Raw genomic sequence first — 115,343 nt, forward strand, 5'->3', positions numbered from 1 at the left:
AGCCATCACCACGCTGCTGGATGCCAACCACGCCATCGCCGCCAACAACGATCTGGTGATCCGCAGCACCGTCGGCAACGACCCGGCCACCTTCTCCATGGCCAGCGTCAAGGACGCCAGCCCGCTGGCCTCCATCCTCGACAAAGCCTTGCTGAGCATCACGCCTGAAGAGCTGGGTGTCATCAACAGTCGCTGGCGCGGTTATGCATTGCACGATGGTGGCCAATGGCGCGAGTACCAGCGTCTGGTGCTGCAGGTCGTGCTGGGGATCGGCATCCTGCTGTTACTGGCGCTGGCCTGGAACGCCTACTTGCGACGCCAGATACGGCAGCGTCGCCGGGCAGAACGCGCCTTGAACGATCAGCTCGAGTTCATGCGCGCCCTGCTCAATGGGACCCCTCACCCGATGTACGTACGCGATCGCGAAGGACGGTTGCAAAGCTGTAACGACAGCTATCTGGAGGCCGTCGACGCGAGTGCCGACGCGGTCATGGGCAAACTGCTCCATGAAAGCCTGTTCAGCAACTGCGACTATACCCGGCAGATCCAAACCGACTATCTGCAGGTAATGGAAGCAGGCACGCCGCTGATCATCGACCGCCCCCTGCGCCTTAAAGACCGCGAACTGACCATCTACCACTGGATCCTTCCCTACCGCGACTCGCTGGGCGAAGTGCAAGGCATCATCGGCGGCTGGATCGACATCAGCGAACGCCGCAAGCTGATCCAGGACCTGCGCCTCGCGAAACAGCAGGCCGACGATGCCAACCGGGCCAAGAGCACCTTCCTGGCGACCATCAGCCATGAAATCCGCACGCCGATGAACGCCGTCATCGGCATGCTCGAACTCGCGGCCAGACGCGCCGATCAGGGGCAGTTGGACAAAGCGTCGATCGAGGTCGCCTATCATTCGGCCAGGGACCTGCTCGGGCTGATTGGCGATATTCTCGACATCGTCAGAATAGAGTCCGGGCATATGTCCCTGAGCCCCGAACCGATCGATCTGGCATCCCTGATCGAATCGGTACGACGGGTATTCGAAGGTCAGGCCCGAGAAAAAGGCCTGCTGCTGGAAGTGGTCATAGATCCCTCGGCACGTTGCCACGCCCTGCTCGATCCACTGCGTTTCAAGCAGGTGCTCTCCAACCTGGTCAGCAACTCGATCAAATTCACCAACGATGGCCATGTACGCATCAAAGCCTCGGTGCAGGAAAGCGAGCGCGACATGCTCGAGCTGGAAGTGCGCGACAGCGGGATCGGCATTCACGACGACGACCTGCGACGGTTGTTCACCCCCTTCGTACAGGTCGACCCACAGAGCGAAAGCGCCCGTGCCGGCACTGGGCTGGGCCTGGCGATCTGTCGCACCCTGTGCGAAATGATGGGCGGCCAACTGGCGATCAAGAGCCTGCAGGGCGTGGGTACCCAGGTACGACTGCTGATGCCGCTGCAGCGCGTGGCACCGCCCCCGGACAGCGTCGTGCAGCCCCCGCACATAGAGGCACCCGACACGCGGCTCAGGGTTCTTGTCATCGACGACCATCCCGCCAACCTGCAGTTGATGGCCCAGCAACTGACCTACCTGGGGCTCTGGCATGACAGCGCCCGCGACGGTCAGGAAGGGCTGGAAAAATGGCGGCACACAGACTTCGACGTGCTGATCCTGGACTGCAATATGCCGCGCATGAATGGCTACCAACTGGCAGAAGTCCTGCGCAGTGAAGAACGTCAACGGGGCAAGACGCCTTGCACCATTCTCGGCTACACCGCCAACGCCCAACCGGAAGTGCGCCAGCGTTGCCTGAACGCCGGCATGGACGACTGCCTGCTCAAGCCCATCAGCCTGCAAACCCTCGGCTTGCATCTGGCCAGCGTGAGCCCCTCGCAACGGCGGCAATCACAAGAACCTTTCGACCTCGACGCACTGGCGAAGATCGTCGGTGACCGCTGCGAAGACCGGGCAAGAATGCTGGCTACACTGCAACTGAGTCTCGAGCAGGACCTCACTCTACTGATGGCCCTGGACCCCGAGCACGACGCACAGGCCATCGTCGACCAGGCGCACAAGATTCTTGGCGTGGCACGCATGTTGGACGCAAAGGGATTGATGGAGGCTTGCCAGGCGCTGGAAACAGAGGGTATGTCGTCGACGCAACTGAAACTGCGTCGCCAGGCACTGGCGCGGCAGATGCGCCGCATAGAAAAGGCCTTGGCCGGTCAGCGTTGCCGACCAGCCAAGGCACAGTGACGCGGGATCAGGAAGCCGAGTTGATCGGCTTGTCCGGATACCAGGCATCCAGCAGCGGGCTGACTTCGATCTTGGTGAGCTCGCTGCGGCCTTTGAGCCACGCCTCGACAGTGGCGCGCTGCTCTTCGCTGACCGAGCCACGCTTGGCCAGGCAGACCAGGCCGAAGTCATCACCACCGACGTAGTCCAGGCCGTTGGCGTCCATGGCTTCTGCCAGGAAGGCGTCGAGGAAGGCATCGATGGCTTCGTCGGACAGGTCTTCCTTGAAGTCCAGGTTCAGTTCGAAACCCAATTCCTGGAATTCATCCACGCACAGCTTCTTGCGCAGACGACGGGAACGGTTGGTAGCCATTGAAACAATCCTCTTGAGTAATTACGCGCGGCACTTTACCAGTTTCCGCGCCAGAGCGGCGCTTTTGTGTCGAACCTGCCCACAAACAGCACGCTTGGGGCATAATGCGCACTATATTTCGCCAAGGGGCCATCATCTCTTACAGCCCCGTCGTCCCTTTCCCTCGCCCGCAGGGTTACAGCACTCATGATCAAGACGCTTCGCCCACTGCTTTTCGCCGGCCTACTCCTTCCCATCGCATTGCCCAGCCAGGCTGCCGCCGTCAACACCAGCTTGCCACCGAAGGTGCAGCAGGCACTCAAGACCAACAAGCTGCAGGACAATGCCCTGTCGCTGGTGATGCTGCCACTCGATGGACCGGGCACGCCGACCATCTTCAATGCCGATGTCTCGGTCAACCCGGCCTCGACCATGAAGCTGGTGACCACCTACGCCGCTCTCGAATTGCTCGGCCCGACCTTTCAGTGGAAGACCGAGTTCTACACCGATGGCACCCTGAACAACGGCGTGCTCAACGGTAACCTCTACCTCAAGGGTGGCGGCGATCCGAAACTGAACATGGAAAAGCTCTGGTTGCTGATGCGTGACCTGCGTGCCAACGGTGTGCGCACCGTCACCGGGGACCTGGTACTGGACCGCAGCCATTTCGTTCAACCCACCCTGCCGCATTTCGACGATGATGGCGGTGACGTCAACAAGCCCTTCCTGGTCAAGCCGGACTCGCTGCTGGTCAACCTCAAGGCCCTGCGCTTCGTGGCCCGCAACGATGGCGGCAAGGTCGTGGTTTCGGTCGAGCCGCCCATCGCCAGCATCCGCATCGACAATCAGGTCAAGGCCGTGGCCTCCAAGCAATGCACCGGCGATGTACGCTACAACCCCGTGGTGCAGCCCGATGGCGTGAGCGTCACGGTCAGTGGCCAGCTCGGCGACGGCTGCAACTCGCAAACTTATCTGGCCCTGCTCGACCACCCCGCCTATGCGGCCGGTGCGGTCAGAGCGATCTGGAACGAGCTCGGCGGCAGCATCCAGGGCCGTGACCGCATCGAAAACGTGCCCAAGAGCGCACGCCTGCTGGCCCGGGCCTTCTCGCCAGACCTGGTCGAGGTGATCCGCGATATCAACAAATACAGCAACAACACCATGGCCCAGCAACTGTTCCTCAGCCTGGGCGCGCAATTTCGCACCGATGCCGACGGCGACGATGCCCGCGCGGCACAGCGTGTCGTGCGCCAGTGGCTGGCCAAGAAAGGCATCACCGCACCGCACCTCGTGATGGAAAACGGCTCTGGCCTGTCACGCGCAGAACGTGTCAGCACACGTGAAATGGCGGCTTTGCTGCAAGCCGCGTGGAAGAGCCCCTATGCGGCCGAATTCATCAGCTCGATGCCATTGGTGGGCATGGATGGCACCATGCGCAAGCGCCTGAAGCGCACCGCCATGACCGGCGAGGCGCACATCAAGACCGGCACCCTCAATACCGTACGCGCGATCGCAGGCTTCAGTCGCGACAGCAACGGTCATACCTGGGCCGTGTCGGCGATTCTCAATGATCCAAAGCCGTGGGGCGCCTCCCAGGTACTGGATCAGGTGTTGCTGGAGCTCTACCGCCAGCCCAAGGTCGGCACCGGGACTGTCGGCGTAGTGCCCTGACAGAAAGGGAAAACCGGGGCTGTCACGCAGCCCCGGCCACCTCAAGGCAACTCCGCCTCCACGCGATCGCGCCCGGCCTGCTTGGCTGCATAGACCCCCGCATCCGCTCGCAGCAACAAGGCATCGGCCCCTTCACCGACACGCCATCCCGCTACGCCGAAACTGGCCGTCACTCTGCCGACCCCCTCGACCGGCACACCGCGTACCCCCTGCCACAGCTCCAACGCAAGCTTGCGGGCCTGCTCGGCATTGCTGCCCGGGCACAGCACCATGAACTCCTCGCCTCCCAGCCGGCAGAACACATCGGTCCGCCGCAAGCGATGGCCAATCCGCTGGCAAAGGCTGCGCAACACGCGATCGCCGACAGCATGGCCAAACTGGTCGTTGATGCATTTGAAGTGGTCGATATCGAGCATGATCACTGCCAGGTCCAGATCATCACGCTGGGCCCGCTCCAGCTCGACCTTGAGTCGCTCCTGGAAGTAACGCCGATTGTGGATGCCGGTAAGGACATCAGTCACCGACAATGCACGCAACTCCTCCTCCACCCGCTTGAGATCGGAGATGTCCGTCAGATAGCCATGCCAAAGGGTACAGCCCTCCTCCCCGATCTCCGGCGTTGCCTCCCCACGCACCCAACGCAGACCGGCGCGGGGCAGGCAGACGCGGTACTCCTCGCGCCAGGGCGTCAGGCGCACGGCCGACTCGCGCACCGAACGGCGCACCCGATCAAGATCGTCCGGATGAATGCGCTCGAACACCTTCGATGCGTCTTGGCGCAGCAGCTGCAGATCCACTTCATAAATGTCCAGCAGCCCGGCGCTGGCGTAGGGAAAACACGAATGGCCGTCGGCATCCAGACGATATTGGTAGATGCCACCCGGGACCTCGGCACTGAGCTTCTCCAGCAGCCGATCACGGGCGGCCAACGCTTCATGAACACGACGACGCTCGGTGACATCGATGCAAATGGCCAGGTAACCCACCCACAAGCCTTGCTCGTCGAGCACCGCCGTCACCAGCATGTTGGCCAGCAAATGACTGCCGTCCTTGCGCACCAGGGTCCACTCCCCGGGCACCCCTGCACCCTCCTGCACGGTTTCGGCGAACATCGCCTGGCCTGCCGTGATTTCGCGCCCGTAGCGCAGGCTCAAGGCATGGGCACGCTGGCGCAGTTCGTCCGGCTGGACCAGATCCTCCAGCGCCAGGTGACCGAGCGCTTCGTCGGCCGAGTACCCCAGCATGCGCTGGGCTCCCGCATTGAAGGTGCTGATCACGCCCCGCAGGCTGGTGGCAATGATCGCTACCTGGGTCGCGGCATCCAGCACGCTGCGTAGCTGGTTGTGAGTCTCACGCAGCGACTGCTCGCTCACGCGCAGTGCTGCCGTGCGCTGCTCTACCAGGGTCAAAGCACGCTGACGCTGGCTGAACAGGCTGTAGAGCAAGGCGCTGAGCAACAGGCTCAACAAGCCACCGAGCAGTGTCACGGTGAACACCGCCGAGGAACGGTTGGCCTGGAGGAAGGCTTCGCTGGGGCGAATATCGAGCTGATAGTGGTGGTCGGCCAGATGCAGCAATTGGCTGCTGGTCAAAGGCAATGGCGCGCTTAGGTTGCCCGAATCGTACAACGTCTCATGGCTTTGGCTGCCCGACAGATCGAGGATACGTACCACCAGGTTATCGTCCGACGCGGTCGGCAGCCCCTCGCCAATCAGCTGACGCATGCTCAACAAGGCCATGACATAACCGGCAGGCGGCCCGCTCGGCGCCGACGCGGTGAACACCGGTGCGACGATCAGCAGGCCACGGGTGTAGGCCGGCTCGACATCGATCATGTCCAGTGGGGAGGAAACCGCCAGGCTGCCGGGCGTGGTGGCGCGGTCCAGCGCATCCTGGCGCTGAGGCTGGCTACGCAGGTCGAGCCCGTAAGGCTGGTCGTGCTGGCGGGTGGCCTGGGTGTAGAGCACCGGGTAATAGAAGGCCCGTGACGGCGATGCCTGCCAAAGGCCTTGGGCATCGAAATCACGAATCTGATAGGGGCGCCCCAGCCAGGTGCTGGCGCGGCGCTCGAAGGCATCGCGCTCGTCGGCTTCGACCCGCGGCGCCCAGGAATATGCCTGGGTACGGTGCAACAAGGGGCGGGCGTAACCGTCGAACTCCTCGGGGAGAATGTCACTGGAATAGGTGAAAAAGCGCCGCAGACCGTCCAGGCGCTGTTCCTGATCCTCGAAGCGTTCGGCGATACGGCTGTAGCGCTCACTGGCCAGCAGTTCGAAGCGCTGACGCAACTGCTGCTTGTAGAAGGCGTGGGCGGCGAAGGCCAGCGCAGCAGTGAGCAACCCGCCGGCCACCAGCGCGAACAGCGCAACGGCCCAGGCCGAGAGCGCCTCGCTGATCAGGCCGAACATCTTCGCACGCACCCTCGACATAGAGCATTCTCACCACGTCAGCGTCCTGCGAATTGTTCGGCCCTGAGCTGATTTATAGCCATTAGCCATCAGCCCTGCAATGCACTTCTTCTCTTCAGCGTAGCTGCAGGCGCCAGGCCCGGTGGATGCGGTTATTGCGGGCAAAGTCCGGATCCAGGGTCTGTGCGCTGATCTCTTCCACCGCATAGCGCTCGAGCAGGTGTTCGTCGAGCTGGAACTTGCGGAAGTTGTTGGAGAAGTACAACACGCCCCCCGGCGCCAGACGCGCCATGGCCAGGTCGAGCAGACGCACGTGGTCACGCTGCACGTCGAACACCCCCTCCATGCGCTTGGAGTTGGAGAAGGTCGGTGGGTCGATGAAGATCAGGTCGTAGCTGTCCTGGGCATTCTCCAGCCAGGCCATCACATCGCTCTGTTCCAGGCGGTTGCGCTCGGAGAAGCCATTGAGCGACAGGTTGCGCCGCGCCCAATCCAGGTAGGTTTTCGACAGGTCGACGCTGGTGGTACTGCGCGCACCACCCTTGGCCGCATGCACGGTGGCGGTAGCGGTGTAGCAGAACAGGTTGAGGAAGCGCTTGCCCGATGCTTCGCGCTGGATACGCAGACGAATCGGACGGTGATCGAGGAACAGGCCGGTGTCCAGGTAGTCGGTCAGGTTGACCAGCAGCTTGACGCCGCCTTCGCTGACTTCCTGGAAGCGCCCTTCCGTGGCCTGGCGCTCATACTGGCGTGTGCCACCCTGACGCTCGCGGCGCTTGAGCACCACGCGCTGAGGATCGACACCCAGGGCCTGGGGAATCGCCGCCAGGGCGTCGAGCAGGCGCGCCTGGGCCTTGTCCGGGTCGACCGAACGCGGCGCCGCGTACTCCTGAACATGCACCCAATCATGATACAGGTCGACCGCCAGGGCATACTCGGGCATGTCGGCATCGTACAGACGGTAGCAGTCGACCTGCTCGCGGCGGGCCCACTTGCCCAGTTGCTTCAGATTCTTCTGCAAGCGGTTGGCGAACATCTGCGCGCCTTCGGAAAGGCGTGCCGGTTCATGGGCCACGGCCGGTGCCGCACGCGAGTCGCCGGCCTGATCATCGGTCGGGCGACGCTCACCCGTCACGAACTGGTCGGGCTGGACCTTGAACAGCAACAGCTTGCACGGCAGCGCACCGTTCCAGAACGCATACTGCTTGTGGCTGCGGATGCCCATGCGCTTGCCCAGTTCGGGTGCGCCGGTGAACACCGCCGCTTCCCAACCCATGCAGGCCTGGCGCAGGCGCTCGCCAAGGTTCTGGTAGAGGTACAGCAGGCTCGCCTCGTCCCCCAGACGCTCGCCATAGGGCGGGTTGCTGATGACCAGGCCTTTCTGGTTCTGGTCCGGGCGCGGCTCGAAGCTGGCGACTTCGCCCTGGTAGATCTTCACCCAGTCACCCAGGCCTGCGCGCTCGACGTTGTTGCGTCCGGGCTGAATCAACCGCGGATCGGCCTCGTAGCCGCGAATCCACAAAGGCGGCTTGGCCAGGCCCGCCTGGGCACGGGCCTGGGCCTCGTCATGCACCTTGCGCCACAGCGCTGGGACATGGCCCTGCCAGGCACTGAAGCCCCAACGCTCGCGCTTGAGGTTCGGTGCAATATCGGCGGCAATCATCGCAGCTTCGACGAGGAAGGTCCCGACACCGCACATGGGGTCGGCCAGCGCGCCGCCCTCGGCGGCAATACGCGGCCAACCGGCGCGGATCAACACCGCGGCAGCCAGGTTTTCCTTGAGCGGTGCAGCACCCTGCTGGAGGCGATAGCCGCGTTGGTGCAGGCTGTGGCCGGAAAGGTCGATGGACAGGATGGCTTCGCCGCGGTCCAGGCGCAGGTGGACACGCAGGTCGGGGTCGATCTTGTCCACGGATGGGCGCTGGCCTTCACGGTTGCGCAGCTTGTCGACAATGGCGTCCTTGACCTTGAGCGCACCGAAGTGGGTGTTGTCGATGCCCGATCCATGGCCACTGAACTCCACCGCCAGGGTGCCGTCGGCGGCCAGGTGGTCCTGCCAGTCGACACCGTGCACGCCATCGTAGAGGTCGTCGGCGTTCTTCATGGCGAAGCGCTTGACCACCAACAGCACGCGGTTGGCCAGGCGCGACCAGAGGCACAGCCGGTAGGCAGTTTCCATGTCGGCCGCGCCGCGGATCGCCGAGGTGTGCTCGCGCACGTCGGCCAGGCCCAGGCCGCGGGCTTCTTCCGCAAGCAGCCCTTCCAGGCCTTTGGGGCAGGTGAGATAGAGTTCGAGTGAGTCCGACATGTAGATTCCAGAGCCTCTGGGCTGTGTGCTGGCAACGCGACGCATCGCTGTTGCCTGAGTTTGCCGGATACCCTTCCAGCAGGTATCCGGGTGGCGTGCCGATCATTCGGCAAACCGGGCCACCCGATCGACATCCAGCGCCAAGTGGCGCAAGGCGGTTTGATCGTCGAGCAGTGTGAAAATTTCGTCTAACGAAGGCATCGATGTGACCCTTCGTCGCATTACCAGATGTTGCGTCAGTTCGATGGCGCCAATGGCCAAATGATTTCAATCATCGGCAAACCCTCATCATAGCGGGACAAAACCTAAACAAGGTTGAGTCGCATTTATTTACTTATCCCCTCACCCCTGGAAAGGTTACGTCCTTATGACAAATTGATCATTCACACTGTGACCCGCATTGGTTAGAACTGACCTCAGGCCGCTTCGCAACGAGGCGGCACTTTCAGCTCGCCACGCCGGCAGCGAGCGCAAAACCGGCAGAAAGATTCTGCCCGGCCTCGGAGAGGCCGACGGGACATTACAGTCAACAAGTGAGGGCAACACCCTATGAGAAGACTTAAGCGTGATCCGTTGGAAAGAGCATATTCACGTGGCTACCAATACGGGGTAACCGGCAAATCCCGCGAACTTTGCCCCTTCAATCTGCCATCCGTTCGCCAGGCATGGATCAACGGTTGGCGTGAAGGTCGCGGCGACAACTGGGACGGTATGACCGGCACCGCTGGCATCCAGAGACTCAACGAAAATCACGCCGTTGGCTGAACGAGGACACTGAATTCGAGTCACCATGCACGCCCCATCCGGGCGGCGGGCTGAGGCCCAGGGGCCCCTTGAAGGGGCCCTTTTTATTGGGCCGCGTCTTTGTTAGCGGGGCAGCGCCGCAATTGCATCCACCGCTTCGCGAATCAGTGCAGGGCCCTTGTAGATGAAGCCCGAATAGATCTGCACCAGGCTCGCACCGGCTGCGATCTTCTCGGCGGCATGGCGACCTTCGGTGATCCCGCCCGCAGCGATGATCGGCAACTTGCCGCCCAGTTCAGCAGCCAGCACCTTGACGATGTGAGTGCTCTTCTCCAGCACCGGCGCCCCGGAAAGCCCACCCGCCTCTCCCCCGAACGGCAGCCCTTCGACCCCTTCGCGACCCAAAGTGGTATTGGTCGCGATTACCGCATCCATGCCCGACTCGACCAGGGCTGCCGCCACCAACGCGGTTTCCTCATCGCTCATGTCCGGTGCGATCTTGATCGCCAGCGGCACGCGTTTGCCGTGCTCGCTCGCCAGCTGCTCACGACGCTCGGCCAGCGCGTCGAGCAGTTGCTTGAGCGAATCACCGAATTGCAGGCTGCGCAGGCCGGGAGTGTTGGGCGAGCTGACGTTGACCGTGATGTAGCTGGCCTGGGTGTAGACCTTTTCGAGGCAGATCAGGTAGTCGTCCTGGGCACGCTCGACTGGCGTGTCGAAATTCTTGCCGATGTTGATGCCCAGCACGCCGTCATAACGCGCCGCGCGCACCCGTTCCAGCAGGTGGTCCACACCCAGGTTGTTGAAGCCCATGCGGTTGATGATCGCAGTCGCTTCCGGCAGGCGGAACAACCGAGGCTTCGGATTGCCAGGCTGTGGTCGCGGGGTGACAGTGCCGATCTCGACGAAACCGAAGCCCAGCTGGGCGAAGCCATCGATGGCCGCGCCGTTCTTGTCCAGGCCTGCGGCAAGGCCCACGGGGTTGGCGAAGTTCAAGCCCATGACGGTCACCGGCACCGAGGCCGGGCGCTTGCACAGCAGGCCATTGAGGCCAAGGCGGCCACCGGCGCCGATGAGGTCGAGCGACAGGTCGTGGGAGGTTTCCGGGGAGAGCTTGAACAGCAGCTGGCGGGCCAGGGTATACATGGGCAGGCAGGACTCGGGGATGAGTGAGGGATGCGATTATAGCCAGCGCGCCGTCCGCGCGACAGGGCCTTGGCACATGGGTTGCTTCGAAGCGCTGGCAACCCGATCGGTACGGGTGAGGATATTTCGTGAACACAGCCCCTCCGACAACACCCTTGGCCTGGGTCAACGGCAGCGATGCACCCGAGAAACCCAGCCTGAACATCGGCTTCATGGCCCTGACCGACTGCGCCTCGGTGGTGGTCGCGGCCACGCAGGGCTTCGCCCAGCTCCAGGGTCTGACCCTCAATCTGCAGCGTCAGGCCTCCTGGGCCGGGACCCGAGACAAACTCGCCAGCGGCGAACTGGATGCTGCCCACTGCCTGTACGGGCTGGTCTACGCCATGCACCTGGGCATGGGCGGTGCCGTGGCCAACGATATGGCGGTACTCATGGGCCTGAACCAGAATGCCCAGGCCATCAACCTTTCCCCGGAACTGCAGCGCAAGGGCGTGACCAGCCCTGAAGCACTGGCACGGCTGGTGCACCAGCGTGGCGCACGCCTGACCTTCGCCCAGACGTTTCCCACCGGCACCCACGCCATGTGGCTGTACTACTGGCTGGCCAGCCAGGGCATCCACCCGCTGCACGATGTCGACAGCGTGGTGGTCCCACCGGCACAGATGGTCGCGCACCTGCACGCCGGGCGCATTGATGGCTTCTGTGCCGGCGAGCCCTGGTCGGCAGACGCCGTGGGGCAGAACCAGGGTTTCACCCTGGCAACCAGTCAATCGATCTGGCCGGACCATCCAGAAAAGGTTCTGGCCAGCACCCGCGCTTTCGTCGAGCACTACCCCAACAGCGCCCGCGCGCTGGTCAAGGCGATACTCGCCGCCAGCCGTTTCATCGAGCAAAGCCCGGAAAATCGCCGAGGCACGGCGCAACTGCTCAGCGGCAGGGCCTACCTGGATACGCCAGCCAGCAACATCGAACCGCGCCTGCTGGGCGACTACCACGACGGACTGGGCAACCGGTGGCAGGATCGTCACGCCCTGCGCGTGCATGACCAAGGTCGGGCGAACCTGCCCTATCTGTCCGACGGCATGTGGTTCATGACCCAGTTCCGACGCTGGGGCCTGCTGCGCGAGGATCCGGACTACCTGGCGGTGGCCACGCGTGTGCAGCAACTGGCGCTGTACCGTGAAGCAGCCCAGGCCGTGGGCGTGCCCTGCGCCGATGCACCGATGCGCAGCAGCCTGCTGATCGACGGCATCCGCTGGGACGGCAGCGACCCCCATGCCTATGCCCGCAGTTTCCGCCTGCACGCCCTGGATGACGCCCCGCACATGCGGGTTGGTTCGTGAAGGTGGCCACCATGCTGCGTATTCTGCTGATCGATGATACCGAGAAGAAGGTCGGTCGCCTCAAGGCTGCTCTGATCGAAACTGGCTTCGAAGTGATCGAGGCGCCGGGGCTGACCATCGACCTGCCCACCTGCGTCGAAACGGTGCGTCCGGATGTCGTGCTGATCGATACCGAGTCACCGGGTCGCGATGTGATGGAACAGGTGGTGCTGGTCAGTCGCGACCAGCCACGGCCCATCGTGCTGTTCACCGACGAGCATGATCCGGGGGTGATGCGCCAGGCGATCCAGGCCGGCGTCAGCGCCTACATCGTCGAAGGCATCCATGCAGCGCGCCTGCAGCCGATCCTCGACGTGGCCATGGCCCGCTTCGAGAGCGACCAGGCGCTCAAGGCGCAGCTGCTGGCTCGCGACCAGCAGCTGGCCGAACGCAAGCGCATCGAACAGGCCAAGGGCCTGCTGATGAAGATGAAGGACTGCAATGAAGAGCAGGCCTACACCCTGATGCGTCGCCAGGCCATGAGCCGTCAGCAGAAGCTGATTCAGGTGGCCGAGCAGATCATCGCCATGTCCGAGATGCTTGGGTGAGTCGATGTTGGCCCGGCTCTTGCTCAGCCAATAGCTCAGGTAGCCAACGGCGGTTGCCACATCATCCCGACAAAGACGTCGCTCTCCCCTCCACGCTGATGGACTGGGTAGCGACGTCTTTTTCATTTGCGCCCTGCGCAGGCAGGGCATGACAACCGTTGCAAGCCGCGCGAGGTGTTCAATGAATACGAGCTTCTGGAAATCCGGGCATGTGCCTACGCTGTTTGCTGCCTTTCTCTACTTCGACCTGAGCTTCATGGTCTGGTACCTGCTCGGCCCCTTGGCGGTGCAGATCTCCGCCGACCTGCAACTGACTGCCCAGCAACGGGGCCTGATGGTCGCAACACCGATCCTGGCCGGTGCCATATTGCGCTTTATCATGGGCATGCTGGTCGACCGACTGTCTCCCAAGACTGCCGGGCTGATCGGCCAGGTCGTGGTGATCGTCGCCCTGGCCTGTGCCTGGTTCATGGGCATCCACAGTTACGAACAGGCGCTGCTGCTGGGCGTGTTCCTCGGCGTTGCAGGTGCCTCGTTCGCCGTGTCGCTGCCGTTGGCGTCGCAGTGGTATCCACCTCAGCACCAGGGCAAGGCCATGGGCATCGCCGGTGCGGGTAATTCCGGGACGGTGTTCGCAGCCCTGCTCGCCCCGGTGCTGGCCGCAGGTTTCGGCTGGAACAACGTGTTCGGTTTCGCCGTCATCCCGCTGGTGATCACTCTCGTAGCCTTTGCCCTGCTGGCACGCAATGCCCCACAGCGCCCCAAGCCCAAGGCGATGGCCGACTATTTCAAGGCACTTGGTGACCGTGACAGCTGGTGGTTCATGTTCTTCTACAGCGTCACCTTCGGTGGCTTCATCGGCCTGGCCAGCGCCCTGCCGGGCTACTTCAGCGACCAGTATGGCCTGAGCCCGATCACCGCCGGCTACTACACGGCGGCCTGCGTATTCGCCGGCAGCCTCATGCGCCCGCTGGGCGGTGCCCTCGCCGACCGTTTCGGTGGCATCCGCACCTTGCTCGGGATGTACAGTGTGGCGGCGGTGTGCATCGCCGCGGTCGGCTTCAACCTGTCCAGCGCCGCGGCAGCCCTGGCCCTGTTCGTCAGCGCCATGCTTGGCCTGGGCGCTGGCAACGGTGCGGTGTTCCAATTGGTGCCGCAACGCTTCCGCCAGGAAATCGGGGTCATGACCGGCCTGATCGGCATGGCCGGTGGTATCGGCGGCTTCCTGCTGGCGGCAGGCCTGGGTGCAATCAAGCAGCACAGCGGCGACTATCAGCTTGGCCTGTGGCTGTTCGCCAGCCTGGGGTTGCTCGCCTGGTTCGGCCTGTACGGGGTCAAGCGTCGCTGGCGCACCACCTGGGGTTCGGCTGCCGTAACGGCGGCGCGGGTCTGACCGCATGAGCTTGCAACTGGCGTTCGCCCAGGCCAGCGCCACCGGCCCGCGCCCGGAAAACCAGGATGCCCTGCGCCTGGTCACCCCGGCCGCAGAGCTGGCCGCCAGCAAGGGCTACCTGTTCGCCCTCGCCGACGGCGTCAGCCAGTGCGCCGATGGTGGCCTGGCCGCCAGGGCCAGCCTGCAGGCCTTGGCACTGGACTACTATTCCACCCCCGCCACCTGGGGGGTGGCCCAGGCCTTGGATCGGCTGCTGCTGGCGCAGAACCGCTGGCTGCGCGCCCAGGGCAACGGTCAACCGCTGATGACCACGCTGACCGCCCTGGTGCTGCGCGGCAAGCGGTTCACACTCGCCCATGTCGGCGACTGCCGCGCCTACCACTGGCACGACGGTCGCCTGTCGTGCCTGAGCGATGACCATGTCTGGGACCAGCCAGGGATGCATCATGTGCTCAAGCGCGCCTTGGGTCTGGACCAACACCTGCTGGTCGATTACCGGGAGGGTGAACTGCAGCCAGGCGAGTGCTTCGTGCTGCTCAGCGATGGTGTCTGGTCAAGCCTGAGCGATCAGCAGATCCTGTCGATCCTGCGTGAGCAGCCTGACTTGCAGGTGGCCGCCGATACCCTGGTCGCCACCGCGCACCTGTGTGGCAGCCAGGACAACGCCAGCGCATTGCTGGTCAGGGTCGAACAACCGGGCTCGGCGAATCTGGGCGACACCCTTGCCCAGTTGCAGGAATGGCCGATACCAACCGCCCTGCGTACGGGCCAGCGCATCGATGGCTGGTGTGTTGAGGGGCTGCTTGCCCAGAGCCGACAATCCTTGCTCTACCAGGTCAAGGATGCCCAGGGCCAGACATGGTTGCTCAAGACCCTCCCACCGGCCCGCGAAACCGATCAAGGCGCCGCCCAGCGGCTGCTGCTCGAAGAATGGTTTCTGCGCCGGGTTGCTGGCCGACACTTCCCCGAGGTGAATGCCGCCAGCCAGCGCCAGCACCTGTACTACCTCATGCGCCAATATCCCGGCCAGACGCTTGCCAGCCTGTTCGCCGAGCATGGGCCCTTGCCACTACCACAATGGCTGGAACTGACGCGCCAGTTGCTGCAGGCGGTGGGTGTGCTGCACCGGCGCAACCTGCTGCACCGCGATATCAAGCCGGAAAACCTGCACCTGGGTGAAGATGGTCAACTGCGCCTGCTGGATTTCGGCCTGGCGTATTGCCCAGGGCTGTCAGAGGATCAACCGCACGATCTGCCCGGCACACCTTCGTTCATTGCCCCGGAAGCCTTCGATGGTGAGCCGCCGACACCCCGTCAGGATCTCTATGCCGTTGGCGTGACCCTGTACTACCTGCTGACCGGGCACTATCCGTACGGCGAAGTCGAGGCGTTCCAGCGCCCACGCTTCGCAGCGCCAGTCAACGCTGCGCGCTATCGTCCCGACCTGCCGGAATGGTTGCAGCGCAGCCTGGAAAAAGCCGTGTCGGTGGACCCTGCACAACGTTTCGAAACTGCCGAACAATGGCTGCTGCTGCTCGAACGCGGTGACCGCCAGGAGTTGGCCATGCGCCCTCGTCCCCTGCTGGAGCGCGAGCCGCTGAAGGTCTGGCGAACCTTGGCGCTGTTGTCGATGGTGTTGAACCTGGTGCTGCTGTACATCCTGCTTAAAGGGTGAGCCTGGGCGGGATCATTCGCGGGCAAGCCCGCTCCTACAAATGCAGGGCATCGAGATGCAGGCCCGCTTCCCAAATTCCAGGCAAAGAAAAACCCGGCCGAGGCCGGGTTTTTCGTGAAGCTTCAAACCAATTACTTGGCCTGGGCTTCTACCTGAGCTTCTACGCGACGGTTAACGGCGCGGCCAGCTTCGGTGGCGTTGTCAGCAACTGGACGGGTCTCACCGTAGCCAACCGAGTCAACACGGTTGGATTCGATGCCGTACTGCTGGGTCAGAACCTGCTTGACAGCATTGGCACGACGCTCGGACAGCTTCTGGTTGTAAGCGTCTGGACCTACGGAGTCAGTGTGACCTTCAACCACGGTGGTGGTTTGTGGGTACTGCTTCATGAAGTCAGCCAGGTTCTTGATGTCGCCGTAGCTGTTAGGCTTGACGACCGACTTGTCGAAGTCGAACTTCACGTCCAGCTCAACGCGGACGTTTTCAGCGGCAGCCGGGCAGCCGTCGGCGTCAACGGTAACGTTGGCCGGGGTGTCAGGGCACTTGTCGACGTTGTCGCAGACGCCGTCGTTGTCGCTGTCGGTGCAGACTTCGGCAACCGGAGCAGGAGCAGGAGCTGCGGACTGCTTCGGGCTACCGCCGAAGTTCAGGCCAACGCCGACGCTCGGTGCCCACTCGGTGTCACCTTTGTCGATGTTGTATTGGGCTTCAACGCCGGCACGGGCGTAGAACATGTCGGTGATGTACCACTTGGCACCAGCGCCCAGGTTGGCGAAGGTGGAGTGGTCACGACCGCCACGGCCGGTCTGGCCCAGCGACTGGTGGGAGAAACCAGCCGAAACGTACGGACGGATAGCGTCGTACGGGTTGTTGAAGTGGTAAACGGCATCCAGGGCGGTGTTCGAGCCCTTGATGTTCTTGCCGTCGTCGCCACGAGCGTTGTGAACTTCGTCGTAGCCCAGACGCAGTTCAACGTCGTCGGTCAGGAAGTAACCGATCGAGCCGCCGAACAGGTTGCCGTCGTTCTTGAAGTCGCGCTGGCTGTCGAAGAACTCCTTCTTGTAGAAGATCTCGGTTTCGACGGCGCCTTGGCCTTGTGCCATAGCGCCAATCGAGGTGGCGGCTACGAGCGAACCAATGGCCAAGCCCAAGGTATTTTTCAATTTCATCCGTTAAATCCCCATCTGGTGATAGTTAAGCAGCCCCACCAAAATCCGGGGGGACAACTCGACGGCAAGTCTAGCAGACCTTGCCGATTCGTTTGAGCCATTTGCATAAGACTAAGTTTCAACCGAGTCCGCAAATTTCTCACGAAGCTTGTCGAGCGCACGCTTGTAACGCATTTTCGTGGCGCTCAGGCCCATGTGCATGATGTCGGCGATCTCCTGAAACTCCAGCTCTGCGACAAAACGTAGCACCAGAATCTCCCGGTCGATCGGGTTCACATACACCAGCCATTTATCCAGCCCGCCTTTTTCTTCAGGTTTCGGAGCCTTGTCCTCGGACGCCTCTTCGACGGGGTCCAGGCTCAGGGCATCCATCAACCTTCTCTTGCGACGCTCCTTGCGGTACTGGGTGATACATTCGTTGTAGGTGATGCTGTAGAGCCAGGTCTTGAACTTCGATTTGCCCTCGAAATTCTTCAGGCCGTACAACACTTTCAGCATGACCTCCTGACAGACATCGTCAGCATCCCGATCGTTCCCCAGATAACGTGCACAGACGTTGAACAGGGTCCGCTGGTAGCGCCGCATGAGTTCCTCATAGGCGCGGGTAACATGAAACAGCTCCTCATGCGAACGCGCCACCAACTCCTCGTCGGTGAGCTCGCGGGGGTCGTAACGCATGGGCGGCGAATAGACTTTATTCAAAACGGATCTGGCCGACAGTCAGGTCAATGTCGCCGCTCAGCCCTTGGGCCGATTTTTGCGGCGGCATACATTAACAGCTTTGTGCGGTTAGCGGCTATTGACGCGCTGCTCGAGCAGCACCCGATTGGACAGCGACACCAACTCGCCATCATCGGTCAGCAGCGTCGTCTTGACCGTCCCGATCTCTTCGATATGCCCTTCGACCTCTCCAATCCGCACCTGCTGGCCAACCTGATACAACTCGCGCACGTAGATCCCGGCAAGGATCTGTCCGGCGATTTCCCGGCTGCCCAGGCCCATTGCCAGGGCCACGGCCAGACCAACGGTAATCAGTCCGATGACGATCACATGGTTGAGCAGGTCGGTCTTGACCTCAAGCTGGCTGATCGCCACCGAGATCGCGATGATGATGACCAGCCCCTGGGCAATGCGCCCGACGCCCGCTGCGTATTCCAGGCCGATGCCTTCGGCAGCGCCGCGCACCAGGCCGTTGACCAGTTGCGCCAGCAGTACACCGGCCAGCAATACCAGCGCCGCACCAAATACTTTGGGCAGGTAGAGGGCAAGCATGTCGAGGGTGGCGGAAACCCGCTCCAGGCCCAGCGATTCGGCGGCGGAAACCAGGAAGATCAGCAGGATGAACCAGTAGACGATCTTGCCGATCAAGGTCGAAATCGGCACCTGGATACCGACTCGGCCGAGCATCTTGGTCAGCCCGGTCCCGCTCATCAGGCGGTCGAGGCCGAACTTGGCGAGCAGCTTGGACAGCAGTGTGTCGAGCAGCTTGGCCACCACGAAACCGAGCAGCACCACGACCAGCGCGCCGAACAGGTTGGGGATGAAGTTCGCCACCTTGGTCCAAAGGGCAGTCATGGCGGTGACCAGGCTCTGGGTCCAGAGATCGAGTTCCATATTCAATCGGCCTTATCAGCTTTCTGTCTGCCAGCGGCAGGGGTACGGCGCACCGGCGCGACATGCGCCGAGCCATTGTTGACAGCGATCAGCAGCGCCTGGCTCCAGCGGCCCAGCAGGCTGAACAGATCGCCCGCGCCAACCTGACGGTTGGCGGTTTTGAGCACGCGCCCCAGGCAGGCATCGTCATCTCGGTCATGGCCGGACGGCGACGCCTTGAGCAGGTCGCGCAGGGATTCTTCAAACGGATCGTGCATGGGCACCTCGCGTGATGTCAGTCAAAGACGAGAGCTCTGGCCAACGGGTCACACAGCGATGTGGGACGAATGTTTCAAAATACATACGTGATCGTCGCTCAGACCCAGCGCAACTTGCGCAACAACCACCATTGCCCTGCGGCCAGCCCCAACACCACCAGGCAGGCGAACAGGAAGCCATAGGGGTTCTCGGCCCCTGGAATACCACCGACATTGATGCCGAGCAGGCCGGTGATGAAGCTCATCGGCAGGAAGATGCAGGTGATGATGCCGAAGCGGTACATGGTCCGGTTCATCCGCTCGCTGCGCCGCCGGTCCTCGCCTTCCAGCACCAGCGCAGCGCGCTCTCGGGCCAGTTCCAGCTCCTCGAGATAACGGATCAGGCTGTTGTTCAGCTCGTTCCAGTAATCGGCATCGGCGTCGGCGAACCAGCTCCACTTGTTGCGCGAAAGCTGAGCATAGATGTCACGCTGCGGCGCCAGGAAGCGACGCAGGCCGGCGGCACGACGACGAATCTGCTGCAGGTTGCCCTGGGCCGGGCTATACCGTTCGTCGGATTCTACCTTTTCTTCCTCGAGATCGACCGCTTCGGACAGGTCGCTGACCAGTGCCTGGACCTTTTCGGTCAACAGTTCACCCATCAGCAGCAGCAATTCGGAGGCCGATTTCGGCCCCCTGCCCTCATCCAGTTGCTGCAAGACTTCATCGCTCGCGCGCAAAGGCCGCAGCCGCAACGAAATGACGCGCTGCGCTTCGGCGAAGATGCGCACCGAGACCATGTCTTCCGGCTCTGCGCCAGGGTTGAGGTTGACCCCGCGCAGAAACAGCAGCAACTGCTCGTTGGCCAACGGCAGCAGGCGTGGGCGAGTGTTCTCCTCGAGCAGCAGGTCGCAGGCGAACTCGCTTAGGCCGCTGTCGTGCAGCAGCCAGGTGCGGGTTTGCGGATGACTGCGGTCCCAGTGCAACCACAGGCTCTCTTGCGCCTGCAATTGCAGGTTGTCCAACTCGGTACGGGCAATGGCGCGCGCGCCTCCCTTGCCGTCGAGCACCAGGGCATGGACCAGCCCCCACTGCGCGTTGTCTTCCTCGAACATCAATGCTCCATCAGCGCGCGCGGCGCATCACTCCGGCATTTTCAGGGGGCTTGGCGAGACGATCACGCCATTGTTGTCGGCGTAGATGTATTCGCCGGGGCGAAAAGTGACGCCGGCAAAGCTGACCACGACGTCGAGGTCGCCAATGCCGCGCTTGTCGGTCTTCATCGGATGGCTGGCCAGGGCCTGCACGCCGACATCGGTCTGCACCAGCACATCCACGTCACGCACACAGCCGTAGATCACCAGGCCTTCCCAGCCATTCTTCGCCGCTTTTTCCGCGAGCATGTCGCCCAGCAGCGCCCGGCGCAGCGATCCGCCGCCATCGACCACCAGGACCTTGCCCTTGCCGTCGAGCTCGACCTGCTCCTTGACCAGGGAGTTGTCCTCGAAGCACTTGATGGTGACGATCTGGCCGCCGAAGGAATCGCGGCCGCCAAAATTGCTGAACATCGGCTCCAGCACCTGGACCAGGTCCGGGTAGGCGTCGCACAGGTCGGGCGTTACGTAATGCTGCATGGGAAGCTCCTGTCAGTCACAACGAAAGCGGGTATCGGGCAAGGCTACACCCTGAAGGCCGTTGCAGTCATCCGGGACCAGGCAGTCAGTTCGGCGCTACGACTTGCCCGCGAATGACCTGCTTACTCAATTGTGACGGGCGGCGCCTGAACGTCGCTCAACCAGCGCGCCACCAGCGGCCACACCTGCGTCTGCGCCGCCTTGCTCACCAGCATGTCGACATGCCCGAAGGCCTCGAAGCCTTCTTCACGCCCCAGACGCAGGAACTGCTTGCGCTCATCGCCCCACTGCTCGAACAGCTTGCGACAGGCCCACACCGGATCCTGGAAATCCGCTGCACCCGCGACTGCCAGCAGCGGTACATCCATCTGCGCCAGCCCCGCCCACCAGTCTCGGTCCTTGACCCCGAAACGGCCGAACAGGCCATGCCAACGCAAGCTTTCCAGGGCCAGCCCGATCGGCTCGTCCTCCGGCCCACGCTTCAACCTGGGGCCGGAGAGCTGGGCAAAACGCTTGACCAGCAAGCGCGCCCCCCACGCCACCGGCGGCACTTTCAACGGCCAGTAGACCCGGCTGACCTGGGTGCCGAACAACGCCACGCTGGCCACGCAGGCGCTGTCCAGGTAGCCGCCACCCAGTGCGGCCGCCAAGGTGGTGCCGCCCAGCGAATGGCCAATCCAGTGCGGCGCCTGGCCGGCCATTTCCTGGACGAAGGCGCCGATCACCGGCAGGTCGAAACGCGCGTAGTCGGCCACGGTGTTCTGTCGCCACTGGCGATTGCGCGGCGACAGGCCATGCCCGCGCATTTCCGGAATCCACACGTCGAAACCGGCACGTGCGAGGAAAGCACCCAGGCCAATGCCCTTGGGCGAGTACCAGAAACGACGATTGGAGAAACTGCCGTGCAGGAGAATCACCGGCACCCCGGGGGTGGAATGCTGATCGGCAAGCCCGAGACGGGTCAGGGCCAGTTCGACACTGGCGTCGGGGCTGTTGCCCGCCTTGATCCGGTAAACGTCTTCACAGAGGTCGCCGCGGCGCTCGGCACTGAGCAGGGCCACGGGAAAAAGGGTGCTGCTGCTTTGCATGGATTCACAGAATGAAAAGGGAAAACAGGATGGGGAACTGCCACGCTGAACCTGGGCTGCAGCGCATTCGCGGGCAAACCCGCTGCCACAGGGCTCGGTGGCAGCGGGTTTGCCCGCGAAAAGGCAGAAACGGGGAGCGCGTCAGGACGCGCCCCGCGCCGGTTACATCAAGCGGCGCCCTGACCTTCGGCCAGGAAGAACCAGGTCTCGAGTACCGAGTCCGGGTTCAGCGAGACGCTCTCGATGCCCTGCTCCATCAGCCACTTGGCGAGGTCAGGGTGGTCCGATGGGCCCTGGCCGCAGATGCCGATGTACTTGCCGGCCTTGTTGCACGCGGCGATGGCATTGGCCAGCAGCTTCTTGACCGCAGGATTTCGCTCGTCGAACAGGTGGGCGATGATCCCCGAGTCGCGGTCCAGGCCCAGGGTAAGCTGGGTCAGGTCGTTGGAGCCGATCGAGAAGCCGTCGAAGTATTCCAGGAACTCTTCGGCGAGGATGGCGTTGGACGGCAGTTCGCACATCATGATCACGCGCAGGCCATTGTCGCCACGGGCCAGGCCATTCTCGGCGAGCAGGTCGACGACCTGGCTGGCTTCGCCCAGGGTGCGCACGAACGGCACCATGATCTCGACGTTGGTCAGGCCCATCTCGTTGCGCACGCGCTTGAGGGCGCGGCACTCGAGTTCGAAGCAGTCACGGAACGACTCGCTGATATAGCGCGAGGCACCGCGGAAGCCCAGCATCGGGTTTTCTTCTTCCGGCTCATAGAGCTTGCCGCCGATCAGGTTGGCGTACTCGTTGGACTTGAAGTCCGACAGGCGCACGATCACCTTTTTCGGGTAGAAGGCTGCGGCCAGGGTGCTGATGCCCTCGACCAGCTTCTCGACATAGAAGCCCACCGGATCGCTGTAGCCAGCGATGCGCTTGTCGACGCTCTCTTTCAGCTCAGGCGGCAGGCCGGCGTAGTTGAGCAGTGCCTTGGGGTGCACGCCGATCATGCGGTTGATGATGAACTCCAGGCGCGCCAGGCCTACGCCCGCATTGGGCAGTTGGGCGAAATCGAAGGCGCGGTCGGGGTTGCCGACGTTCATCATGATCTTGAACGGCAGCTCCGGCATGGCATCCACCGAGTTCTGCTTGACGTCGAAGCCCAGCTCGCCCTCGAAGATGAAGCCGGTGTCGCCTTCGGCGCAGGATACGGTCACGCCCTGGCCATCTTTCAACACCTGGGTGGCGTTGCCGCAACCGACCACGGCCGGGATACCCAGCTCACGGGCGATGATCGCGGCGTGGCAAGTGCGTCCGCCACGGTTGGTGACGATGGCGCTGGCGCGCTTCATGACCGGTTCCCAGTCCGGGTCGGTCATGTCGGAAACCAGTACGTCACCTGGCTGCACCTTGTCCATCTCGGACACATCGTGGATCACGCGGACCTTGCCGGCGCCGATACGCTGGCCGATGGCGCGGCCTTCGACCAGTACCGTGCCCTTCTCTTTAAGCAGGTAGCGCTCCATGACATTGGCGCTGGCGCGGCTCTTCACGGTCTCGGGGCGAGCCTGCACGATGTACAGCTTGCCGTCGTCACCGTCCTTGGCCCATTCGATGTCCATCGGGCGCTGGTAGTGCTGCTCGATGATCATCGCCTGCTTGGCGAGTTCGTTGACCTCGGCGTCGCTCAGGCAGAAGCGCGCACGCTCGGCACGGTCGACCTCGACAGTCTTGACCGAACGACCGGCCTTGGCTTCGTCGCCGTAGACCATCTTGATCGCCTTGCTGCCCAGGTTGCGGCGCAGGATGGCCGGGCGGCCTGCCTGCAGGGTGTTCTTGTGCACGTAGAATTCGTCAGGGTTGACCGCACCCTGCACGACGGTTTCGCCCAGGCCGTAGGCGCCGGTGATGAACACCACATCGCGGAAGCCCGACTCGGTGTCGAGGGTGAACATGACGCCAGCGGTGCCGGTTTCCGAACGCACCATGCGCTGCACGCCGGCCGACAAGGCGACCAGCTTATGGTCGAAGCCCTGGTGCACGCGGTAGGAAATGGCGCGGTCGTTGAACAGCGAGGCGAACACTTCCTTGGCCGCGCGGATCACGTTGTCGACGCCACGGATATTGAGGAAGGTTTCCTGCTGGCCGGCGAACGAAGCGTCCGGCAAGTCTTCGGCGGTCGCCGAAGAGCGCACGGCCACGGCCATGTTGTCGTTGCCGGCAGCCATTTCGGCGAAGGCAGTGCGGATTTCGGCGTCCAGACGTGCCGGGAAATCGGCCTCCATCACCCACTGGCGAATCTGCGCGCCGGTCTTGGCCAAGGCGTTGACATCGTCGACATCCAGCGCGTCGAGCGCGGCATGGATGCGGTCGTTCAGGCCACTTTGTTCGAGAAAGTCGCGATACGCCTGAGCCGTAGTGGCAAAGCCGCCCGGCACCGATACGCCGGCACCGGCAAGATTACTGATCATCTCGCCCAGGGATGCGTTCTTGCCCCCCACATGCTCCACATCATGGACGCCGAGCTTATCGAGGGAAACTACGTACTCTACCAAGGTGATCTCTCCACTAACTGTATTGGAAAAGCTCAAGGGCGCCCGCCTGTCGACTCTGCGGCTGGGCCGGGACGCTTGTGGCCTGGACCTGGAAAATAAGTGAGAATGCCGAACGACCGCGTTCGGCAAACCGAACCTATCATATCCAGAAACATTCGGCAGCTTAAGGCCTCAGGTGCAAATGAAACGATCCGCGTTCTTCATCTCCGACGGTACCGGCATCACGGCCGAAACACTGGGCCAAAGCCTGCTGGCGCAGTTCGAAAGCATTCCCTTCGCCAAATTCACCCGCCCCTACATCGATACGCTGGACAAGGCGCGCGCCATGGTCCAGCAGATCAATGCCGCGGCCGAGCGCGACGGTGTGCGCCCCATTATCTTCGATACCATCGTCAACCAGGACATCCGCGAGGTCATGGCTACGTCCAATGGCTTCATGATCGACATCTTTTCGACGTTTTTATCCCCGCTCGAGCAGGAATTGACCGCCCATTCGTCGTATTCCGTGGGCAAATCACACTCGATCGGTGGCAATTCCAACTACATGGAGCGCATCGAGGCGGTCAACTTCGCCCTGGACAACGACGATGGTGCGCGCACCCATTACTACGACAAGGCCGACCTGATCCTGGTGGGCGTGTCGCGCTGCGGCAAGACACCAACCTGCCTGTACATGGCCATGCAGTTCGGCATCCGCGCCGCCAACTACCCGCTGACCGAAGACGACATGGAGCGCCTGCAGTTGCCAGCGGTGCTGAAAAAGCACCACAACAAACTGTTCGGCCTGACCATCGACCCCGACCGCCTGACCGCCATTCGCCACGAACGCAAACCCAACAGCCGCTATTCGAGCTTTGCCCAGTGCGAATTCGAAGTGCGCGAGGTGGAGAACCTGTTCCGCCGGGAGAACATTCCCAACATCAACTCCACGCATTTTTCGGTGGAAGAGATTTCGGCGAAGATTCTCGTGGAGAAAGGCGTGGAGCGGCGGTTCAAGTAAGATCGGCGGCGGCCTTTTCGCGGGCAAGTCGCAGCGGCGAACCGCCGCTCCCATAGGGCCGCCAGAGACAGACAAAAAAGCCCCGGCATTGCTGCCGGGGCTTTTTCATTTCAGGGCCAAGGTCAGGATGGAATCACCACCGACTGCCCACTCAGCGCCAGGTCGACCAGCTCGCGGTTGGCCACCGCGTACATCGCATAGTCGGTGCCTGTGGCGTTGCGCAGGTCGTCGAGCATGGCGCGCCAGCGCTCGACCATCACCCGGTGCTGCTCGGCCCAAAGGGCCACGCGGGCGTCCATGTCGTCCGGTGCATCGGCCATCTGCAACACGGAAATGGTGATCGCGCGCTGCTGCAGGTCGATGTCGTCGCGGAACGCTTCGCGGGCCAGCGCCTGCCAGTTGTTCTCCACCGGCAGGTTGCTGATTTCCTGCAGGTACCAGGTCAGGTCGAGCGCGCTGCCCACGGCGAAGAACGCCTTGGCCACCTGCGCCGGATCGTGACCGGTGACATCCGAAGCTTCGATGATCGGCAGCAGGGTGTACAGGTGAGTAGTGCCTGCCACCATACGCGCCAGCAACTCCGGCACCCCGGCTTCGACGAAGCCCTGGTAGCGCGCCTGCCAGCGTTCGCGGGTCGGCCCTTCCAGCAGTTCGTCGAGCTTGAGCCCCAATTGCGCGATCTTCGGCCCGAAATGGGCAGCGTCACGACCGGCATCCTGCTCATTGCGACGGCTGCGCAGGAACCAGCGGGTGGCACGACGCCCCAGGCGCATCAGCTCGTCCATCAGGGTCAGCTGGATCTCGGCCGGCACCTGGTAGTCCAGCGCCTCGATCTGACGGAACCAGTGCGGCAGGTGGAAGATGTCGCGCACGATCACATACGCACCGGCAACGTTGGCCGGGCTCATGCCGGTGGACTCCTTCAGGCGCTGCACGAAGGTGATGCCCATGTTGTTGACCAGGTCGTTGGCGATCTGGTTGCTGACGATCTCGCGCTTGAGGCGGTGACGGCGCATGGCCTCGGCGAACTTGCTGACCAGTGACGGCGGGAACGCCGTCTCCATGTCACGGGTCAGGTAGTCGTCGTCCGGCACCAGCGACTTGAGCAGTTGCTCCTTGAGATCGATCTTGCTGTACGAGATCAGCACCGACAGCTCGGCACGGGTCAGGCCCTGGCCAGCCGCCAGGCGTTCGGCCAGTTGCTCTTCGGTCGGCAGGAACTCGATGGCGCGGTCCAGCTTGCCCCGCGATTCAAGGTCGGCCATCAGGCGCTTGTACTCGGCGATCCGCTCGCGGGCGCGGCGGGCCGCCAGCGACAGGGCCTGGGTCTGCTTGTAGTTGTTGCCGAGCACCAGCGAGGAGACTTCCTCGGTCATGCTGCCCAGCAGCTGGTTGCGCTGCTTCTCGGTCATGTCGCCAGCCTGCACCACTTCGTTGAGCAGGATCTTGATGTTGACCTCGTGGTCGGAGCAGTCCACGCCACCGGCGTTGTCGATGAAGTCGGTGTTGGTGGCGCCGCCATGCAGGCCGAACTCGACGCGACCGAGCTGGGTCATGCCCAGGTTGCCGCCCTCGCCCACCACCTTGCAGCGCAGCTCGTTACCGTTGACGCGCAGCGCGTCGTTGGCCTTGTCGCCGACATCGGCGTGGCTTTCGCTGCTGGCCTTGACGTAGGTGCCGATACCGCCATTCCACAGCAGGTCGACCGGCGCCTGCAGCAGTGCGTGCAGCAGCTCGGTCGGGGTCAGGCGGTCGGCTTCGATGGCGAAGCGTTCCTTCATCTGCGGGCTGATGGCGATGCTCTTGGCGCTACGCGGGAAGATCCCGCCGCCTTCGGACATGATCGCGCTGTTGTAGTCGGTCCAGGCCGAACGCGGCAGCTCGAACAGGCGCTTGCGCTCGGCGAAGCTGGTGGCCGGGTCCGGATTCGGGTCGACGAAGATGTGCAGGTGGTTGAATGCAGCTACCAGTTGCAGCTTGTCGGACATCAGCAGGCCGTTGCCGAACACGTCGCCGGCCATGTCGCCGATGCCGACCACGGTGATCGGGTCTTCCTGCACGTTGATGCCGCGCTCACGGAAGTGGCGCTGCACGCCCACCCAGGCGCCGCGGGCAGTGATGCCCATGCCTTTGTGGTCGTAGCCAGCCGAACCACCGGAGGCGAAGGCATCGCCGAGCCAGAAGCCGTAGTCGTTGGCGATGCCGTTGGCGATGTCGGAGAAGGTCGCGGTGCCCTTGTCTGCCGCCACCACCAGGTAGGGGTCGTCGTCGTCATGACGCACCACGTTGGCCGGCGGCACCACGCCCCCGTCCTTGAGGTTGTCGGTGATGTCGAGCAGGCCACTGATGAAGATGCGGTAGCAGGCGATACCCTCGGCGGCGATCTCGTCGCGGCCGCCGCCCAGTGGCAGGCGACGCGGCAGGAAGCCACCCTTGGCGCCGACCGGCACGATCACCGAGTTCTTCACCTGCTGCGCCTTGACCAGGCCCAGCACTTCGGTGCGGTAGTCTTCCTCGCGGTCCGACCAGCGCAGGCCGCCGCGGGCGACGTTGCCAAAGCGCAGGTGCACGCCCTCGACCCGTGGCGAATAGACGAAGATCTCGAATTTCGGCACCGGCTTGGGCAGCTCGGGAATCAGGCGCGGGTTGAACTTGAAGCTGAAGTACGACTTGCTCTGGCCAGCGGCGTCGGGCTGGTAGAAGTTGGTGCGCAGGGTGGCCTTGATCAGATCCAGGTAGCGACGCAGGATGCGGTCCTCGTTGAGCACCTGGACGTCGTCCAGGGCGGTGAGGATCGCCTGCTCCAGGCGCTGCTGCTTGTCGTCCAGGTCATCCTGGCCGAGCTTGCGCGCGAGGTAGAAGCGGGTCTTGAACAACCGGGTCAGTTCGCGGGCGATGTCAGTGTGGTTGTTCAGGGTGCTGGCGATGTAGCCCAGATCGAAGCCCAGGCGGATCTGCTTCATGTAGCGGGCGTAGGCGCGCAGCAGCGCCACATCGCGCCATGGCAGGCCGGCGGTGAGCACCAGGCGGTTGAAGGCGTCGTTCTCGGCGTCGCCCTTGACGATGTGGATGAACGCATCCTGCAGGGTGTCGTTGAGCTGTTGCAGGTCCAGGTTCAGGCCTTCGCTGTAGGTGAAGGCGAAGTCATGGATCCAGAACTCGCGACCGTTGGCATGGCGCAGGCGGTACGGGAATTCACCCAGCACGCGCAGGCCGAGGTTCTCCAGGATCGGCAGCACGTCGGACAGCGCCAGCGGCGTGTCGGCGTGGTACAGCTTGCAGTGCAGCTGGCGCTCGCCCAGTTGGGTGAGTGGCTGGTAGAAGCTCATGGCCAGCGGCTTGGCTTCGGACAATGCCAGCACATGCTGCATGTCCACCACCGCCGAATGCGCAGCGAAGCGCTCGCGGTAACCCGCCGGGAAGCCCTTGGGGAAGTCGGCGAGGATGTTGGTGCCCTGGGCTTCGCCGAAGTTCTCCACCACCAGCGCCGAGAAGTCGTCCTGCCACGAGCGGCAGGCCTGGATCACTTCGTTTTCCAGCTGCTGCGGGTCGATGTCGATGCGGTTCTTCGGGTCGACTCGCAGGATCAATTGCACACGCGCCAGCACCGACTCGGAGAAGAAGGTCCAGAACTCGCAATCGGTAGCCTTCAGGCGCTCCATCAGCACCTGCTGGATCTTCTGGCGCACTTCGGTGGAATAGATTTCACGCGGCACGTAGGCCAGGCAGTAGCAGAAGCGGCCGTACGGGTCCTTGCGCAGGAACACGCGGATCTTGTTGCGTTCCTGGATCTGCACGATCGACATGGCGGTGTTGAACAGCTCGTCGATCGGGGTCTGGAACAGGTCGTCGCGCGGCAGCACTTCGAGCACCTGCGTGAGTTCCTTGCCCAGGTGCGCCTTGGGGTCGAAGTGCGAGCGGCGCTCGATCTCGGCGACTTTCCCGCGGATGTACGGGATGGTGTACACGCTTTCGCCGTACACCGTCGAGGTGTACAGGCCCATGAAGCGGCATTCCTTGATGACCTTGCCATCGGCATCGATCTGGCGGATCGACACGTAGTCCGGGTAGGCCGGACGGTGCACGCGGCTTGGTTGCGAAGCCTTGGCGAACGACAGCAGCCGCGGCTCGCGCAGGTAACTGACGGCGTAGTCCTCGATGCGCAGGTCTTCATTGCTCAGGCCGCTGCGCAGCACGCGCGGCAGGCCGAGGAAGGACGATTCGTCGTAGACCAGGCTGCCGCCGGCAGCGTCGGACTCGACCACGAACTCTTCGTAGCCGAGGAAGGTGAAGTGGTTGTCCAGCAGCCAGGTGAGGAAGCTCTGCACCTCGGCCTTGTCGTTCTGCGCCGGGCCGAAGGCGTTTTCGCCCACCAGCGCCAGCAGGTCGCGGACCTTGGCCTTCATCGGGTCGAAGTCGGCGACGACGACGCGCACATCGGCCAGTACCAGCTCCAGCTCGCGGGTCAGGCTGGTCAGCTCGGCGGCATTGGCGCAGCGGTCGATCTCCAGGTACATCAGCGACTCGTGGCTGACGCCTTCACCCTGGGTGCCCTTGGGCAGCAGTTCGAGCAGCTCGCCCTTCGGCCCGCGGCGGGCGCTGAGCACGGTGGTCTGCAGGGTGTGGATGCTGTAGCCGCGGCGGTTGAGTTCGGTGCGTACCGAGTCGACCAGGAACGGCAGGTCATGGTGCAGGACTTCGACCACGGTGTGCGTGGACTGCCAACCATGGCGTTCGTAGTCAGGGTTGTAGACCCGCACTTGCGCAGTGTTCGGGTCGAAGCGCTCGATGGTGCGCCAGGCAGAGAGGGTGCAGCCGGCCAGGTCGGACAGCCGACGCTGGGTGAGTTCGTCCAGAGAGATGATGCCGAAGAACTGTTCGGCGAACAGCGCCACTTGTGGCAGGGACTGCTCGCTGATGTGCTGCGCCAGGGCCGCCTGCAGTTGATGCTGGAAGTCGGCTTTGCTGGCTGCGGTGAAAAACGCCATCTGTGGTACTCCGCTTGGGCTTTGTTATAGGTGAAGCGTCGTGTACGTGCGCCATGTACGGATCAACGATAGCCAACCCGTAGCAGGAAGACGGTAAAACCAAGGCGTAGGACGCTTCCTTCGCGCCCATGTTCCAGGGATGGGCAGCTGCAAAGACGACTGCCGGTGGCTGTGTCTTTACGGTTGTCCATCAACTGGGCAGCTTAACGACTGAGCGGTCATCCCGGCTTGCAGCGCTGCGACATATTCGGTCAAAGGGCGGTAACATTGCGTTTATGCGCAAGGCCCAGACTGGCACAATCGCATTTCATTTCCTTGAACCGAGCTGCCCATGCAACTGAAAACCGCCCTGCTCTTCGCCACCCCCTGCGATGACGAGGAAGACAACATGGCGACCCTGTGCTGCCACAGCGACAAGGGCCAGATGTTCCTGCTCACCCGCTATCCGGACGAAGACACCGTCGATCTCACGCTGGACGACGAACCGTCGACACTGGACGGGCTGAGAGTGACCTTGAGTGCCGAGCGCCTGCTGATCGAGGTTTCACCGGGGGATCGGGATGCACTCAGGGGTGATGAATCGCTGGAGATCCTGCTTACGTCGGCCGGAAGCGATCTGGAGGAAGTGGCGCTGACGCTGCGCAATATTCTCGAGGGAACGGGGACGTTCGTTTCCGAGATCTGAGACGGCGCCCCCGTTGCGGGTTAGCCCGCACAGGGGTAAGCAAGCATCGACAGCGCACACAACAAAGGCGACCCAAGGGTCGCCTTTGCGTACTTGCCGATCAGCGCGACAACCTCACCCATTTGATTTAGCGAGAACAGTCCACATGCAGCCAGTCATACAACACCCTTGGGATATAACCCCAAGCGAGGCTATCGATCTACAGATACGACTATCTAAACTTGTAGTCAAGCAAGATCAGCTTGGGCCTATTTCTAGTATCGCAGGCATTGATGTCGCCTACCACAAAGAAAACGATACACTCATAGCCTCTATTGTTGTGGTTGACGCAGAAAGCCTGGAAATCATCGAAGAGCATGCATGGTCGGGTACGACTTCGTTTCCCTATGTGCCTGGTCTTTTTTCGTTTAGAGAACTACCTTCTATCGTAAAGCTCTTATCGGCTATAACCCACCGACCTGACCTGATCATCTGCGACGGGCAAGGTATAGCTCACCCTCGTCGGTTTGGCTTGGCATCGCATTTGGGGGTACTTTATGACATACCTACTATTGGATGCGGAAAAAGTCGCTTCATTGGTGAATACTCACCTCCGCTTAATGAAAGGGGATGCCAATCAGGCCTGTTCGACGGCGACAAACTGATCGGGGCCGCGCTCAGGACTCAAAAAAATGTAAAACCCGTGTTGGTTTCAATCGGCCACCGAATCTCCCTTGAAACTGCCTGTCACTGGGTATTGAATGCAACACGCCACTATCGACTACCAGAAACGACCCGGCTTGCAGATCGATATGGAAGGCAATTCTACGAACAGAACAAACAACCCATCACCCTTCCAAACTAACCTTCCGATTATTTAAATATACGTCACATTCGGGACGAAGTACCTGAAACTGGACGCACCCTTCACGCCACCAGTCAACGCAATCCTTAGCGGCCACAACTTTCAATACACTCAACTGATGATAATTTTTCAAACACTGCAGAATTTCCGGTGTACCATTGACACCATCCAGCTCTAACTCTCTGATACAGCGCTCATTGTCCCCCATAAAGATGTAATCAACCACAGCCTTGTCAATACCATCTCCAATGAGTGAAACCCGGGCCGCATACTCAAGAGAGGAGAGCTCCGCTTTATCACGCAACACAGGAAACCTTATGCGCCCGATCACTTGCGGTAGTTTAGAAAAATAGTCACCCAACAGAGTCAACCGCGTCAGACCTTCCAATGAAAACCTCAAGGAAAACATGAAAATATTATTCTGGTGAACCGTCATCGCTTCCAGTCCACCGCCTTCGAACCACTCATAACTCTGTGGAACATCCTCCCCGATCTCGACAGTCCGCAACTGTCCATCTGGGAAATATGTTACTTCCTCTATCACCCAGCCATATTCATACAAGCGCTCGCTGACACATACATCTCCATTGAACTCATAGGAAAATCCATTGTAGACACTATCTCCCCAATAAAACTGCTCCCCCGTATAGTCTCGCTCCATTTCGATACTATTACGCACCTCCCCAATAATAAACTCGCTGCGGTAGCCATCAACATAGCGGCCATCTTCATACATACCTCCTCCAACCACATGACCATTCGAGAACTCCAACGCTCCCCCGGTATAGGGTACGCCCCGAAAAGTCCACAATCCGCCCTGGTTGCTTATCGCATTTCTTTTGATAATCATCAGAGCTTCCTTCCGGTAATCACATCGGCATCCTTCAGTAAACCGCTACAGTTCGAGCACGCCTCGAATTTATCCACCTACCCCGCTTCGGTGCCAGCTTGTAGGTGGCCACTTTCACATCATCAATTGATACCTTGGGGTACCGAGTCCTTATTCCCACTAAACTGAAAGGGATCTTTTGACCAGATTACGCTGTTGAGTAAAATGGAGCCCGCTTCAGTGGCACGCCCTGCTGCTTTTGCCCGACTAGTTAGAATAGGAAGAGATCAGAGCCTTTGCGATTATACCTTCCGCGGTGCAACTGGATGCCAGCTCAGCCAACTCATCCATCGAGATCAAATTTGAGTTTAAGTACTCGTAAAAACCCTCTTGAAGCTCTGATTTTTTCACAGCAACAACGCCAAATTCCTCATGTGCGCTTTCGAAGGCAACCCATTTGCACGCGCTATCGCATAAAACTATTGGATAACCAACCGCTCCATCAAAAAAATTCTCAAACCTTTTATTCAACCAACGAACATCTCTCTCTAAATCGTTTCCATCGAAGGAAAAACAAGAGTTACCTAATCGCTCATCACCTGAAAACTTTATAAAAACATCTGACTTAAAACTGGAAAGGCTATTCGATACCAATCCCAAAAAAATTTCAGAAAAGCAGAGCAATGGTCTCTCAAAAAACCAAAACAGAAATCCACCACCAACGAAAACATTCGCCGACAAGTCTTTATTAAAATCTATGACACCTGACAGCCTATCAAGAAAAGAATTCAAATCTTTATCTTCAACGTTCAAAACAGTCACGACTACTCTCCTGAAAACCTGATTTTCGCAGTTGTTTTTTTCACCCCTTCTATAGTCAACGACGCTGACGGCTGCCCTGTGGACGTTGAAGATGGATAGAATCGATAGGTCTTCCCTCCATTAGTTAACACAGTAACTGAGCCATCCTGAGAAATTGTCTTTTTATAACCATTAGACTCAAGAATCTTAATGGCGCTGCTCTGAGTAATGTTCGCCTCTATCTGTCCTGCACTATTCCGCGTAGCTTTCGGCAAAAACTCAATCGATGTTGCTTTTGCCCCTGCAAGATAGTCCACTGCCCGCTGAACCTGCGCAAGCTCCGCACGTTCAGGCACTCCAACAGGCCCCAGGCGGTCCAGCGTAGGCGCCCATTCGTTCAGGACTTTACTCAGGCGCGCATAGCTGTCAATCGAGCGCTCCAATAGAGCTGTCTTGTATGTTTCGCACCTAGCCGTCGTACACTGGACAGACATCAGTGTGTCTATGCTTTGGGCGATCTGAAGCGATTTCTCCTTGGCTCTTTGAGGCCCGTAAGTATTCTGGGCATCCTCTACGTTACGCAAGCTCTCGTCGTCGTATTTCTCTTTTATCCACTTGTCCGTCTGACAGCTTTCGTCCGTACCACAGCCATTCATGTCTTTGGCAAAAGCCAGGACATCCAGGTGTTCCAGATAGTTGTATTGCGTGCCGTTCTTGGCGACCCATGCGGCTTTGTCCAACGAGCTGGCATCGGCATCCTCCTGGCTTGCCGCCGCCAGCACCCCGACGATCTGCGAGCTCATGGTCAGCAGGCTTTCATTTCCTCCAACCAGCTTGTCGAGCTGTACCACCAGCGCTTCATTCGCGCCCCCCGCCAAAGCACCCGTTCTGAAGTCACCGCCAGTGGCCTTCGACAGCAAGCCACCCACCATCGCATGGATAGCAATCTTGGGGAGGCTGCCGTTCTCGATGCCGAACTGCTTGGTGTAATCCCCCACCGCATTGAAACTGGCTGCCGCCAGCGTATTGAACAGCGCGCTTTTCAAAGCATCGCTGGCACTGCCGCCCTGCCCAAGGGCCTTGCTCAGCAGCAGGGAGGTGCCATTCTGCAACGTCTGGTTGGCTGCAAACTGACCTACGCCTTTGATCGTGTACAAAACCCAACTGGCCGAGCGCCTGGGTGTGTCTCAGCAGACCCTCCAAGCCTACGAGTCCGGCAAGCGGCGGATTCAGGTAGCGGCGTTGCCAGAGCTGGCCCGACTGCTTTCGACCACACTTGAAGAGCTGTTTGGTCAGCAGCAGGAAACCACTGTGCGTAAGCGTGGCCCTGCTCCGAAATGGCAGCAGCAACTGGAAGCCATCGACCAACTGCCCAAGAGCCAACAGAAATTTGTTGCGCAGATGCTCGATGCCTTGATCGCTCAGGCCACGACCAAAGCGAGCAGCGAAGGAAGAGAGATTTTGCAGTAAGCAGATAAAACAACACCGGCGCAGGGCCGGTGTCAAATCGAGGCTGGGATCTACAGATAAATAAGCACCCTGGTTTTCCGGAGATACTTATTAACTATTTCGATTTAATGTACCCAGAAGCTTTTCAAATGCTTTAGGGACAAGGTCTTTCTCCTCTGGAGAAAGCAAAATATTCATGACCTGCTCATCACAAGCACAGTCATATATATCAATACCTATCCAGCCTTCAGACCAAAATTCTACGGTCGCCAGCTTATTAAAACTTTCCAGCTCTATACGCTCAAGGTTACCAAAATCCCCGTTGGCGAATGTTGAATATTCTACGGAGTAGCCTTTCAATAGACGCTTAACTTCCTTATTAAACTGAAAAGCATCCATAACCCCTCTCACTTACTATCTAGCACAGTAATATTTTTTACCTCAGGGAGATGTGCTCCACCGCCGGCACCATTATAGATCGAACCATCTACGGACTCGCGTTCTTGGGTGGAAGCTCAGGCTCCCCTTTCAAAGAGCCGATCTTTGGCAAACTACTAGCTCCAGCCTCGGCATCAGTCAACGCACTAGTAGGATTGGGATTCTTTGGGACCTCTGCACCTTCTGCCCCTGCTTACAGCTTGATAAAGTCAAAGACTTGGCCGAATAGCCGCTCAATATCTGGCGACGCCTCAAGACACGCAAGCGCTTCATTGGACGTTAAAGGCATGTCGTAAGGTTCAAACCCTCGGCGAACAGAAATGCCATACAAAGCATGCTCGTCATCTTCCGTATGTTCCCAATGCGGTACATAGCCAATTATCTTATAGACCTTGAAAATCTCCTCATGGAAATCCATTAAGTCAAACAAAAATGCTTGAGCGTTATTCAGCGACAACGCTTGAGCGCACCAAAAATTAAATTCATCCCTGCTTATAGCCCCACAAAAAAGACAGGTCATAACGAACGCCATCAGCTCATCACTGAAGCGACCAGGCTCATTCAGACTCACATTCCACCCCCCATGGCTTCGCCGCCAATATGCCCCGTCTTCTTATGAATCAATTCAGGCACCAATTGCATTAGCCCACTATCTTGATGATGATGCCACGTTTACCCATCGATTTTCTTTGCACCTGCGCTTATCTGCTGGAGTTGCTTAGCAGTAAAGCTTGAAGCTTTCACTTGACCTTGCTGAATAGCCCCTAACAAATCTTTGGTCGCAAGTTTCATTTGCCCTTCATAACTCGCAGACTTAAAGGCATCAATTGATATCCGCGCATCCTGCCCAGTTCTGAAACCCACTACCCCGCCTAAAATTGCTCCCAGAAGTGAATACGTCGGATCTTCACCCTTGATCAAACTTCCTAAATAAGATCCACCCGCCCCAGCGCCGAGAGTGAACCCTAACCCTCTGCCTTGAGTGGCCCCGCCAACAGTAGCAGCAATTGGTGCATCCACGTAACTAAACGGCTTATCGGTGGATAACCGATATTCGCTCCGCGGAAAATCTCCGCACCTGATACGACACCTGCAACACCGGCTGCTGACGCCACAAACACACCTAATGTACCAGGAGCGTGCACCCAACCGGCGACATAAGCATCACGTGTTTCTTGATGCCGATCGCTACTTGTTAGGGTTTGTCTGAAATGTGTCTGCTCGAAAGCCAGATAAGGCGAAACGGGGCGAGAAACGGCCGGGGCTGCGCCCGACTGTACTGGAATACGTGAACGTTCCGAGCCCATTTCAACACAGCATGAGTGAGTCCAGATACATTCAGACAGAGCTTAGATATCATTTGCTTTATTTTGATGATCAAGTTTATTCAAAAGCGCCTTTCTTTTGTTATCTTTACGCTGAGCCCTGCTATTCTCTCTCATTTCGTCTACTGAAAAACCTATGCGCCCCCCATTTCCTGATATAGCAGGCAAGCAGCCTCCCCTCAGCAACATATTCAACCAAAAAGGGCGTAGGAGGGGCCTCTTTATTGCGAACTCCAGATCTTAAAAAGCTCATATATTCGCTCAGCACATCAGTGGCTTGTGCCACCGTCATAATGACTTGAAGTCCATCGCTATACTCACACTCCAAATACAGGTGGCCTTCAGCGTACCCCATATGGTGCGCATTTCCAAACCCCAAGTATTCGGCATGTCCTTGAAGCCCACATGCACTCAAACGATTGATCAATGCTTGAGCACTGGCCGTACCACTAACATCATCACTCAACCAACCAAAAATTTCGCGTCCCCCTACAGGTATTTGCTCGATGCGCGCTCGTTCGCCATGCCCAGAATTGCCCACATCATAAAATCCAAATATCGACCAATGAGGACATACAATACCTAAATTCCTACCTGCCTATACTTTTCATACACAGACCACGCTATGCCCCATATCATCCGGCTTAAAACTAGCATTAATCAGAAAGCTTTTACTCTTCATCCCAAAAATCTCCGGGAGGCGCATATTCCCCACCCCGTAAAACAGCGCACCAGCCGTAACTTCTATAAAACATCTCAAGATCGAGGATTTTGTAAACGCCTTCGCCAACTTTCTTCAATGTAATCAAACCGTTAGCGTAATGCGTATATCGACCGCCCGCCCCTGCAACGGCTCTTAACTCCAGATCTCTACGATCCCATTCTGATACCACCCCCAATGATTCCGGAACAGTTTCGGAAAACGAAATCTCAAACTCTTTTGAAACCTTGCAAAAGCAGGGTATTCGTTCCTGCCTGAGCAATTCATCGGTGATCATGTTTTTAGGAAAATCAATCTTTAATTTCACTTAAATGCACTCCGAGGAACAACAACCTCACCTGAAAATTTCTTTGAAAGGTACTGACGAGACTAAAATATTGGGACCCATACGGATCGCGAATACCTACAACGGAGATTTCGTTTCTAGCTGCCCCCTCCCACCACAACAATAAAGACATCGTTCAACATAGAACGAACGCGGCCATTCAACTCTTAGGCGACAAATCGCTCCATTAGTATGCCACCACTACCCATAACCATGCCTACTAGTGCGAGAATGCAGCCTGAGTCACACCTTCCCGAACATTTATTTTGGTTGGCGACTGGACCAATGGTATTCCGAGGCATGGGATACATACTGAGCAAGGGTTTCAGAGCTTTTCTTCGTAGTCACCACGCAAAAATCAGAGGCATGTTTGAATTTTTTATCGAGCTGCTTCTGGCCACCTCCGGTTAAAGCCTCAGCAATACTGTTACCTTTTCCACTATCAGCCTTTTATGCGCTCTAGGCTCTGTATGAAAAGTCTTGAGACGAAGGTCAGGCAAGGCGAAAACAGCCGAGGAAGCGGAGTTTACGGGTTGTAAATGAGCATTCCGAGGCTGTTTTCAACGCAGCATCACCGAGTATCAAGGCTTTTCGTACAGAGCCTAGGAACTCGACCATTGCTAGCGGATCACGCTCCACAAGTTTTTCAAGTAAATCTTCTGCTGCCCAATGCAGAATCATGTCCCCTCCGCCCCCGTCCTTGCAGAGGATGGGATCATTTGACAAAGAAGAGTCAATAACATTGACTTCTCTATCGCTGAGTGCCATCAGGCCACCGTAGCCATCATAAGGAATGACCCAGTAAAAACGCTCGTTCTCTATCTACCCCAATTACCCCCAAAATCCACAACTGTGTTACCACGGGCCCCAGCGCCAACAACAGGATATTTACCGCTGTGACGCCTCCCAAAAGCTCCGATGGGTCGACGCCATCCTTAAAATAACTACGCCCTTCCTTAAAATCATTGTGGCCTTCGATATTTCTCCTTGCTGCCCCATATATATTTTGGTCGGAAGATCGTGCAGAAAGCGGAGCTTACTTACCTCTTTTGGACTTACAAGTAATCTAGCCAGTCATCGGACTTAACTTCCCGTCTCTTCTCAAGAAAATCCTCGTACCGGGCTTTATATTTTTCAACATCTCTCTCAATATCTATAGAAATAAAACCACGCCCTCTCTCCTCTACAGATAAAGCTATAAGCTCAATCTTCATCGGCGAAAGCTCTATCAAGACCCCTGAAACTTTAGACTTATGGAATATAAAGCTCTTTCCCCCGGCCAAGGGAAGGATTTCATCCACCACAGAAAACATTATTGCAGGATTAGATATCTCAATTTTTTCACCATCTTCATAATTTTTCGAATAGCTTTCCGGTATGAGGAAAAGCTTATAATCAATAATAACCAGCCAACCATCTAGCTCAACTAGATCACCGACATTCATTATCACCCCCCTATCACAATAGCATTAACGCCTGTTGACATTGCGCCATCTAACAACCCTTGCTGAACACCTCTTGGCCCGACATATGGATCTCGTGTCATATAGTAACTTACGCCATCAACAGACTTAACACCATCAACAATAATGAAGTGTTTTCCTTGGCCGGCGGGAACCTGAACGATAACACTTGCTCCTTCTTGCAGTGCTTTGTTTAACTGCTCAGGTAGCATTGTCGTGTTTACAGTATTTTTAACTCCCGCCTTAGATATCACATCTGATAATTCCAGAGTATTAACGCCGGTCGGCCTGACCCCGTTTACAAAGCTTCCAATTGCATTGTCAAGGCTAATAGCCGCACCCGTTTTGTCAGTAATTGTCATTGCTGCGCAGGCTGGTCCGCATACAGGGGCGTCACCTTGTAAAATAACCGAGCCCTTTGGTTCATATGGGATCGTTTTAGGCGCAACAGCAATACCGCCTGCGCCATCAACAGAAGCACCTGCTGTCGCTTTCCCCCCACCTGCCACTTTCGAGTCAGCAACGACTACAGGCCCCGCCCCACCCTTGATGGCAGGAATCCCCAGTGTAGCCATCCCCAGCAGGCCGGCCACCATATTACCAGCGGCATTCCATCCATCACCATCAACCGCTTGCTTGGCACCCTGGGTAAACTGCAGCGCCCCGTTGGTCGCCGCCACAGCCCTGATCGTGCTGCCGATAGAGCCGGTCAGGAAGTAGATCGCAGGATCACCCAGATTGGCCAGGCCTTGCTGCTGTTCGCCAATGCGCAGGCTGGACTTGGCATCCAGGTAGGTCTGCTCGTCGACGCTGCGGTCCCGAGTCCAGGCCAGGTTTTCAACCAGTCCCATTTGGCTGCGCTGAGCATCTGCCCAGGCGAGCTTGTCCTGGCTGCTACCAGCGTAGGGATAGCCATAGCCCAAGGCCTGCTCACCACTGAGCAAACTGGCGACACTTGCCTGGACGGTTGCCAGGCTATGGCTGATACCCAAGCCATTTTGGGCATCCACTTTCCTGACGGCATCCAGTCTCTCGAAGGCATAAACCTGCAGGTATGCCGCGAGCTCGACCTTGTCATCCTGGCTAAGCGATACTCAGCAAAGCGACGAGCCGTTAGTTAGTGAAAATTTAATGGCACCGCCTACACAGCCAGAGAGGTTTTGCTGCTGCGTCAACTACTTTCGCAGCACCAAACTATCTCGGTTTCGCAATTTTGCCTTTTATGTAATCGTTCAGATAACTCTCCAGAGGCTTAGCTGTTCCGAGAACATGAAGCTCACCAGACTGCCTATCAATCAAAAACGGGGCATTCCCCGCGAGCTGGGCTGATAGCTCACCGGTTTCCAAAAACTCTTTTGACTGGTAGCAAAAATACCAGCCCTCAGCAAATTCACCTTGACATGTAATTTGCAAAGGGATTTCGGAATCCATTAAATATTCTTTTGCCTTCCTCAAGACACATGCATAAGTTATCATCAATTGGTTCTCAATAGTTGTAGCGCCTTGAAATCACCGAATTTTGCCGGCCTCCCCGTCTGCCCATCAAGGAATCTAACAACACCATTCTGATTAACCACATTAAAAACATGCCCTGACTGACCCGGACCATAAGAGCCAAACACGATTCCACGAGCACCATTTCCAGAGTTTGCCATTTGATGCGCGATAGCCTCAGGTGCCGTCACAGGACCAAATTTAGAGCCGGATTGTTTTTCAAGCGCACTCAACGGAACACCCTTCGTATAGTTGATTGGCAAGGCTGATGCAGGATTTCCTACCAGTGTCGCTTCAGTAGCAATAGAGCAGTTGACACAGTTACGAGTTCGACTTATTTCTGGATAACCCGGATTACCATTCTTGATTGAACCCGCAGTTTGATCGGCCCCACCTGCCACTTTCGAGTCAGCAACGACTACAGCCCACGCCCCACCCTTGATGACAGGAATCCCCAGTGTAGCCATCCCGAGTTCAGTTTTGATTGGCAACTGGACCAATGGTACTCCGAGGCATGGGATACACACTGAGCAAGGGTTTCAGAGCCTTTCTTTGTAGTCACCACGACAAAATCAGAGGCATGTTTGAATTTTTTATCGAGCTGCTTCTAGCCTCCCCCGGTTAAAGCCTCAGCAACACTGTTACCTTTTCCACTATCAGCCTTTTATGCGCTCTAGGAACTCGACCATTGCTAGCGGATCACACTCCACAAGTTTTTCAAGTAAATCTTCTGCTGCCCAATGCAGAATCATGTCCCCTCCCCCTCCGTCCTTGCAGAGGATGAGATCACTTGACAAAGAAGAGTCAACAACATTGACTTCTCTATCGCTGAGCGCCATCAGGCCGCCGTAGCCATCATAAGGAATGACCCAGTAAAAACGCTCGTTCTCTATCCAGTAAACCCCAAACACCTGTACAGGCTCTTCTCGCCCAATTTCTCGAATAATCATATTTACGTCACTCAATAGTCCTACCGGGTTGCAGCACAGGGGGCAGCTGTTGCGGCGTAGTAATTTTCATATCGTATGCTTTATCGGTTACGGAGTTGTACTGGTAGTGGATGGTTATATTTTCTCCGCTAGGTAGACGGTGACTTACTTCCATTTTCCTCCACCCCTCACTCCGCGGAAAATCTTTATCGCCTGCTAGCTTTGTATCACGACCGGCAGATGGATTTTCTACTACTCTGTTCCACAAAGTCTGCTCGTTCAGATCTCTTGGCGCCGTTGACTGATAGCTCTTTGCTGTTGAATGCGTTGCATAGTCTGGGAGACCAGCAGAAAACTCATCGGCAGCATTTTCCCGACCATAATAATCTCTATTTAAACTAGACCTTTCAGTAACAACATTCGGGCTATATCGATCATCAGCAATAGTTGGCTTTCCGCCACTGAAACCACTAGAACCACTATCTTTCGCCCCACCTGCCACTTTCGAGTCAGCAACGACTACAGGCCCCGCCCCACCCTTGATGGCAGGAATCCCCAGTGTAGCCATCCCCAGCAGGCCGGCCACCATATTACCAGCGGCATTCCATCCATCACCATCAACCGCTTGCTTGGCACCCTGGGTAAACTGCAGCGCCCCGTTGGTCGCCGCCACAGCCCTGATCGTGCTGCCGATAGAGCCGGTCAGGAAGTAGATCGCAGGATCCCCCAGATTGGCCAGGCCTTGCTGCTGTTCGCCAATGCGCAGGCTGGACTTGGCATCCAGGTAGGTCTGCTCGTCGACGCTGCGGTCCCGAGTCCAGGCCAGGTTTTCAACCAGTCCCATTTGGCTGCGCTGAGCATCTGCCCACGCGAGCTTGTCCTGGCTGCTACCAGCGTAGGGATAGCCATAGCCCAAGGCCTGCTCACCACTGAGCAAACTGGCGACACTTGCCTGGACGGTTGCCAGGCTATGGCTGATACCCAAGCCATTTTGGGCATCCACTTTCCTGACGGCATCCAGTCTCTCGAAGGCATAAACCTGCAGGTATGCCGCGAGCTCGACCTTGTCATCCTGGCTAAGCAATGAGGGATCGCGCTTGTAGACTTGCAACAGCTTATCGCTACGCTGATCCGCGCCTTCGAAGTTGACCAGATCACGCGCGGCGTCCATTCCGCCGTCTTTGGTCGGAACGCCCTGCACCCGCGGGGTGCTCTGCGCCGCGGGCAGTGTCATGGCGGTGGAGACGGTGCTGGCGACGGCCGGGGGGGCCTGCTGGAGCGTCGGCGCGACCACCGACGTCATTGCCGGGAGGCTGGTGTCGCGCGCAACGATGGTCTCGTGGAGGGCTGGGCAAGCGTGATCGGCGTGCTCGGCCCAGGCTGTGCAGTGGAGGCGGCCCCTCCTACCTGGCTCGACGTGCCTTGGCGGGCGGCCACTTCACCGCTGCGGCTGGGCAGTTTACCCGGCCCTTGGGCCTGATCGATGGCGGCCACGCGCACGCGCGACACTTGAAGCAACCGACGGAGCCCTGAGGGCGAAACCAATCTTTGAATTTATTAAGCCCAATTGAATCAAGGGCAATAAATTTCATCTCACCTTTTCGATACGACACATTCGAAGTCTTTAGCTTTCCAAACCCTTGAATTACATCGCCACGCTCTATTTTTGCGCCTATGAGCGAACTGATCCGACCAAATACACAATTGGCATCCTAGATAAATTTAGACCCCCCACAAGTCCCGCCCCTCTAAAGCCCAGACAAACCCAACACAACCACAAATTAAAAATCAGTCGCTGCGCTTTTTTTAACCTCTGCCACCTTTGACTCCACCCATATCCCTAAAGCGACTGGAACCCCGCAAGACAAGCCAACAAGAATAGACTTATGAATCTCCTCCCAACCAAATACCCAATAATCAAACTTATATTAACCAATAATCGACCCTACAAGGTGCCCCAACATCCCAACTCCAAGAAAAAACAATACAGAATACACCAACAACACAGCCATCAAAAAAAACCCAACTCTTTCCAGCTTCACTTTTTATCTCCTACAGAACTGACTTGCCCCCCCGACGACTTCGGAAAGCACAGAACCGGTTACAGCGCCGTATTTATCAGCTGTTTCTCCGACAACTGGTTTTAACTGACCAGACACTACTTGACCTCCCTTAAAACCCATCAATCCACCCAGAACTGCGCCCAGAAGTAAATACGTCGGATCTTCACCCTTGATCAAACTTCCTAAATAAGATCCACCAGCCCCAGCACCAAGAGTGAACCCTAACCCTCTGCCTTGAGTGGCCCCGCCAACAGTAGCAGCAATTGATGCATCCACGTAACTAAACGGCTTATCGGTGGATAACTGATCACCGATATTCGCTCCGCCGGCTGCTGGGCGCCACAAACACACCTAATGTGCCAGGAGCGTAAACCCAACCGGCGACATAATCATGACCTGGTTCCTGATGCCCATAGCTTCTTGTTAGGGGCTGTCTGAAATGTGTCTGCTCGAAAGCCAGACAAGGCGAAACCGGGCGAGAAACGGCCGGGGCTGCGCCCGACTGTACTAGAATACGTGAACGTTCCGAGCCCATTTCAACATAGCATGAGTGAGCCCAGATACATTCAGACAGAGCTTAGATATCATTTGTTTTATTTTGATGATCAAGTTTATTCAAAAGCGCCTTTCTTTTGTTATCTTTACGCTGAGCCCTGCTATTCTCTCTCATTTCCTCTACTGAAAAACCTATGCGCCCCCCCATTTCCTGATATAGCAGGCAAGCAGCCTCCCCCTCAGCAACATATTCAACCAAAAAGGGCGTAGGAGGGGCATCTTTATTGCGAACTCCAGATTTTAAAAAGCTCACATATTCGCTCAGCACATCAGTGGCTTGTGCCACCGTCATAATGACTTGAAGTCCATCGCTATACTCACACTCCAAATACAGGTGGCCTTCAGCGTATCCCATATGGTGCGCATTTCCAAACCCCAAGTATTCGGCATGCCCTTGAAGCCCACATGCACTCAAACGATCGATCAATGCTTGAGCACTGGCCGTACCACTCACATCATCACTCAACCAACCAACAATTTCGCGCACCCCTACAGGTATTTGCTCGATGCGCGCTCGCTCGCCATGTTCAGACGCGCCCAGATCATAAAATCCAAATATCGACCAATGAGGATATACGATACCTAAATTCATATTTTTCTATCCTTTCCATACACAGGCCACGCTGTGGCCCCCGTACCATCCGGCTTACCGTAGTATCCCTCTATTCTCACGCCACTAGGTGAAATCCCTCGCCACCGTTCAGTACCAGCTATAGGAGATGAATTCCTGAATGCACCCTCGATCTCTACCTGAACTTGCCGCTTGCTCCACTGCTCAGGGAAAAATGTTGTCTCTGCTTTCTTCGGGGCCCAGCTATTCGTCAGAGGATCGCGTATAGAGACATACCCTTTTGAAACACCAAATTCATCAACTTGACCAGTGATTCGAGTCACATTGACATCAGGAGACCTTAAATAATGACCACCCGTCCCAACCCTCTCACCACTCCTCAACGTATTTACTCCACCGTCGAGGATATGATCAAAGCGTATAAACGCCGTTGCGTATAACGTCTCTGTCTGTTGCCGCACCAGCTCCAGTGGGGTAGGCGACGGTTTGAAATCTTCTAGGTATTTTCCGGTATTTGGTGAAACTGCAAGAGCTGGGTCATTCCTGATAACGCCCGGGTTTCCTGGTCGTGTGGAGGCAGCGTCGCCGATTGCAACCGCCCCACCCTTTACAGCGGGAATCCCCAGTGTAGCCATCCCCAGCAGGCCGGCCACCATATTACCAGCGGCATTCCATCCATCACCATCAACCGCTTGCTTGGCACCCTGGGTAAACTGCAGCGCCCCGTTGGTCGCCGCCACCGCCCTGATCGTGCTGCCGATAGAGCCGGTCAGGAAGTAGATCGCAGGATCACCCAGGTTGGCCAAACCTTGCTGCTGTTCGCCAATGCGCAGACTGGACTTGGCATCCAGGTAGGTCTGCTCGTCGACGCTACGGTCCCGAGTCCAGGCCAGGTTTTCAACCAGTCCCATTTGGCTGCGCTGAGCATCTGCCCACGCGAGCTTGTCCTGGCTGCTACCTGCATAGGGATAGCCATAGCCCAAGGCCTGCTCACCACTGAGCAAACTGGCGACACTTGCCTGGACGGTTGCCAAGCTATGGCTGATACCCAAGCCATTTTGGGCATCCAGTTTCCTGACGGCATCCAGTCTCTCGAAGGCATAAACCTGCAGGTATGCCGCGAGCTCGACCTTGTCATCCTGGCTAAGCAATGAGGGATCGCGCTTGTAGAGTTGCAACAGCTTGTCGCTACGCTGATCCGCGTCTTCCAGGTTGACCAGATCACGCGCGGCGTCCATTCCGCCGTCTTTGCGATAATTGTCCCTTGCCTCGTCTCGCTGCTTGGCCGAATGGTCCCCAAGGATGTTGTATTGGGTGCCGTTTTTGGCGACCCATGCCGCTTTGTCCAACGAGCTGGCATCGGCATCCTCCTGGCTTGCCGCCGCCAGCACCCCGACGATCTGCGAGCTCATGGTCAGCAGGCTTTCATTTCCTCCAACCAGCTTGTCGAGCTGTACCACCAGCGCTTCATTCGCGCCCCCCGCCAAAGCACCCGTTCTGAAGTCACCGCCAGTGGCCTTCGACAGCAAGCCACCCACCATCGCATGGATAGCAATCTTGGGGAGGCTGCCGTTCTCGATGCCGAACTGCTTGGTGTAATCCCCCACCGCATTGAAACTGGCTGCCGCCAGCGTATTGAACAGCGCGCTTTTCAACGCATCGCTGGCACTGCCGCCCTGCCCAAGGGCCTTGCTCAGCAGCAGGGAGGTACCATTCTGCAACGTCTGGTTGGCTGCGAACTGACCTACGCCTTTGATCGTGTTCAGTTCGGGCCCAAGGACTTTGCCCGTGACTGGGTCAGTTTTCGTTCCCGTCCAGCCATCGAAATAGGCCGCTGTCAGACCTGCAGCCACACCCGAAATGACATAGCCTTTCATCGCATCGGAGGAGGTCACATCCTTGACCACAGCCCCCAGATTGCCTCGATTATTGACGACGCTTACCGAAGCATTGGTCGCAGCGCCCGTGGCAACGGCCCCGACGGCGGCTCCAGCGACACCGCCGTTGGCCCAGGCCGCTGCGGCAGGGCCGACGACGGCCGCCATGACGATCGCAATCGCGAGCTGAGCAGCCGGCCCCAGACCGGAATTGCTGTACTTGAACGAATCGTGGATTTCCTTGACCTGACGCCAGTCCACGCCACCTTGTGCTTCGACCTGCTTGAGCCAGGCCAGCTTGGGATCGGCCTTGACCATGGCATCGATGGACTCGCTCACCGTCTGCTGGTTGACCTGGCGCACATCCACATGAATCTTGCCAACGGCATTGATCACCAAGTCGCCTTTGGCGACCAGCTCGCTCTGGCGAACCGTTTCATCCGTACGGCCCTCGCCCTTCATGCTGAACCAGCCAACGTTGGACTTGCTCTTCTCGTGACTCTCCTGATGCAGGTCCTTGACCGCCTCGAACGTCACCGCGCCGCCACTATCGATGGTCAGGTCATTACCCGAGGCGAGCTTCGCCCCCTGGTACAACTGATCACCACCGCTCTTGAGCGTCAGGTCGCCACCGCTGCTGACTTCGCTGCCCACCGCCTTGACGTCGGTGACTTCGTCGCGCTGGGTCTGCTTGCTGCCCCAGCCGCCTTTCTTGCTCATGTCGTACAGCGAGTACTGGCTGTCGTTGGCCGCCAGCAGCTCCAGCTTGTCGCCGGCCACCAGGTAGGCTTCCTCGCCGGCGCTGACTTTGCTCGCCACCAGGCGCAGGTCACGCCCGGCGTCGATGGCCAGGTCGCCGCCGGCCTTCACCACGGCAGACTGCTGCTCGACGTCATCCTCCTGCCGCTCGTACTTGGTCTTGCCCTTCTTGCCCTTGGCGTAGCTGTGCTCCTCGTTCGCCGCAGCAGCCAGGGTCACGTCGCGGCCGGCCTGCAGGGCCAGGTCGCGGCGTGCCTCGACTTCGCTGGCGACGATGCTCAGATCCTGGCCAGCGGTGGCGGTCAGTTGCCGCCTGCGCTGATCTCGCTGCCGTGCTGGGTGATGCTGGTGTCGTGGCCGCTGACACGGCGGCGTTGATACTCGTGGCTGTCGACGCCTTCCTGGCTGACGATGGACAGGTCGCGACCGGCATCCAGCCTGATATCGCCACCCGCCTTGAGCACCCCGCCTACGTTGCCGATATCGCGCCCGGCGGTGACGGTCAGGTCGTTCGCCGCCTCGATGCGCGCAGCGCTGTCGACCAGGTCCTTGGTCACATGCTCACCACCGGCCCGGCCTTCCAGACGGGTGACGCTGCGTTCGTTGATCACATCGCCGGTCAGCGCGGTCAGGCTCACTTCACGACCAGCGATGATCCCGCCCTGGGCGTTGCGGATCGAGTCGGTGGCGAGCATGTCCAGGCGCCCGCCTGCTTCGATCAGGCCGCTGTTGCTGATGTTGGTGGCGCTGGCGGCGAGGTTGTTGGTGGCACGCAGGGTGCCGACGTTGACCAGGTCGCCGCCGCTGATCAGGTTGACGTCACGGCCTTGAATCAGCGCGCCGTTGGGGGCGACGCGACCGTTGGCGTGGGCCAGGTACAGCACTGGCGCCAGCACCTTTTCGCCGTTGACCTCGACCTGCTCCATCCAGACGATGTCGTGGGTCAGGGCGGCGACCTGCTCGGCGCTGAGCGACACGCCCACGCTCAGCGGCGGGCGATATAGCACGAAAGAGTTTCCCGGACGCCTCCTGTATGTGCTCGACCGCCTAAACCGCTGGTTCTATTCGCCGCGCCCGCCACTCAACTGGTTTACCGTACACCGAGCGACGACGGTGTGCGATGGCTGCCAGACCGGGGTAAGACTGGGACACAGCTGGGGAGCGGGGTCAGGAGGGGGCAACATCGGCGACAGGCCTGCCTATCTCGGCCACTTGCTTGACTGCTTCGATCTTGAATTCTTCGGGGTAACGTTGACGACTCATGGCACCTCCTATTTGGGGCTCATTATGAGGCTTAGAGGTGTCTACGAAACCAGGGGCGATTCATAAGGCCCCAGGTACCACATCAGGATTTCGACCCGATATTTTTGTTGCTATATAACGATGATCCCCATCAACAATTACATCGCCATCCATCTTAATTTCCGGAACAATATCTCCCTTAAGAAGCCGATTAACATATCTTTGCACCGCAGGTAATGATACAGCGCCTTGCGCACTAATAGCAGGTTCACCCTGCAATGCTTTTTGAATTACCCAAGGGTTACCTCTGAATCCTTCGAAGCCAGAGGTTTTCCTGCTGCCTCAGTAGCTTTGCACCAACTAGCTATCTACGTTAGATAGCCGTTTAAATTCCTTTCGAGCCAACTGCCTATTTTTCTGCGAAACCGCCTTATCCGTGGACAATATTTTCAATTGCTTTATTAACTGAGAGGCGTCCCTGGCGGTTACATCGGCAACCCATGAAAGTGCAAGCCCTATCCAATAGTCAGAGTCATGATTCAATCCTGCCTCTACAACGCACACGTAAGGAAAGCCATCCCCCAAAGCCGCCTTAGCAACCTCAACAGGTGTCTCAAGCAAAGAAATGATGCGTTTAAAATCTGACGCCTCTACCAAAGGAAAGGACAAGTCATGCCCTTCAAGATGCCAGCCACCAAGTTCATCTCTACAAATATTTAGCTCATCTAGAGAAAATCTCACCAAATAGTTTCTCATACATTCCTACATCCCTGGATGATGTTTAATTTCTAGACCGTACTGTTTCATGGTCTGTTCAAATTTATGCCTGACCTCAGGACTCCAATTTTTCCAGTAATGCCCACTATACTCATTGGTTATTACCTCTCCATTGGTCCCTCGTCTAAACATACCCCCCACTAGAGTGGATGAATCAGCATCTATAGTTTTAGCCAATTGCTGATGAGGAGAGCCCCCAAGATTCGTAGTTGGCTTACCAACTACGAACGTGCTTGTTTTAGGATCAAAAACAAACTCAATAGAACCATTCTTGGTGCTGGGGAAGTAGTTCTGTACAGCTTTGACTGATACGGAGCCAGGTTCAAGGCCAAGTACACCTAGTGCGGGCCCTGAGCCATGCCAAGTTGCGCCACCTTTTGCATCCACCATCCCTGGCTTGGCAGCATCCGACTCGCCGCACGGACCTACGTTATGAACCCAGGTTTTGAGTTTACCTACATAAAACGTATGCCCAACATCCACGGAAAGATTGAATGTCTCGCCGACTAACTTATGCAACCTTATCGAAGCAACGCGACTCGACGTGTCATTTCCAGCTCCATCAGCCAAGGACTGTAGCAAGTCTCCAGTCCTCAAGTCACTCATCGGCACAAAATCATGTCTGGCCGGTACATAGAATGGGTGACTGGGGGTCACGAACAAAGTCTCAGTCTGAACCTGACCATCTGCGCGCAAGCTTTCCAGGGTCAACCGATAGATTGGCTGATCGTTACGGATGTGCGTCGCAGTGATCGCTGCGGCGAAGGGTTCACCCCCATGCTCAGGCTTGGTCCAGACTATATCCCCGACCTTGAGGGTTTCAATCGCTCGGTCGCCCCCCGGAGTCGCAACCAAGGTTCCTGCTGCGAAGCAGCAAGGGCCACGCTCAGTTCCGCCAACTGCGCCCTTGCGACTTGTGACTGCCTTGACGACAGTTCGCAGCCACATCCCAAAGGTGCCGACATCCTCTGCATCAACCCCAACCCCTGCCTGCCCCGCAGCCTCTTGGGCTGCATCGGTCATCGCCTTGGTCATGGCGGTTCCGACGAGTGTCTGCATGGCCTGGTAGTTACTGAGTATCGTGGCGCCGAGCGCATACTGCTCTTTCCATCCGACTTCCTTCATGCTGCCAGCCAACAGCGCATGAGTTTTCTGGTAGTCATCCGAGAACAACTTGTACTCGCTACGGCAGGCGTCCATGTCACGGGCACACAGCCGCTCCAGCCGCTCCTGATTTTCGATATTCAGGTCGCCATACCGCTTGCGTACATCAGCGCATGAATTGTTCGCCTCACACGTCTTGAGCTCGGCGAGAAACGCCTCGACCTCTTTATGTCGAAGGAAATTGTTCTGAGTAGCCTGCTGTGCGACCCAAGCAGCCACTTGTTGATCTTTGGCGTCAGCACCTAGGCCAGCAGCAACTGTCATACCGACCAATTGTGAGGTCATGCCCAATACACGGTCGTGAGCTTCACCGGGAAAGATCTTGTCCCCGACCAGTTGCACCAAAGCCTCATTCGCGCCTGCCGCCAACGCCGCCGTGCGGAAGTCACCGCCCGCCGCCTCAGCAATCAGACCACCGACGATGGCATGCACTGCGACGCGCTTGGGCAACCCGCTGCCCATCAGACGATCTCCGACCTCATTGAAGATCGCTCCGCTCAATGCGTCCGCAGCAATCTCCAGGCCGGCCTGGACAGCGTTGTCCTTCAGGCTGCCACCGTAGACCACCGTACTCAGCGCTGCTTTGAGTGCAATGCGAGACACGATGCTGTCACCGCCCGGTGCAAGCGCCGACATCACATAACCTTTCATGGCATCACTGGAGGTCACATCCTTGACCACCGCACCGAGATTCCCACGGTTGTTTACCGCACTGGTGGCAGCGTTGGTAGCGGCAGCACTGACCACCGAGTTGGCGGCAAAACCGAGCGTTGAGTTACTTGCGGCTCCGACCGCAGAGGCTCCAGCTCCCCAAGTCAGATAGGTCACGATGATTGCAATGACGAGTGAAGCTCCCGCGCCCAAACCTGACTGGTCGTACTTGAAGCTGTCGTGAACCTCCTTGACTCGACGCCAGTCCACATCACCCCGAAGCTCTGCTTCCTTGAGCCACGCAAGCTTGGGGTCAGCCACGATCATGGCGTCGATACTCTGGCTGACAGTTGCCTGATCGATATGCTTGATATCGATCTTCAATCCGTCGACAGCCTTGATGGTCAAGACGCCTTGCGCAACCAGCTGATTCTGTCGAAGAGTCTCGTCAGTCGTGCCACGCCCTTTCGCACTGTTCCATGCAAGATCGCCCTTGGATTTTTCATGGCTTTCCTGGTGCATGTCTTTGACGGCTTCAAAGGTCACTGCACCGCCACTGATGATTGCAAGATCACTTCCAGCTTCGACTTTGGCGCCTTGATAGAGCTGATCGCCACCACTGACCAGGGAGGTGCTGCCACCGCTGCTGACCTCACTGCCAACTGCTTTTACATCTGTAACTTCATCACGCTGGGTCTTGCTGCTACCCCAGTTACCCTTCTTGCTCATGTCATAGAGTGAGTAATGGCTATCGTACTCAGCCAATAGCTCAAGCTTGCCACCCGCGACCAGATAGGCGTCTTCACCCGCACTGACTTTACTGGCAACCATCTTCAGATCGTTTCCAGCCTCGACCTGTATGTCTCCTCCGGCTTTCAGACTGGCACCTACTTGACGAACATCATCTAACTGCGTTGTCGTCTTGGTCTGGCCTTTCTTACCCTTGGCGTAGTCATGCTCCTCATTGGCCGCCGAACTCAGGAGAATGTCGTTACCTGCACTCAATGTCAGGTTGCGCCGAGCTTCAATCTCACTAGCGATGACCGAAAGATCCTGACCTGCTGTCGCGGTGATGCTTCCACCGGCAGTTACCTCGCCTCCGTATTGAGTGATAGTTGTGTCGTAGCCACTGACTCGACGACGCTGATACTCGTGACTTTCGAGAGACTGCTGGCTGGTCAGACTGAGGTTGCGAGAGGCCTCCATATCAAGGTTCCCCCCCGCCTTGACCACCCCGCCCACGTTGCCAATATCCCGCCCGGCGGTGACCGTTAGGTCGTTCGCCGCCTCGATGCGCGCAGCGCTGTCGACCAGGTCCTTGGTCACATGCTCGCCACCGGCCCGGCCTTCCAGGCGGGTGACGCTGCGTTCGTTGATCACATCGCCGGTCAGCGCGGTCAGGCTCACTTCACGACCGGCGATGATCCCGCCCTGGGCGTTGCGGATCGAATCGGTGGCGAGCATGTCCAGGCGCCCGCCCGCTTCGATCAGTCCGCTGTTGCTGATGTTAGTGGCGCTGGCGGCGAGGTTGTTGGTGGCACGCAGGGTGCCGACGTTGACCAGGTCGCCGCCGCTGATCAGGTTGACGTCACGGCCTTGAATCAGCGCGCCGTTGGGGGCCACGCGACCGTTGGCGTGGGCCAGGTACAGCACCGGGGCCAGCACCTTCTCGCCATTGACCTCGACCTGCTCCATCCAGACGATGTCGTGGGTCAGGGCGGCGACCTGCTCGGCGCTGAGCGACACGCCCACGCTCAGCGACAGCTTGTCCTTGCTGGCGATGGCGTTGTCCATCAGGTAGCGGAACAGCGTCTCGTCGCTGGTCATGCCATCGATGTAGCGCTGGCCGGTGCGGGCCACCACGGCTTCGCGGATCAGGCGTTGTTCGTAGAGGCCGTCGCCCAGGCGCTTGATGGCCTGGTCCGGATTGACGTTGAGCTGGCCAAGCAGGTAGTCGGAGCTCAGGAACTGCTTGAGGTCGGTCAGGGCCGGGTTGGTCTCCACCAGGTATTTGTGCGAGGTGCTCGGCACGCTGCGCTCTGGGACGCCCTGGACCAGTCGAACACCCGCTGCCAGGCCATCCAGCGCTACTCCGGCGCCGCTGACGGCGCCTTGGGCCGCAGCCGAGCCTTGGGCGGACAGCGTCTGCGCCGCACGGTTGTCGGCATTGGTGGTGCTGGCCAGCGGTGAGATGAAGGTGCCGCTGCCTGCTTGGGTATGGTCGGCGGTGGCGCCCAGGGCATCGCCGCTGATCGCGGCCTGGCCAGTCTGGGTGCTGATGCGGAACAGGCCGTTGCTGCCTTGAGGCAGGCTAAAGCTGGGCAGCGTGACCGGGTTGACCTGGCGCTGAGCGAGGTCGGGCGGCAACTGCGGGTTGAGCGCGCGCACCTGGGTCTGGGCCTGGCGCGGATCAGCCGTGGCATCGCCACGGGCCCCGATGGTACCGGCGCCGGCCTGATTGACGCGCACCACGCTGTTGTCGATGCGCTGGGTGGCGTTGATGGTCACGGCGCCAGCCGACTGCACGACCGCCGGGGCAACCACGGCGCCAGCGATCGGCGTCCTGTTGTCGATGACGTCATAGATGCTGTACTGCGGATACCCCGCAGCGGCCATGACCTCGTCGAGGGTCAGCGAGCCGGGGTTCTGGTTGAACTGGTTCTTGGCCTGGATGAACGCGTTGTACTGGCCGCGATCACGGGTATACATGCTCGCGGTGAGGTTGCGCTGCTCGCCTCCACCGGCGCCCTTGTTCTCGAACACCGCCGTGTTGATGGCGATGTCACCCGCCGCCGAAACGCTGCTGTAGTGGTTGCGGAATGCGTCACCGGCGAAGGTCAGCTTGCTGCCGGTGGTGATGAAGGCGGTGGGGGTATCGCGGTCGATGACGTCTTCCCAGCTTTCCGTTGCCGAGAAGTACAGCTCGCAGCCCTTGCCCTTGCAGCGGTCGTCGGAATAGACATTGACGTTGCCGGCGACCAGTTTCTTGGTCGAGCTCAGGAATTCCTTGCGGTTGAGCAGCGTGTCCACCGCCAGGGTCATGTTGCCGGCGCTTTCCACGCTGCCGGAGATGTTGTCCAGCAACACCGCGCGGGCACTGGCGTTGCCGGCAAAATCAAGGGCACCGAGGCTGTAGATATCGCCGTAGTAGTTGCTCAGGCTGCCGACGCGCAAGGTCATGTCATTGCCGCTGAACACCAGGCCGCGCTGGTTGCTCAGGCTGTTGGCGGCGAGCTTCACCGCCGCAGCGCCACCCAGGGTGCCGCGGTTTTCGAGGCTGGCGGCCGTCACCGTCAGGCCGCCCAGGGCGGTCAGGCGACCGTCGTTGCTCAGCAGGTTGCGCGCGGTCACCGCGGTGTCGGCGCCACCGGCCAGGCTGGCGGTACTGGACAGGCGGATATCGTTGGCGCCCAGCGTCAGTGCGCCAAGGCTGCTCAGGCGGCCATTGCCATCATAGTTGCCGGTCAGATCCAGTTGCAGGCTGCCATCGCTGGCCAGCAGGCCATGGTTGGTCCAGTCGCCGCCCCGGCCCTTTAGGCTCTCGACGGCCAGCAGCTTGCCGCTGGCGGTCTGGACGAAGCGACCGATGTCCAGCTCCAGGCGCCGGGCTTGCAGCACGCTGCTGTTGGTCCAGCTGGCAGCGGCGATGCTCAGCAGGCCATCGGTGTGCAGCACGCCGCCGGCCTGGGTGACCTTGTCGGAGGCCAGGCCGAAGCTACCCTGGCCGGTGTGCAGGAGTTGCCCGCCGCTGTTGCTCAGGCCACCGATCTGCAGGTCGAGGTCCTGGTTGGCGGTGGCCAGCACGCCGTTGTCGTTGAGCAGGTTGCCCGCGACGATCAATCGACTGGTGCCGGTCTTGCCAAGGGCGCGCAGGTTGCCGCTGCGGTTGTCGAGTTCGCTGGCACGCAGTTGCAGCTCGCTCTCGCTTTCCAACTGGCCGAGGCTGTTGTAGAGCGCGCCGCTGAGGCCAAAGTCGATGCGCCCGGCGCCGATCTTGCCGCTCTGGTTGAACAGTTGCTGGCCCTGCACCTTCAGCAATCCGGCCGCGTACAGGCCACCGCCGCGGTTGTCGAGATCGGCGGTGACGATCTTGCCGTCACCGCCCAGCGCCGAAAGGTAGCCGCCCTGGTTGTTCACCTTGGCGTCGGCTGCGATGTCCACGGACTGCGCCTGGGTGGTACCGCCAGCGTTGTCGAACAGGTCGCTGAAGACGCCCTTGAACAGGCCTTTGGCCGCGCTGAGCATGCCATTGCCACTGTTATCGAGGCTCGCCGCGTGCAGTTCGAGGTTGCCTGCCTGGCTCTCCAGGCGACCGCCGCGGTTGTCCAGGCGCTTGTCCAGGCGCACATCGATATCGCCTTGGCTCTTGAGCGTGCCGGCCTGGTTGTCCAGGGCAACGGCATGGATGTCGAGCTTGCCGTGCTCACTGAACAACAGGCCATCGTTGCCGTTGAGCAGATCGCCGCTCAGGCGCAGCACCAGGTTCTGCTGGCTGGCCAGATTGCCACCGTGGCTGTTGTCCAGCGTGCCCGAATCGACATGCAGCAACCCATGGCTGATCAGCTTGCCGCCTTGGTTGTCGACACGCACGGCCTTGAGCAGCAGGTCGGCGCCACTGACCAGGCGCGCATCGTCGGTATTGAGCAGTGCATCGGCCAAGGTCAGGTCGAGCGCCGCACGGCTGACGAGCTGGCCCTTGGCGTTTTCCAGACGCTTGCCGGCGATGCTGATCGCCTGGCCATTGATCTGCCCGCCCTGGTTGTCGATGACGGTGCCGTCCTGGTCGAGCGTCAGGTCACCTGTGGCGGAAATGAGCCCGCCGCTGTTGTCCAAACGATCGCCGACACTGAGGGTGATCGCCTGCTCCGAGGAGACGATGCCCTTGCGGTTGTCCAGGCTGGCCGCCGTGACCTGCTGGCGGCCCTTGCTGACCAGAGCGCCCTGGTCACGGTTGTCGAGGGCGCCGGTCAGGGTCACGGTAAGATCACCGTCCTTGCTCGACAACGTGCCTTCGCCGCTGTTGTTCAGGTCGCTGCCGCTGACCTGCAGGCCTTGAACGCCGGACATCAGGCCCTTGGTGCTGTTGTCCAGCTGTGCCGCCTCTACGGTCAGCCGGCCGTCGCTGAGGATGCGGCCCTGCTGGTTGTCGATGCGCTTGGCGAGCAGGCTGAAGGATTGCTGGCTGGTGACTTCGCCAGCGCTGTTGTCGAGCTTGCCCAGGCGCTGGATGTTCAGCGGGCCATTGGCACTGATCAGGCCGCTCTGGTTGGTCAGGTCGCCGCCGTTCAGGTCGAGGTCGAGTTTCTGCTCACCGATCAGACGCCCCTGGCGCTGGATCAACGCACTCACCCGCAGCAGCAGATCGCCCTTGGCGGAGATCTCGCCGCCCTCGCTGGAATCGACCTGCCCGGCCACCAGCGTCAATTCGGCATCGCTGTGGATGCGACCGCCGCGCTGAAGGGCATCGGCGCCGTTGCGCACGTCGCCCGTGGTCAGGGTCATGGCCTGCTTGCTGCTCAAGGCGCCGCCACGGTTGTCGAGGCCGTCGCTGGTGACGGTCATCGCCGCCTGGCTGATGAGCTGGCCGCCCTGGTGGTTATCCAGTTGTCCGGTCGTGACGGTCAGGCCGGTGTTGCCCGACAGCAGGCCGCGCTCGCTGTTGAGCACGCCTGCACTGGTGACGGTCAGCGCTGCGGCGGCGGAGAGGATGCCCTGGTCGTGGTTGTCGAGTTGACCGTCGATCACGGCCTTGAGGGCCTTGCCGCTGGCCAGGGTGCCGCCGCTGAAGTTATCGAGGCTGACAGCCTCGACGTCGAGATCGTGGCTAGCCGACAACACGCCCTTGAGGCTGTTGTCCAGAACACCGGCAATGCGCAGGGTCAGGTCCTGGGCGCTGATCAGGCGTCCGCCACGGTTGTCGAGGCGGTCGGCGACCAGGCTGAAGCCGTGGTCGCTGGAAATCTCTGCGCCGTTGCGGTTGTCCACCGCGCCGATCTGGCGCAACAGCAGGCTGCCTGGCGAGCGCAGCAAGCCACCGTCGCGGTTCACCAGTTGGCCGTGCTGCAGGTCGAGGTCGATGCCGGTCCCGCTGACCAGTTGCCCGTGGTCATGCTGGTCGAGGCCGGTCAGCGTCGCATCGATCTGGCCGGAGGCACTGATACGGCCACGGGCGCTGTTGTCGAGCTGGGTGGCGACCAGCAGCAGGCTGCCGGCACCGATGTTGCCCTTGGCGCTGTTGTCGATGGCGCCGCTGCGCAACTGGGCATGGCCAGCTGCACTGATGGCGCCGCCCTGGCTGTTGTCCAGGCGGGCGGCGTCAAGCACCAGCCCGGCATCGGTCACCAGAATGCCGCCCTGGTTATCCAGCAGCCCTTCGCTGGTCAGGCCCATGGCAGCGATGGCCGAGACCTTGCCGCCCTGGCGGTTACGCAACGTGCCGGCGTTCAGCGTGAGGGTGCCGTCACTGACGATGAGGCCGGCGTCGCTGTTGTCCAACTGGCCGTCCAGGGCCAGCTCGATATGCTTGTGGCTGCTCAACCGGCCGCCGTTGTTGAGCAGTTCGGTGCCTTTCAGGCTCAGGCTGTCGTAGCCGCTGAGCAGGCCCTTGTTCTGGTTCAGCAGGCGCTGGACGGTCAGGGTCAGGCCACGGTCGCCAATGACCTTGCCAGCCTGGTTGTCCAGCAGTGCGCTGGCGTCGAGCACGACCTTGCCTGCGCTGGAGATCTCACCCTGCTGGTTGAGCACGCGCGCCGCGCGGATGTCGACCAGATTGGTCGCGCCAATCCCGCCGCCGTTCTGGTTGTCGATCGTGTTGGCGGTGAGCAGCAGGCTGCCCAGGCTGGTCAGCCTGCCGCCCTGCTGGTTCAAGGTGCCCAGGTGGGCTTCGAGGTCACCTTTGGCCGTGATGTTACCCAGGCGTTGATTGTCGACCTTGTCGGCGATCAGTTCGAGGCGGCCATCGCTCTGCAGGTGGCCGGCATCGCTGTTGGCCAGGCTGGCAACTTCGATGTGGGCCTTGCCCTTGGTGGTGGCTACGCCCTTGTCGCGGTTGTCGAAGTCCCCGCCGGTGACGGACAGCGAGCGGTCGGCAAGCACCAGACCGCCACGGTTGTCGAGGCGTTCGCCATGCAGTGAGAGATCGCCGACGCTCGACAGCATGCCGTTGTCGCGATTGTTCAGGGTGGCCACTTTGACGGCCAGTGTGCCGTCGCTGAGCAGGTTGCCCTTGCCGCTGTTGTCCAGGCCCACGGCTTTGAGATCGAGCAGACGCTTGGCCGAGATCAGGCCGAGGCGGTTGTCGATGTCGGCGCTGGCGACGATCAGCACGTCGCCGCCCAGCATCTGCCCGCCGCTGTTGAGCAGCCCGGCGGTGGTGATGTCGAGGCGATCGGCCTTGAGCTTGCCGCCGTTCTGGTTGTCCAGCAGCGCGCGGGTGGTCAGCCTGGCCTGCTGGTCGCTGCCGATCAGACCGTTGCCGCGGTTGTCCACCTGGGCGGCGGTGACCTGCAGATCCCCCTGGCCGACCACACGGCCGCCACGGTTGTCGAGGTTGCCGGTGATATCCAACACGGCCTGGCCCTTGCCTTGCAGCAGGCCTTGCTCACGGTTGTCGATCGCACCGCCCGTGGCTTTCAGGGTGTCGTCGGCCAGCACCTGGCCTTTGCGGTTGTCCAGCAGGCCTGCGGTCAGCGTGGTGGTGCGGCCCTTGAGGCTGCCACCCTGGTTGTCGAGCGTGGCGCTGCTGTCGATCTCGAGGTTGCGGTTGGCGACCACGCTACCGCGGTTGTGCAGGGTCTGGCCCTTGAGGCTCACGTCGCCCTGGGCGTTGCGGCTGTTGTCTGGCTCCACGCCGGCTTCGATGATCCCTTGGTTGTCGATCCGCGCGCCCTGCACGCTGATGCTGCCCTTGGCGGCGAGGCTCTGGCCGACAGTCACATCGTCACGCACACGCACGGTGGCGCTGCCGGCGGTGTAGGTCTTGCCGGTCAGCTCGGCGCTTTGCGCGGCAATCTTCAGGTCGCCGGCGCTGGAGGTCTGAGCAAGCGTCACCTTGCCGTTGGCGTCTACCTGGATATCGCCGGTGGTAGCGGCCATGTTGCCAGCCAGCTTGACCCCCACGCCCTGCTCGGTGCCGACCAGGCGGATGGTGTTGGCATACATGCCGCCCAGCGCCGAGCTGTCGATGGCCAACATGGGCTTTTCGCTGCCGTCATCGGCACGCGGGGTGGCCTGCAGGGTATCGGCCTGGACGTCGTTGCGCCCGGTGACGATGTTCAACTGCTTGGCATGCAGCTCGGTATTGAGCTTGGCACTGCGGGTGATCAGGTCGAACTGGTCGAGGTTGGTGGCGTTGAGCGCATCGCCCTCGATGGCGATGTCGCCGCCATCGACCTGGAAGCGGTCCAGGCGCTCGCCGTCCATGATCGGCTTGCCGGTGGTGAGGGTCGCCCGTGGCGTGTTGATGAAGCCGCAGCCGTTGCAGGTGATGCCGTGGGGGTTGGCGACGATGACCCGGGCCGCCTGGCCCGCCACCTCGGTGTAGCCTTGCAGGGTACTGCGGTTGCCGCCGGTGACCTGGTTGAGGATGACCTGGGCCGCCTGCCCCCTGAGATTGGGGTTGCCGACGATGATGCCGCCCAGTTGAGTCGACTGGGTCTTGCCGGTGGCGTTGTTGAGGATCAGCCCGTTGCTGCCGACGTTGTAGTCACGGAAGGTGTTGCTCGACAGGCCGCTGCCGTTGGGGGTGGCGATATTGACGATCGGCACCCCGTTGCCGGCCTGGTTGATGCTGGTGTTGGCATTGGCCGCCGCATCGACGGTCAGCTGTGCAGCCGTGCTGACGATGGGGTTGAGAAACATCACGCCAGCAACGATCAGGGCGATGCACTGGTTCAGTGGGGTGCGGATATCCATGTCGAACAAACTCCAGTCGCAGCTCAGGCCAGTTGCCGGCCTGCCCCGCAAGGGGCAGCGATGTCACGGGTAATGGGTAGGGCCGGCGCTCAGAAGAAGGCGTCGACGCGGAAATAGATCGGGTGCTCGCGGCGGGTTACCGCATCGGGGCGCTCCAGCGAACGGGCAAAGGTTGCGCTGGCAGCGAAGTATTGGCCGCGCACATTGAACTCCAGGGCATTGCCGCTCAGGCGCCCATGGTCCTTGCCGTTGCCATGCTGGCCCTTGATCACACCGGCGTCGTAGGCGAACGCCATGCCGTATTCGCGCAACCAGGGCTGCAGCGCTGCCCAGGTGACCGGCCGACGCCAGCGCAACTGGTTGCGCCAGTAGCCGCCGCTGTCGCCGGTGAGGGTCTGATCCTTGAAGCCACGCACCGAGGTCAGCCCGCCGACACTGATGCGCTGGGCACTGTAGAGCGCGTCCTCGCTGCGCTGGCCGGTGGCCAGGCTGTCGAAGCTGAACTGTTCGCCCCACAGCTGGAACGGCTGCAGGTAGCTCAGGGTCAGGGTGTACTTGTTGTAGCGCGACACCGGTTCGTTGCCGTGGGGGTCGCCTGCGCCCTGGGCGTCGAGCGCGCCGATGCCCTGCTGCCAGCCGGCATCGAGGTTGACGAAGGCATTGCCGATGCGTCGGCCGTGGTTGACGCCAAGCTGACGCTCGGTGATGCGGGTGCTGGAGACATCGATCAGGGTGTCGTCAAGGTAGTTGCGCGCGCGCAAGTGGCTCACACCGATGTTCACCGCCGTCTTGCTCAGGCTGTCGCGGTGGATCACCCGTTCGGCCTGGAACTGGTGCACGCTGTTGTCGCCGTCGAGCTTGAAGGGAAAGCCGCTGGAGGTGTCGCGGGTGCGGTAGTAGTTGTGGTTGTAGCTGTAGTTGAAGGTCCACCAGCCCCACGGCAGGCTGTAGTTCAGGCCATGGCTGTCGGAATGGCGCCAGTGGTCGCTGACCACATCACGCCCGCCCCTGAGGCTCAGCTGATCGGCCAGGCCCAACGGGCTGTCCCACTCCAGGCCCAGGTTCATCTGTTGCTCGCCGCTGCTGGCATCACCATTGTTGTGGCGGCTGGCCGAGACTCGCCAGGGTTTGTCACGCTGGCCCTTGAGCTGCACGCGGCTACCGCCGACTTCCTGGCCTGGCACCAGCTCGACTTCGACCTGACGCGACGGCAAGCGACCAAGCTGGTCGACCATCTGCTCCATGTCCCGCAGGTTGAGCACTTCGGAGACCTGGCCGGGGAAGGTCATGGCCATTTCCCGTGGGCTGGCAAGCGCTGAGCTGTCCAGGCCTTCCAGGCGCCCTTCGACGATGATGATCTGCAGGATGCCCGAACCCAGGTCCTGCTGCGGCAGGTAGGCACGGGTGGTCAGGTAGCCGCGGTCGATGTAGTGATCGGTGATGCGCTTGAGCAGGCCGTTGAGCTCGCCCACCTGCAGGCACTTGCCTTCATAGCCGTCGACCAGTGCCTGGCGCTGCCGCTCGCTGAGCAGGGTCGCACCTCGCAGCTCGACGCTGCGGATCTGGAAGCACCGCCCTTGCTCCGAGGGCGCCACAGGGGCTTGTGGGGCCTGCTTGCCGGGCAATTGCTGCAGTTCCTCAAGGCGCTTGCGCTGCTCTTGCAGAAGGTTTTCCTGACGGTCACGAATCAGGTCGCGGTCGCCGGGAGACTGGAAGGGGGCGGCACTGGCAAGCAGCGGCAGGAGCGCAAAGCCGGTCGCCAGCGCACGGAGGAAGAGGGACATGCAAGTAATCCGTCACTTGAGAACTGATCGCATCACTGCGAAAGGGAGCGAAGGATACAAGAGCAGAACCACGCCATCAATGCGCCACTTAGTGCTTTGCGACGAACGCTGATTCGTTTCCGTGCTTGGATAGCGAAGGGATGCGGGTCGGGGGGATCGGGCGGGGTTTCGGGCAATTGCTACAGAATGAAAAAAGCCCGCCAGTGTGATAGCGGGCAAGGACCTACGAAGATTCTTCTAGCGACCAACTAGCTCCCGCGATAGGTCGAATAGCTGTACGGCGAGATCAGCAGCGGCACGTGATAGTGCTCCTGCCCTTCATCGATGCCGAAGCGCAGCACCACGACATCGAGAAACGCCTGGTCAGGCAGTGCAACACCCTTGGCCCGGTAGTAGTCCCCGGCGGCAAACTGCAACTGGTAGACACCGGTACGGTAGTCATCGCCCTGCAACAAAGGCGCATCGACGCGGCCATCGCTGTTGGTCAGTGCGCTGTTCACCAACTCCAGTTGCTGGCCTTCGACACGGTACAGCTCGACCTTGATCGAGCTGCCCGGGCAGCCGTGAGCGGCATCCAGTACGTGTGTGGTCAAACGTCCCATTTGCTTGTCGCCTCTTGTCGTTTGCATGGGCAGAAAATACACGGCATGCACCAACACGAGGCTGACGAAATGCCGGAATGGGCTCATTAAGACACTTTCGATTCAGATTGTACACAATTTTTTGAACCCCGCTGCGCACCGCTCATGGCAGGCCTTGCGAGCACGAGCATCCGTCGCAAATACAGGGCCTGTGCAGCAGGCCGAGGTATTATCTGACCGATCAGGCAGGTTTCTTGCAGTGCTTTTCCAGCCTGAGTTTGAGGCGACAAGTGGGAAGAAATGCGGAAAAACGGGCTTACAAATGGTCAAATAAGTTGTATACAATCACCCCATCCGGTGCGTGCGACAACCCGCCGCGGTCCACCCACCACCCGCACCTACGAACATAAGGAAGACTGCAGTGAGCGCTGACTACCCTCGCGACCTGATCGGTTACGGCAACAACCCACCTCACCCGCAATGGCCGGGCAACGCCCGCATTGCCCTGTCTTTCGTGCTCAACTACGAAGAAGGTGGCGAGCGCAACATCCTGCACGGTGACAAGGAGTCCGAAGCCTTCCTCTCTGAAATGGTGGCTGCCCAGCCGCTGCAGGGCGTGCGCAACATGAGCATGGAGTCGCTCTACGAATACGGCAGCCGCGCCGGGGTGTGGCGCCTGCTCAAGCTGTTCAAGGACACCGGCGTACCGCTGACCGTGTTCGCCGTGGCCATGGCCGCCCAGCGCCACCCGGACGTGATCCGCGCCATGGTCGAGGCCGGCCATGAGATCTGCAGCCACGGCTACCGCTGGATCGACTACCAGTACATGGACGAGGCGCAGGAGCGCGAGCACATGCTCGAGGCTATCCGCATCCTCACCGAACTGACCGGCGAGCGCCCGCTGGGCTGGTACACCGGGCGAACTGGCCCGAACACCCGGCGCCTGGTGATGGAGGAAGGCGGCTTCCTCTATGACAGCGACACCTACGACGACGACCTGCCCTACTGGGAGCCGAACAACCCTACCGACAAGCCGCACCTGGTGATCCCCTACACCCTGGACACCAACGACATGCGCTTCACCCAGGTGCAGGGCTTCAACTGCGGCGAGCAGTTCTTCCAGTACCTCAAGGACGCCTTCGACGTGCTCTACGAAGAAGGCGAGCACGCGCCGAAGATGCTCTCCATCGGCCTGCACTGCCGCCTGGTCGGCCGCCCCGCGCGCCTGGCCGCGCTCAAGCGCTTCGTCGAGTACGCCAAGAGCCACGAGCAGGTCTGGTTCGCCCGTCGCGTGGACATCGCCCGCCATTGGCACGCCACCCATCCGTACAAGAAAGAGAACGCCTGATGACCGCTTTCAACACCCTCAAGCCCTCGAGCCTCGGCCGTGACGCCTTCGTCGCGGCCTTCGCCGACATCTACGAGCACTCGCCGTGGGTCGCCGAAAAAGCCTACGCGCTGGGCAACCTGAGCGAGCTGGACGAGATCGAGGTGCTGCACCAGCGCATGAGCGACATCCTGCTCAGCGCCAGCCACGCCGAGCAACTGGCGCTGATCAACGCTCACCCGGACCTGGCCGGCAAGGCAGCGGTGCAGGGCGAACTGACCGAATCGAGCACCAACGAACAGGCCGGCGCCGGCATTCACCAGTGCACTGCCGAAGAGTTCGCACGTTTCACCGAACTCAATGACGCCTACAAGGCAAAATTCCAGTTTCCGTTCATCATGGCGGTCAAGGGCAGCAACCGGCACCAGATCCTCGCCTCCTTCGAAAAGCGCATCCACAACGACACCGATGCCGAATTCAAGGAAGCACTGGCGCAGATCAACCTGATCGCCCTGTTCCGCCTGCTGCAGCTTTGAGGACCAAACCCGGACTGGCCCGAGTGCGTGACGCGACCGCACCCAGGGCCTGCCCGAACGAGGTCCGCCCTACATACCGATAACGAATACAGAAGAGATAACCGCATGCGTACCCTGATGATCGAGCCCCTGACCAAAGAAGCCTTCGCCCAGTTCGGTGACGTGATCGAAACCGATGGCAGCGACCACTTCATGATCAACAACGGCTCGACCATGCGCTTCCACAAGCTCGCCACGGTCGAGACCGCCGAGCCGGAAGACAAGGCGATCATCAGCATCTTCCGCGCCGACGCGTTGGAGATGCCGCTGACCGTACGCATGCTGGAGCGCCATCCGCTGGGCAGCCAGGCTTTCATTCCGCTGCTCGGCAACCCCTTTCTGATCGTGGTCGCGCCAGTTGGCGATGCACCTGTATCAGGCTTGGTCCGAGCCTTCCGCAGCAACGGCAGGCAGGGCGTTAATTACCATCGCGGCGTCTGGCACCACCCGGTGCTGACGATCGAAAAGCGGGATGACTTCCTGGTGGTTGATCGCAGTGGTTCCGGCAACAACTGCGACGAGCATTACTTCACCGAGGAACAGATGTTGATCCTCAATCCCCACCAATAAGAAAAGGTCGGTCATCCCGGGTCTCGGCCTGTCGGTGATCGGCAGAGGTACATACTGTGGAAGCACACCTTCACGAATGGCTGAACCTGAGCATTCGCTGGGTTCACATGATCACCGGCGTGGCCTGGATCGGTGCATCGTTCTACTTCGTCTGGCTGGAGAACCACCTGAATCGAAGCAACCCGCGCGATGGGTTGTCAGGTGACCTCTGGGCCATCCATGGCGGTGGTATCTACCACCTGGAGAAATACAAGCTCGCACCACCGAAAATGCCCGAGAACCTGCACTGGTTCAAATGGGAAGCCTACTTCACCTGGATGTCCGGGATCGCCTTGCTGTGCGTGGTGTTCTACTGGAACCCAACCCTGTACCTGCTGGCACCTGGCAGCACCCTGAGCGGCGCCGAAGGCGTGGCCATCGGCATCGGCTCGCTGGTCGTCGGCTGGTTCGTCTACGACTTCCTCTGCGACTCACCACTGGGCAAGCGCCCCGCCCTGCTCGGCGCCGTGCTGTTCGTGCTGATCATCGCGGCGTGCTGGGGCTTCAGCCTGGTGTTCAGCGGTCGTGGCGCGTACCTGCACACTGGCGCGATCATCGGCACCATCATGGTGGGCAACGTGTTCCGCATCATCATGCCGGCCCAGCGCCAGCTGGTGGCGGCGATCGAGAACAACCAGACCCCTGATCCGGTACTGCCGGCCAAGGGCCTGCTGCGCTCGCGACACAACAACTACTTCACCCTGCCGGTGCTGTTCATCATGATCAGCAACCACTTCCCGAGCACCTACGGCAGCCAGTACAACTGGCTGATCCTGGCCGGGATCGCAGTGGCTGCGGTACTGATCCGTCACTATTTCAACACCCGCCACGACAGCAACAAGTACGCCTGGACCCTCCCTGTAGGTGCCCTGGCGATGATCTGCCTGGCCTATGTGACCGGTCCCAAGCCGCTGCCGACCTCGCCCGAGCAGGCTGCTGCGAAGATCGAGTACCAGCCATTGCCCGCCACTGCAGTCGGCGGCAAGACCGCTGCCGAGCTGCGCGCCGAGGAAGCTGCCAAGGCTGCCCAGGCACCTGCCGAAGCGCCGGCCCAGGCCACCGCCCAGGCTGCGCCCGGCAACTTCGAGAAGATCCACAACGTCATCCAGGAACGCTGCACCGTGTGCCATTCGTCGAAACCGACCAGCCCACTGTTCAGCACCGCCCCGGGCGGCGTGATGTTCGACACCCCGCAGCAGATCCAGGCCCAGGCCGCGCGCATCCAGGCGCAGGCTGTCGCCAGCCAGATCATGCCGCTGGGCAACATCACCCAGATGACCGTCGAGGAACGCAAGCTGGTCGGCGACTGGATCGCCAAGGGTGCCCCGGTCAACTGACACCCCACATCCTGTTTGTGGGAGCGGGCTTGCCCGCGTAGAGGCCGGTGTTGCCGGCCTCGCTTCCAATGAAACACCGTAACAAGCAAGCATCGAGCGTACGGCTCCATCCGGGAACCCCAGGTCCTTCAACCGAAGCGCCTGCCGCCTGGAGCCGCCCGCTTGGATCCGAGAATAAAAACAAAACTCGAGGTGCTGCATGTCCGAGTCACCCAAGGCGTACATCCCCGTTGCGCCGCCGCGACAGCCCCTGCCCCTGTTCCAGCTGATCCTGGTGGGCCTGCAACATGTCCTGCTGATGTACGGCGGCGCCATCGCCGTGCCGCTGATCATCGGCCAGGCCGCCGGGCTGTCCCGTGAAGAAGTCGCCTTCCTGATCAACGCCGACCTGCTCGTGGCCGGTGTCGCTACCATCATCCAGTCGTTCGGCATCGGCCCGGTGGGCATCCGCATGCCGGTGATGATGGGTGCAAGCTTCGCCGCCGTCGGCAGCATGGTGGCCATGGCCGGCATGCCCGGTGTGGGTTTGCAAGGGATCTTCGGCGCGACCATCGCTGCCGGGTTCTTCGGCATGCTGATCGCGCCGTTCATGTCCAAGGTGGTGCGCTTCTTCCCGCCGCTGGTCACAGGTACCGTGATCACCTCCATCGGCCTGTCGCTGTTCCCGGTCGCGGTCAACTGGGCCGGCGGCGGGCAACAGGCGGCAACCTTCGGCTCGCCGATCTACCTGATGGTCGCAGGCCTGGTGCTGGCCGTGATCCTGCTGATCAATCGCTTCATGCATGGCTTCTGGGTCAACGTGTCGGTGCTGGTGGGCATGGGCCTGGGTTATGTGCTGGCCGGTTCCATCGGCATGGTCGACCTGTCGGGCCTGAACGAAGCGCCGTGGCTGCAGGTGGTCACGCCACTGCACTTCGGCATGCCGACCTTCAGCCTCGCGCCGATCCTGTCGATGTGCCTGGTGGTGGTGATCATCTTCGTCGAGTCCACCGGCATGTTCCTGGCCCTGGGCAAGGTGACCGACCGCGAGGTGACACCCGGCATGCTGCGTCGCGGCCTGCTGTGCGATGCCGGCGCCTCGTTCGTGGCCGGTTTCTTCAACACCTTCACCCACTCCTCCTTCGCCCAGAACATCGGCCTGGTGCAGATGACCGGGGTGCGCTGCCGCTACGTCACGGTGGTCGCGGGCGCGCTGCTGATCCTGCTCAGCCTGCTGCCCAAGGCGGCCTTCCTGATCGCCTCGATCCCGCCTGCGGTACTGGGCGGCGCATCCATTGCCATGTTCGGCATGGTCACCGCCACCGGCATCAAGATCCTCCAGGAGGCCGACATCAGTGACCGGCGCAACCAGTTGCTGGTCGCAGTCAGCGTCGGCTTCGGGCTGATCCCGGTGGTGCGTCCGGAGTTCTTCGCGCAGATGCCCCAGTGGATGGAGCCCATCACCCACAGCGGCATCGCCATGGCCACGCTCAGCGCCCTGATACTGAACGTGCTGTTCAACATCCTCGGGGGCGCCGAACGCGCGGCCCACAACGAGGCCTGTCACCCGCACTGAGTCAGCGGGCGGCGCCCTGGCCGCCCGTCTCGTCCAAGCAGTGAAACGCAGTACCGGCGGCCCACGGGAGCGGGCCGTCCGGGGCGCCTGCGCGCCGAAGAAACCTCGAACAACAACAAGAACACGGGAATTCGCACATGAAGCGCACCACCTCGTCCCTGTTGCTGGGCAGCAGCCTGCTGGCCACCCTCCCCGCGTTCGCGGGCGACTGGCTGCAATGGCACGGCGAAAGCCTGACCTACCTCTACGGCAAGGATTTCAAGGTCAACCCGGACATCCAGCAGACCATCACCTTCGAGCACGCCAACAAGTGGAAGTACGGTGATACCTTCCTGTTCATCGACAAGATCTTCTACAACGGCAAGACCGACGCCAGCAAAGGTGTGAACACCTACTACGGCGAATTCAGCCCGCGCCTGTCGTTCGGCAAGATCCTCGACCGCAAGCTGGCCTTCGGCCCGGTCAAGGACGTGCTGCTGGCCATGACCTACGAGCGTGGCGAAGGGTTGAACGCCGCCTACCTGATCGGCCCCGGGTTCGACCTGGACATCCCTGGCTTCAACTACTTCTACCTCAACATCTACCTGCGCAACACCGAGGGCAGTCGCCCCGGCGACAACGTCTGGCAGTTCACCCCCGGCTGGTCGTACACCATTCCCCTGGGCCGCTCCGACCTTCTGATCGACGGCTACATGGACTGGGTGACCGACAACGACCAGACCCGCCGCGGCACCTACCACGCCAACCTGCACTTCAACCCACAGGTCAAGTACGACCTGGGCAAGGCCCTCAACCTGGGCGCCAAGCAGTTGTATGTCGGGTTCGAGTACAGCTACTGGAAGGACAAGTACGGCATCGACAGCCGCGGCAATCTGCAGAGCAACCAGAGCGTGGCCAGTGCGCTGGTCAAGGTGCATTTCTAAGAACCTGACCGAACGCCCAATTTTGTATCACCGCGCTCCAGGACGGAGCACTTGAGGACCGGCGCGCAAGCCAGTAATCTGCGCGCCCCCTCGCTCAGGGCAGGCCGGATCCTGCCCGCGTTTACTGACCGCTCAGTCAATGAATTCGGGCGGTTGGTCGATGTTTCGCCAGCCAGAAACACCCTTTTCATCCGTTCAGAACGACGTCGAGCAGGATGGTTGTGACCAACCCGGAAAGTTGGCGCAGCACTTGCCAGAGAGCTGTGGCCAACCCGAAAAAACTGACCCGAAAGACAAGAAAGGCGCCGACACGAGCGCTGACAGCAACATCCAATCAAGGGAGCGACACACGCAATGCGCATCATCAACAGCCTGATCCTCGCCGGCGGCCTGCTCGCCTGCGGCACCAGCTTCGCCGACGACCTGCTGCAGTGGCAGACCAACAGCCTGACCTACCTCTGGGGCAAGAACTTCAAGGTCAACCCCGAGACCCAGCAGACCGTCACCTTCGAGCACGCAGATGCCTGGAAGTACGGCGACAACTTCATCTTCGTCGACAAGATCTTCTACCAGGGCAAGAAAGACGCGAACAACGGCCCGAACACCTACTACGGCGAGATCAGCCCGCGCCTGTCGTTCGGCAAGATCTTCGACCAGAAGCTGGAGTTCGGCCCGGTCAAGGATGTGCTGCTGGCCATGACCTACGAGTTCGGCGAGGGTGATACCGAGTCCTACCTGATCGGCCCTGGCTTCGACCTGGCGATTCCTGGCTTCGACTATTTCCAGCTGAACTTCTACCACCGCACCACCGATGGCAGCCGCCCGGGTGATCATGTCTGGCAGATCACTCCAGTGTGGTCCTACACCATTCCCGTGGGCTCATCGGATGTGCTGATCGACGGCTTCATGGACTGGGTGGTGGACAACGACGAGAACAGCCGTGGCAGCTACCACGCCAACCTGCACTTCAACCCGCAGGTCAAATATGACCTGGGCAAGGCATTGCACCTGGGTGAGAAGCAGTTGTACGTCGGTATCGAGTACGACTACTGGAGCGACAAGTACGGGATCAAGGACAGCGATGCCTTCACCACTGACCAGAACACCATGAGTTTCCTGGTCAAGGTGCACTTCTGATTTGAGCGGTGGGTCTGCTTCGCGGGTAAAACCGCGAAGCAGACCCACCGATGATCACGCTGCTGGCCGCAGCATCCGCCACAACTTGCCAGCCACACTTACCACCGCCAGCACCACCGCCCCGGCTACCACTCCCAGCACGCCGTTGATCAACGCCCCGGTCAGCGCTCCGCCACGTCCGTCGGCAAAAGCCTCGATGGCATGGTGCAGCGGCGCGATGCCATGCACGAGAATGCCGCCACCGACCAGGAACATGGCCGCGGTGCCGATCACCGACAGACTCTTCATCATGTAGGGGGCCGCACGCAGGATGCCATTGCCGACCGCTTGTGCCAGGCTCGAGCCCTTGCGGGTCAGCCACAGCCCCAGGTCATCGAGCTTGACGATTCCGGCCACCAGCCCGTACACACCCAATGTCATGACCACGGCAATGCCTGACAGCACGATGATCTGCTGGCTCAGCGGCGCATCGGCCACCGTACCGAGGGTGATGGCGATGATTTCGGCGGAGAGGATGAAGTCCGTGCGCACTGCGCCCTTGATCTTGTTCTTCTCGAAGGCGACCAAGTCGACATTCGCATCGGCCACGGCCTCCTTGCGTGCCGTGTGCTGCGCCTGATCCTCCTCCTTGCTGTGCAGGAACTTGTGCGCCAGCTTCTCGAAGCCCTCGAAGCACAGGTAGGCCCCCCCAAGCATCAGCAACGGCGTGACCGCCCAGGGGATGAATGCACTGATTAACAGGGCAGCCGGCACCAGGATCGCCTTGTTCAACAGCGAGCCCTTGGCCACCGCCCAGACCACCGGGATCTCCCGCTCGGCCCGTACCCCGGTCACCTGCTGGGCGTTGAGCGCCAGGTCATCGCCCAGCACGCCTGCGGTCTTCTTCGCCGCGACCTTGGTCATCAGCGAAACATCGTCCAGCACCGTGGCGATGTCGTCGATCAACACCAGTAAGCTGCTTCCTGCCATGTCGTTGTGTTTCCAATGATTGCAAAGGTCCGATTCTAGCCCAATGCCGTCGCCTTGAGCCGCTCTCTGGGCCGGTGCTACCATGCCCGATCGCTATTAGAGGCGGCCAGTCACAGGAAGATTCATAGACCATGAGCACGATTCGCGAGCGCAACAAGGAACTGATCCTGCGCGCGGCCAGCGAGGAATTCGCCGACAAAGGCTTCGCCGCCACCAAGACCAGCGATATCGCTGCCAAGGCCGGGCTGCCCAAGCCGAATGTCTACTACTACTTCAAGTCGAAGGAAAACCTCTACCGCGAGGTTCTCGAGAGCATCATCGCGCCGATCATGCAGGCGTCCACGCCGTTCAACGCCGATGGCGATCCCAAAGAAGTGCTCAGCGGCTACATCCGCTCGAAGATCCGCATCTCCCGCGACCTGCCGCATGCCTCCAAGGTGTTCGCCAGCGAGATCATGCACGGCGCCCCGCACCTCTCGCCAGGGCAGGTCGAGCAGCTCAACGAGCAGGCGCGACACAACATCGAGTGCATCCAGCGCTGGATCGAACGCGGCCAGATCGCCCCGGTCGATCCACATCACCTGATGTTCAGCATCTGGGCGGCGACGCAAACCTACGCCGACTTCGATTGGCAGATTGCCGTGGTGACCGGCAAGGCCAAGCTCGCCGACAGCGATTACGACGCCGCCGCCGAAACCATCATCCGCCTGGTGCTCAAGGGGTGTGAGCCCGAGGCGGCCTGACGGTCGGCGTACACCGCTCCCATCCTTGGCCGACGGGCCCTGGCGGGAGCGCAGGCCAACGCGGTATCAGACAGCTACCCCAGCATCAGCCGTAAGCCCGAGCGCCTCAATGGCAGTGATTGCGCACTGCTCGTCGATGTCCGACGTGTCCCCGCTGATCCCCACCGCACCCAGCACTTTCCCCGCCTGATCACGGATCAGCACCCCACCTGGCGCGGGGACCACCGACCGCTCGCCCAAGCCGTTCAACGCCGCGAAAAACGCCGGTCGCTGCTGTGCATCCAGCGCCAGCAGGCGTGACCCCTTGCCCAGGGCCACAGCCCCCCAGGCTTTGCCCATGGCCACCTGCGGACGTAACAGACTGGCACCGTCCTCGCGTTGCAAGGCCAGCAGATGGCCGCCGGCATCCAGCACCGCCACCGTCAGCGGTGCGGCGTCGATCTTGCGCCCGGCGGCAAGGGCAGCAGCGACCAAGGTGTTGGCGACGTTGAGCGTCATTGCGTTCATGGAAAGGTCCTCTTCTTGTTGTGAGAAGCCCTGAGGGGCAGTTGAAAACCGATAAGCAAATAGAACACAACAAAAAGATTTTTTGTATACAATATTTTTGAACGATCGTACTCCATCAGATAGAACGCCTTTTCTGCGGGGTTTCCAGCGAAAGCCAATCGACCCGATGAAAATGCATTGACCTGAAGCTCAGAGCGTGAATACACTTTGGCGCAAAGCAAGTTGTATACAATTACAAAATCGATGAGGCACAAATCATGAGCAAAATGAGAGCAATCGATGCAGCCGTTCTGGTCATGCGCCGTGAAGGCGTAGAGACGGCATTCGGCATTCCCGGGGCTGCCATCAACCCGCTGTACTCGGCCCTGAAGAAAGTCGGCGGCATCGATCACGTCCTCGCTCGCCACGTCGAAGGTGCCTCGCACATGGCCGAGGGCTACACCCGCGCCAACCCAGGCAACATCGGTGTGTGCATCGGCACCTCCGGCCCAGCCGGCACCGACATGGTCACCGGCCTGTACAGCGCCTCGGCCGACTCCATCCCGATCCTGTGCATCACCGGCCAGGCCCCCCGCGCCCGCCTGCACAAGGAAGACTTCCAGGCCGTCGACATCACCAGCATCGTCAAGCCGGTGACCAAGTGGGCCACCACCGTGCTGGAGCCGGGCCAGGTGCCCTACGCCTTCCAGAAAGCCTTCTACGAGATGCGTACCGGCCGCCCAGGCCCGGTGCTGATCGACCTGCCATTCGACGTGCAGATGGCCGAAATCGAATTCGACATCGACGCCTACGCGCCACTGCCGGTACACAAGCCTTCGGCCACGCGAATCCAGGCCGAGAAAGCCCTGGCCCTGCTCAATGACGCCGAACGTCCGCTGCTGGTCGCAGGTGGCGGCATCATCAATGCCGACGCCAGCGACAAGCTGGTCGAGTTCGCCGAACTGACCGGCGTGCCAGTGATCCCGACCCTGATGGGCTGGGGCACCATCCCTGACGACCACGAACTGATGGTCGGCATGGTCGGCCTGCAGACCTCGCACCGCTATGGCAACGCTACGCTGCTCAAGTCCGACCTGGTGTTCGGCATCGGCAACCGCTGGGCCAACCGTCACACCGGCTCCGTCGATGTCTACACCGAAGGCCGCAAGTTCGTGCATGTCGACATCGAACCGACCCAGATCGGCCGTGTGTTCACCCCTGACCTGGGCATCGTCTCCGACGCCGGCGCTGCGCTGGACGCCTTCCTGGAAGTGGCCCGCGAATGGAAAGCGGCCGGCAAGCTCAAGTGCCGCAAGGCCTGGCTGGAAGATTGCCAGCAGCGCAAGTCGAGCCTGCAGCGCAAGACTCACTTCGACAACGTGCCGGTCAAGCCGCAGCGCGTATACGAAGAAATGAACCAGGTATTCGGCAAGGACACCTGCTACGTCAGCACCATCGGCCTGTCGCAGATTGCCGGCGCGCAGTTCCTCCACGTGTACAAGCCGCGCCACTGGATCAACTGCGGCCAGGCCGGCCCGCTGGGCTGGACCATCCCCGCGGCCCTCGGCGTGGTCAAGGCCGACCCGAAACGCAAGGTGGTGGCGCTGTCGGGTGACTACGACTTCCAGTTCATGATCGAGGAGTTGGCGGTCGGTGCGCAGTTCAACCTGCCCTACGTCCATGTGCTGGTGAACAACGCCTACCTCGGCCTGATCCGCCAGGCCCAGCGTGGCTTCGACATGGATTACTGTGTACAACTGGCGTTCGAGAACATCAACTCCAGCGAAGCCGGCAGCTACGGCGTGGATCACGTCGCCGTGGTCGAGGGCCTGGGCTGCAAGGCGCTGCGCGTGTTCGAGCCGGGCGAGATCGCCCCTGCCCTGCTCAAGGCGCAGAAAATGGCCGAAGAGTTCCGCGTGCCGGTGGTGGTCGAGGTGATTCTCGAGCGCGTCACCAACATTTCCATGGGTACCGAGATCAACGCGGTCAACGAGTTCGAAGACCTCGCGCTGGTCGGCAACGACGCGCCGACCGCCATCTCGCTGCTCGACTGAGTGCCGACGCCCCCGCGCAGGCTGCCGGGGGCTTTCATCTGCAAGGAGACAACCATGCCTCGCTTCGCTGCCAACCTGTCCATGCTGTTCACCGAACAGGACTTCCTGGCCCGCTTCAAAGCCGCCGCCGACGCGGGCTTCAGCGGTGTCGAATACCTCTTCCCGTACGATTTCAGCGCCAGCGAGATCAAGCAGCAGCTCGATGCCCACGGCCTGACCCAGGTGCTGTTCAATCTGCCTGCAGGCGACTGGGCCAAAGGTGAACGCGGCATCACCTGCCACCCCGACCGCATCGAAGAGTTCCGCGCCGGCGTCGACAAGGCCATCGAATACGCCAAGGTGCTGGGCAACAAGCAGGTCAACGCCCTGGCCGGTATCCGCCCACAAGGCCTGCAGTGCGCCGAGGTGCGCAAGACCTTCGTCGACAACCTCAAGTACGCCGCCGACAAGCTCGAAGCCGCCGGGATCCGCCTGGTCATGGAAATGATCAACACCCGCGACATCCCAGGCTTCTACCTGAACACCACCGCCCAGGCCCTGGAGATCCAGGCCGAGGTGGGCAGCGCCAACCTGTTCCTGCAGTACGACATCTACCACATGCAGATCATGGAGGGTGACCTGGCGCGGACCCTGGAAACCCACCTCAAGCAGATCAACCACATCCAGCTCGCCGACAACCCCGGCCGCCACGAGCCGGGCACTGGCGAGATCAACTACCGCTTCCTGTTCGAGCACCTGGACCGCATCGGTTACCAGGGCTGGGTGGGTGCGGAGTACAAGCCCAAGACCACTACCGAGGCCGGGCTCGCCTGGCTGAAAACCCATAACGCGATCTAACGAACACAGTCGCTCCCTGTAGGAGCGGGCTTGTCCCGCGATGGCGCCCGCAAGGACACCTTCGTCGCCTGACCTGCCGCATTCGCGGGCAAGCCCGCTCCCACAAGGCGCTCAGTTCGCTTGAGATATCACAAATACAAAGAGGCACATTCTCATGGCTAAAATCGGTTTCATCGGCACCGGCATCATGGGCAAGCCCATGGCCCAGAACCTGCAGAAAGCAGGTCACAGCCTGTTCGTCTCCACCCACCACGACGCCGCCCCTGCCGACCTGGTCGCCGCAGGTGCCGTGGCCCTGGCCAACCCTAAAGAGGTGGCGCAGGAAGCCGAATTCATCATCGTGATGGTGCCCGACACCCCGCAGGTCGAGAGCGTGCTGTTCGGTGAGAATGGCGTCGGTGAAGGCGTCGGCCCGAACAAGGTGGTGATCGACATGAGCTCGATTTCCCCCACCGCCACCAAGGCCTTCGCCGAGAAAATCAAGGCGACCGGCGCCACCTACCTGGACGCCCCGGTGTCCGGCGGTGAAGTCGGCGCCAAGGCCGCAACCCTGAGCATCATGGTCGGCGGCTGCCCGAAAGCCTTCGAGCGCGCCCTGCCGCTGTTCGAAGCCATGGGCAAGAACATCACGCGCGTCGGTGGCAATGGCGATGGCCAGACCGCCAAGGTGGCCAACCAGATCATCGTCGCCCTGAACATCCAGGCCGTCAGCGAAGCGCTGCTGTTCGCCGCCAAGAACGGCGCCGACCCGGCCAAGGTGCGCGAAGCGCTGATGGGCGGTTTCGCCTCCTCGAAGATCCTCGAAGTCCATGCCGAGCGCATGATCAAGGGCACCTTCGACCCGGGCTTCCGTATCAGCCTGCACCAGAAAGACCTCAACCTGGCCCTGCAGGGTGCCAAGGAGCTGGGCATCAACCTGCCCAACACCTCCAATGCCCAGCAGGTGTTCAACACCTGCGCGGCCCTGGGTGGCAGCAACTGGGACCACTCGGCACTGATCAAGGGGCTGGAGCACATGGCCAACTTCTCGATTCGTGACGACCAGTAATTTGTAAGCCTTACCGGCCGCTTCGCGGGCAAGCCCACTCCTACGAGGGATCCACAGTCCCCGAGGACTGCGTTGACCCTGTAGAAGCGGGCTTGCCCGCGAAGCAGCCAACACCGCTGAACCTGCGACCACAGGCTCAGGGGTGACACCGAGCAACACCCGCCCCTGGTTCGGCCTGCACGGAGGCAGTTCCAGGGGCGTTTTCGATTCTGCAGAACAACAAGAATTTTGGGAGCCTGCCATGTCGGTCGATCCACAGAAACTCCTGCGCGAGCTGTTCGACACAGCCATCGCCGCCGCCCATCCCCGTCAGGTCCTCGAACCTCACCTGCCCGCCGATCGCAGCGGCCGGGTCATCGTCATCGGCGCTGGCAAGGCCGCCGCCGCCATGGCCGAAGTGGTCGAGAAGAGCTGGCAGGGCGAAGTCTCGGGCCTGGTCGTGACCCGCTACGGCCATGGCGCCAATTGCCAGAAGATCGAGGTGGTCGAAGCCGCCCACCCTGTCCCCGACGCCGCCGGCCTTGCGGTCGCCAAGCGCGTGCTGCAACTGGTCAGCAACCTCGATGAAGACGACCGCGTCATCTTCCTGCTCTCCGGCGGCGGCTCGGCCCTGCTGGCACTGCCCGCCGAGGGCCTCACGCTGGCCGACAAGCAGCAGATCAACAAGGCGCTGCTCAAGTCCGGCGCCACCATCGGCGAGATGAACTGCGTGCGCAAGCACCTCTCGGCGATCAAGGGCGGACGCCTGGCCAAGGCCTGCTGGCCCGCCACCGTCTATACCTACGCCATTTCCGATGTGCCGGGCGATCTGGCTACCGTCATCGCCTCCGGCCCCACCGTGGCCGACCCGAGCACCTCGGCCGATGCCCTGGCGATCCTCAAGCGCTACGACATCGAGGCGCCCAAGGCGGTCATCGACTGGCTGAACAACCCGGCATCGGAAACCGTCAAGGCCGATGACCCGGCCCTGGCGCGCAGCCACTTCACACTGATCGCCAAACCCCAGCAATCGCTCGAGGCTGCCGCGGTGAAAGCCCGCCAGGCCGGTTTCAGCCCACTGATCCTGGGGGATCTGGAAGGTGAATCGCGCGAAGTGGCCAAGGTGCACGCCGGCATCACCCGGCAGATCGTCCTGCATGGCCAGCCGCTGAAGGCCCCTTGCGTGATCCTGTCCGGCGGCGAGACCACCGTCACCGTGCGCGGCGATGGCCGTGGCGGGCGCAACGCCGAGTTCCTGCTCAGCCTCACCGAAAGCCTCAAGGGCCTGCCTGGCGTATACGCACTGGCCGGCGACACCGACGGCATCGACGGCTCCGAAGAAAACGCCGGTGCGCTGATGACCCCGGACAGCTTCAGCCGCGCACAGGCCCTGGGCCTGTCGGCCAGTGACGAGCTGGACAACAACAACGGCTATGGCTACTTCGCCGCGCTCGATGCCTTGATCGTCACCGAGCCAACCCGCACCAACGTCAACGACTTCCGCGCCATCCTGATCCTCGAGACCTCGCAATCATGACGCCCGATAAAAAAGTGAAAATCCTCGCCACCCTGGGGCCGGCGATCAACGGCATCGATGACATCCGCCAGCTGGTCGAAGCCGGGGTGAATATCTTCCGCCTCAACTTCAGCCACGGCGAACACGCCGACCACGCCCTGCGCTACCAGTGGATCCGTGAGGTCGAGCAGCAACTGAACTACCCGCTGGGCATCCTCATGGACCTGCAGGGGCCGAAACTGCGTGTCGGCCGTTTCGCCGAAGGCAAGGTGCAGTTGCAGCGTGGCCAGGCCCTGCGCCTGGACCTGGACAAGGCCCCCGGCGACAGCCGCCGGGTCAACCTGCCGCACCCGGAAATCATCGACGCGCTGGAGCCCGGCATGGACCTGCTGCTCGATGATGGCAAGCTGCGCCTGCGGGTAACCGCCAAGCACGCCGACGCCATCGACACCGAAGTGCTGGCCGGCGGCGAGCTGTCCGACCGCAAGGGCGTCAACGTCCCTCAAGCTGTGCTGGACCTCTCCCCGCTCACCGAGAAAGACCGCCGCGACCTGGCCTTCGGCCTGGAACTGGGCGTGGACTGGGTGGCGCTGTCGTTCGTCCAGCGCCCCGAGGATATCGTCGAGGCGCGCCAGTTGATCGGCGAACGTGCCTACCTGATGGCCAAGATCGAGAAGCCCTCGGCGGTCGAGCAACTGCAGGCCATCGCCGAGCTGTCCGATGCGATCATGGTCGCCCGTGGCGACCTGGGCGTGGAAGTGCCGGCTGAAAGCGTGCCCCAGATCCAGAAGCGCATCATCAGTACCTGCCGCCAACTGGGCAAGCCGGTGGTGGTGGCGACGCAGATGCTCGAGTCGATGCGCTTCTCGCCCGCTCCGACCCGCGCCGAGGTCACCGACGTGGCCAATGCCGTGGCCGAAGGCGCCGACGCGGTGATGCTGTCGGCCGAGACCGCCTCCGGCGACTACCCACTGGAGGCGGTGCAGATGATGAGCAAGATCATCCGCCAGGTGGAGAACGGCCCGGACTACCAGGCCCAGCTCGACGTCGGCCGTCCCAAGGCCGAGGCCACGGTTTCGGATGCCATCAGCTGCGCGATCCGGCGCATCAGCGGCATCCTGCCGGTGGCGGTGCTGGTCAACTACAGCGAGTCAGGGGCCTCGACCTTGCGCGCCGCCCGCGAGCGGCCACGAGCCCCCATCCTCAACCTGACGCCGAACCTCAAGACCGCGCGCCGACTCAGTGTCACCTGGGGTGTGCATTCGGTGGTCAACGACCGCCTGCGCCAGGTCGATGAGATCTGCTCGACTGCGCTGGAGATCGCCCAGGCGCAAGGCATGGCCAGCCGTGGCGACACCCTGCTGATCACCGCGGGGGTGCCGTTCGGCCAGCCGGGGAGCACCAATACCTTGCGGATCGAGACCTTGATCTGAAGACCGGCCCTGCAATTTTGTAGAAGCAACTGTCTTGTTCGAAATCTAAAGGCCAGCCCAATCCCTGTGGGAGCGGGCTTGTCCCGCGAACACGGGCGTAGCCCGTGCCAGGCAGCGCGGTGTCTTTTTCGCGGGCAAGCCCGCTCCTACAGAGCGCGCAGAGCCAATCCAATGGCGCACAACCGAGGCCCGAAGAGGCCCAGCGCCTTTCACTCACCTTGCCGACTGCCCATGTACACCAAGAATTTCATCAACCCGTGCCCCGACTGGGCCACGGCGCTGCTCAACGGCTTCAGCCAGGTGCTGCTGCTGCGCGATCCCCTGTGCGGCCTGTGCTGCCTGCTGGCCATCCTGCTCACCGCCCCGGACCTGGTCGGCGGCGCGCTGCTTGGCGCCCTCGCCGGCCTGCTCACGGCGCAGCGCCGCGGCTATGCCCGCGCTGATCGCCAGGCCGGCCTTTACAGCTACAACGGTGTGCTGATCGGCCTGCTGATCAGTGCGCTGGTGCCTTGGTCGGCGATCGTGCCTGCGCTGATCCTTGCTGCAGGCGGCCTGTCGAGCATCATCACCCACCAATGGCGCAAGCGCGGCGGCCCTCTGCTGTTGGCCTACACCGCGCCTTTCGTGCTACTGGGCTGGATCATGCTGCTGATCATCGAGCCCGGCGTCAGCGGTCAGGTCGAAGCCAGCCACGTGCACGGGGTGCTGCGTGGGGTCGGCCAGGTGTTTCTGCTCGATGCACCGCTGACGGGCCTGCTGATCGTCGCCGGCATGTTCTTCGCCCATCCTCGTGCTGCGTGCTGGGCCCTGATCGGCTCAGCCATCGGTGGCGGTGCGGCCTTGCTCGCTGACCAGGCAGCTGCGGCCTGGATGGGCTTGTATGGTTTCAACACCGCACTGGCCGCACTGGCCTTCAGCCGCCAGGGCGAACGCCCCTGGGTCCCGCTGCTGGCCATCGCCCTGGCCCTGCTGCTGCAGGCGCTGTCCAGTCTGTGGCCGCTGCCGGCGCTCACCGCGCCCTTCGTCCTCGCTTGCTGGTTGATGCACCTGGGCGGCCACCTCATACAGCAAGGCCGACAGCGCAGCGCGCAACGCTTGCACGGCTGAGAGCCAGCCCCTAGGCTCACCGGCAACGTATAACGGAACGAGCCCATGGACACCCCTTCGAGCCTGCGCGAGCGGCTCTATGTCATCGTCTTCCAGACCGACACCGTCGCTGGAAGACGCTTCGACAAGATCCTTCTGCTGATCATCCTGGCCAGCCTGGTCACCGTCATCCTCGACAGCATCGACGATGTGCACCGCAACTATTCCGGCTTGCTGGCCGGCATCGAGTGGGCCTTCACGGCGATCTTCCTCGCCGAGTACCTCACCCGCCTGTACTGCTCGCCAAAGCCGCTGCGCTACGCGTTCAGCTTCTACGGCCTGGTCGACCTGCTGGCCATCGTGCCGGGGATCATCGCCCTGTACTACAGCGACGCCCAGTACCTGCTGATCATCCGGGTGATCCGCATGCTGCGGATCTTTCGCGTGCTCAAGCTCAGCCCCTACCTCAAGCAGGCGCACTATCTGCTCGAGGCGTTGCGCGGCAGCAAACAGAAGATCATCGTGTTCCTGGTCAGCGTTTCGACCCTGGTCACCGTGTTCGGCACGCTGATGTACGTGATCGAAGGGCCCGAGCACGGCTTTACCAGCATTCCCAAGGGCATCTACTGGGCCATCGTCACCCTGACCACGGTCGGCTTCGGCGACATCGTGCCCAAGACGCCGTTGGGCCAGGTACTGTCATCGCTGGTGATGATCATCGGCTACTCGATCATCGCCGTGCCCACCGGGATCTTCACTGCCGAGCTGGCCAACGCCATGCGCGGCGAACAGTTGCGCCACGATTGCCCGACCTGCGCCAAGAAAACCCATGAGCCGACGGCAGCATTCTGTTCGCGCTGTGGCAATGCGCTGTTTCCCAAGGCAGCGACCAAGCAGGCATAAGCAAAGTCTGTTTTGATCTTTAATGGCTCAAGAACCAAAGGTTATAGTTACTGGCACACTGCCAAACTTTCACTCACAACAAGGAATGCCCCTGTGAAAAAACTCTTCAGCGCCTCGCTGCTCGCCGCAGGCCTGGCCCTCGGCAACCTGGCCCAGGCCGCGCCGACCCTGCTGAACGTCTCGTACGATGTGATGCGCGACTTCTACAAGGACTACAACCCGGCGTTCCAGAAGCATTGGGAAGAAGAGCACAAGGAAAAGGTCAACGTGCAGATGTCCTTCGGCGGCTCTAGCAAGCAGGCGCGTGCCGTGATCGATGGCCTGCCGGCCGATGTCATCACCATGAACATGGCCACCGACATCAATGCCCTGGTCGACAACGGCAAGCTGGTGCCGAACAACTGGGTTACCCGCCTGCCGAACAACAGCGCGCCGTTCACCTCGGCCACCGTGTTCATCGTGCGCAAGGGCAACCCGAAGGCGCTGAAAGACTGGCCGGATCTGCTCAAGGATGGCGTGCAGGTGATCGTGCCCAACCCCAAGACCTCGGGTAACGGCCGCTACACCTACCTCTCGGCCTGGGGCTACGTACTCAAGCAAGGCGGCGACGAAGCCAAGGCCCGTGATTTCGTCGGCAAGCTGTTCAAGCAGGCACCGGTGCTCGACACTGGCGGTCGCGCTGCCACCACGACCTTCATGACCAACCAGATCGGCGACGTGCTGGTCACCTTCGAGAACGAAGCCGAGATGATCGCCCGCGAGTTCGGTCGTGATCAGTTCGAAGTGGTCTATCCGAGCGTGTCGGCAGAAGCCGAGCCACCAGTGAGCGTGGTCGACAAGGTGGTCGACAAGAAGCAGACCCGCGCCGTGGCCGAGGAATACCTCAAGTACCTGTGGTCGCCGGCGGCCCAGGAAATCGCTGCGCAGAACTACCTGCGCCCGCGTGATGCCACCGTCCTGGCCAAGTACACCGACCGTTTCCCGAAAGTCGATTTCCTCTCGGTGGAGAAGACCTTCGGTGACTGGCGCACCGTGCAGAAGACCCACTTCAACGACGGCGGCGTGTTCGACCAGATCTACACCAACAAGTAACTGGCTTGGGGCGCGCTGCGCCCCAACGCTTACAGCGAGATAGGACGGCGCCCGGCAAAGGCATGCGCAAGCGTGCCACCGTCCACCAGCTCCAACTCCCCACCCAGCGGTACGCCATGGGCGATACGCGAGGCAGTCAGGCCCTTCTCGGCCAGCAACTGGGCGATGTAGTGCGCCGTCGCCTCGCCTTCCACCGTGGGGTTGGTCGCCAGGATCACCTCGCTGAAGGTGCCCTGCTCCTCGATCCGCGCCATCAGTTGTGGAATACCGATCGCCTCGGGGCCCAGGCCGTCGAGCGGCGACAGGTGCCCCTTGAGCACGAAGTAACGGCCACGGTAGCCGGTCTGCTCTACCGCATACACATCCATCGGCCCTTCCACCACGCACAGTTGCGTGTCGTCGCGGCGCGGGTCGGCGCACTGCGGGCACAGCTCCTGCTCGGTCAGGGTGCGGCACTGGCGGCAATGGCCAACACCTTCCATGGCCTGGCTCAGGGCCTGTGCCAGGCGCGTGCCTCCGCTGCGGTCGCGCTCGAGCAACTGCAGGGCCATGCGCTGGGCGGTTTTCTGGCCGACACCCGGGAGCACACGCAGGGCATCGATCAGTTGGCGGATCAGGGGACTGAAGCTCATGTAGGCAGGCCTGTCAGTGGTACAGAATGAACAAGGGAGCAGCGATCATTCGATCGTGCTCCCCATGTGCTGCAAACCGTCGATCAGAACGGCATCTTGAAACCAGGCGGCAGCTGCATGCCGGCGGTCATGCTGCCCATCTTGTCCTGGCTGTTCTGCTCGACCTTGCGCACGGCGTCGTTGAGTGCCGCGGCGATCAAGTCCTCGAGCACTTCCTTGTCGTCCGGATCGGTCGACATCAGGCTGGCGTCGATGTTGACGCGCTTGACGTCATGACGACCGGTCATCACCACGCTGACCAGACCTGCACCGGACTGGCCGGTGACTTCTGCATTGGCCAGCTCTTCCTGCATCTTGGCCATTTTTTCCTGCATCTGCTGAGCCTGCTTCATCAGGCCGGCCATGCCACCTTTCATCATGGGAGAATCCTCGATTGGGTCATGTATGCGGCCGGCACGAGGCCGGGCGCAAGGGGTTCGCTTCACTGCCCCGGGGTTGCCAGGGCCGCGTCTACAGGTTCGATTGTATCGTGCCGCACCCGGGCGCCGAACTGCTTGATCATCTGCTGGATGAGCGGGTCCTGCTCGATCGACAGCTCCGCGTCGTGCTGGCGCTCGGCGCGCTTGCGCGCGGCGGCCTGCGCGGGGGTTTCCTGCTCGGGGCGGATCAGCTCGATCTGCAGGCGTAGCGTACGCCCCAGATGCTGGTTGAGCGCCTCGTTGAGCCGGCGTTGCTGGGTGCTGTTGAACAACGCACCCTGGCCTGGGTCCAGGTGCAGCAGCCAGTCATCGCCATCGGCGCTGATCAGCGTACAGTTCGCGGCGATGTTGCCTGTCATACCGGAGACAGGCAACTGTGGGAATAATTCCAGCCATTGCAGGGCCAGGCCCGTGGCCGGCTGCGCCGCAGGCAGAGGCTCGGGCGCCGCCGCAGACGCGTCCTCCTGGATATGCTCGGCGAGCTCGTCCAGGTAGCTGAAACCTGCCGGATCGGCTTGCGGCACGTAGTAATCGTCATCCGCACCGTCGTCGTCGCGCTCCATGCCGACCGACGCATACGCCGACGGATCGAAGGGCGGTTCGTCGTAGTCCGGCTGATCGTCAGGCGGCTGCGCGACGACGGCCGGGATGACCGGCGCCGAGGGCGCGACCGTTGGGGAGGGTTCTTCCCACGGCAGGTCGACGACTGTCTCTGGCCCCGCAACGGCGTGCACGGGCTCGGGCTCGATCGCAGGCACCGCTTCCGGAGCCACGGCGGACGCAGCAGCAGCGACCGGCTCGGCGGCGGGTGCATGATCGAACACAGGTGCGGGCGGCGCAACAGGCTCAGGCCCAGCGGCAACCACGGAGGGCTCGGCCACCACGGTCGCAGCTGCCACCGGTCTGGCTGGATCAGCTGTGGCCTGGCTGATCCCCACCGGCTTTAGCGCAGGTTTCGGCGCGTCATCGGTGTCGGCCGGGCGGAAGGCGAGCATGCGCAGCAGGACCATCTCGAAGCCGCCCCGCGGATCCGGCGCCAGCGGCAGGTCGCGCCGACCGATCAGGCCCATCTGGTAGTAGAACTGCACATCCTCGGCCGGCAACGCAGCCGCCAGCGCGAGCACCTTGTCGCGATCGCCCTGGCCGTTGTCCACCGCCTCCGGCAAGGCCTGGGCGATGGCGACCCGGTGCAGCACGTTGAGCATCTCGGACAATACGCCATTCCAGTCAGGCCCCTGCTCGGCCAGGGCGCGCACCGCCTCGAGCAGCGCCCGGGCGTCACCTTCGAGCAAGGCCTGCAGCACACCGTACACCTGGCCATGATCGAGCGTGCCGAGCATGGCCCGCACATCGGCGGCCAGTACCTTGCCCTCGCCGAAGGCGATGGCCTGGTCGGTCAGGCTCATGGCATCGCGCATCGAGCCGTCGGCGGCGCGGCCCAGCAGCCACAGGGCATCTTCCTCGAATGGCACGTTTTCGGCGCCGAGCACGTGGGTAAGGTGCTCGACCACCCGCTCCGGGCTCATGTTCTTCAGCGAGAACTGCAGGCAGCGCGAGAGAATGGTTGCTGGCAACTTCTGCGGATCGGTGGTGGCGAGGATGAATTTGACGTAGGGTGGCGGCTCTTCCAGCGTCTTGAGCAAGGCGTTGAAGGAGTGGGTGGACAGCATGTGCACTTCGTCGATCAGGTAGACCTTGAAGCGTCCGCGGCTGGGCGCGTACTGCACGTTGTCGAGCAGTTCGCGGGTGTCTTCGACCTTGGTGCGGCTGGCGGCGTCGATCTCGATCAGGTCGACGAAGCGGCCTTCATCGATTTCCCGGCATACCGAACAGGTGCCGCAAGGTGTGGAGGTGATACCGGTTTCGCAGTTCAGGCACTTGGCGATGATCCGCGCGATGGTGGTCTTGCCGACCCCTCGGGTGCCGGTGAACAGGTAGGCGTGATGCAGCCGCTGGTTGTCCAGGGCGTTGATCAATGCCTTGAGCACATGGGTCTGGCCTACCATCTCGCGGAACGAGCGCGGGCGCCATTTACGTGCAAGAACCTGATAACTCATCAAAAAACCATCGCAGCCTGATCGAGCGGAAGATCGCTAATGCTAGCGGAGCGGGGGCAAAATTGCACCCTGCCCGGCTCGTCTAGACTATGGGCGCTGCCGGTGAACATGGAAAGTCCAAGGAGGATAGACGTGCGGCGACTTCTCGCCATCCTGTTGCTATGGAGCTCAAGCGGCCTTGCCGAGCAGCCGGTGCTGCGCTTTTCCGTCGCGGAGAGCTGGAGCATGCCGTTGATGCGCACCGAGGGCGACGTGCCGGTCGACGGCATTCTCTTCGACCTGATCCAGGCCCTGGCCCGCGAAGCCGGGGTACGCCCGCAATACCACGTGATGGCGCGCCTGCGCCTGGAGCAGGCCATGGCCGCTGGCGACATCGACGTGCGCTGCTACGTGGCCAGCAACTGGCTCAACGAACGGCCCGGTGAGTTCATCTGGAGCGTGCCGCTGATCCACCAACGCGACCTGCTGGTCGGGCGTGCTGGCGATGGGCTGCCCGGCGGCCTGGCGCAACTGCCCGCACAACCCATCGGTACAGTACTGGGCTACACCTACCCGACCCTGGACCCGATGTTCGCGCAGCGTCTGCTGACGCGGGAAGACAGCCGCAACCAGGACCTGGCCCTGCAGAAACTGCAAGCCAGCCGTTATCGTTATGCGGTGAGCAACCAATTGTCGCTGCAATGGTTCAACCGCCAGCAACCCCGGGAGCAGCGCCTGCGCCCGCTGGCCCTGCTGGAAGAGCAGGACCTGGGCTGCATGGTGCGCAACGACCCGGCCATTCCCGCTCAGCAGATGCTGCGGGCCTTGGTGCGCCTGAAGCAGTCCGGCGAGATCGATCGGATCATCGAGCGCTACACCCAGGTGCAAGGGACGCTGTCGGCCGATCAGTAGCCGTGTGACTCGCGGAATTTCTGGCCCTTGTGGTACGCCACCCACTCGTCCACATCGTAGGGCAGATACAGATGGCGCCGGGCACGTGACAGCGCGATATAGACCGCGCAGACCCGGTTGTCGAAGGCGTAGGCATCCTTGAACGGATTCAGCGCCATCAGCTCCTGGGTCAACAGCACGTGATCGAACTCCTGCCCCCCGGCCTCCTGCGCCGGCATCAGCAACAGGCTGTCCGGCTCATTGGAGAAGCGTGCCGACAAGGCGTTGAGCTCGGCAATCCGAAAACCGTCCTGCAGCCGTGCCTCGACCCACAGGAATGACTCGTCGAAGCGATTGTCCTCGTGCACTTGTCGCCAGTTCAGCGCGTGGGCGAAATAGGCGTGCGTGTCCTGGCCATCGCTGCCCGCGCCATAGAGGTCGGCACGGAACAACTGCACGGCGCTGGACATGAAACGCTGCATCCCGACGTTATCGGAGAAGCCCACCCGGCACTGGTTGTCGGCCAGTTGCATGGCCCACTTCATCGAATCCCAGGGCGACGCGGTGAGCACTACACAGCCTTGCGGTGGCACGAAATCGAGGGGGTAGTGCTCGATGCCGACATCCACGCTGCCGGCGCCTTCGAAGGCGAGCTTGGATTTTTGCGAATGCACACCGATCAGCGGGTTGATCAGCCGCTCCACTTTCGGCCCGCAGCGCACCGAGAAGGCGATGTCGCGCTGGCGCACCTGACGCGCGCGGCGCAGCCCAGGCCCGTCGGCACGCTGGTATTCGTCACCCAGCGTGATCAGCACCTGGCGGCCACGCTCGATGATCTGCATCAACGGGCCAGGCATGTCCTGGCTCTCGTCGACGATCACATGGCTGTAGCGGCTCGGCACACTGTGGCCAGAGAGGCTGGCGCGCTTGAGCAGCAGCAACGTGGGGAAGCCGGTCTGGCGATCCCAGGCAGGGTTGTCCTGCAGATAGGTCCACAGGCGGCTGGCGTATTCGAGCAGCACCTGGCTATCCAGCCGCGACAGCGCCTGGGCGAAGTGCGGAAGGTGGCGCACAGTGAGGCTGTGATCGCGGGACTCGCAGTAGTTTTTCAGCAGCTCCAGGCAGATATCCAGGGTCTTTTCGCCATCGTATTGGCGAAAGCCCAGGATGTTCAGGGTTTCGGCCACCGCGCGCTTGCCCGGCAGGCGTGCCGATGCGCGTGCGGCAGGCCGCCCAGGCACGCTCAGCAGGGCCTGGGCAAACTCGGCGAACGTCTTGCCAGCCTTGGAGCCTTTTCCGATACGCCGCCGCAGGGCGTCGAGCTTGCCGGGCGTACGCGCCAGTGCCAACACCCGCCCCCTGGGCAGGCAATCGATCAGCGCTCCCAGCAGGTAGCTCTTGCCGATGCCCGCATAGCCCTGCACATGCAGGTCTTCGTCAGGATTGGCGCGCAGCACCCGCAGCAACTTGTCTTGCTCGCGGGTCAGCCAGCGCTCTTTATTGAAGCCGGTGATGGCCTGCTGGCTGAACGGATTGTGGCGCGGGTGGCGAAGCGACCTGAAGCGCATGTCCCAGGTCCCGTCATCCAACAAGTACTCGCGCTGCGCCACCTCCTCGGCCCCCAGCAGTTGCAAGCGCGAGCCCTTGATGACTTCCAGGCCGAAATACAGCTTGCGCGCATCGAACAGCCGCCGCGCCTCGGAGCCCAGCCCTACGCCCGGCGCATGCGGCCCTCGCACCGACCACTGCAGCAACTTGGCCAGCACCTTTTCCGCCGCTGCAGGGTCGAGCACCTGCTCGCGCGCCTGGGACAGGTTCTGGATCACCAGCACCGCCGCCAGCTCCGGATCGCTCAACCCTTCGAGCCCGGAGGCATCCTCGAGCAGGCCTTGGCAGACTTCCAGGGTGACGGGAAGAAACACGGTGTCGGCGAAATCGTAATGTTCAGGTTGCATGCGGGCAGGTCATTCGCTGGTGTCGGGATTGGCTTCAAGTTCGTAGGCGTAGGCGCCCAGCGAGCCGGACATGCCGCCCGGGTAGACGCGCCGCGCGTCATCCTCGCAGCGGGCTTCGGCAGCCAGCGCGCTATCGAGCTCGTGCAGCGCCATCTCCAGCAGCTTGCGCAGGTCCTGGGCATTGCGCGCCGAGACGCTCAGGCGAAAATCCAGCCCCGGTGCCTGATCGACCGCTGTTGGGGTGTCGGCTGCGGGCGTGGCTTCGCCAAGGATGCGTTCGTGTTCCTCTTCCATCTGGTCGAGTACTTTCGAAAGCTCAAGGGTGCGCTCGGGGTGCGAGGCCATCTGGTCCTTGATCTCCAGGCGGCGCGCTTGCCAGTCGCGGATGCGCTGGCGGGTCAGATCGTCAACCTGATCCATGCTGATGGCCTCTCTCAGAAATGGGTGGGCTGCGAGAGGCGCATCATAAGCCTGTTTGCCGATAAATGCAGGTGCGGCGGGCTCGGCTCGTCACCCGAGCTCAGCTTCAGCCCTTGGGCGCAACGAGTCGGCGGTACTGATCCTGACTGATCCAACCCGTGAACGAGCGGTCGTCCTGGTTGATGAACTCGACCTTGGCCCAGCCGTCCTTGAACGCCAGCACGCCCACTACATCGCCTTTGACGATATAGGGTCGTTTGCTCGCGCTGCTGCCCGCCTGCTTGCGCAGATAGGCCTTGTCAGCAGTGACCGTCAGCAGCGCGATCCAGGGCTTTTCCGCATAGCGACTGAGCTCCAGCCCCGTGGCGATCTCCGGCATCAGCACACTGACGCAGCCGGGGTGCTCGCGGCCTCGTGCAACGGTGAGGGTAACGCCATCGCCCGTGGCCGCCAGGCTGCCGGGGAAGGTCTGGTCTTCCCAGGTGGCCAGCGCAACCGCCCCATCGCCGCTGATCTGCCCCTTTAGGTAGAAGGTGCAATGCCGGGTCACACCTTCGCCAAGGGTCTCGGAATAATAGCCCTCCACCTGGCGATCCGGCGTGACCGCCAGCATCAGTGCGTCGTATTGCCCGGGCTTCAATACGGCGGTGTCTGCATGAACAGACACGGACAACCCCAGCAATGCGGTGGCCAGAACAGTCAGTCGGCGCGAGAAACTCTTTGCCATGTCACTTCTTCCCTTCAAGTGCTTCGTAGGCCTTCTTGATACGCACGTCATAGTCACCATAATCCTTGCCGTTATAACTGGCGGCCATGCCGGCGTAGTCCTTGTTCTTCGCAGCCTTGATAAACGACGGGTTCTTGCTGCAGAAACCGAGGAAGGCCTTGAGTTGCTGCCCGGCATTGAGTTTCATGGCCGCGACGAATTCAAACACATTGGCATGCCCGCAATCGGCGAAGTTGAAACCCATGATCTGGAACATGCCCCAGGAAGCCGACTTCAATGCCGCCTCCTGATCCAGCCCGAATGCCGTGGCCATGGTTTCCCAGGCCTTGGCCTGGTCCTTGTTGTTGGCTTGCCACTGCGGGCCGGCTTTCTTCTTGTACTTGTACGAGAGCAGCGGATGAGTCTGGTCGTACTTGTGCTTGGTATAGCGCTGGAAGTGATGCCCCTCGAAGGCAATCACCGGCAGCTTGGCCGGCCCGAAACCCGAACGGCCACCCGACTCCACCGTGGCAAATGCCTTGATCAGGTTGGCTGAGATGCCGTTGCCCAACTGAGTGGCGGCGTTCTGGAAGTCGCTGTCGCTGAGCGTCATGCCGCCATCGCAGGTGACCTGCAGCACCATCTGCCGATTGCGCCGCTCGGCTTCGATCACCGCGCGCATCCGGTCCAGATAATGATTGACCGTGGCCTGCACCTGGGCATCGACATTATTGGCGAAGACATTGATGAAGGTGGGCAGACGCAGTGCTGGAATCAACTTGACCGGCACTCGAACAGCCTCCTCGACCAGGCTGTTGAAGGTGCGCCCATTCGGATCGACGACTCCATCGGGATGCGCGTACTTCAGATGACGAAACTGGTACTGACTGATGCGCTGCACCAGCTGTCCGTCGCAACGGCCATTCTCGGGCAACGGAAAACCGAGCCGCGGGATGAGTAGGTTGAACAGGTACTGGATGCACTGAACATCGGCGGGCAAGTTTCGGGCTTTACCGGGCGTGCCTACCGAAGCGCTGATAAGACTGGGCAAACCTTGCAGGCTTTTCATTCAATGCGTCCTTGCTCGTCATAAATTGATATCAAATCAATATCACTTAAGTGCCACTGTCATATTTTGAAATATATGGCGGACGCAAACTAACAAGGGTGTTTTCAGTTGTCCAGAAGCGGACTTCAAGGCTGTGAAGCAGTCTTCACCCGCAGCGAACCGCCCAGGGGCCGGCGAATGATTGCACAATACAACCAAACATGGTTGTATTGTGCAACCATTCCTGATGAGACCTTGAAAATGATCGACCCTTCGGTCGTGGAGCAAATCCGCTCCGCCTCACGCACGATGGTCCGTGAGCTGGGCTTCATGCGAACGACGCTGGCAGGCACGGAGTACTCCCCCTCTGCCGTTCACACGCTGCTTGAGCTAGGCGAGCATGGGGAGCGGACTGCCGCTCAACTGGTGCAGGCGCTAGGGCTTGAGAAGTCCAGCGTGAGCCGCATGGTTGCGAAGCTCGTTCAGCTGGGTGAACTGCAAGAGCATGAAAGTGAGCAGGATGGCCGCACCAAGCAACTGCGCCTGACAGAGCAAGGGAAACGCACCCTTGAAGAGATTCATGCCTACGGGCAAATGCAGGTCAGCTCAACGCTGGCCCCACTGCCCCCGCAAGAACAGCAGGTCATCGCCCAAGGTCTGAATGCCTATGCCCAGGCGTTGAAGGCTTCCCGCCAACAGCCCACCGAAACAGCGGCCTCCAGGGTTCAAATCACCCTCGGATACCGTCCCGGCCTGATCGGGCGCATGACGCAGATGCATGCAAGCTACTACTCGCGCCATGCCGGTTTCGGCCAGTTCTTCGAGAGCAGGGTTGCAACCAACATTGCCGAGTTTGCAGGACGGCTGGGGAATCCGCGCAACGCAGTCTGGGTCGCTGAAGACGCTGGCCGAATCGTAGGGTCGGTGGCTATCGACGGCGAGGACCTCGGGAACGATGAAGCTCACCTGCGCTGGTTCCTGCTGGATGATGGCTGCCGTGGTAGCGGTGTAGGTCGCCGGCTACTCACCGAAGCAGTCGCTTTCTGTGACCGGCAGAACTTCTCGGCAATCCAGTTGCATACCTTCAAAGGACTGGAAGCCGCCCGGCACCTCTACGAATCGCTGGGCTTCGAACTGACTCATGAAGAGCAAGGCAGCCAATGGGGCTCGACGGTTACGGAACAGCAGTTCACGCGTAAACGCTGACGATGGGACCAAGTGGCGGGGTAAGCAAAGGCAGGGAGGGCTAGGCGTACGATGCGTCACGCTTTGGATCACCAGGCGGTGAAGAGCGAAAGCCGTTCGAGAGCAGGACTTCGAGAGAAATGGAGGCAGCCCCACCAGCCACACCCCGGCACTCGATGTTCCCGCTGTGGCTGCTCCCTTCCGGGCCTGACCAGGTTAACGGGTAATCAATGCGGGGGGACCGGTGGGGCCACCATAACGCAGCTCATCAGGTGACGAGCCGCGCCATTGTACCGTTACGGGGGGAAGTTACAACCTTTGATGGCAAAAAAACCATCATTTCTCAAGGACTTGTCCGCCAGGGATGAGGTTCTCGGGGATTTGTGCCAGCCTCATCGCGGGACGAGCCCGCTCCCACAGGATAAATGCCAAGGCGAACCTGTGGGAGCGGGCTCGTCCCGCGATGAGGCCAGGGCAGGCAACATCAGACCGTGATGCCCTGCCCCGCCAGGAAGGCGACGAAGGCCTCTTCGTCCAGCACCTTGACCCCCAGCTCACTGGCCTTGGCCAGCTTCGACCCCGCCCCCGGACCTGCCACCACGCAGTGGGTCTTGCCGGACACCGAGCCCGCCACCTTGGCGCCGAGGCTTTCCAGCTTGTCCTTGGCGATGTCGCGGCTCATGCGCTCCAGGGTGCCGGTCAGCACCCAGGTCTGACCGGCCAGGGGCAGGCCCTCGGTGGTTTTCTTCTCGCTGTGCCAGTGCATGCCGAACGCTTGGAGCTGGGCTTCGATGGCGCGGGCGAGTTGCTGGTTGGCCTCGACCTTGAAGAACTCGCGCACGGCATCGGCCTGCTTGGTATTCAGGGCCTGGCGCAGGTCGATACCGTCGGCGGCGATGATCTTGTCGAGGGTGCCGAGCTTGTCCACCAGCTTCTCGGCGCCGGTCGGGCCGACCGAGGGGATATCGAGCTTGGCGATCATGCCGGCAAGGGTGGTGCTGGCGGCGAACTCCGCCGCCAGCTCGCCCTGGTCCTGTAACTGCATGCCGCTGTCGAGCAACTGCTGGATGACTTCGCGGTTGTGCGCATCCTCGAAGAAGTTATGGATCTCGTAGGCGACTTCAAGGCCGATGTCCGGCAGGTAGGTCAGCACCTGTGGCAGTGCCACCTGCACCCGCTCCAGGCTGCCCAGGGAGCGGGCCAGGACCTTGGCGGTCTCCTCGCCCACATCGGGGATGCCCAGGGCGAAGATGAAGCGCGCGAGCGGCGGGCGCTTGCTCGCCTCGATGGCTTCGAGCAGCTTGCGGCTGGAGACTTCGGCGAAGCCCTCCAGGTCGACGATCTGCTCGAACTGCAGCTTGTAAAGGTCTGCCGGGGAACCGATCAGGCCTTCGTCGACCAATTGCTCGACGCTCTTCTCGCCAAGGCCGTCGATATCCATCGCCCGGCGCGACACATAGTGAATGATCGCCTGCTTGAGCTGGGCGCCACAGGCCAGGCGGCCGACGCAGCGATACACCGCCCCTTCGCTGGTGGTCTCCTTGCCCTTGCTGCGCTTGACCAACTGCGTGCGCTCGACCTGCGAGCCGCACACCGGGCAGGCGCTCGGCACCTCGACCGGGCGGGCGTCATCAGGGCGACGATCGAGCACCACCTGCATCACCTGCGGGATCACGTCACCGGCACGGCGGATGATCACCGTGTCACCGATGCGCAGGCCCAGGCGGGCGATCTCGTCCATGTTGTGCAGGGTGGCGTTGGATACGGTCACCCCGGCCACCTTGACCGGCTTGAGACGGGCGACCGGAGTCACCGCACCGGTACGGCCGACCTGGAACTCGACGTCCAGCACCTCGGTGAGTTCTTCCATGGCCGGGAACTTGTGGGCGATGGCCCAGCGCGGCTCACGCGCACGGAAACCCAGCTCGCGCTGCGCCGCCAGGCTGTTGACCTTGAACACCACGCCGTCGATTTCGTAGGGCAGCGCGTTGCGGCGGGCGCCGATGTCCTGGTAATAGGCCAGGCATTGTTCGATACCGGCGGCGTGCTTGAGCTCAGGGCTGATCGGCATGCCCCAGACCTTGAGCTGCTCGAGGATGCCGATATGGCTGTCGCCGACGCTCGCTGAAGTCTGGCCGATGCCATAGCAGCAGAATTCCAGCGGGCGGCTGGCGGTGATCTTCGAGTCCAGTTGACGCAGGCTGCCAGCGGCAGCGTTGCGGGGGTTGGCGAAGGTCTTGCCGCCGATTTCGGCCTGAGCGGCATTGAGCCGCTCGAAGCCCGCCTTGCTCATGTACACCTCGCCACGCACTTCGAGCACTTCGGGCCAGCCGCTGCCGTGCAGCTTTAACGGGACGTTGCGGATGGTGCGCACGTTGGTGCTGATGTCTTCGCCGGTCGTGCCGTCGCCACGGGTGGCGCCCTGCACCAGCTGGCCGTCGCGGTACAACAGGCTCACCGCCAGGCCATCGAGCTTGGGCTCGCAGCTGTAGTCCACCGCCTCGGCCTGGTCGAGCCCTTCGACCACGCGCCGCCCGAACTCACGCAGGTCAGCCTCTTCGAAGGCGTTGCCCAGGCTGAGCATCGGGATCTCGTGGCGCACCTGGGTGAAGGCCGCCAAGGCTGCACCGCCGACGCGCTGGGTGGGCGAGTCGGGGGTGACCAGGTGTGGGTTCTCGGCTTCCAGGGCCTTGAGTTCGTTGAACAGCCGGTCGTATTCGGCGTCGGGCACACTGGGCTCGTCCAGCACATAGTAGCGATAGTTGTGCTGGTCGAGTTCGGCGCGCAGTTCGTGGATTCGGTTTTCGGCGTTCATCTTTCAGGTCTCTTGCAAAGCAAAAGAGCAGCCTGGGTGATGCCGGCACGGATCGGGATGCTGTTCAGCATGTACTGACCTCATCACCGGACAAGCCGGACGCCGCACCGCCGTTCCCACAGACAATCGTGTATCTGTGGGAGCGGCGGTGCGGCGTCCGGCTTGTCCGGCAATGGGGCCGGCATAGGCAACGACATCTGCCGAAGCGACCAGCAATCCCCATGGGCTGCTCTTGAGTCTGGATCTATCAGCGCTTCTGGGTCAGCGCACGGCGCTCGAACTCGACGATACGCTGGCGGTAGTGCTCGATGGTCTGCGCGGTCAGTACGCTGCGCTGGTCATCCTTGAGCTCACCGTCGAGCTCGTGGGCCAGCTTGCGCGCGGCGGCAACCATCACGTCGAAGGCCTGCTTCGGATGACGCGGGCCGGGCAGGCCGAGGAAGAAGCTGACCGCACGGGTGCTGAAATGGTCGATGTCATCCAGGTCGAATATGCCTGGCTTGACCGCGTTGGCCATGGAGAACAGCACCTCGCCGTGACCGGCCATGCTTTCGTGGCGATGGAAGATGTCCATCTCGCCGAAACGCAGGCCGCTTTCCAGGATGTTCTGCAGCAACGCCGGGCCCTTGAAGCCACCTTCGTCACGGGAGATGACGCTGATCACCAGCACCTCTTCGACCGGAGGCAACTCCTTGGCGGCGTTGTTGCTCGTGGCGAAACCGCTGTTGCGGTTGTTGTCGGCGCTGAAGTCGTCATCGCTGTCGGCGAACAGATCGGGCTCGCGCGGTTCAGCGACCAGATTCAGGTCGCCCTGCTGCGACTCGGCAGCAGCACGCTTGCCACGCTTGGGCGCCTTGGCCGGCTTTGGCTCGCGCTCGCGTTCACGGGCCGGGGCGCTCATCGACGGCAGGTCGGTTTCGTCCAGCTCCGGCTCTTTATGCGTGTCCAGGACGCGCGCAGGGCCGAGCACCTCGGCACTGCCCTCGTCGTCCGGGAGGTTGGAATAGCTACGATCCAGACGGAACTTCAACTTGCCCTTGCCGCCGCGCATGCGGCGCCAGCCGTCGAAAAGAATACCGGCGATGACAATGATGCCGATGACGATCAGCCACTCGCGCAGACCGATTTCCATGTAATCCCGTGCCTCTATAAAAATATGCTTGAAAACAAAGGCTTCAAAGCCCTTTAACACGTGGCGCCAACTCTATGTTCTGACAGGCGTTTTACCCACGCAAAAAACGAGTGACATTAAGCTAGCACGACCAAAGACAACTTTACACCGTGTGTCGCACATGCAAGGCGCATTTGCCTACAGATATCGCCCAATCTTCACGCATCAGGCGTCAACCATGGCCATGGCCTCCTCCACATCAACTGCAACAAGACGTGAACAACCGGGCTCATGCATGGTGACCCCCATCAATTGATCGGCCATTTCCATGGCAATCTTGTTATGCGTAATGTAGATGAACTGCACGGTCTCGCTCATTTCCTTCACCAACCGGGCGTAACGCCCGACGTTGGCATCGTCCAGCGGCGCATCGACTTCGTCGAGCATGCAGAACGGTGCCGGGTTCAGCTTGAAGATGGCAAACACCAACGCCAATGCGGTCAGTGCCTTCTCGCCGCCGGACAGCAAATGAATGGTGCTGTTCTTCTTGCCCGGCGGGCGCGCCATGATCGTCACCCCTGTATCGAGTAGATCTTCGCCCGTCAGTTCCAGATAAGCGCTGCCGCCACCGAAAACTTTTGGGAAAAGTGCCTGTAATCCGGCATTTATCTGATCAAAGGTATCCTTGAAACGGTTTCGGGTTTCCTTGTCGATCTTGCGGATGACGTTCTCGAGCGTCTCCAGCGCCTCGACCAGGTCAGCGTTCTGGGCATCGAGATAGCGCTTGCGCTCGGACTGCTGCTCGTACTCCTCGATTGCCGCCAGGTTGATCGCACCCAGGCGCTGGATACGCGCTTCAGTCTGCTCCAATTCCTGCTCGGTACCCTGCTCGCTGGCCTCGGGCTCGAGCGTGGCGAGCACACCCTGCAGGTCGTAACCGTCGGCAAGCAACTGCTCTTGCAAGGTCTTGCGCCGCACATCCAGGCCCTGGGACTCAAGGCGTGACTGCTCCAGTTGCCCGCGCAACAACTGGGCCTGCTGTTCAGCCTGGGCACGGCGTTTTTCGACGTCGCGCAGTTCGCGATCGGCCTCGTCCATGTGCAGGCGCGCCTGGCGCATTTCCTCATCGACACTCATGCGCCGTTCGAGCAGCTCTTCGAGCTTCAGGCGCAACTCTTCCAGCGGGGCCTCGCCCTCTTCAAGATTGAGGCTCAACTGCTCCTGGCGCTCGCTCAGACGCGCGGCCTGCTGCTCAAGACGCTCCAGGGCCTGGCGCGTGGAGTCGTGCTGGGCGCGCAGGGAACCCAGGCGCACCGCCAACTGGTGGGCATGGTCCTTGTGCTGACGGGCCTCCTGGCGGACGCGATCGAGGGTTTCGCGCAGGGTGTCGCGACGGGCCATCAGTTGTTCACGCTGCTCGGTGTCCTGGGCCATGAGATCCAGGGCTTCCTGCAGCACCAGGCGCGCTTCGCCCAGTTGCTCATGCTCCAGGGCGCGTTGCTCCTGGAGTTCGGCCAGTTCTTCCTGCAAGCGGCGGCGGCGCAGCTCCAACTGTTCGGCACGAGCACGCCCGGCAGACAGGCTCGCCTTCAGCTCGCCAAGCTGCCGGTTTTCGTCCTGGCTGCGGCGGCGCAGTTGCTCGCGCTGTTCCTCATGGGCGAGCTGTTGCTCGCGAAGGTCTTGCAGCTGCTGCGTGAGCTGTTCGAGCAACGCCTCGTGCTCCAGTTGCTCATGGCCGAGGCGCTCGATCTCCTGCCCTCGCGCCAATACGCCACCCTGGGACTCGCCACCGCGGCTGACCCGCAGGAAATGCCGGCCCACCCAGTAGCCATCGCGGCTGACCAGGCTGTGGCCCTCTTCAAGCGTGGCGCGCAGGGCCAGGGCCTGCTCCAGGGATTCGACCGGCTTGACCTGGCCGAGCCAGGGTGCCAGATCGATGCGTCCGTCGACCTTGTCCAGCAGACTACCAGGCAGGCGCGCCCCCTCGCCGCTCGCCAGCAGCAGGCGCAGGTCACCCTGCTCCAGGGGGGCAAAATCAAGTGCAGCAAAATCGTCCACCAGCACCGCCTGCAGGTCGGCACCCAATACGGTCTCCACCGCCAGCTCCCAGCCGGGCTCCACACGCAGCCCTTCAGCCAGGCGCGGACGGTTGCCCAAGCCCTGCCCGTGCAGCCATTCAGCCGCACCGCTGCCGGGTTCGAGGGCCGCTTGCTGCAGGGCCTCCAGTGACGCCAGACGCCCGCCCAGGCGCTGCAATTCACCCTGCTGTTGTTGCTGGGCCTGGGTCGCCTGCTGCAGTTGCTCGCGCACAGCCTCAAGCCGCTCGACCACCTGCTGCTCCTGCAACTGCAACGCTTCGAGCTGCAACTCGCTGCCAGCCACCTGCTCCGACAGTTCGAGCATGGCGGCGTCCTGGGGATCGGCGCCCAGTTGCTGGTTCTCTTCGCTCAGCTTGCGCTGGCGCTCGGCCAGACGTTCCAGGCTGCTCTCCAGCTGCTGCAGGCGTGCCTGCTGGACCTCGGCCTGACGCCGTGGCTCGGCGGAGCGGGTATTGAAATCGTCCCACTGAGCCTGCCAGCCGTGCATGCCCAGCTCGGCCTCCTCGAGCGTCGCAGCGGACTCTTCGGCGGCGGCGAGGGTCATTTCCTGCTCGGGCTCGAGCATCGCCAGATCTTCGGCCAGGGTCGCCAGCAGGGTGCGGTCGTGGCCCAGGTGCGACTCGGTTTCCAGGCGCGTGCGCTCGGCTTCCTTGAGATCATCCTGCAACTGGCGCAGGCGCTGCTGGCCGTGCTGGATGCTCTGCTCGACCCGGGCGATATCGCCCGCTACGGAATAGAAGCGCCCCTGCACCTGGTTGAACCGCTCGGACAGCTCATGGTGCCCGTCGCGCAGGCGTTCGATGCTGGCATCGGCATTGCGCTGCTCGGCCACCAGTGCCTCGAAGGCCACTTCCTGGTCACCGATGATGCTTTCGCGCTGGCGCATGCGCTCATCCAGTGCACGCCAGCGCAGTGCCGACAAGCGCGCCTTGAGTTGGCGCTCCTGGGCCTTGTATTCGCGGTATTTCTCGGCGGCCTGGGCCTGGCGATGCAGGCGTTCGAGCTGGCGCTCCAGCTCTTCGCGCAGGTCGGTCAGGCGCGCCAGGTTCTCCTGGGTGCGGCGGATGCGGTTCTCGGTCTCGCGGCGACGCTCCTTGTACTTGGAGATGCCCGCCGCTTCCTCGATGAAGTTGCGCAGCTCCTCGGGCTTGGCCTCGATCAGCTTGGAGATCATGCCCTGCTCGATGATCGAGTAGCTGCGCGGGCCCAGGCCAGTGCCAAGGAAGATATCGGTGATGTCACGGCGGCGGCACTTGGTGCCGTTGAGGTAGTAGGTGTTCTGCGCGTCGCGGGTCACCTTGCGACGGATGGAGATCTCGGCATAGGCGGCGTATTCACCGACCAGCGTGCTGTCGCTGTTGTCGAACACCAGCTCGATGCTCGCCTGGCTCACCGGCTTGCGCCCGGAGGAGCCGTTGAAGATGACGTCGGTCATCGACTCGCCACGCAGGTTCTTCGCCGAGCTTTCGCCCATGACCCAGCGTACGGCGTCGATGATGTTGGATTTGCCACAGCCGTTGGGCCCGACCACCGCCGCCATGTTGCTGGGGAAATTGACCGTGGTGGGATCGACGAACGACTTGAACCCGGCCAGGCGAATGCACTTGAGGCGCATCGGTCAGGCCTGCGCCAGCGCAGCCAACACCAGCTCGCAGCTGCGTTGGCAATAGGCGATCAGCACCTCGCGGATACGCGGCAGGTCGCGCAGCAATACTGCCTCCAGCAGACGGGCGAACAGGTCGACATAGTCGTCCATGCTGGCCTGGCGTTGATCCAGCGCCAGGTAGTAGGCGCGGCTCATGGCCGGCTGCAGGTTCTCCACGGTCTCCTGCAGGTAAGGGTTGCGTGCGAAGGGGAAGGCGGCGCGCATGACGGCGAAACTTTCGGCGACGAAGGCCTTGATGTCCAGGTTGCTGCGGGCCTGGTGCAGGCGCTGCTGGATCTCCAGGAACGGCAGCAGGTCGGTCTCGCTGCGCCACTGCTGCGCGACGGCGTTGCCCAGCAGGATGTACAGCTCGCCCATGAGGCTGCACAGGCTGCGCACACTGTGCTCGTCGAGCTCGGTGACGTGGGCTCCGCGACGCGGCAGGATAGCCACCAGATGACGACGTTCAAGAATCAGCAGCGCTTCGCGTACCGAGCCGCGGCTGACATTCAGGGCCTGGGTGACCTTCTGCTCCTGGATGCGCTCGCCGGGTGCAAGCTCGCCGCGAATGATCCGCTCGGCCAGGTAGTGGGCAATTTGCTCGGAGAGGCTGTCCGGCGCCTTGAACGTCATGATTTTCCTTCGGAATCGAAAACGGGGCACGAAAGGCGCGATTGTAGCGCACTCGCCGGGCTTGCGCGCAGCGGCGCGCGAGGCTTTGTGCGACCTGTCGGTCAGTTGCCATGCCCGGCGCGATCTATGCTTGTAAAGAGACAGGGTTGGGCGGCCAGAACCCCGCACGGGCAAAATCTTGACCTTTGAGTCAGAAAAATATTGACCTCAAGGTCAGCCCTTGCTTAGAGTCCGCCCAACAACAATAAAACCATTACGAGGCCTTCCCCGTGATCCAGTTTCTCGTCAACCAGGAGCTGCGCAACGAGCACGCCCTGGACCCGAACATGACGGTGCTGCAGTACCTGCGCGAGCACCTGGGCAAACCCGGCACCAAGGAAGGCTGCGCCAGCGGCGACTGCGGCGCCTGCACCGTAGTCGTGGGCGAACTGACCCCGGATGACCTGGGCCAGCCGACGCTGCGTTATCGCAGCCTCAACTCCTGCCTGACGTTCGTTTCCTCCTTGCACGGCAAGCAACTGATCAGTGTCGAGGGCCTCAAGCACCAGGGCGAGCTGCACAGCGTGCAGAAGGCCATGGCCGACTGCCACGGCTCGCAGTGCGGCTTCTGCACTCCAGGCTTCGTCATGTCGCTGTTCGCCCTGCAGAAGAACAGCAGCGGCCACGACCTGCACCAGGCCCAGGAAGCCCTGGCCGGCAACCTGTGCCGCTGCACCGGCTACCGGCCGATACTCGACGCCGCCGAGCAGAGTTGCGCCCGCCCCTGCCAGGACCAGTTCGACGCCCAGCAGGCACAGACCATCGCCCGTCTCCAGGCCATCGCCCCGCAGCAGACAGGCGAGCTCAACAGTGGTGACAAGCGCTGCCTGGTCCCACTGACCGTCGCCGACCTGGCCGACCTGTACAGCTCGCACCCCGAGGCACGCCTGCTCGCAGGCGGCACCGACCTGGCACTGGAAGTCACCCAGTTCCACAAGACCCTGCCGGTGATGATCTATGTCGGCCATGTCGCCGAGCTCAAGCGCATCGACAAGACCAGCAGCCACCTGGAAATCGGCGCCGCCACCCCGCTCACCGACTGCTATGGCGCGCTGAACGAGGAATACCCCGACTTCGGCGCCCTGCTGCACCGCTTCGCTTCGCTGCAGATCCGCAACCAGGGCACCTTGGGCGGCAACATCGGCAACGCCTCGCCGATCGGCGACTCGCCACCCCTGCTGATCGCCCTCAACGCACAGATCGTCCTGCGCCAGGGCGATCGCCAGCGCACGATGGCGCTGGAAGACTATTTCATCGACTACCGCATCACGGCCCGCCAGGACAGCGAGTTCATCGAGAAGATCCTGGTGCCACGCGCCAGCAGCGAGTGGTCGTTCCGCGCCTACAAGGTGTCCAAGCGTCTGGACGATGACATATCTGCGGTATGCGCAGCGTTCAACCTGAACATCGAGAACGGCGTGGTCGGCGGCGTGCGAATCGCCTTCGGTGGCATGGCAGCGATTCCCAAGCGTGCCCGTGCCTGCGAGGCGGCGCTGCTTGGCAAGCCCTGGAACCAGGCGAGCATCGAGCGCGCCTGCCAGGCACTGGCCGAAGACTTCAGCCCACTGACGGATTTTCGCGCCAGCAAGGAATACCGCCTGCTGACCGCGCAGAACCTGCTGCGCAAATACTTCATCGAACAGCAATCGCCGTACATCGAGACCCGGGTGACCGCTTATGTCTAACCATCACGCCGTCAAGAGCCAGGCCGAGATGGCCGAGCTGTTCAGCCAGGACCTGACCAGCGGGGTCGGTCGCAGCGTCAAGCACGACAGCGCCGACAAGCACGTGTCAGGTGAAGCGGTGTACATCGACGACCGCCTGGAATTCCCCAACCAGTTGCACGTCTATGCGCGCACCGCCGACCGTGCTCACGCGCGCATCCTGCGCATCGACACGACCCCCTGCTATCAGTTCGAAGGCGTGCGCATCGCCATCACTCACGAGGACATTCCTGGGCTCAAGGATATCGGCCCGGTGGTCGCGGGCGATCCGCTGCTGGCCATCGACAAGGTCGAATTCTTCGGCCAGCCGGTGCTCGCCGTCGCCGCCCGCGACCTGGACACCGCTCGCCGCGCCGCCTTGGCGGCCATCGTCGAATACGAAGACCTGGAACCGGTGCTCGATGTGGTCGAGGCCTTGCGCAAGAAACATTTCGTGCTCGACAGCCACACTCACCAGCGCGGCGACTCGGCCAAGGCCCTGGCCAGTGCCCCGCATCGCCTGCAAGGCACCCTGCACATCGGCGGCCAGGAGCACTTCTACCTGGAAACCCAGATTTCTTCGGTAATGCCCACCGAAGACGGTGGCATGATCGTCTACTGCTCGACGCAGAACCCCACCGAGGTGCAGAAGCTGGTCGCCGAAGTGCTCGACGTGCCGATGAACAAGGTGGTGCTGGACATGCGCCGCATGGGCGGCGGTTTTGGTGGCAAGGAAACCCAGGCCGCCAGCCCCGCTTGCCTGTGCGCGGTGATCGCGCGCCTCACCGGGCAGCCGACCAAGATGCGCCTGCCGCGGGTCGAGGACATGACCATGACCGGCAAGCGTCACCCGTTCTACGTCGAATATGACGTCGGCTTCGATGATGAAGGCCGCCTGCACGGCATCGAATTCGACCTGGCCGGCAACTGCGGTTATTCGCCGGACCTGTCCGGCTCGATCGTCGACCGCGCCATGTTCCACTCCGACAACGCCTACTACCTGGGCGACGCCACGGTGAACGGCCACCGCTGCAAGACCAATACCGCGTCGAACACCGCCTACCGCGGCTTCGGCGGCCCGCAGGGGATGGTCGCCATCGAGCAGGTGATGGACCACATCGCCCGCCACCTGGCGCTCGACCCGCTGGCGGTGCGCAAGGCCAACTACTACGGCAAGACCGAGCGCAACGTCACCCACTACTACCAGACCGTCGAGCACAACCTGCTCGAGGAAATGACCGCCGACCTGGAAGCCAGCAGCGACTATGCCGAGCGGCGCAAGTCGATCCGCCAGTTCAACGAACACAGCCCGGTGCTGAAGAAGGGCCTGGCTCTGACCCCGGTGAAGTTCGGTATCTCGTTCACGGCCACCTTCCTCAACCAGGCGGGCGCCTTGATCCACATCTATACCGACGGCAGCATCCACCTCAACCACGGCGGCACCGAGATGGGCCAGGGCTTGAATACCAAGGTCGCCCAGGTGGTGGCGCAGGTGTTCCAGGTCGATTTCAACCGCATCCAGATCACTGCCACCAACACCGACAAGGTGCCCAACACCTCGCCAACGGCGGCGTCCAGCGGCGCCGACCTGAACGGCAAGGCGGCGCAGAACGCGGCCGAAATCCTCAAGAAACGCCTGACCGAGTTCGCCGCCCGGCACTACCAGGTCACCGAGGAAGATGTCGAGTTCCGCAACGGCCATGTCCGCGTGCGCGACCAGTTGCTGAGCTTCGAGCAACTGGTGCAACAGGCCTACTTCGCGCAGGTGTCGCTGTCGAGCACGGGCTTCTACCGCACGCCGAAGATCTTCTACGACCGCAGCCAGGCGCGCGGCCGGCCGTTCTATTACTTCGCCTTTGGTGCCGCCTGCGTCGAAGTGATCGTCGACACCCTGACCGGCGAGTACAAGATGCTGCGCGCCGACATCCTGCACGACGTCGGCGACTCGCTGAACCCGGCGATCGACATCGGTCAGGTCGAGGGCGGCTTCATCCAGGGCATGGGCTGGCTGACCACCGAGGAGCTGGTGTGGAATGCCAAGGGCAAGCTGATGACCAACGGCCCGGCGAGCTACAAGATCCCGGCGGTGGCCGACATGCCCCTGGACCTGCGCGTGAAGCTGGTGGAAAACCGCAAGAACCCCGAGGACACGGTGTTCCATTCCAAGGCCGTGGGCGAGCCGCCGTTCATGCTCGGTATCGCGGCCTGGTGCGCGATCAAGGATGCGGTGGCGAGCCTCGCCGACTATCGCGTGCAGCCGCACATCGACGCACCGGCGACACCCGAGCGGGTGCTGTGGGGGTGCGAGCAGATGCGCAAGGCAGTGGCGCAACAGCAGCCGACCGAACAAGAACTGGAAACCGTCACCCACTGACAGCGAGGGATTCCCTGGGAGCGGGCTTGCCCGCGAATGTGAGGAGGGCCTTACCGTCCTCTTCGCGGGCAAGCCCGCTCCTACAGGGCCCTCAGCATGGTTTAGAGAGGCTACATCATGCACCAATGGATCAATGCCCTCGCCGACCACCAGTCCCGCGGCGAACCCTGCATCCTGGTGACCATCATCGAGGAGCGCGGCTCGACGCCACGCAACGCTGGCTCGAAGATGGTGGTCAGCGCCAGCAACCTGTTCGACACCATCGGTGGCGGGCACCTGGAGTTCAAGGCCCTGCACATCGCCCGGCAGATGCTTGCCGAGCAGCGCAGCACACCGCATCTGGAGCGCTTCAGCCTGGGCGCGAGCCTGGGCCAGTGCTGTGGCGGCGTCACGGTGCTGTTGTTCGAACCCATGGCGCCGGTGCAGGCGCAGATCGCGGTGTTCGGCGCGGGCCATGTCGGCCGGGCTCTGGTACCCTTGCTCGCCGCATTGCCCTGCCGGGTGCGCTGGATTGATTCGCGCGAGCAGGAGTTCCCGCCGCTTATCCCCCACGGGGTGACCAAGGTGGTCAGCGAGGAGCCGGTCGACGAAGTGGCCGAACTGCCGCCGGGCAGCTACTGCATCGTCATGACCCACAATCACCAGCTCGACCTGGAACTGACCGCCGCCATCCTCAAGCGCAACGACTTCACCTGGTTCGGCCTGATCGGCTCGAAGACCAAACGGGTCAAGTTCGAACACCGCCTGCGCGAGCGCGGCTACGACGATGCCGTGCTGGCACGCATGCGCTGCCCCATGGGCCTGCCGGAGGTCAAGGGCAAGCTGCCCATCGAGATCGCGGTGTCCATCGCCGGCGAAATCATTGCCACCTACAACGCCTGCTTCGGCCAGCATGACGCTGGCGCCAATGCAGGCCCCATTGCCCAGTTGCTGCCGCCCTCCCGGCGCAGCCAAGCCATTTGACGAGCGCTTTATGACTGCAACCCGCAAAGCCTACCGAGCCGCCATCCTGCACAGCATCGCCGACCCTGCCGAGGTCGGCCTGGAGGCCTCCCACGAATACTACAAAGACGGCCTGCTGGTGGTCGACGAAGGCCGCATCAGCGCCCTGGGGCACGCCACCGACCTGCTGCCGACCCTCGACGCCGATATCGAAGTGGTGCACTACCAGGACGCCCTGATCACCCCGGGCTTCATCGACACCCATATCCATTTCCCGCAGACCGGCATGATCGGCTCCTACGGCGAGCAACTGCTGGACTGGCTGAACACCTACACCTTCCCTTGCGAAAAGCAGTTCGCCGACAAGGCCCATGCCGACAAAGTGGCGAAGATCTTCCTGCAGGAACTGCTGCGCAACGGCACCACCACCGCGCTGGTGTTCGGCAGCGTGCACCCGGAGTCGGTCAATGCCCTGTTCGAGGAGGCCGAGCGCCTGGACCTGCGGCTGATCGCCGGCAAGGTGATGATGGACCGCAATGCCCCCGACTACCTGACCGACACCGCCGAGTCGAGCTACAGCGAGAGCAAGGCGCTGATCCAGCGCTGGCATGGCAAGGCTCGCCTGCACTATGCGGTGACGCCGCGCTTCGCGCCCACCAGCACGCCTGAACAACTGGCCATGGCCGGGCAACTGCTCAAGGAGCATCCGGGCGTGTACCTGCACACCCACCTGTCGGAGAACCTCAAGGAGATCGACTGGGTCAAGGAACTGTTCCCCGAGCGCAAGGGCTACCTGGACGTCTACGACCATTTCGAACTGCTGGGCGAGCGCTCGGTGTTCGCCCACGGCGTGCACCTGTGCGACGAGGAATGCCAGCGCCTGGCCGAGACCGGCTCGGCCGTGGCCTTCTGTCCGACGTCCAACCTGTTCCTGGGCAGTGGCCTGTTCAACCTGCCCCAGGCCGAGCGTTTCAAGGTCAATGTCGGGCTGGGCACCGATGTGGGCGCTGGAACCAGCTTCTCGCTGCTCAACACGCTGAACGAGGCGTACAAGGTGATGCAACTGCAGGGTGCGCGCCTGCACCCTTACAAGTCGCTGTACCTGGCGACCCTCGGCGGCGCCCGCGCCCTGCGCCTGGACGACCGCATCGGCAGCCTGCGCGCCGGCAACGATGCCGATTTCGTGGTGCTCGACTACAAGGCCACGCCGCTGCTGGACTACCGCATCCAGCAATCCAACAGCATCGAGGAGACCTTGTTCGTGCTGACCACCCTGGGCGATGACCGTACCGTGCGCGAGACCTTCGCCGCGGGGCGCTCGGTACATCGGCGCTGATGCACAAAGGGCCGCTGCGCGGCCCATCGCTGGACGAGCCCGCTCCCACAGAGAAAGCACCGGGCCCGAGGGGTGTGCTGTACCTGAACTGCCGCAAAGATTGGATTCATGTCCAACTTGGCAGCAGTCCAACCTGTGGGAGCGGGCTGGTCCCGCGATGGGCTGCACAGCAGCCCTCGGTCATTCATTCAGGCAAACGATCAACCCTTGGCGGCAGCCTTGGGTTTTTTCAGCAGGTGCGAGAACACCGCATGCAGGTCGTCGGACGCGCTGTCTTCGTCAAGGTTGAGCTTGCTGTCGATATGATCCATGTGATGCATCATCAGGCTCACCGCCTGCTCGGCATCGCGCGCCTCGATGGCGTCGATCAGTTGCATGTGCTCGTCGTAAGAGCAATGCGAGCGATTGCCGCTTTCGTACTGGGCGATGATCAACGACGTTTGCGACACCAGGCTGCGCTGGAAGCTGACCAGCGGTGCATTGCCGGCCGCCTCGGCCAGCTTGAGGTGGAACTCGCCGGAAAGACGGATGCCGGCGCCACGATCGCCACGCGAGAAGCTGTCGCGCTCCTCGCGGACCATCTGGCGCAGTTCGTTGAGTTGCTCGCCGGTGGCGTGCTGCACCGCAAGCTCGGTGATGGCGCGCTCGACCATGCGCCGGGAGAAGAACACCTGGCGCGCCTCCTCCACCGTGGGGCTGGCCACGACAGCACCACGATTGGGTCGCAGCAACACCACGCTTTCATGGGCCAGGCGCGACAAGGCGCGGCGAATGATGGTGCGGCTGACGCCGAAGATCTCGCCCAGCGCTTCCTCGCTCAACTTGGTGCCCGGCGCCAGGCGCTGTTCGAGAATGGCCTCGAAAATGTGCGCATAGACGATGTCGTCCTGGGTACCGCTGCGGCCGGCCTTGGCTGTGCGCGCAGGTTTCTTCAGAGGTTGCAGCTGTTCGTTCATGGGCACTCGAGCACAAGGGATCGGCCAGTGGAACCTCGACTGTAATACCTGTCAGAGGGTGGCTGGCAAGTCCTGGGGTGAAAAAAGGGATCAAGGTATCTGCGCATTGTACACAGGCTGAGCCGTTTCTGCAGGTGGCCAATTCCCATATAGCTGCGCTGACGCAGATTGTGCGCACAAAAGATAAAACATTATTTGCATTCTTTGTACACAAAAGCATAATCCACCGAGCAACTTCCTGACTCAAAAGTCAACAAAGCCGTCAGGCGTCTGCCACCCCCTCGCGGAGCCGCCAAGTGCATGCGCAGGACCAAGGCTCCAGAACAACAAGAAAGACTTGAGGAGTACTCGCTGTGGAAAGCCGCAAATCCGAAGCCCCAACGCTGGATCTCGCTGCATCGCCCCGACCGGGATGGCTGGAGCGGATCTTCAAACTCCGGCACCACGGCACGACCGTCAGGACCGAAATGATCGCCGGGATGACCACCTTCATCACCATGGCCTACATCATCTTCGTCAACCCCAACATCATGGCTGACGCCGGTATCGATCACGGTGCCGCCTTCGTCGCCACCTGCATCGCCGCCGCCCTGGGCTGCCTGCTGATGGGCCTTTACGCCAACTGGCCGGTGGGCCTGGCACCGGGCATGGGGCTCAACGCCTTCTTCACCTACACCGTGGTCGGCACCATGGGCTACACCTGGGAGGCCGCGCTGGGCGCCGTGTTCGTCTCGGGCGTGCTGTTCATGCTGCTGACCCTGTCGCGGGTACGCGAGTGGCTGCTCAACAGCATTCCGGTGAGCCTGCGCCATGCCATGGGTGCCGGGGTCGGACTGTTCCTCGGGCTGATCGGCCTGAAGACCGCCGGCATCATCGTCGACAGCCCGGCGACGTTGATCAAGCTCGGTTCGCTGCATGAACCCGGACCGCTGCTGGCGGCCGTGTGTTTCCTGATGATCGCGGTGCTGAGCTACCACCGGGTGTTCGGCGCCATTCTCATCAGCATCATCGCCGTGACCCTGGCCGGCTGGGGCCTGGGCCTGGTGCAGTATGGCGGGGTGTTCTCGCTGCCACCGAGCCTGGCACCGACCTGGATGGCCATGGACGTGGCCGGTGTCTTCAACGTCAGCATGATCAGCGTGGTGCTGGCCTTCCTGTTCGTGCACATGTTCGACACCGCCGGCACCTTGATGGGCGTGGCGCAGCGGGCGAACCTGGTGGCCCCGGACGGTCGGATCGAGAACCTGTCGCGTGCCCTTAAAGCCGACAGTGCCTCCAGCGTGTTCGGCGCCGCAGTCGGTGTACCGCCGGTGACCAGCTACGTGGAAAGTGCCGCCGGGGTCGCCGCGGGCGGGCGCACCGGCCTGACGGCGGTGGTGGTCGGCCTGCTGTTCGTCGCGGCGATGTTCTTCGCCCCGCTGGCCGGGATGATCCCCGCCTATGCCACGGCCGGCGCGCTGATTTACGTGGCGATGCTGATGATGGGCAGCATGGCGCACATCAACTGGGACGAGGCGACCGACAGCATCCCGGCGATCGTCACCGCGATCATGATGCCGTTGACCTTTTCGGTGGCCGACGGCATCGCCCTGGGCTTCATCAGCTACGTCGTGCTCAAGGCCGGGACCGGCAAGTACAAGGAAATTTCCGCAAGCCTGTGGGTGCTGTGCGTGATCTTCATCGCCAAGTTCGTGTTCCTCTGAAACGTCGCCGGGCCCGCACCGGGCCCGCCCCACTCCAGCCGTCAGGAATTTTTCGGAAACCCAATTGGTCGGCGCACCCCTGGATGGATTAAAGTATCACCCCCTGCCCGGCAACCGCCCTCCCCCAAGCGCCCGGCCCATTTCCAGGAACCGCCGACGATGGAACACCGTGAAGCGCTGATCGCGCTGCGCACCTTTCTCTCCTCCCAGATCCTTGGCCAGGAGAAGCTGGTCGAGCGCCTGCTGATCGTCCTGCTCGCCGACGGGCACATGCTGGTCGAGGGTGCACCGGGCCTGGCCAAGACCAAGGCCATCAAAGAGTTGGCCGAGGGTATCGAGGCGCAGTTCCACCGTATCCAGTTCACCCCCGACCTGCTGCCGGCCGACATCACCGGTACCGAGATCTATCGCCCGGAAACCGGCAGCTTCGTGTTCCAGCAAGGGCCGATCTTCCACAACCTGGTCCTGGCAGACGAGATCAACCGCGCCCCGGCCAAGGTGCAATCGGCACTGCTCGAGGCCATGGCCGAGCGCCAGGTCAGCGTGGGCCGCAGCACCTACGAGTTGTCGCCGCTGTTCCTGGTCATGGCCACGCAGAACCCGATCGAGCAGGAAGGCACCTACCCGCTGCCCGAAGCGCAACTCGACCGTTTCCTCATGCACGTGAAAATCGGCTTCCCCGACGCTGCCGTCGAACGTCGTATCCTCCAGCAGGCCCGTGGCGAGGCGCTGGGCGGCGAGGTCAAGCCGGAGCGCCAGGTCAGCCAGCAGGCGATCTTCGCCGCACGCAAGGAAATCCTCGGCCTGTACATGGCCGATGCCGTGGAGGAATACCTGGTGCAACTGGTCATGGCCACGCGCACCCCGGCCAAGTTCGACAGCGAACTGGCCGACTGGATCGCCTACGGCGCCAGCCCCCGTGGCTCGATCGCCCTGGACCGCTGCGCACGTGCCCATGCCTGGCTGGCCGGGCGCGACTTCGTCAGCCCGGAAGACATCCAGGCCGTGCTGTTCGACGTGCTGCGCCACCGCGTCATCCTGTCGTTCGAAGCCGAAGCTGCGGGCATCGACCAGGACCGTGTGGTACAGCGTATCCTCGACGTCGTCGCCGTCGCCTGACCCCATGCCCGCCACGCACCTCGCCGAACCCGGCATCCGCATCGGCCTGGCCGAGCTGATCGACATGCGCCACCGCGTGCGCGAGATCCAGCTGTTCTCCCGGCCCGGCCAGCGCAGCCCGCTGGTGGGCCTGCACCACTCCAAGCTGCGCGGACGCGGGGTCGACTTCGACCAGGTGCGCGTGTACCAGGCCGGCGACGACGTGCGCAACATCGACTGGCGTGTCACCGCTCGCACGCAGGAACCTCACACCAAGCTGTTCCATGAAGAGCGTGAGCGGCCGATCTTCATCATGGTCGAGCAGAGCCAGCGCCTGTTCTTCGGCTCGGGCCTGATGTTCAAGTCGGTGCTCGCGGCCCAGGCGGCGGCGTTGTTCGGTTGGGCCGCGCTGGGCCATAACGACCGCATCGGCGGCCTGGTGTTCGGCGACAACGAACACCACGAGATCAAGCCCCGGCGCAGCAAGCAGAGCCTGCTGCAACTGCTCAACCGCCTGGCCAAGGTCAACCAGTCGCTGCACACCGAAGCGCTGTCCCAATCCGACAGCCTGGGCCTGGCCTTGCGCCGCGCGCGCGAAGTGCTGCGCCCCGGCAGCCTGGCCATCGTCATCTGCGACGAACGCGCACTCACCCCAGCCGTCGAACAGCACCTGGCGATGCTCTCACGCCACTGCGACGTGCTGCTGATGCCGGTCTCCGACCCTCTCGACCACGCCCTGCCCGCCGCTGGCCTGCTACGCTTCGCTCAACGCGGCGCGCACCTGGAGCTCGACACCCTGGACGCCAACCTGCGCCAGCTCTATCGCCACCAGGCCGAAGCACGTATCGAACGCTGGGAACTGCTGGCGCAGAAAATGCGCGTGGTGCTGATGCCGTTGAGCACCCAGAGCGAAATGATCGAGCAGTTGCGCGAGTACCTCAACCAGCGTCCGGGAAGCGGCCAATGAACCCGCTCGACCAGCTGCAACCCCTGATCGCCCCGCCGGCCATCGGCCTTTGGCCACCGGCGCCGGGCTGGTGGCTGTTGCTGGCCCTGCTGCCGCTGCTCGGCTGGGGGCTGTGGCGCCTGCGCCGCTGGCGGCCAGGCCGACGCCAGGCGCCGCCCGCCGAACAGCCGCTGGACCCGATCCGCGTCGAAGCCCTGGCCGAACTCGCCCGCCTGCCGCGCCCCTACGACGGTGCACCGGCGGGTGCCTGGCTGCAGCAGATCAATGCCCTGCTCAAACGCCTGTGCCGCAATCACTACCCTGGCGCCAACAGCCACACGCTCAACGGTCGCCAGTGGCTGGCGTTTCTCGACAACCGCTGTCCAGCCGCGGGCCTGACCCGCTGGATGGTGCTGGTCGAAGGCGCCTACAAGCCCGAGTGCAAGCTCGACGACAAGGCCATCGCCGGGCTCGCCCAGGCGGTCGAGACCTGGATTCGCAAACATGTTTGACCTGGCCTGGCCGTGGATCTTCGCCCTGCTGCCGCTGCCCTGGCTGATGCGCCTGCTGCTGCCTGCCGCCGACAGCGGCGAGCCGGTGCTCAAGGTGGGCTTTCTCGATGAGCTTGAAGGCCTTGCCGGGCGCCGCGCCCGCCTCAACCTGCCCACCTGGCGCCAGCAGGCGCCGTTCGTGGTGATCTGGCTGCTTCTGCTGCTGGCGGCCGCCCGGCCGCAGTGGTTGGGCGACCCGGTACCGATCGCGGCCAGTGGCCGCGACCTGTTGGTGGCGGTGGACGTGTCGGGCTCGATGGACTTCCCCGACATGCAGTGGAAAGGCGACGAAATCAGTCGCCTCGACCTGGTCAAGGCACTGCTCGGTGACTTTCTCCAGGACCGTGAAGGCGACCGGGTCGGGCTGATCCTGTTCGGCAGCGAGGCCTACCTGCAAGCCCCGTTGACCTTCGACCGACGCACCGTGCGTACCTTCCTCGACGAAGCGCAGATCGGCATCGCCGGCAAGAACACCGCCATCGGCGATGCCATCGGCCTTGCGGTCAAGCGCCTGCGTCAGCGCCCGGCACAGAGCCGGGTACTGGTGCTGGTGACCGATGGCGCCAACAACGGCGGGCTGATACATCCCCTGACGGCCGCGCGCCTGGCGGCCCAGGAAGGCGTACGCATCTACACCATCGGCATCGGCGCCAACCCCGACGCCAGTGGTACTCCAGGCCTGCTCGGCCTGAATCCGAGCCTGGACCTGGACGAAGCTTCGCTCAAGGAAATCGCCGAGCTCACCCATGGCGCCTATTTCCGCGCCCATGACGGCGCCGAGCTGAACAGCATCGGTGACACCCTCGATCAGCTCGAACCAGTGGCCCAACAACCCACCCAGGCGCGCACCGCCAGGGAGCTGTATGCCTGGCCGCTGGCCCTGGCGCTGCTGCTCAGCGTCCTGTTGGTGATCGCCGTGCAGTGGCCTGACAATCTGCTGCAACGCGCGCTGCGTCGACCACGCTTTCTGCAGCCCCACCCCGAATGGCGCCAGCGCCTCAAGCGCCTGCGCCTGAGGAGGCGGCGATGATCGAACTCTGGCCACAATGGCTGCGCCCACTCTGGCTGCTGGTGGTGCCCCTGCTCGGCTGGCTGCTGTTCAAGCTCTGGCATCGACGCAAACGTGCCGGACGCTGGCAGATGATCCTGCCGCCGCAGTTCCATGCAGTGTTGCTCGGGGGCGGCAATGGCAGCACCAGCAAGCTGCCGTGGATCGCCCTGGGCCTGGCCTGGCTGCTGGTGCTCCTGGCCCTGCTCGGACCCAGCTGGCAGCGCCTGGAAGAAACCCGCCAACGCCCGGCCGACCCGCTGGTGATCCTGCTCGAACTGACCCCGCAGATGCTCGCCGAAGACAGCCCGCCCAACCGTCTGGAACAGGCCCGACGCAAGGTGCTCGACCTGCTCGAACACCGTCGCGACAGCCAGACCGCGTTGATCGTCTATGCCGGCAGCGCGCACACCCTGGTGCCACTGTCGGATGACCTGAGCACCACACGCAACCTGCTCGAGGCCGTCGACCCCTCGATCATGCCGCAGCCCGGCCACCGCGCCGACCTGGCAGTGCAAAAGGGCCTGGCATTGCTCGCTCAGAGCGGCCTGGGGCAAGGCCGCGTGCTGCTGGTCGGTAGCTCGCTCAGCCATCAGGAGCGCCAGGGTATCGTCCAGGCCCTGGGTCGCCAGGGCCCCTCTTTGTTGATGCTCGGCGTCGGCACCGCCGAGGGCGCGCCCGTGCGCCAGGCCAGTGGCGAGTACCTCAAGGATGACCAGGGCGCCATCCTCGTCCCACGCCTGGACAGCGCCGAGCTCAAGCGCTTCATCGTCGGCACGGGCGGACGCTACCGGCATGCCCGTATCGACGATCTCGACCTGCGCGGTCTGGGCCTGTTCGACTCCCCCCGCGCCCTGCGCAACGACGGCCAGACCCTGCAACTGGACAGCTGGGCCGACCAGGGCTACTGGCTATTGCTGCCCCTGTTGCTGCTGGCCGCCTGCGCCGGACGTCGCGGCTGGCTGTTCTGCCTGCCACTGCTGCTGGCCCTGCCCCAACCGAGCCAGGCGTTCGAATTCCAGGACCTCTGGCGTCGCCCCGACCAACAGGGCCAGCACCTGCTGCAACACCAGCGCCCCGCCGAAGCCGCCCAGCGCTTCGAGGATCCGCAGTGGCGCGGCATGGCACTGTACCAGGCAGGCGACTACACTGGCGCCGCCCAGGCCTTCGCCCAGGGCAACAGCGCCGCGGCCCACTACAATCGAGGCAACGCCCTGGCCCGCGCCGGCGAACTGGATGCCGCTCTGGATGCCTACGAGCAGGCACTGGAGCGCCAGCCCGACCTGCAACCGGCGCTGGACAACCAGGCACTGGTGCAACAACTGCTGCAACAACGCGAGGGCCGCGCCGAGCAAAAACCGGACACCAGCGACGCACAACCGACGCCGAGCCGCGACACCGACGGCAACAGCAGCTCGGCCTCCAGCAGTGCCCAGGGCACGCCCGGCAACGACGAACAGAGCCCAGCGCAGGACGGCGGCGACAGCACCAGCAACAGCAACAACCAGGCGTCGTCCGGCAACCAGGGCGGCGATGATGACAGCCTCACCCAGCCGCCGCAGCGGCCCACCTCTACCAGCCTCGACGCCGAACAGCGCCAGGCCCTGGAGCAGTGGTTGCGGGAGATCCCCGACAACCCGGCGCAGTTGCTGCGACGCAAATTCTGGTACGAACAGCAATTGCATCAGGAACCCCAACGATGAGTCGCCTCGGCGTCTTCTTGCTCAGCCTGCTCTGGCTCACCCTGGCCCAGGCCCAACCGGCGCTGCAGGCGAGTGTCGATCGCACCCGCGTGGAAGCCGGCGAAACCCTGGAGCTCACGCTGGAAAGCCAGGATGTCACCCAGTTCGGCAAACCTGACCTGCGCGCCCTGGAGGGCGACTTCGAAGTGCGCGGCACCCGCCAGCTCAACAGCCTGCACACCCTCGATGGCGAAACCCGTGCCAGCACCCGCTGGATCGTCACCCTGCTGCCACGGCGCAGCGGCAGCCTGCAGATCCCGGAGCTGCAACTGGGGCAGTCGCGCAGCCAGGCCATCGAACTGCAAGTGGTACAACCCGACTCCAATCGCCCGGACAGCGCCTCGCAGGTGTTCATCGAGGCGACCCTCGACAGCCCCGAGGTCTACGTCCAGGCCCAGGCGGTACTGACCCTGCGCATCTACCATTCGGTGTCGCTGTACGACGACAGCAACCTCAGCCCGCTGCGCCTTGAGAACGCCAAGGTCGAGCCGCTGGGCGAGTCACGCACCTACGAAAAAGAAATCAACGGCGTGCGCCATGGCGTGATCGAAACCCGCTACGCGCTTTATCCGCAACAGAGCGGCGCACTGCAAGTGCCTCCCCTGACCTTCACCGCCACCGCTGCCGACAGCACTGAACCGCCTGCCGGCGGGGCACGCAGCGGGCGCCAGGTGCAGGTCAGCTCGCTGCCGCTTGACCTGCAGGTCAAGGCCATCCCCGCGACCTGGCCTGCCGGTGTGACCTGGCTCCCGGCCCGCAGCCTCAGCCTGGAAGAACGTTGGAACCCCGACCCGAACCAGCAGCCGACGCAGATTGGTGATTCCCTGACGCGCAGCATCACCCTGCGCGCCGAGGGACTGTCCAGCACGCAGTTGCCACCGTTGCCGGCTACCGAGGTCACTGGCCTGCGCCGTTACCCGGACCAACCCCTGCTGCGCAACGAGATCAATGAACGCGGCATGACCGCCAATCGTGAGGAGCGCGAAGCGCTGGTGCCGATCCACAGTGGCAACCTGATGCTGCCTGCGCTGGAGGTCACCTGGTGGAACACCCTCGAAGACCATCTGGAGCACAGCAGCCTGCCGGCGCGAAGCATCAAGGTCGACGATAACCCGGCGTTGAGCGCCGACACGCCGGTGGGGGATGTCAGCAGCGGATCTGCGCTGCTCTGGCCGTGGCAACTGGCAACGATGATATTGGCGCTGACCACGCTGCTGGGCTTTGCCCTCTGGTGGCGGGCGCGTTCGCAACCGGCGGTATTGCGCGCATCGCAGA

86 protein-coding genes, 1 other RNA gene and 4 pseudogenes (2 of these 91 only partly in view) are annotated in these 115,343 nt (G+C 61.7%); 40 read left to right on the plus strand and 51 right to left on the minus strand.

What is annotated here, in order from left to right; all coding sequences use genetic code 11:
• A protein-coding gene (locus VA602_RS23345) for an ATP-binding protein (RefSeq protein WP_323454465.1) crosses the window boundary here: on the plus strand, positions 1–2,248 show its 3' portion. The gene continues 1,352 nt to the left of window position 1, outside the view; the window shows 2,248 of its 3,600 coding nt (coding positions 1,353–3,600); its start codon lies beyond the left edge, outside the window; its stop codon occupies positions 2,246–2,248.
• Between the two features lie 7 nt (positions 2,249–2,255).
• Here the strand turns inward: VA602_RS23345 and VA602_RS23350 are convergent, their stop codons facing one another.
• The gene (locus tag VA602_RS23350; RefSeq protein ID WP_054892459.1) at positions 2,256–2,600 is read right to left on the minus strand and encodes a YggL family protein; all 345 of its coding nucleotides are present in this window, start codon (positions 2,598–2,600) and stop codon (positions 2,256–2,258) included.
• A gap of 186 nt (positions 2,601–2,786) precedes the next feature.
• Between VA602_RS23350 and dacB the strand changes: the two genes are divergently transcribed.
• Positions 2,787–4,250, plus strand: coding sequence for a D-alanyl-D-alanine carboxypeptidase/D-alanyl-D-alanine endopeptidase (gene dacB, locus VA602_RS23355; RefSeq protein ID WP_054892460.1), 1,464 nt, complete (start codon positions 2,787–2,789; stop codon positions 4,248–4,250).
• Positions 4,251–4,291: 41 nt separating this feature from the next.
• Here dacB and VA602_RS23360 read toward each other — a convergent pair whose 3' ends face one another.
• Together VA602_RS23360 and rlmKL are read right to left on the minus strand one after the other, a co-directional pair.
• On the minus strand, positions 4,292–6,679 hold the full coding sequence (locus VA602_RS23360; RefSeq protein ID WP_323454466.1) for a sensor domain-containing diguanylate cyclase: 2,388 nt from the start codon (positions 6,677–6,679) through the stop codon (positions 4,292–4,294).
• 94 nt (positions 6,680–6,773) lie between these two features.
• Entirely contained in the window at positions 6,774–8,966 is a 2,193-nt protein-coding gene (gene rlmKL / locus VA602_RS23365; protein WP_063543997.1) for a bifunctional 23S rRNA (guanine(2069)-N(7))-methyltransferase RlmK/23S rRNA (guanine(2445)-N(2))-methyltransferase RlmL, read from the minus strand.
• 549 nt (positions 8,967–9,515) lie between these two features.
• Between rlmKL and rmf the strand changes: the two genes are divergently transcribed.
• Positions 9,516–9,731 (plus strand): ribosome modulation factor, encoded by a 216-nt coding sequence (rmf, locus tag VA602_RS23370; RefSeq protein WP_080642046.1) that lies wholly within the window; start codon positions 9,516–9,518, stop codon positions 9,729–9,731.
• A gap of 102 nt (positions 9,732–9,833) precedes the next feature.
• On the opposite strand, the gene VA602_RS23375 is transcribed toward rmf, so the two are convergent.
• Positions 9,834–10,856 carry a quinone-dependent dihydroorotate dehydrogenase gene (locus VA602_RS23375; protein ID WP_063543995.1) on the minus strand — a complete coding sequence of 341 codons (1,023 nt, stop codon included), beginning with the start codon at positions 10,854–10,856 and terminating at the stop codon, positions 9,834–9,836.
• Positions 10,857–10,984: 128 nt separating this feature from the next.
• On the opposite strand from VA602_RS23375, the gene VA602_RS23380 reads away from it, so the two are divergent.
• The 4 genes from VA602_RS23380 (at position 10,985) to VA602_RS23395 (ending at position 15,854) form a co-directional block, all read left to right on the plus strand.
• Entirely contained in the window at positions 10,985–12,199 is a 1,215-nt protein-coding gene (locus VA602_RS23380) for a CmpA/NrtA family ABC transporter substrate-binding protein (RefSeq protein ID WP_323454467.1), read from the plus strand.
• A gap of 11 nt (positions 12,200–12,210) precedes the next feature.
• A complete protein-coding gene (locus VA602_RS23385; RefSeq protein ID WP_323454468.1) occupies positions 12,211–12,786 on the plus strand; it encodes an ANTAR domain-containing response regulator in 576 nt (191 codons plus the stop codon).
• A gap of 181 nt (positions 12,787–12,967) precedes the next feature.
• Entirely contained in the window at positions 12,968–14,179 is a 1,212-nt protein-coding gene (locus VA602_RS23390; protein ID WP_054892465.1) for a nitrate/nitrite transporter, read from the plus strand.
• A 4-nt stretch (positions 14,180–14,183) separates the two neighbouring features.
• Positions 14,184–15,854, plus strand: coding sequence for a bifunctional protein-serine/threonine kinase/phosphatase (locus tag VA602_RS23395; protein ID WP_323454469.1), 1,671 nt, complete (start codon positions 14,184–14,186; stop codon positions 15,852–15,854).
• Positions 15,855–15,985: 131 nt separating this feature from the next.
• Here the strand turns inward: VA602_RS23395 and VA602_RS23400 are convergent, their stop codons facing one another.
• From VA602_RS23400 to ppsA, 8 genes are all read right to left on the minus strand, one after another.
• A complete protein-coding gene (locus VA602_RS23400; RefSeq protein WP_054892467.1) occupies positions 15,986–17,023 on the minus strand; it encodes an OmpA family protein in 1,038 nt (345 codons plus the stop codon).
• Positions 17,024–17,134: 111 nt separating this feature from the next.
• The gene (gene sigX / locus VA602_RS23405; protein WP_065861324.1) at positions 17,135–17,701 is read right to left on the minus strand and encodes an RNA polymerase sigma factor SigX; all 567 of its coding nucleotides are present in this window, start codon (positions 17,699–17,701) and stop codon (positions 17,135–17,137) included.
• Positions 17,702–17,812: 111 nt separating this feature from the next.
• A complete protein-coding gene (locus VA602_RS23410) occupies positions 17,813–18,637 on the minus strand; it encodes a mechanosensitive ion channel family protein (RefSeq protein WP_054892469.1) in 825 nt (274 codons plus the stop codon).
• A gap of 2 nt (positions 18,638–18,639) precedes the next feature.
• Positions 18,640–18,894 (minus strand): hypothetical protein, encoded by a 255-nt coding sequence (locus VA602_RS23415; RefSeq protein ID WP_054892470.1) that lies wholly within the window; start codon positions 18,892–18,894, stop codon positions 18,640–18,642.
• 98 nt (positions 18,895–18,992) lie between these two features.
• Positions 18,993–19,988, minus strand: a complete 996-nt coding sequence (locus VA602_RS23420; protein WP_054892471.1) for a zinc transporter ZntB — start codon at positions 19,986–19,988, stop codon at positions 18,993–18,995.
• A 27-nt stretch (positions 19,989–20,015) separates the two neighbouring features.
• Positions 20,016–20,507 carry a ribonuclease E activity regulator RraA gene (rraA, locus tag VA602_RS23425; protein WP_054892472.1) on the minus strand — a complete coding sequence of 164 codons (492 nt, stop codon included), beginning with the start codon at positions 20,505–20,507 and terminating at the stop codon, positions 20,016–20,018.
• Positions 20,508–20,629: 122 nt separating this feature from the next.
• Entirely contained in the window at positions 20,630–21,595 is a 966-nt protein-coding gene (locus tag VA602_RS23430; protein WP_323454470.1) for an alpha/beta fold hydrolase, read from the minus strand.
• 167 nt (positions 21,596–21,762) lie between these two features.
• Positions 21,763–24,138 (minus strand): phosphoenolpyruvate synthase, encoded by a 2,376-nt coding sequence (ppsA, locus tag VA602_RS23435; protein ID WP_054892474.1) that lies wholly within the window; start codon positions 24,136–24,138, stop codon positions 21,763–21,765.
• Between the two features lie 181 nt (positions 24,139–24,319).
• Between ppsA and ppsR the strand changes: the two genes are divergently transcribed.
• On the plus strand, positions 24,320–25,138 hold the full coding sequence (ppsR, locus tag VA602_RS23440; RefSeq protein ID WP_054892475.1) for a posphoenolpyruvate synthetase regulatory kinase/phosphorylase PpsR: 819 nt from the start codon (positions 24,320–24,322) through the stop codon (positions 25,136–25,138).
• A 122-nt stretch (positions 25,139–25,260) separates the two neighbouring features.
• On the opposite strand, the gene VA602_RS23445 is transcribed toward ppsR, so the two are convergent.
• Positions 25,261–30,126 (minus strand): NAD-glutamate dehydrogenase, encoded by a 4,866-nt coding sequence (locus VA602_RS23445; protein WP_323454471.1) that lies wholly within the window; start codon positions 30,124–30,126, stop codon positions 25,261–25,263.
• Positions 30,127–30,457: 331 nt separating this feature from the next.
• Between VA602_RS23445 and VA602_RS23450 the strand changes: the two genes are divergently transcribed.
• A complete protein-coding gene (locus tag VA602_RS23450) occupies positions 30,458–30,811 on the plus strand; it encodes a hypothetical protein (RefSeq protein WP_323454472.1) in 354 nt (117 codons plus the stop codon).
• 145 nt (positions 30,812–30,956) lie between these two features.
• Positions 30,957–31,655, plus strand: a complete 699-nt coding sequence (gene nfi / locus VA602_RS23455; RefSeq protein ID WP_323454473.1) for a deoxyribonuclease V — start codon at positions 30,957–30,959, stop codon at positions 31,653–31,655.
• Here nfi and VA602_RS23460 read toward each other — a convergent pair.
• From VA602_RS23460 to VA602_RS26895, 3 genes and pseudogenes are all read right to left on the minus strand, one after another.
• The gene (locus tag VA602_RS23460; RefSeq protein ID WP_323454474.1) at positions 31,639–32,505 is read right to left on the minus strand and encodes a hypothetical protein; all 867 of its coding nucleotides are present in this window, start codon (positions 32,503–32,505) and stop codon (positions 31,639–31,641) included. The two genes, nfi and VA602_RS23460, sit on opposite strands and share 17 nt — an antisense overlap.
• Positions 32,506–32,751: 246 nt before the next feature.
• On the minus strand, positions 32,752–33,306 hold the full coding sequence (locus tag VA602_RS23465; protein WP_323454475.1) for a hypothetical protein: 555 nt from the start codon (positions 33,304–33,306) through the stop codon (positions 32,752–32,754).
• Positions 33,307–33,970: 664 nt separating this feature from the next.
• A pseudogene (locus VA602_RS26895) lies at positions 33,971–34,442 on the minus strand (DUF637 domain-containing protein); the annotation flags it as partial.
• A 25-nt stretch (positions 34,443–34,467) separates the two neighbouring features.
• Here VA602_RS26895 and VA602_RS23475 point away from each other — a divergent pair.
• Positions 34,468–34,755: a helix-turn-helix domain-containing protein gene (locus VA602_RS23475; RefSeq protein ID WP_407682531.1), complete on the plus strand. Its 288-nt coding sequence runs from the start codon at positions 34,468–34,470 to the stop codon at positions 34,753–34,755.
• A gap of 90 nt (positions 34,756–34,845) precedes the next feature.
• On the opposite strand, the gene VA602_RS23480 is transcribed toward VA602_RS23475, so the two are convergent.
• From VA602_RS23480 to uraH, 20 genes and pseudogenes are all read right to left on the minus strand, one after another.
• Positions 34,846–35,133 (minus strand): hypothetical protein, encoded by a 288-nt coding sequence (locus tag VA602_RS23480; protein WP_323454478.1) that lies wholly within the window; start codon positions 35,131–35,133, stop codon positions 34,846–34,848.
• Positions 35,134–35,365: 232 nt separating this feature from the next.
• Positions 35,366–35,743 carry a hypothetical protein gene (locus tag VA602_RS23485; RefSeq protein WP_323454479.1) on the minus strand — a complete coding sequence of 126 codons (378 nt, stop codon included), beginning with the start codon at positions 35,741–35,743 and terminating at the stop codon, positions 35,366–35,368.
• A pseudogene (locus tag VA602_RS26900) lies at positions 35,740–35,832 on the minus strand (HNH endonuclease); the annotation flags it as partial. The gene VA602_RS23485 and the pseudogene VA602_RS26900, both read right to left, overlap by 4 nt.
• 12 nt (positions 35,833–35,844) lie before the next feature.
• Positions 35,845–36,192, minus strand: a complete 348-nt coding sequence (locus VA602_RS23490; protein WP_323454480.1) for a hypothetical protein — start codon at positions 36,190–36,192, stop codon at positions 35,845–35,847.
• A gap of 976 nt (positions 36,193–37,168) precedes the next feature.
• Positions 37,169–37,525 carry a hypothetical protein gene (locus VA602_RS23495; RefSeq protein ID WP_323454481.1) on the minus strand — a complete coding sequence of 119 codons (357 nt, stop codon included), beginning with the start codon at positions 37,523–37,525 and terminating at the stop codon, positions 37,169–37,171.
• 510 nt (positions 37,526–38,035) lie between these two features.
• Complete coding sequence (locus tag VA602_RS23500; RefSeq protein WP_323454482.1) at positions 38,036–38,311, minus strand: hypothetical protein; 276 nt, start codon at positions 38,309–38,311, stop codon at positions 38,036–38,038.
• Positions 38,312–38,598: 287 nt separating this feature from the next.
• A complete protein-coding gene (locus VA602_RS23505) occupies positions 38,599–38,988 on the minus strand; it encodes a hypothetical protein (protein WP_323454483.1) in 390 nt (129 codons plus the stop codon).
• 2 nt (positions 38,989–38,990) lie between these two features.
• Complete coding sequence (locus VA602_RS23510; protein ID WP_323454484.1) at positions 38,991–40,016, minus strand: hypothetical protein; 1,026 nt, start codon at positions 40,014–40,016, stop codon at positions 38,991–38,993.
• A 184-nt stretch (positions 40,017–40,200) separates the two neighbouring features.
• Positions 40,201–40,482 carry a YrhB domain-containing protein gene (locus VA602_RS23515; RefSeq protein WP_323454485.1) on the minus strand — a complete coding sequence of 94 codons (282 nt, stop codon included), beginning with the start codon at positions 40,480–40,482 and terminating at the stop codon, positions 40,201–40,203.
• Positions 40,482–41,000 carry a toxin glutamine deamidase domain-containing protein gene (locus VA602_RS23520; RefSeq protein ID WP_323454486.1) on the minus strand — a complete coding sequence of 173 codons (519 nt, stop codon included), beginning with the start codon at positions 40,998–41,000 and terminating at the stop codon, positions 40,482–40,484. Before VA602_RS23520 ends, VA602_RS23515 begins: the two co-directional genes overlap by 1 nt.
• Positions 41,001–41,156: 156 nt before the next feature.
• Positions 41,157–41,450 carry a hypothetical protein gene (locus tag VA602_RS23525; RefSeq protein WP_323454487.1) on the minus strand — a complete coding sequence of 98 codons (294 nt, stop codon included), beginning with the start codon at positions 41,448–41,450 and terminating at the stop codon, positions 41,157–41,159.
• 7 nt (positions 41,451–41,457) lie between these two features.
• Positions 41,458–42,663, minus strand: coding sequence for a hypothetical protein (locus tag VA602_RS23530; RefSeq protein WP_323454488.1), 1,206 nt, complete (start codon positions 42,661–42,663; stop codon positions 41,458–41,460).
• 1,406 nt (positions 42,664–44,069) lie between these two features.
• Positions 44,070–44,639, minus strand: a complete 570-nt coding sequence (locus VA602_RS23535; RefSeq protein WP_186711736.1) for a hypothetical protein — start codon at positions 44,637–44,639, stop codon at positions 44,070–44,072.
• Positions 44,636–45,856: an EndoU domain-containing protein gene (locus VA602_RS23540; protein ID WP_323454529.1), complete on the minus strand. Its 1,221-nt coding sequence runs from the start codon at positions 45,854–45,856 to the stop codon at positions 44,636–44,638. Before VA602_RS23540 ends, VA602_RS23535 begins: the two co-directional genes overlap by 4 nt.
• Before the next feature lie 9 nt (positions 45,857–45,865).
• Positions 45,866–48,243 (minus strand): annotated as a pseudogene (locus tag VA602_RS23545) (DUF637 domain-containing protein); the annotation flags it as partial.
• A 187-nt stretch (positions 48,244–48,430) separates the two neighbouring features.
• Positions 48,431–48,517, minus strand: a pseudogene (locus VA602_RS23550) (transposase); the annotation flags it as partial.
• Between the two features lie 339 nt (positions 48,518–48,856).
• Entirely contained in the window at positions 48,857–49,252 is a 396-nt protein-coding gene (locus VA602_RS23555) for a hypothetical protein (RefSeq protein ID WP_323454489.1), read from the minus strand.
• A gap of 6 nt (positions 49,253–49,258) precedes the next feature.
• A complete protein-coding gene (locus tag VA602_RS23560; RefSeq protein ID WP_323454490.1) occupies positions 49,259–60,001 on the minus strand; it encodes a two-partner secretion domain-containing protein in 10,743 nt (3,580 codons plus the stop codon).
• Between the two features lie 89 nt (positions 60,002–60,090).
• Positions 60,091–61,785: a ShlB/FhaC/HecB family hemolysin secretion/activation protein gene (locus tag VA602_RS23565; protein ID WP_323454491.1), complete on the minus strand. Its 1,695-nt coding sequence runs from the start codon at positions 61,783–61,785 to the stop codon at positions 60,091–60,093.
• 248 nt (positions 61,786–62,033) lie between these two features.
• A complete protein-coding gene (gene uraH / locus VA602_RS23570) occupies positions 62,034–62,387 on the minus strand; it encodes a hydroxyisourate hydrolase (RefSeq protein ID WP_054893660.1) in 354 nt (117 codons plus the stop codon).
• 400 nt (positions 62,388–62,787) lie between these two features.
• Between uraH and puuE the strand changes: the two genes are divergently transcribed.
• The 7 genes from puuE to VA602_RS23605 all read left to right on the plus strand — a co-directional run bounded on the left by puuE (position 62,788) and on the right by VA602_RS23605 (position 69,829).
• Positions 62,788–63,714: an allantoinase PuuE gene (gene puuE, locus VA602_RS23575; protein WP_054893659.1), complete on the plus strand. Its 927-nt coding sequence runs from the start codon at positions 62,788–62,790 to the stop codon at positions 63,712–63,714.
• Positions 63,714–64,229: a 2-oxo-4-hydroxy-4-carboxy-5-ureidoimidazoline decarboxylase gene (gene uraD / locus VA602_RS23580; RefSeq protein ID WP_197892486.1), complete on the plus strand. Its 516-nt coding sequence runs from the start codon at positions 63,714–63,716 to the stop codon at positions 64,227–64,229. The genes puuE and uraD overlap by 1 nt, the downstream gene beginning before the upstream one ends.
• A 105-nt stretch (positions 64,230–64,334) precedes the next feature.
• Positions 64,335–64,838, plus strand: coding sequence for an ureidoglycolate lyase (locus tag VA602_RS23585; protein WP_054893657.1), 504 nt, complete (start codon positions 64,335–64,337; stop codon positions 64,836–64,838).
• A 56-nt stretch (positions 64,839–64,894) separates the two neighbouring features.
• Complete coding sequence (locus VA602_RS23590) at positions 64,895–66,214, plus strand: urate hydroxylase PuuD (protein ID WP_063543975.1); 1,320 nt, start codon at positions 64,895–64,897, stop codon at positions 66,212–66,214.
• Positions 66,215–66,413: 199 nt separating this feature from the next.
• Positions 66,414–67,769 carry a nucleobase:cation symporter-2 family protein gene (locus tag VA602_RS23595; protein ID WP_323454492.1) on the plus strand — a complete coding sequence of 452 codons (1,356 nt, stop codon included), beginning with the start codon at positions 66,414–66,416 and terminating at the stop codon, positions 67,767–67,769.
• A 137-nt stretch (positions 67,770–67,906) separates the two neighbouring features.
• The gene (locus VA602_RS23600) at positions 67,907–68,692 is read left to right on the plus strand and encodes an outer membrane protein OmpK (protein WP_063543971.1); all 786 of its coding nucleotides are present in this window, start codon (positions 67,907–67,909) and stop codon (positions 68,690–68,692) included.
• 354 nt (positions 68,693–69,046) lie between these two features.
• Positions 69,047–69,829, plus strand: coding sequence for an outer membrane protein OmpK (locus VA602_RS23605; RefSeq protein ID WP_054893653.1), 783 nt, complete (start codon positions 69,047–69,049; stop codon positions 69,827–69,829).
• A gap of 54 nt (positions 69,830–69,883) precedes the next feature.
• On the opposite strand, the gene VA602_RS23610 is transcribed toward VA602_RS23605, so the two are convergent.
• Positions 69,884–70,798: a DUF808 domain-containing protein gene (locus VA602_RS23610; RefSeq protein ID WP_151924133.1), complete on the minus strand. Its 915-nt coding sequence runs from the start codon at positions 70,796–70,798 to the stop codon at positions 69,884–69,886.
• Positions 70,799–70,929: 131 nt separating this feature from the next.
• Between VA602_RS23610 and VA602_RS23615 the strand changes: the two genes are divergently transcribed.
• A complete protein-coding gene (locus tag VA602_RS23615) occupies positions 70,930–71,541 on the plus strand; it encodes a TetR/AcrR family transcriptional regulator (protein ID WP_054893651.1) in 612 nt (203 codons plus the stop codon).
• Between the two features lie 66 nt (positions 71,542–71,607).
• On the opposite strand, the gene VA602_RS23620 is transcribed toward VA602_RS23615, so the two are convergent.
• Positions 71,608–72,048, minus strand: a complete 441-nt coding sequence (locus tag VA602_RS23620) for a GlcG/HbpS family heme-binding protein (protein WP_054893650.1) — start codon at positions 72,046–72,048, stop codon at positions 71,608–71,610.
• 257 nt (positions 72,049–72,305) lie between these two features.
• Here VA602_RS23620 and gcl point away from each other — a divergent pair, with 257 nt between their 5' ends.
• The 8 genes from gcl to VA602_RS23660 all read left to right on the plus strand — a co-directional run bounded on the left by gcl (position 72,306) and on the right by VA602_RS23660 (position 81,975).
• Positions 72,306–74,081: a glyoxylate carboligase gene (gene gcl / locus VA602_RS23625; protein ID WP_063543967.1), complete on the plus strand. Its 1,776-nt coding sequence runs from the start codon at positions 72,306–72,308 to the stop codon at positions 74,079–74,081.
• A gap of 54 nt (positions 74,082–74,135) precedes the next feature.
• Entirely contained in the window at positions 74,136–74,918 is a 783-nt protein-coding gene (gene hyi, locus VA602_RS23630; protein ID WP_063543965.1) for a hydroxypyruvate isomerase, read from the plus strand.
• A gap of 154 nt (positions 74,919–75,072) precedes the next feature.
• Positions 75,073–75,966, plus strand: coding sequence for a 2-hydroxy-3-oxopropionate reductase (locus tag VA602_RS23635; RefSeq protein ID WP_063543963.1), 894 nt, complete (start codon positions 75,073–75,075; stop codon positions 75,964–75,966).
• Between the two features lie 241 nt (positions 75,967–76,207).
• Entirely contained in the window at positions 76,208–77,482 is a 1,275-nt protein-coding gene (locus VA602_RS23640; RefSeq protein WP_153773395.1) for a glycerate kinase type-2 family protein, read from the plus strand.
• On the plus strand, positions 77,479–78,894 hold the full coding sequence (pyk, locus tag VA602_RS23645; RefSeq protein WP_323454493.1) for a pyruvate kinase: 1,416 nt from the start codon (positions 77,479–77,481) through the stop codon (positions 78,892–78,894). Before VA602_RS23640 ends, pyk begins: the two co-directional genes overlap by 4 nt.
• Before the next feature lie 231 nt (positions 78,895–79,125).
• The gene (locus tag VA602_RS23650) at positions 79,126–80,001 is read left to right on the plus strand and encodes an urea transporter (RefSeq protein ID WP_323454494.1); all 876 of its coding nucleotides are present in this window, start codon (positions 79,126–79,128) and stop codon (positions 79,999–80,001) included.
• Between the two features lie 45 nt (positions 80,002–80,046).
• A complete protein-coding gene (locus VA602_RS23655) occupies positions 80,047–80,883 on the plus strand; it encodes an ion transporter (protein ID WP_063543957.1) in 837 nt (278 codons plus the stop codon).
• 93 nt (positions 80,884–80,976) lie between these two features.
• The gene (locus VA602_RS23660) at positions 80,977–81,975 is read left to right on the plus strand and encodes a sulfate ABC transporter substrate-binding protein (protein ID WP_323454495.1); all 999 of its coding nucleotides are present in this window, start codon (positions 80,977–80,979) and stop codon (positions 81,973–81,975) included.
• A 29-nt stretch (positions 81,976–82,004) separates the two neighbouring features.
• Here VA602_RS23660 and recR read toward each other — a convergent pair whose 3' ends face one another.
• The 3 genes from recR to dnaX all read right to left on the minus strand — a co-directional run bounded on the left by recR (position 82,005) and on the right by dnaX (position 85,143).
• Complete coding sequence (gene recR / locus VA602_RS23665; protein WP_054893641.1) at positions 82,005–82,607, minus strand: recombination mediator RecR; 603 nt, start codon at positions 82,605–82,607, stop codon at positions 82,005–82,007.
• 83 nt (positions 82,608–82,690) lie between these two features.
• Complete coding sequence (locus VA602_RS23670; protein ID WP_054893640.1) at positions 82,691–83,026, minus strand: YbaB/EbfC family nucleoid-associated protein; 336 nt, start codon at positions 83,024–83,026, stop codon at positions 82,691–82,693.
• 62 nt (positions 83,027–83,088) lie between these two features.
• Positions 83,089–85,143, minus strand: coding sequence for a DNA polymerase III subunit gamma/tau (gene dnaX, locus VA602_RS23675; RefSeq protein ID WP_323454496.1), 2,055 nt, complete (start codon positions 85,141–85,143; stop codon positions 83,089–83,091).
• 132 nt (positions 85,144–85,275) lie between these two features.
• On the opposite strand from dnaX, the gene VA602_RS23680 reads away from it, so the two are divergent.
• Positions 85,276–86,034 (plus strand): substrate-binding periplasmic protein, encoded by a 759-nt coding sequence (locus VA602_RS23680; RefSeq protein WP_323454497.1) that lies wholly within the window; start codon positions 85,276–85,278, stop codon positions 86,032–86,034.
• On the opposite strand, the gene VA602_RS23685 is transcribed toward VA602_RS23680, so the two are convergent.
• The 4 genes from VA602_RS23685 to VA602_RS23700 all read right to left on the minus strand — a co-directional run bounded on the left by VA602_RS23685 (position 86,028) and on the right by VA602_RS23700 (position 90,163).
• On the minus strand, positions 86,028–87,968 hold the full coding sequence (locus tag VA602_RS23685) for a hypothetical protein (RefSeq protein ID WP_323454498.1): 1,941 nt from the start codon (positions 87,966–87,968) through the stop codon (positions 86,028–86,030). The genes VA602_RS23680 and VA602_RS23685 overlap by 7 nt on opposite strands.
• Before the next feature lie 9 nt (positions 87,969–87,977).
• On the minus strand, positions 87,978–88,388 hold the full coding sequence (locus VA602_RS23690; RefSeq protein WP_323454499.1) for a hypothetical protein: 411 nt from the start codon (positions 88,386–88,388) through the stop codon (positions 87,978–87,980).
• Between the two features lie 106 nt (positions 88,389–88,494).
• Positions 88,495–89,115, minus strand: a complete 621-nt coding sequence (locus tag VA602_RS23695) for an SH3 domain-containing protein (protein ID WP_323454500.1) — start codon at positions 89,113–89,115, stop codon at positions 88,495–88,497.
• A 1-nt stretch (position 89,116) separates the two neighbouring features.
• Positions 89,117–90,163 carry an N-acetylmuramidase family protein gene (locus VA602_RS23700; protein WP_054893635.1) on the minus strand — a complete coding sequence of 349 codons (1,047 nt, stop codon included), beginning with the start codon at positions 90,161–90,163 and terminating at the stop codon, positions 89,117–89,119.
• A gap of 240 nt (positions 90,164–90,403) precedes the next feature.
• Here VA602_RS23700 and VA602_RS23705 point away from each other — a divergent pair, with 240 nt between their 5' ends.
• Positions 90,404–91,348 carry a bifunctional helix-turn-helix transcriptional regulator/GNAT family N-acetyltransferase gene (locus VA602_RS23705; protein WP_323454530.1) on the plus strand — a complete coding sequence of 315 codons (945 nt, stop codon included), beginning with the start codon at positions 90,404–90,406 and terminating at the stop codon, positions 91,346–91,348.
• Between the two features lie 129 nt (positions 91,349–91,477).
• On the opposite strand, the gene ffs is transcribed toward VA602_RS23705, so the two are convergent.
• The 5 genes from ffs to VA602_RS23730 all read right to left on the minus strand — a co-directional run bounded on the left by ffs (position 91,478) and on the right by VA602_RS23730 (position 99,630).
• Positions 91,478–91,574, minus strand: an RNA gene (gene ffs / locus VA602_RS23710) — signal recognition particle sRNA small type.
• A 237-nt stretch (positions 91,575–91,811) separates the two neighbouring features.
• Positions 91,812–94,142, minus strand: a complete 2,331-nt coding sequence (gene ligA, locus VA602_RS23715) for an NAD-dependent DNA ligase LigA (RefSeq protein ID WP_112897785.1) — start codon at positions 94,140–94,142, stop codon at positions 91,812–91,814.
• 247 nt (positions 94,143–94,389) lie between these two features.
• Positions 94,390–95,274, minus strand: coding sequence for a cell division protein ZipA (zipA, locus tag VA602_RS23720; protein ID WP_054893632.1), 885 nt, complete (start codon positions 95,272–95,274; stop codon positions 94,390–94,392).
• 204 nt (positions 95,275–95,478) lie between these two features.
• Positions 95,479–98,967, minus strand: coding sequence for a chromosome segregation protein SMC (gene smc, locus VA602_RS23725; protein ID WP_323454501.1), 3,489 nt, complete (start codon positions 98,965–98,967; stop codon positions 95,479–95,481).
• A gap of 3 nt (positions 98,968–98,970) precedes the next feature.
• Positions 98,971–99,630 (minus strand): GntR family transcriptional regulator, encoded by a 660-nt coding sequence (locus tag VA602_RS23730; RefSeq protein WP_054893630.1) that lies wholly within the window; start codon positions 99,628–99,630, stop codon positions 98,971–98,973.
• A 269-nt stretch (positions 99,631–99,899) separates the two neighbouring features.
• Between VA602_RS23730 and xdhA the strand changes: the two genes are divergently transcribed.
• From xdhA to guaD, 4 genes are all read left to right on the plus strand, one after another.
• Positions 99,900–101,354 carry a xanthine dehydrogenase small subunit gene (gene xdhA / locus VA602_RS23735; RefSeq protein WP_323454502.1) on the plus strand — a complete coding sequence of 485 codons (1,455 nt, stop codon included), beginning with the start codon at positions 99,900–99,902 and terminating at the stop codon, positions 101,352–101,354.
• Positions 101,347–103,746 carry a xanthine dehydrogenase molybdopterin binding subunit gene (gene xdhB, locus VA602_RS23740; protein ID WP_063543927.1) on the plus strand — a complete coding sequence of 800 codons (2,400 nt, stop codon included), beginning with the start codon at positions 101,347–101,349 and terminating at the stop codon, positions 103,744–103,746. Before xdhA ends, xdhB begins: the two co-directional genes overlap by 8 nt.
• 117 nt (positions 103,747–103,863) lie before the next feature.
• The gene (gene xdhC, locus VA602_RS23745) at positions 103,864–104,709 is read left to right on the plus strand and encodes a xanthine dehydrogenase accessory protein XdhC (protein WP_125930396.1); all 846 of its coding nucleotides are present in this window, start codon (positions 103,864–103,866) and stop codon (positions 104,707–104,709) included.
• A gap of 10 nt (positions 104,710–104,719) precedes the next feature.
• Entirely contained in the window at positions 104,720–106,024 is a 1,305-nt protein-coding gene (gene guaD / locus VA602_RS23750; protein ID WP_323454503.1) for a guanine deaminase, read from the plus strand.
• A gap of 200 nt (positions 106,025–106,224) precedes the next feature.
• Here guaD and VA602_RS23755 read toward each other — a convergent pair whose 3' ends face one another.
• On the minus strand, positions 106,225–106,980 hold the full coding sequence (locus VA602_RS23755; protein WP_054893625.1) for a GntR family transcriptional regulator: 756 nt from the start codon (positions 106,978–106,980) through the stop codon (positions 106,225–106,227).
• Positions 106,981–107,447: 467 nt separating this feature from the next.
• On the opposite strand from VA602_RS23755, the gene VA602_RS23760 reads away from it, so the two are divergent.
• The 7 genes from VA602_RS23760 to VA602_RS23790 all read left to right on the plus strand — a co-directional run.
• Entirely contained in the window at positions 107,448–108,683 is a 1,236-nt protein-coding gene (locus VA602_RS23760) for an NCS2 family permease (RefSeq protein WP_371105597.1), read from the plus strand.
• 159 nt (positions 108,684–108,842) lie between these two features.
• On the plus strand, positions 108,843–109,802 hold the full coding sequence (locus tag VA602_RS23765) for an AAA family ATPase (protein ID WP_054893623.1): 960 nt from the start codon (positions 108,843–108,845) through the stop codon (positions 109,800–109,802).
• Between the two features lie 4 nt (positions 109,803–109,806).
• Positions 109,807–110,748 carry a DUF58 domain-containing protein gene (locus tag VA602_RS23770; RefSeq protein ID WP_063543919.1) on the plus strand — a complete coding sequence of 314 codons (942 nt, stop codon included), beginning with the start codon at positions 109,807–109,809 and terminating at the stop codon, positions 110,746–110,748.
• Entirely contained in the window at positions 110,745–111,239 is a 495-nt protein-coding gene (locus tag VA602_RS23775; protein ID WP_063543917.1) for a DUF4381 domain-containing protein, read from the plus strand. The genes VA602_RS23770 and VA602_RS23775 overlap by 4 nt, the downstream gene beginning before the upstream one ends.
• Positions 111,232–112,308, plus strand: a complete 1,077-nt coding sequence (locus VA602_RS23780; RefSeq protein ID WP_054893620.1) for a vWA domain-containing protein — start codon at positions 111,232–111,234, stop codon at positions 112,306–112,308. The genes VA602_RS23775 and VA602_RS23780 overlap by 8 nt, the downstream gene beginning before the upstream one ends.
• On the plus strand, positions 112,305–114,029 hold the full coding sequence (locus VA602_RS23785; protein WP_323454504.1) for a tetratricopeptide repeat protein: 1,725 nt from the start codon (positions 112,305–112,307) through the stop codon (positions 114,027–114,029). The genes VA602_RS23780 and VA602_RS23785 overlap by 4 nt, the downstream gene beginning before the upstream one ends.
• Positions 114,026–115,343, plus strand: the 5' portion of a protein-coding gene (locus VA602_RS23790) for a BatD family protein (protein ID WP_323454505.1). Its footprint extends 308 nt past the window's final position; only the first 1,318 of its 1,626 coding nucleotides appear in the window; the start codon lies at positions 114,026–114,028; its stop codon lies beyond the right edge, outside the window. The genes VA602_RS23785 and VA602_RS23790 overlap by 4 nt, the downstream gene beginning before the upstream one ends.

The sequence above is a fragment of the Pseudomonas machongensis genome, assembly GCF_034961125.1.
Classification (GTDB): domain Bacteria; phylum Pseudomonadota; class Gammaproteobacteria; order Pseudomonadales; family Pseudomonadaceae; genus Aquipseudomonas; species Aquipseudomonas machongensis.

Bases quoted from the DNA above. Each gene is read 5' to 3' on its own strand.
- VA602_RS23640 (WP_153773395.1), top strand. From the start codon at position 76,208: ATGTCGGTCGATCCACAGAAACTCCTGCGCGAGCTGTTCGACACAGCC.
- VA602_RS23375 (WP_063543995.1), bottom strand. From the start codon at position 10,856: ATGTATACCCTGGCCCGCCAGCTGCTGTTCAAGCTCTCCCCGGAAACC.
- VA602_RS23670 (WP_054893640.1), bottom strand. From the start codon at position 83,026: ATGATGAAAGGTGGCATGGCCGGCCTGATGAAGCAGGCTCAGCAGATG.
- VA602_RS23700 (WP_054893635.1), bottom strand. From the start codon at position 90,163: ATGAAAAGCCTGCAAGGTTTGCCCAGTCTTATCAGCGCTTCGGTAGGC.
- dacB (WP_054892460.1), top strand. From the start codon at position 2,787: ATGATCAAGACGCTTCGCCCACTGCTTTTCGCCGGCCTACTCCTTCCC.
- VA602_RS23690 (WP_323454499.1), bottom strand. From the start codon at position 88,388: ATGGATCAGGTTGACGATCTGACCCGCCAGCGCATCCGCGACTGGCAA.
- hyi (WP_063543965.1), top strand. From the start codon at position 74,136: ATGCCTCGCTTCGCTGCCAACCTGTCCATGCTGTTCACCGAACAGGAC.
- VA602_RS23540 (WP_323454529.1), bottom strand. From the start codon at position 45,856: ATGGACGCCGCGCGTGATCTGGTCAACCTGGAAGACGCGGATCAGCGT.
- VA602_RS23620 (WP_054893650.1), bottom strand. From the start codon at position 72,048: ATGAACGCAATGACGCTCAACGTCGCCAACACCTTGGTCGCTGCTGCC.
- VA602_RS23420 (WP_054892471.1), bottom strand. From the start codon at position 19,988: ATGTTCGAGGAAGACAACGCGCAGTGGGGGCTGGTCCATGCCCTGGTG.
- VA602_RS23360 (WP_323454466.1), bottom strand. From the start codon at position 6,679: ATGTCGAGGGTGCGTGCGAAGATGTTCGGCCTGATCAGCGAGGCGCTC.
- VA602_RS23525 (WP_323454487.1), bottom strand. From the start codon at position 41,450: ATGATTATTCGAGAAATTGGGCGAGAAGAGCCTGTACAGGTGTTTGGG.
- xdhC (WP_125930396.1), top strand. From the start codon at position 103,864: ATGCACCAATGGATCAATGCCCTCGCCGACCACCAGTCCCGCGGCGAA.
- VA602_RS23635 (WP_063543963.1), top strand. From the start codon at position 75,073: ATGGCTAAAATCGGTTTCATCGGCACCGGCATCATGGGCAAGCCCATG.
- uraH (WP_054893660.1), bottom strand. From the start codon at position 62,387: ATGGGACGTTTGACCACACACGTACTGGATGCCGCTCACGGCTGCCCG.
- rraA (WP_054892472.1), bottom strand. From the start codon at position 20,507: ATGCAGCATTACGTAACGCCCGACCTGTGCGACGCCTACCCGGACCTG.
- VA602_RS23350 (WP_054892459.1), bottom strand. From the start codon at position 2,600: ATGGCTACCAACCGTTCCCGTCGTCTGCGCAAGAAGCTGTGCGTGGAT.
- VA602_RS23535 (WP_186711736.1), bottom strand. From the start codon at position 44,639: ATGAATTTAGGTATCGTATATCCTCATTGGTCGATATTTGGATTTTAT.
- rlmKL (WP_063543997.1), bottom strand. From the start codon at position 8,966: ATGTCGGACTCACTCGAACTCTATCTCACCTGCCCCAAAGGCCTGGAA.
- VA602_RS23685 (WP_323454498.1), bottom strand. From the start codon at position 87,968: ATGCAACCTGAACATTACGATTTCGCCGACACCGTGTTTCTTCCCGTC.
- VA602_RS23610 (WP_151924133.1), bottom strand. From the start codon at position 70,798: ATGGCAGGAAGCAGCTTACTGGTGTTGATCGACGACATCGCCACGGTG.
- VA602_RS23560 (WP_323454490.1), bottom strand. From the start codon at position 60,001: ATGGATATCCGCACCCCACTGAACCAGTGCATCGCCCTGATCGTTGCT.
- VA602_RS23555 (WP_323454489.1), bottom strand. From the start codon at position 49,252: ATGAGAAACTATTTGGTGAGATTTTCTCTAGATGAGCTAAATATTTGT.
- VA602_RS23605 (WP_054893653.1), top strand. From the start codon at position 69,047: ATGCGCATCATCAACAGCCTGATCCTCGCCGGCGGCCTGCTCGCCTGC.
- dnaX (WP_323454496.1), bottom strand. From the start codon at position 85,143: ATGAGTTATCAGGTTCTTGCACGTAAATGGCGCCCGCGCTCGTTCCGC.
- VA602_RS23515 (WP_323454485.1), bottom strand. From the start codon at position 40,482: ATGATAACTTATGCATGTGTCTTGAGGAAGGCAAAAGAATATTTAATG.
- VA602_RS23400 (WP_054892467.1), bottom strand. From the start codon at position 17,023: ATGAAATTGAAAAATACCTTGGGCTTGGCCATTGGTTCGCTCGTAGCC.
- VA602_RS23595 (WP_323454492.1), top strand. From the start codon at position 66,414: ATGTCCGAGTCACCCAAGGCGTACATCCCCGTTGCGCCGCCGCGACAG.
- VA602_RS23415 (WP_054892470.1), bottom strand. From the start codon at position 18,894: ATGCACGATCCGTTTGAAGAATCCCTGCGCGACCTGCTCAAGGCGTCG.
- VA602_RS23695 (WP_323454500.1), bottom strand. From the start codon at position 89,115: ATGGCAAAGAGTTTCTCGCGCCGACTGACTGTTCTGGCCACCGCATTG.
- VA602_RS23410 (WP_054892469.1), bottom strand. From the start codon at position 18,637: ATGGAACTCGATCTCTGGACCCAGAGCCTGGTCACCGCCATGACTGCC.
- ligA (WP_112897785.1), bottom strand. From the start codon at position 94,142: ATGAACGCCGAAAACCGAATCCACGAACTGCGCGCCGAACTCGACCAG.
- VA602_RS23705 (WP_323454530.1), top strand. From the start codon at position 90,404: ATGATCGACCCTTCGGTCGTGGAGCAAATCCGCTCCGCCTCACGCACG.
- xdhB (WP_063543927.1), top strand. From the start codon at position 101,347: ATGTCTAACCATCACGCCGTCAAGAGCCAGGCCGAGATGGCCGAGCTG.
- nfi (WP_323454473.1), top strand. From the start codon at position 30,957: ATGCAGCCAGTCATACAACACCCTTGGGATATAACCCCAAGCGAGGCT.
- rmf (WP_080642046.1), top strand. From the start codon at position 9,516: ATGAGAAGACTTAAGCGTGATCCGTTGGAAAGAGCATATTCACGTGGC.
- VA602_RS23770 (WP_063543919.1), top strand. From the start codon at position 109,807: ATGCCCGCCACGCACCTCGCCGAACCCGGCATCCGCATCGGCCTGGCC.
- VA602_RS23780 (WP_054893620.1), top strand. From the start codon at position 111,232: ATGTTTGACCTGGCCTGGCCGTGGATCTTCGCCCTGCTGCCGCTGCCC.
- VA602_RS23505 (WP_323454483.1), bottom strand. From the start codon at position 38,988: ATGAATGTCGGTGATCTAGTTGAGCTAGATGGTTGGCTGGTTATTATT.
- VA602_RS23395 (WP_323454469.1), top strand. From the start codon at position 14,184: ATGAGCTTGCAACTGGCGTTCGCCCAGGCCAGCGCCACCGGCCCGCGC.
- VA602_RS23480 (WP_323454478.1), bottom strand. From the start codon at position 35,133: ATGGATGCTTTTCAGTTTAATAAGGAAGTTAAGCGTCTATTGAAAGGC.
- smc (WP_323454501.1), bottom strand. From the start codon at position 98,967: ATGCGCCTCAAGTGCATTCGCCTGGCCGGGTTCAAGTCGTTCGTCGAT.
- VA602_RS23615 (WP_054893651.1), top strand. From the start codon at position 70,930: ATGAGCACGATTCGCGAGCGCAACAAGGAACTGATCCTGCGCGCGGCC.
- VA602_RS23775 (WP_063543917.1), top strand. From the start codon at position 110,745: ATGAACCCGCTCGACCAGCTGCAACCCCTGATCGCCCCGCCGGCCATC.
- VA602_RS23730 (WP_054893630.1), bottom strand. From the start codon at position 99,630: ATGACGTTCAAGGCGCCGGACAGCCTCTCCGAGCAAATTGCCCACTAC.
- VA602_RS23385 (WP_323454468.1), top strand. From the start codon at position 12,211: ATGCTGCGTATTCTGCTGATCGATGATACCGAGAAGAAGGTCGGTCGC.
- sigX (WP_065861324.1), bottom strand. From the start codon at position 17,701: ATGCGTTACGACCCCCGCGAGCTCACCGACGAGGAGTTGGTGGCGCGT.
- VA602_RS23430 (WP_323454470.1), bottom strand. From the start codon at position 21,595: ATGCAAAGCAGCAGCACCCTTTTTCCCGTGGCCCTGCTCAGTGCCGAG.
- VA602_RS23600 (WP_063543971.1), top strand. From the start codon at position 67,907: ATGAAGCGCACCACCTCGTCCCTGTTGCTGGGCAGCAGCCTGCTGGCC.
- VA602_RS23785 (WP_323454504.1), top strand. From the start codon at position 112,305: ATGATCGAACTCTGGCCACAATGGCTGCGCCCACTCTGGCTGCTGGTG.
- VA602_RS23765 (WP_054893623.1), top strand. From the start codon at position 108,843: ATGGAACACCGTGAAGCGCTGATCGCGCTGCGCACCTTTCTCTCCTCC.
- uraD (WP_197892486.1), top strand. From the start codon at position 63,714: ATGACCGCTTTCAACACCCTCAAGCCCTCGAGCCTCGGCCGTGACGCC.
- gcl (WP_063543967.1), top strand. From the start codon at position 72,306: ATGAGCAAAATGAGAGCAATCGATGCAGCCGTTCTGGTCATGCGCCGT.
- VA602_RS23585 (WP_054893657.1), top strand. From the start codon at position 64,335: ATGCGTACCCTGATGATCGAGCCCCTGACCAAAGAAGCCTTCGCCCAG.
- recR (WP_054893641.1), bottom strand. From the start codon at position 82,607: ATGAGCTTCAGTCCCCTGATCCGCCAACTGATCGATGCCCTGCGTGTG.
- ppsR (WP_054892475.1), top strand. From the start codon at position 24,320: ATGAAACGATCCGCGTTCTTCATCTCCGACGGTACCGGCATCACGGCC.
- VA602_RS23755 (WP_054893625.1), bottom strand. From the start codon at position 106,980: ATGAACGAACAGCTGCAACCTCTGAAGAAACCTGCGCGCACAGCCAAG.
- VA602_RS23450 (WP_323454472.1), top strand. From the start codon at position 30,458: ATGCAACTGAAAACCGCCCTGCTCTTCGCCACCCCCTGCGATGACGAG.
- VA602_RS23530 (WP_323454488.1), bottom strand. From the start codon at position 42,663: ATGACACTGCCCGCGGCGCAGAGCACCCCGCGGGTGCAGGGCGTTCCG.
- VA602_RS23655 (WP_063543957.1), top strand. From the start codon at position 80,047: ATGGACACCCCTTCGAGCCTGCGCGAGCGGCTCTATGTCATCGTCTTC.
- VA602_RS23500 (WP_323454482.1), bottom strand. From the start codon at position 38,311: ATGGCACTCAGCGATAGAGAAGTCAATGTTATTGACTCTTCTTTGTCA.
- VA602_RS23760 (WP_371105597.1), top strand. From the start codon at position 107,448: ATGATCGCCGGGATGACCACCTTCATCACCATGGCCTACATCATCTTC.
- VA602_RS23390 (WP_054892465.1), top strand. From the start codon at position 12,968: ATGAATACGAGCTTCTGGAAATCCGGGCATGTGCCTACGCTGTTTGCT.
- VA602_RS23445 (WP_323454471.1), bottom strand. From the start codon at position 30,126: ATGGCGTTTTTCACCGCAGCCAGCAAAGCCGACTTCCAGCATCAACTG.
- VA602_RS23565 (WP_323454491.1), bottom strand. From the start codon at position 61,785: ATGTCCCTCTTCCTCCGTGCGCTGGCGACCGGCTTTGCGCTCCTGCCG.
- guaD (WP_323454503.1), top strand. From the start codon at position 104,720: ATGACTGCAACCCGCAAAGCCTACCGAGCCGCCATCCTGCACAGCATC.
- VA602_RS23650 (WP_323454494.1), top strand. From the start codon at position 79,126: ATGTACACCAAGAATTTCATCAACCCGTGCCCCGACTGGGCCACGGCG.
- VA602_RS23460 (WP_323454474.1), bottom strand. From the start codon at position 32,505: ATGATTATCAAAAGAAATGCGATAAGCAACCAGGGCGGATTGTGGACT.
- zipA (WP_054893632.1), bottom strand. From the start codon at position 95,274: ATGGAAATCGGTCTGCGCGAGTGGCTGATCGTCATCGGCATCATTGTC.
- pyk (WP_323454493.1), top strand. From the start codon at position 77,479: ATGACGCCCGATAAAAAAGTGAAAATCCTCGCCACCCTGGGGCCGGCG.